This window comes from Pseudomonas sp. BMW13 (genome assembly GCF_013357275.1).
GTDB lineage: Bacteria > Pseudomonadota > Gammaproteobacteria > Pseudomonadales > Pseudomonadaceae > Aquipseudomonas > Aquipseudomonas khazarica.
In genome coordinates, this window is the sequence record NZ_SUKD01000002.1 from 276,340 (window position 1) to 389,237 (window position 112,898).

A 112,898-nucleotide genomic window follows, 5' to 3' on the forward strand; every position below is an offset into this window, starting at 1 on the left:
GCCGGGCCTGCGCAAGACACTCAACAACGGCAGTTTCGCGATCCACCGCCTGGGCCAGGCGAGCGAGCGGGTGCAGTTGGACAGTGTCGACGAGGTGCTGTGGGTGCTGCGCGACGAATTCGGGATTCGACCGCCCGAACATCCTGAGCTTCGGCAAATCATCGGAGGTTTGATCGCGGGAGCGTGAAGGCAAGGCCGCTGGTATCGCCACGCTCCTGTAGGAGCGGCTTCAGCCGCGATAACCCTGGGATGTCAGATGATCTCAGCGACAAACTGCGATCGGCTTGCGTATACCAGCGCAAGCTGGAGTGGCGAAGCAAAAAGGATGCGCTATGCACCGCCTCTCTATCACCTCAGCGCCACATATCGTCCTGGCAGGAAGTCCCCATCCCAACCTGGCGCATGCGTCTGATCATTTGCTCTGCTTTCGATTTCTCACGGCAAGAGATTGGCCACCCGTAGTGGTCGCACCCAGCACCTGCAGTTCGAAGCGTCCATTCTGCGCCTTGATCAGATCGCTCAGCTTCTTGAAACCGTACATCCGCGAGTCAAAGTCCGAGCGCAGCTTGCTGATGTTCGAACCGAGCAGACCCAAGTGGCACCAACCATCCTCATCGGAGTTGTCGTCGATCACTTTGGCAATGAAGTCCACTGGCACTTTCAGCGGTTTGACCTTGCTTGGTGCCGGTTGCGCTGAAGGTTTGTTTTCCGGTGTGGTGGCTGACGGTAATGGCGCCGCCGACACATCGTTGGTGGGGGCTTCCGATTCTGCCGAGGGGGCGTCGTTACGCAGCAATTCGGTGTAGATGAACTTGTCGCAGGCCGAGACGAAAGGCTTGGGCGTCTTCTGCTCACCGAAGCCGATCACTTCCAGTCCTTCTTCGCGTATCCGCGCTGCCAGACGGGTGAAGTCGCTGTCACTGGATACCAGGCAGAAGCCTTCGAAGCGCCGAGTGTAGAGAAGGTCCATTGCATCGATGATCAGCGAGCTGTCAGTGGCGTTCTTGCCCTTGGTGTAGGCGAACTGCTGGATCGGCTGGATGGAATGGTCAAGCAGCACTTTCTTCCAGCTGCCCAGGTTGGGTTGTGTCCAGTCGCCATAGATGCGCTTGACGCTGGCGACACCGTACTTGGCGATCTCTTCGAAGAGGCCTTCGACAATGGCGGCGGGGGCGTTGTCGGCGTCGATCAGTACGGCGAAGTGCTTGTGCTGGCGGGAGGTGCTGGGCTTGCTGGCCATGGTGTGTCCTGGCTGGGCGATGGGCCGACCTTACTGCGAATGATTGCATCGCACCATAGTCCATCCGTCCATCCATTGACCTGGCTCACCCGAGGGCACGAGTGAGCCACGGAGCGATCAGGCCAGCGCCGTGCGCTGCCGGCCCTCGACCCGGCGTTTCAGTGCCGCCCCTTCGACTATCTCCAGCCCGCCGCCCTGGGCGCGGGCGGAGCGGTCCCAGTCTTGCAGCAGCTCCATGCAGGCGTGGTCGATGTAGCTGACCCGCGCCAGGCTCAGGTGCAGGCGGGTGCCGGGTTTGACTCGGGCGAGGTGTTCGGCCAGCTGGGGAACGCGGAGGAAGGTGGCGGCGCCGCGCATGCGCAGTTCCGCCTCGCCGGGGGCGGTTTCGACGAGCCGGATGCGCAGCCGGGAGGCACTCCACAGCAGCTTGGCCAGGGTCAGGGCAAAGCCCAGCAGCACGCCGCTCAGCAGGTCGGTGAAGACGATGCACAGCGCCGTGGCGGCGTAGATGATTACCGGGATGCGCCCGTACTGGCCGAGGTTGCGCATGGCTCTGGGGTCGACCAGCTTGCAGCCGGTGTACACCAGCACCGCGCCGAGGCTGGCCACCGGGATGCTCTGCAGCAAGCCGGGGAGGAGGGCGACCAGGGCCAGCAGCCAGGCCCCGTGGAGGATGGTCGAGGCGCGGCTGCGGGCGCCGGCCTGGACGTTGGCCGAGCTGCGTACGATCACCCCGGTCATCGGCAAGGCACCGACAGCGCCGCAGAGCATGTTGCCGATGCCCTGGGCGGACAGTTCGCGGTTGAAGCGGGCGCGCGGGCCATCGTGCATGCGGTCTACCGCTGCGGCGGAGAGCAGGGTCTCGGCGCTGGCGATGAAGGCCATCGCCAGGGCGGCGATCAGCAGCTGCGGATCGGCCAGGCTGGCCAGCCCCTGCGGAGTGATCCAGTCGATGGCATCGCCGAGGTTGGCTGGCAGTTCCACACGTTTGACCGGCAAGGCCAGCCACAGGCTGACCAGTGTGGCGAGGGTCACGCCGACCAGGGCGCCGGGCAGAAAACGCAGGGACGCTGGGCGGTAGCGCTCCCACAGCGCCATGCTGGCGAGGGTGCCGAGGCCGACTGCACCGGCGATCATCGCGTTGCCACCAAGCAGGCTCAGTGCATCGCCCAGGGCGTCGGGGAAGGCCAGCAGGTTGTCCAGGCCGGAGGCCCTGGGCGCGGCGTCGATCATCACGTGCACCTGCGACAGCACGATAAGGATGCCGATACCGGCGAGCATGCCGTAGACCACGGCGGGGGCCGTTACACGAAACCAGCCGCCCAGACGCAACGAGCCGGCGACCAGCTGGATCAGGCCGGCGAGCAGCAGTACCGGGCCGAGCGCGGCCATGCCCTGGGTGCGCACCAGCTCGAACACGAGGACGGCGAGCCCCGCCGCCGGGCCACTGACCTGCAGCGGCGCGCCCGCGAGAAAACCGACCACCAGGCCGCCGATGATGCCGGTGATCAGGCCCTTGGCCGGCGGCATGCCGGAGGCGATGGCGATGCCCATGCACAGCGGCAGGGCGACGAGAAAGACCACCACGGATGCCAGTGCGTCCCGTGGCAGTGCGCGAAGTGCATTCATCGGGCGTCCTCCTTGCCCGTGTCGCGGATAGGGCTGGCCATGCCCGTGTCATCGATGGCGCGGGCCACTGGGCGTGGCGTCCGGTTGGCGGGGGTGGTGCGGAGCATGCGGACCTCTCCTGGTCTGGCGTGACTGGATCGCTCGTTGCGAGCAAGGACGTGACCTTGCGGTCACGCTTCGGCCAGACGATAGGGAGGCTGACTTAAGTGAAGCTGAATGGCGCCGTCCGAAGTGCCATTACTCGACGATCGAGTAGCGATATAGCCAGGTAATGCCGGGATATTCGGCGAATGCGCGAGGGAACAGATATTCGCCGTGAAACACCGGCAGGTCCAGCCGTTGCCACTGCGGAGCGAACCCTGGATGCTGCATGCGGATCGCATCGGCGAGCAGGGTGGTGCAATAGCGATGCGCCAGGTTGCGTGGCTCCAGGAGGAACGGCTGGCCGACCTCGTCACGCACGGCGGCGCTGACCTGCAGGCGTTGCTCGGCATCGAGAAAGTCCGGCCGGGCGATGGCGAAGGCGCGCGCGTGGCGTGGGTCGACGAACTCGGTCAGCGGGCTGAGCAGGACCTGGTCGGGGCGTTCGGGATCGTCATCGGTGGTGGCGTGCGCCACCAGCGCTTGGGGCGAGGTGCTCACGATCATGCCGATGTGCGAGTAGTCGCCACCGCCGACCTGCTGGATCAGGCGGCTTTCGCGCGAAGGACCGAGGCGGAACACCCAGTCGCCGTTCTGCACGGGCGGCAGGCTGCGTACTGGGGCGCTGACGGAGGGTTGTGGCTGGAGGCTGGCCAGCGCCACGGTGGCGCCGGCCAGCAGCAGGCTCAGGCACAGCCCGAGACGCAGGCGGCTCAGATCTTGATCTTCCAGTCGCCGTCGACCTTGTTCAGGCGCAGTCGCTCGGTCTTGGGCTTGGCATCGCTGTTGTTGAAGTGAACGATGGCCTCGATGCGGGCCTGGCTGTCGTTGTCCGACAGGGTTGGCGCCTGCACTTCGATGCGATCCAGGCCACCCTGGCTTTCGGTGTACTTCTCGGTGCGGGCCAGCTGGGCGCTGAGCTTGCCGCGAACCAGCGCGACTTCTTCGTCGCCGGTGCCTTCGGGAACGTCGATGTACTCGAACAGTGCGTCGACGTCGTTGTCGTAGGCCGCCTGCAGGAAGGCTTCGGCGATGCCTTCGGGGGTGTTGTCCGGGCCGCCGCAGCCAGTGAGCAGCAATGTGGTGGCGAGTGCGTAGATCCAGCGCTTGAGCATGGTGACTTCCTTGTGAGTCGCTTCCGTTGGGGCGGCGATGATAGCTCCAGGCTCAGGCTGGATCAGTGATGCAGCGAACATTTGCACAAGCGGCTGCGCGGGTCTCCCGGTGACGGGATGATGGGGCTATTGTTCGCCTTTCATCGCGCCGCTCAGGCCGAACATCAATACCAGCAGGTTGGCATCCGGTTTCACGGCAGGTTGCACGTGCTTGCGCAACGGGGCGGTGGGGCAGGGGGCCTGGGCCGTGCAGTCGTGCGCGTCCAGTACGCGCGGACCGGGTTCCTGCCAGGCAGCGGCAGCGAGCGCCGTTACGCTGAGGGCGAGGCCAAGGAACAAACCTCGAGCTACTTCTAATTTCATTTTGCTAACCCCTTGATAGCGCTGCCAAACGCTGTTCGCTAAACCTAGATCACCCACCGCCTCGTCGCTGATCTGCGCGACGAGCGGTCACTGCGTATGGCTGGCACCCTCCAGGGGCTGAGCTGAGACATGCTTCGCCGCGGATGGTTCAATCCTGTGCTGGGTAACGCTTGGGCGTAACCTTTGGTGCCCGTACTGGGCGCCTGTAACAGCCGGCCCTGGCAGTTGGCGTCTTGGCGATGCCTGTCGCTACCTGGCGCAAAGGTGCGAGGTAGAGCCACGTCCTGGTGGGGGGAGTTGCGGGTGAAGCGGGTTGCAGCCAAAGCGAGGCTGCCGGCACGGGCCGGCAGCCGGATGGTTACGCAAGAGGTGTGCCGAGACCTCGTGCGCCCTCGGCGAAAATTTCACGGTAGCCGCTCAGCACCAGCTGCCAGTCCGCATCGGACCAGGGGCTGTGGCGGCGCAGTTGCGGCAGGTCGTGCTGGGCGGCCTGGACCCGGGTCAGGCGGCGACGGCTCTTTTCCAGGTCCAGCAGGGCGACGTGCGGCGTTTCGCCGTCGATACGGACGAAGATGTGCTTGGCATACAGGCAACCGTGCTGCCAGCGCCCCAGGTGCATGCGCGCCAGGGTTGCACCAACAAGTTGCAGCAGCTGGGCATGCACGGCCTCGCCGCAGGCTTCGCGGCCGCCATTCTCGTACCACACTTCGATGTTCTCGAAGCCTTCCAGCTCTTCGGTCACCAGCAGGCCGCACCAGCCTTGCTGGGCGTCGTAGTTGATGCCGCAGTAGATCATCTTCGGCACCAGCACTCCCAGAGCGGGTAGTGCCTGCAGGGCTCTGCGCTCGCGCAGTACGGTAGGGCGTCCCTGCGGGTACAGCAGGCTGCGGTAGATGTGGCCCACCTGCTTCTTGGCGTAGAGCACGCCGCTCTGATCCAGCAGGCGCTGTACGCCACTCTCTCCACCGCGCCGAACGTTGGGTTCTTCTACCCAGTCACCGTTTTTCTGCCACCAGTGTTGGAAGGCCTGCTGGGAAGGGTCAGTCGTGCTGCATAGAGGCATGTTGTTCTTCTTCTGTTGGAGGTTTGCGCAGCGTCCGCCTCGTGAACGGTTACTACGTCGTTCAGGGTTGTAACGAAACATAAGCAAACAGCGTTCCCAGGTCCACGATAAATGACCCTATGTCGCATTTTCGTCTTAGAACGACGGGGGAGCTTTTTTCGGGCAATAAAAAACCCCGCGACTGGCGCGGGGTTCCTGGTACAGCTGAGGGCCGGCTGGCTTACATCATGCCGCCCATGCCACCCATGCCGCCCATGCCACCCATGTCAGGCATGGCCGGAGCCTTGTCGTCAGCCGATTCGGCGACCATGGCTTCGGTGGTGATCATCAGGCCGCCGATGGACGCAGCAGCTTGCAGCGCCGAACGGGTGACCTTGGCCGGGTCGAGAATACCCATCTCGATCATGTCGCCGTAGGTGTCGGTCGCGGCGTTGAAGCCGAAGTTGCCCGAACCCTGCTTGACCTTGTCGACCACGACGCTCGGCTCGCCACCGGCGTTGGAAACGATCTGACGCAGCGGTGCTTCGACAGCGCGACGCAGTAGAGCGATACCGACGTTCTGGTCTTCGTTGTCGCCTTTCAGACCTTCGATGGCCAGCAGAGCGCGCACCAGGGCAACACCACCGCCAGGCACCACGCCTTCTTCCACTGCAGCGCGGGTGGCGTGCAGGGCGTCTTCAACGCGGGCTTTCTTCTCTTTCATCTCGACTTCGGTGGCAGCGCCAACCTTGATCACGGCAACACCGCCAGCCAGTTTGGCCAGACGCTCTTGCAGCTTCTCTTTGTCGTAGTCGGAAGAGGTTTCTTCGACCTGCTTGCGGATCTGCGCAACGCGGGCTTCGATGTCGACCTGAGCACCAGCACCGTCGATGATGGTGGTGTTGTCCTTGTTCAGGACGACGCGCTTGGCGTTACCCAGGTGCTCCAGAGTGGCGCCTTCCAGGGACAGGCCGACTTCTTCGGAGATCACGGTGCCGCCGGTCAGGATGGCGATGTCCTGCAGCATGGCCTTGCGGCGGTCGCCGAAGCCCGGAGCCTTGACGGCAGCAACCTTGACGATGCCGCGCATGTTGTTGACCACCAGAGTGGCCAGGGCTTCGCCTTCCACGTCTTCGGCAACGATCAGCAGCGGACGGCCAGCCTTGGCAACGGCTTCCAGAACCGGCAGCAGTTCGCGGATGTTGCTGATCTTCTTGTCGACCAGCAGCAGCAGCGGGCTTTCCAGCTCGGCAACCATGGTGTCCGGCTTGTTGATGAAGTAGGGGGACAGGTAGCCACGGTCGAACTGCATGCCTTCCACGACGGACAGTTCGTTTTCCAGGCCCGAGCCTTCTTCAACGGTGATGACGCCTTCTTTGCCGACCTTGTCCATGGCTTCGGCGATGATGTCACCGATGGAGTTGTCGGAGTTGGCGGAAATGGTGCCTACCTGAGCGATGGCCTTGGAGTCGGTGCACGGCTTGGCCAGGTCTTTCAGCTGAGCAACGATGGCCGCGGTGGCCTTGTCGATGCCGCGCTTCAGGTCCATCGGGTTCATGCCGGCAGCGACGGACTTCAGGCCTTCGTTGACGATGGCTTGAGCCAGAACGGTAGCGGTGGTGGTGCCGTCACCGGCAGCGTCGTTGGCCTTGGACGCAACGTCCTTGACCAGCTGGGCGCCCATGTTCTCGAAGGCGTCCTTCAGTTCGATTTCCTTGGCAACCGAAACACCGTCTTTGGTGATGGTCGGGGCGCCGAAGGATTTGGCCAGAACCACGTTACGACCTTTCGGGCCGAGGGTGGCTTTGACGGCGTCGGCCAGTACGTTGACGCCAACGAGCATTTTCTTGCGGGCGGAATCGCCAAACTTGACTTCTTTAGCAGCCATCTTGATCAGTCCTCAAATTCTTGAAGGTTAAACGGAGATTCGTCGGAATCAGGCTTCGACGACAGCGAGGATTTCGCTCTCGCCCATCACCAGCAGGTCTTCGCCGTCGACTTTGACGGTGTTGCTGCCGGAGTAAGGGCCGAATACCACCTTGTCACCGACCTTGACGGCCAGCGGACGGACTTCGCCGTTATCCAGAACCTTGCCGGTACCGACGGCAACGACTTCACCCTGGTTCGGCTTCTCGGCGGCCGAGCCCGGCAGCACGATGCCGCCTGCGGTTTTGGTCTCTTCTTCGCTGCGACGGATCACGACGCGGTCATGCAGAGGACGAAGCTTCATTGTCGATCTCTCCTAACAATTGAATGGCCAACTTGCCGACTCTTGTCTGGTCGGCGGGTTTGTAAAATCCGGCGGGGCCGGGTGCGGCGCGCTGTGCGCACCGCGAAAGTCGGACTGCCTCGTAGGGCAGGCACCTTGCGGTGACTGCTACATGTGGGCGGGCGGAGGCATTTCAAGGGGCGCTGGTGATTTTTTTTGCGTGCGCAGTCGGCGTTCTCGGGGTAAGGCCGAGGATTGGCGGCCGATGCGCTTGTCGCGGCAGCCTGCTGCGCTCGACAGCAGGTCTGCCGGGGGATCGCCGTAGGCGAGTGCCTGTGGCGTGAATCAGTCGCGGCGTTCGTATTCGCCTTCGAGCACATTGGGGTGCGTCTTGCCGGCGCGGGCGGCGGCATCGTCGAAGAACGCGCGTTGGCGCAGGGCCTGCTCCTCGGCGCGGCGACGGATCTTGCCGACCAGCAGGCGGCGGGTGAAGGGAAGCAGGCAGAGCACGCCGAAGATATCGCTGATGAAGCCCGGCAGCAGCAGCAGGCCACCGCCGACCGCGATCAGCAGGCCTTCGAGCATTTCCTGCTCGGGCATCTCGCCGCGCGCCAGTTTCTCACGGGCGCGCCAGGCCGTGGCGACACCGGCCACGCGCAGCAGGACGCTGCCAAGAATGGCGGTCCCGATCACCAGCAGGACCGTCGGCAGCACGCCGATGGCACCGCCGACCTTGATCAGGACGGCCAGCTCGATGATCGGGAACAGCAGGAACAGAAACAGAAACGCACGCATGATCGAAGAATCCTTGGCGGAAGCGAACTTCCAGTAGGGAGTAAGTATGGGGCTTTGGCCTGAATTCAAGCTTAAGCGACGCCAGGCTCGGGCCATTTGTCGGCGCGGGCCAGCGCCACCAGGGCTGCGCGCACCTGTCCGGGGTTGTTGCAGGATGTCGGGAAGGGCAGCCAGTGCAGGCTCTGGCCGATGCGCAGGTGGAAGCCTTCGCTGTCGACACCGGCCATCTGCGCCGGTTCATGCTGCGGCAGCTCGGCCAGTTCGACGTAGCGGGCAATGGCCGTGGCATGGTCCTCGTTCATGTGCTCGACCATGCTCGCTTCGCTGCCGTCCGTCGTGAAGGGGTTGGCCAGCGCGACCTGGTCGAGCCAGTGAATGGCGCCGAAACCGCCGATGAAGCGCCAGCGCACCGGCTCCAGCCGCCAGAAATCGAAGTCGTGCGCCCGATGGTAGTCGCGCGACTGGGGGAAAAAGCGGTAATAACGCTGGGCGGCTGCCTCTATTTCGTCTTCGTCATGCAACTGTCGTGCTTCGGCGAGCAAAGTAAGGCGACCGACCGCCTGCACATCCTCTGCGCCGCGCTCGCCGACCAATAGCGAGCACTTGGCGTCCTGCCCGAGGTTATGGGTGTGCTGGGCGATGCGGCTGATCAGGATCAGTGGCCGGCCCTCGGCGTCCAGGCAGTAGGGCACTACCGATCCGAAAGGGAAGCCCGGCATGGCCTTGGAGTGGGTGCTGAGCACGCCACGGTATTCCTTGAGCAGCAATTCTCGTGCATGCTTGCCGGCTTTCACGCTCACCTTATGACTCCTCGCAAAGAATCCGTCATCAACGGACAGACGCCCTAGCATAGCGCTTCAAGGGCATCAGCGGGGTCGGTAAATGCTGCACCTTGAGGGGATAAAGCGATGCAACTGAAAGACAAAGTCATCATCATCACTGGCGGTTGCCAGGGACTGGGCCGCGCCATGGGTGAGTACCTGGCGGCCAGGGGTGCCAAGCTGGCGCTGGTCGATCTGAACCAGGAAAAGCTCGACGAAGCCGTGGCGGCCTGCAAGGCGGCCGGTGGCGATGCGCGTGCCTACCTGTGCAACGTCGCCGATGAAGAGCAGGTCACCCACATGGTCGCCCAGGTCGCCGACGACTTCGGCGCCATCAATGGCCTGGTCAACAATGCCGGCATCCTGCGCGATGGTCTGACCATCCGTGTGAAGGATGGCGAAATGACCAAGATGAGCCTGGCGCAGTGGCAGGCGGTGATCGACGTCAACCTGACCGGCGTGTTCCTCTGCACCCGCGAAGTGGCGGCGAAGATGATCGAGCTGAAGAACGAGGGTGCGATCGTCAACATCTCCTCGATCTCCCGTGCCGGCAACATGGGCCAGGCCAACTACTCCGCCGCCAAGGCCGGTGTCGCTGCCGATACCGTGGTCTGGGCCAAGGAGCTGGCGCGCTACGGCATTCGTGTCGCCGGCGTGGCGCCGGGCTTCATCGAAACCGAGATGACCGGCAGCATGAAGCCGGAAGCCCTGGAGAAGATGACGGCGGGCATCCCGCTCAAGCGCATGGGCAAACCGGCCGAGATCGCCCACTCGGTGGCCTATATCCTGGAGAACGACTACTACACCGGTCGTATCCTGGAGCTGGATGGCGGCCTGCGTCTGTAATTCGCGCCGCGATAACGAAAACGCCCCGACTGGTTCGGGGCGTTTTTGTTTGCGCCTGGATCCTGTAGCCCGGATGCAATCCGGGGAATGGCCAGGTGCAGAGAATCCCGGATTGCATCCGGGCTACGAGCGACTAGGGTGCGATATGGTCAGTGGGTGCGCGCCACGGCGAAGCGGCTCAGCTCGATCAGGGCGTCGCGGTATTCACCCTGCGGCAGGACTTCCAGGCAGGCGATGGCGCGCTCGGCGTAGTCGCGCGCGAGCCTGGCGGTGTAGTCCAGGGCGCCGGCAGCTTCCACGGCGGCACGGATGCTCTCCAGGTCCTCGATGCCACCCTTCTGGATCGCACGGCGTACCAGGGCAGCCTGCTCTTCGGTGCCTTCGCGCATGGTGTAGATCAGCGGCAGGGTCGGCTTGCCCTCGGCCAGGTCATCACCAACGTTCTTGCCCAGGCTGGCGGCGTCGCCCTTGTAGTCGAGCAGATCATCGACCAGCTGGAAGGCGATGCCCAGGTGATCACCGAAGGTGCGCAGGGCCTCGCGCTGCGTCTCGTCGGCATTGGCCAGGGCGGCTGCGGCATGGGTGGAGGCCTCGAAGAGCATCGCGGTCTTGCCGCGGATGACCTCCATGTAGGTCTCTTCCGTGGTGCTGGCGTCACGGACCTTGGACAGCTGCAGCACTTCACCCTCGGCGATCACGCGGGTGGCGTGGGAGAGGATCTTCATCACCGGCATGGAGCCGAGTTCGACCATCATTTCGAAGGAGCGGGAATAAAGGAAGTCGCCCACCAGAACGCTTGGCGCGTTGCCCCACTGGGCGTTGGCGGTGCTGCGGCCACGACGCATGTCGGACATGTCGACGACGTCGTCATGCAGCAGTGTCGCGGTGTGCAGGAACTCGATGGTCGCAGCCAGCAGGCGCAGGTCGTCAGCCTGGTAACCCAGCGCACGACCGCTGAGCAGGACCAGTAGCGGGCGCAGGCGTTTGCCACCGGCAGAGATGATATAGTCGCCGATCTTTTCCACCAGCGGCACGCGAGAAACCACCTGTTGGCGGATGATGCCGTCGACGGCGGTGAAATCGTCCGCCACCACGCGGTAGAAAGCCTGGGGTTGCATCGACAAAGGGCGCTCCTTCTAAACTGCGCGGCATGCTAGGTGGCAGGGTAGGGGCTGTCAAGGCAAGCACTTGCGGCCCTTGCGCAGCGTTCGGCGCTTGCGTACAATCGCGCACCCTGAACTTCCCCCTGGGCATTTCCCTGCCTTACGCAATTGCAAGGGTGTCACTTCCGGCCCCGAGCAGCCATGCCAGCCAACAACGACTTTTCTAAAGCGCTGGGTGAGCAGGATCAACGGAGATTTACCATGTACGCAGTAATTGTTACTGGTGGCAAGCAATACAAAGTCACCGAAGGCGAATTCCTCAAGATCGAGAAACTCGAGCTCGCCACTGGCGACGCCGTGACTTTCGATCGCGTTCTGCTGATCGGCAATGGCGACGACGTTAAAATCGGCGCCCCGGTCGTAGACGGTGCCAAAGTGGTTGCCGAAGTCGTTTCGCAAGGCCGTCACGACAAAGTGCGCATCATCAAGTTCCGCCGTCGTAAGCACCACATGAAGCGTCAGGGCCACCGTCAGTGGTTCACTGAGATCAAAATCACCGGTATCCAGGCCTGATTCGTCGGCCCCGATCCCTTTATAGGAGTATTGACTCATGGCACACAAAAAAGCTGGCGGTTCTACCCGTAACGGCCGCGATTCCGAAAGTAAACGCCTTGGCGTGAAAATGTACGGTGGCCAGGTCATCAAGGCCGGCAACATCATCGTGCGTCAGCGCGGCACTCAGTTCCACCCCGGTTTCGGCGTGGGCATCGGCAAGGACCACACCCTCTTCGCTAAAGTCGAAGGCGTGGTCAAGTTCGAAGTGAAGGGCGCTTTCGGCCGTCGCTACGTGAGCGTTGTTCAGGCCTAATCGCCTACGCGCTGGAAAAGCCCTGTCCGTAGGACGGGGCTTTTTTGTTTGTGTATCTTTGGTGCGCTTGCCCAATCCGCTAGTCCTGGATGATTCGGCAAGCGTTCCCCCAGCCCGCAGATGAAGCGGGAGGCAGACTGATGAAATTCGTCGACGAAGTATCGATATTTGTAAAAGCCGGTGACGGCGGTAACGGCATGATGAGCTTCCGCCGCGAGAAGTTCATCGAGAAGGGTGGCCCCAACGGGGGTGACGGTGGTGACGGTGGCTCGGTATTCCTCCAGGCCGACGAGAACCTCAACACCCTGATCGATTACCGCTACACGCGCAAATTCCACGCCCAGAACGGCGAGAAGGGTGGCAGCACCGACTGCACCGGCGCCAAGGGCGAGGACCTGATCCTGCCGGTGCCGGTCGGCACCACGGTGATCGACGTGGCGACGCAGGAAGTGATCGGCGACCTGGTCAAGGCCGGCCAGCGTCTGATGGTCGCTCAGGGTGGCTGGCATGGCCTGGGCAACACGCGCTTCAAGTCCAGCACCAACCGTGCGCCGCGCCAGACCACACCGGGCAAGCCGGGGGACTCGCGCGATCTCAAGCTGGAGCTGAAGGTCCTCGCGGACGTCGGCCTGCTGGGCCTGCCCAATGCCGGCAAGAGTACCTTCATCCGCGCCGTTTCCGCCGCGAAGCCGAAGGTCGCCGACTATCCCTTCACCACCCTGGTGCCGAACCTGGGGGTGGTCAGTGTCGACCGCTTCAAGAGCTTCGTCGTCGCCGATATTCCGGGGCTGATCGAAGGCGCGTCGGAAGGCGCCGGCCTGGGGATTCGCTTCCTCAAGCACCTGGCGCGTACCCGCCTGCTGCTGCACCTGGTGGACATGGCGCCGCTGGACGAGAGCGATCCGGCCGAGGCGGCGCAGGTGATCATCGACGAACTGGGCCGCTTCAGCCCAGCGCTGGCCGAGCGTGACCGCTGGCTGGTGCTGAACAAGATGGACCAGATCCCGGAAGAAGAGCGCGAAGCGCGCAAGGCCGACATCGTTGCCCGCCTCAACTGGCAGGGCCCGGTCTACGTGGTTTCCGCCATCAGCCGCGACGGCACCGAGCGCATCAGTCGCGACATCATGCATTACCTGGAAGTGCGCGGTGAGCGCATCGCCGAGGACCCGGTGTTCGCCGAAGAGGTGGCCGAGCTGGATCAGCGCATCGAGGACGAGGCGCGTGCCCGTCTGCAGGCGCTGGATGACCAGCGTGCGCTGCGCAAGGCTGGGGTACGCAGTGTCGATGATATCGACGAAGACGATGACTTCTTCGACGATGAAGACGACGACGGCCCGGAAATCATCTACGTCCGGGATTAAGCAAATTTTCCAACGCCGCTTAATTGCGGCGTTTTTGTAGGTGGGCTGGAACCCATCGTGTCTGACTAAGGCTGGAAGATCATGCGTGACAAGGTGACCGGCGCGAAGCGCTGGGTGGTGAAGATCGGCAGTGCGTTGCTGACCGCCGACGGGCGTGGCCTGGATCGTGCGGCCATGGCGGTATGGGTCAAGCAGATGGTCGCGCTGCGTGAGCAGGGCGTGGAACTGGTGCTGGTGTCTTCCGGCGCCGTGGCTGCCGGCATGAGCCGCCTGGGCTGGACCAGCCGACCGAGTGCGATGCACGAGCTGCAGGCCGCCGCCGCCATCGGCCAGATGGCGCTGGTGCAGGCCTGGGAGTCGAGCTTTGCCGAGCACAACCGACGCACCGCGCAGATCCTGCTGACCCACGACGATCTTTCCGACCGCAAGCGCTACCTCAACGCACGCAGCACCCTGCGTACGCTGGTGGGCCTGGACGTGGTGCCGGTGATCAACGAGAACGACACGGTGGTCACCGACGAGATCCGCTTTGGTGACAACGACACCCTGGCCGCGCTGGTGGCCAACCTGGTGGAGGCCGATCTGCTGGTGATCCTCACCGACCGCGACGGCATGTACAACGCCGATCCCCGTCACAACCCCGATGCCGAGCTGATTTCCGAAGCGCGTGCCGACGACCCGGCACTGGACGCCGTGGCCGGTGGCGTGGGCGGCGCGCTGGGGCGTGGCGGCATGCAGACCAAGCTGCGTGCCTCGCGCCTGGCGGCACGCTCCGGCGCGCATACCGTGATCGTCGGTGGCGCCATCGAGCAGGTGCTGGCCCGCCTGCAGGCTGGCGAGCGCCTGGGCACCCTGCTGGCCCCCGAGCGCGGTCTGCTGGCGGCACGCAAGCAGTGGCTGGCCGGGCATCTGCAGACACGCGGTACCCTGGTGCTCGATGCCGGCGCGGTCAAGGCGCTCAAGCAGGACCACAAGAGCCTGCTGCCCGTGGGTGTGAAGGCGGTGCAGGGGAGTTTCCGCCGCGGTGAGATGGTGGTCTGCGTGGCACCTGATGGTCGCGAGATTGCCCGTGGTCTGGTCAACTACAGCGCGCTGGAAGCGCAGAAGATCATTGGCCAGCCCACCGACGCCATCGAAAAGCTGCTGGGTTACGTCGATGAACCCGAGTTGGTGCACCGGGACAACCTGATCCTGGTCTAGTGAAAAGGGAGCGAGGCATGCGTCTGTTCAAGGGAATTGCGTTGAGTGTCATGTTGCTGCCAGGGTTGGCACTGGCCGAGACCATCGGCGAGGTGTCCACGGTGTTCAAGTGGCTCGGCCCGAACGACAAGATCGTCGTCGAGGCGTTCGATGATCCCAAGGTCGAGGGCGTGACCTGCTACCTGTCGCGGGCCAAGACCGGCGGCGTGAAGGGCGGGCTCGGGCTGGCCGAGGACCGTGCCGAGGCGTCCCTGGCCTGCCGTCAGGTCGGGCCGATCACCTTCAAGGGCAGGCTCGAGGACGGCGAGGAGGTGTTCAAGGAGCGCACCTCGCTGGTGTTCAAGACCATGCAGGTGGTGCGTTTCTTCGACGAGCAGCGCAATACCCTGGTGTACCTGGTCTACAGTGACCGGGTGATCGAGGGCAGCCCGCAGAATGCGGTGACCGCCATCCCGATCCTGCCCTGGGGCAAGCCCTGAGGGATCGCGCCGGCACTGCACCGACGCGTTGCCGCAAGCCATGAAAAAACCGCCCCGAGGGGCGGTTTTTTTGTCGGGCGGATCAGGCGCTGGGCTGGTCCAGCTGCAGGCGCTGGTTCGACTGCGCCTGCACTTCGCGGTAGCGCTCGGCGTCCTTGGCCAGGACGTCGGCCATGGCCGGGAAGATCTCGTCCAGCTTGCTGCGCCATTCGGCGCTGTCGGCCTGCTCGGGGAAGCAGCGACGGATCAGGTCGAGCATGATCGACACGGTCACCGAGGCGCCCGGGGAGGCGCCGAGCAGGGCGGCGATGGTGCCGTCCTCTGCTGCCACCAGCTCGGTGCCGAACTGCAGGATGCCGCCGTTCTTGGCGTCCTTCTTGATGATCTGCACGCGCTGGCCGGCCACTTCCAGGCGCCAGTCCTCGGGCTTGGCTTCCGGGTAGAAACCACGCAGGGTCTCCAGGCGCTGCGCCTCGGACTGCATCACTTCCTTGATCAGGTAGCGGGTCAGGTCCATGTTGTCGCGCGCCACCGCCAGCATCGGGCCGATGTTGTTGGGGCGTACCGACAGCGGCAGGTCGAGGAACGAACCGTGCTTGAGGAACTTGGTGGTGAAGCCGGCGTACGGGCCGAACAGCAGGGATTTCTTGCCGTCCACCACGCGGGTGTCCAGGTGCGGCACGGACATGGGCGGCGAGCCCACGGCGGCCTGGCTGTAGACCTTGGCCTGGTGCTGCTTGACGATCTCCGGGTTGTCGCAGCGCAGCCACTGACCGCTGACCGGGAAGCCGCCGAAGCCTTTGCCTTCGGGAATGCCGGAGAGTTGCAGCAGCGGGAGTGCACCACCACCGGCACCGAGGAAGACGAACTTGCTCTTGAGCTTGCGCGTGGCGCCCGAGCGGGTGTCCTTGATGTCCACCAGCCAGCCTTCGCCGTCACGCTGGAGGTCGGTAACCTTCTGGTTGCAGGTGACCGTGGCGTTCGGTTGCGTGGTCAGGTAGCCGAGCATCTGTTCGGTGACCGCACCGAAGTTGACGTCGGTACCGGCCTGCACGCGGGTCATCGCCAGCGGCTCGTTGCCGTCACGGCCGGGGATCAGCAGCGGCGCCCATTCGGCGATGGTGGCGCGGTCCTCGGTGTACTCCATGTCGGTGAAGGCATGATGCTGGCGCAGCGCCTCGAAGCGCTTCTTGAGGAAGGCCTTGCCGGTATCACCGCGCACGAAGCTCATGTGCGGGACGGGATTGATGAACGTCTTCGGCGACTGGATCGCGCCCTTGCCGATCAGGTAGGCCCAGAACTGCTTGGACTCCTCGAACTGGGCATTGATGCTCACCGACTTCTTGATGTCGATGCTGCCGTCCGCGCCTTCCGGGGTGTAGTTCAGTTCGCACAGTGCGGCATGGCCGGTACCGGCGTTGTTCCAGGGGTTGGAGCTTTCCACTGCGCCAGACTCGCGCAGCTCTACCACTTCCAGCGTGATGCCGGGGTTGAGTTCCTTGAGCAGCACGCCCAGGGTCGCGCTCATGATGCCGGCACCCACCAGCACCACATCCACGCTTTGGTAATCGTTATGCGCCATTAACCTCTCTCCAGGAAAATCTGCACCAGATGGACGGCCATGCGGCCTTTCAGGGCGATACCGACAGACTCAGACGTAAGGCCATGCCGTTCGGCGGGGAGGGTCAAGGCTGGGAATTGCGGACGCAAAACTGTTCATCTGTTCGCCACACTCTTGTGAAGTTTGTAAAAACCGTTCTTTTCACGCTCTTTTGGAGCTGTGAACCTCAAAAGCTCGACTGCCTCGGCGCGCTTTTGCCCGTGCACGTCATGCAATGCATGGCTGCCATCGGCTCTGCATATGGGCGAAAAGCGGCTGGCCGGATACGGCAGCTCGAAGTGGGCGACTCTCTGGGGCGGGGCGATGACGTTGCATCGGCGAGGTCGTGCGGCCCGATCAGGAGACGTCCTTATAATCGGGGCGCGATTATAACGGTGAATGAGGGGAAATTGATCGGTCTTGCGTGACTTTTATTCTTCCGCCGGTCAGGCCGCCAACGGGCGGGCCGCTCGCGTATGGCTGACGACCGGCATGACCCTGGCGCCGGCAGGCAGGGGGGCGCCCAGCCACGAGGCGTTGGGTTCACTGACTTCCACCCAGCCGGGTTGGCTCGGGTGCTCCTGCACCTGCCGTAGCGCACGGCAGCAGCCCTGGGCATCGAGCAGGGCGAAGTGGCGCATCGGGCGGGAACGGCCGAACAGGCGGTGCAAAAGCATGGCGAAGGCTCCAGCGTGGTGACTGCAGCCTTTATGCCCTGACGCGGTGACAGCCTGATGACAGGAACCCCGGCGCCGCCGCTCGGGTCTCAGTACTGTTGGCCGCTGGCCGCGCTGAGTATACTGCTGGCCACTTTTACCTCACTCGGAGAGATGAGCATGCTGCACCGTGCGTTGATCGCCCTGCTTGCTGCCACCAGCCTGACGCTGGCGGGTTGCGCCCTCAGCCCTCAGCAACTCACCCCGCAACCCAAGCTCACCAGCTCGCTGACCCCGGTGGGCCAGGGTCAGCCGGTGGTCGTGCGTGTGGTCGATGGCCGGTCCTCGCCGGTACTGGGCACGCGCGGTGGCCTGTACCCGGAGACCAGCGCCATCAGCGTCAGCGGCGAGAACCTGTTGCCCAAGCTGCAGGCCGAGGCCGAGGCGGCGGTGCGCCTGCTCGGTTTCACCCCATCCGCCAACGCCTACAACGCGCCGCAGCTGACCATCACCCTGGCGGACCTGAAGTACCAGTCGCCGAAGGAAGGCATGTACGTGACCGAGGCAGACATCTCCGCCTCCATCCGTGCCGATGTGCAAGGCGGCAGCCGTCGCTACACCGGCCGTTATGGCGCTTCGCTCAACCAGCGCTTCGGCACCGCGCCGAACCAGCAGACCAACACCAAGCTGGTCGGCGATGTGCTCAGCGATGCGCTGACGCGGGCCTTCAAGGACCCGACCATCGGCCAGGTGCTGCTGCAGTAAGTACGGCCCCTGCAACGAAAACGCCCCGCATTGCGGGGCGTTTTCATTTGTCCTGGGCGTTCATGCCGCCTGGTCGTAAAGCTCCGGCAGGCTCATGCCGGTACGATTGTCGATGTCCGGCAGGTCGTAATGCTCGTGACCGCCAAGGGCGCAGTAAACCAGCCAGTGCTGGTCCTGTACGTTGAAGGAAAGTTCGTCGACCACGGCATCCACTTCATCCAGCGAGTCGATCAGATAATCGCGATCCAGCGGTTGGGGATTGAGCATGACAGGTCCTCCTAGGACGTGGGGTAGTCTCCAAGAACAGCTGTGACTGTTTGGTCATCTTGAGAGATACAAACCTTAGGCCAGGCGGATGACAGTTTTCAGACGATTTCGGGATAGCACGCTGCGTTCGTCGGAAACGAACCTTATAAAGGCGCGAGTTCAGTACACTGCGCGACGATTTTGATTGGCTGGAATGCGCCCGTGCTCAGCCGCGAATCCCCATTCTGGTGCGGTGGCGGGGTTGCTGCACCATGCTGAACTCGAGGTGTTGCATGTCGCTGCAGGTGTTGTGGTCGCTGTTTCTCGCTCATCCGGCCGGGGCGGTGAATTCGCTGGCGTTGTTCTTCGCCGTGGCGGGCGCCTGGTTGTGCCTGGTGACGCGCGTACGTGAGCAGCGGGGTCTGGCGCGTGTGCTCGCCGACGGCGAACTGGATGTCCAGGATCAGGATGAGCGCACGCTGCGCATCAACCGCTTCTTCTATCGCTTCGGGGCAGCCTGCCTGGGCTCGGCCCTGCTGCTGTCCTGGTTCAGCACGCGCCTCTGAGGGGCATGCGATAGACGCGAACGGCAGCCATCGGGCTGCCGTTTGCATTTCTGCAGGCCTAGAGCGGCAGGCCGGCCTTGATCCGGTACTGGTTTCGCACCGGGTTGGCGTATTGCAGGATGAGGTAGGGTTTTTCCTCCTCGCTGCAGCCGGCAAGGCGCCTGTTCCACTCGGCTTCGGCCTTGGCCAGGTCGGCGCTGGCAAACAGCTCGCTGGCTGAGGGCACGTTCAGCTCGGCTTCGCGGCCTTCCCACATGGCGTATGCCAGGTAGTGCACCGGGAACAGGCGGTACTGGCCGAGGATGTGACGGTCCAGCGCCTGGGCCAGTTGCTTGGTGTCCTCCAGGCCGCCGACCGGCGGGCCGAAGTGCAGGTGCACCCGCCCCTTGTACCCGGTGATGCCCAGCGCGATGCTGCTGTCATCTTCGCCGGGGGCCTTGGTGTAGCTGCCGGTGGCTGCACGAATACTCAGCTCGCGGGCCTTGGCCTGATCGCAGGGGTCGTACTCGTAGCTGATCGAGACCGGGATCAGGTTGAGCGAGTCGATTACCTCGGCGAACGGCTCGTCCTTGCGGCTCATGTGGAACATCTTGAGGATCGCCGAATCGGTGCGGTCGTCACCGTCCTTGGCGCGCCCCTCGGCCTGGGCGATCCAGATCGACTCGCCATCCTCGCGGATCGAGTGGTTGATGTAGGCCGAGAGCAGTTGATACGCCGCCAGCTTCTCGCGGCGTCCGCTGATCGAGCGATGCACGATGAAACTCTTGTTCAGGCGCATCAGGTCGCTGACGAAGGGCCGCTGCAGCAGGTTGTCGCCGATGGCGATACGCGGCGTCTGCAGGCCGGCATGGTAGACGGCGTAGTTGACGAACGCCGGGTCCATGACGATGTCGCGATGGTTGGCCAGGTACAGGTAGGGCTTGCCGGACTGCAGGTGCTCCAGGCCGGAGTAGCTGATACCGTCGCTGGCATGTTCAATGGTGCGATCGATGTAGGGTTCGATCTTCTCCTGAAGCCTGGCCACCGAGTCGACGCTGGCGAATTCGCTGCGCAGGCGCGCGGCGATCAGCGGCTTGAGCAGCCAGCCGAGTGGACCGGCCAATCGCGGAAAGCGAAAGCGGGTGAGGGTGCCGAGAAACGCCGGGTCGGCGAGCAGGCGCGCCAGTACGGGGCGCACTTCTGTGTCGGCATAAGGTCGGATGGCATCGAATGCGCCCATCATGCTCTCTTGATCTAGAACGACTAAGGTTAAAAGCGACAGCCTGTCTGGCAGGCTCAGCAATAGACCGGTGATTATACCGCCAAGTCACAAGGAGGCCGCGATGCTGGAAACCGAGGCCTATATCTGCCCCTATTGCGGGGAGCCGGTGGAAGCCGTGCTCGACCTGTCGGCGGGGGACCAGTCCTATATCGAGGATTGTCCGGTGTGTTGCCGGCCCATCGAGTTCGAGCTGCGCACCGATGGCGAAGACTGGCAGCTGGATGTGCGGGGAGAAAACGACTGATGCAGCGAATCTACGAACCGGAGAACATGCTGGAAGGCCAGTTGCTGGTGGACATGCTGGCCAGCGAAGGCATCGGCGCGCATCTGCAGGGGCAGCACCTGGTGGGGGCGGTGGGTGAGCTGCCGGCGTGCGGTCTGCTCGGGCTGATGGTCGGCAACGAGGATGCCGAGCAGGCGCGGGCGCTGATCGCCGAGTACAATGCGGCACAACCCGTGCCCGGTGACGAACCGGAGTCCTTCCAGGGCGAATTGCTGTGTTGAGTCGCCCGTTGCCTGTCGAGCCGTTTCATGTGTGGACGTTATGCCCTGTTTCGCTGGTCGCCCGCTTTTGCGGCGCTGCCAGGTTTTCCCGCTGATCAGCAGCCGCACTGGAACTTCGCGCCAAACGCTCAGGTGCTGCTGATGCATGCCGGCGAGGGCGGCCGGGTGCTGGCGCCGGCGCGTTGGGGGCTGACGCCGGCCTGGCTCAAGGACCTGTCGAAGACGCCGGCGCATGCGCGGGCCGAAACCCTGACCGAGCAACCGATGTTCCGCGAGCCCTTTCGTCAGCGTCGCGGCCTGCTGCCGGCCAATGGCTTCTTCGAGTGGCGTGGTGCGGCGCGCAAGCGCCCGTACTGGATGACCAATGGCGAGCCGCTGATGTATTTCGCGGCGCTGTGGGAAATCTACCCGGTGGGCGGGCACGAGTACCTGAGCGTGGCGCTGGTGACCCAGGCCGCTGCCTCGTTGCGGCGCCCGCTGATTCTCGATGAACACGAGCAGGCCCTGTGGTTGAGCGACGAGGCCTCGGCCGAGCAGTTGGCCGCGCTGCTGGCCAAATCCCCGGTGGCGTTGCGAGAGCGTCCGCTGGCGACGCTGGTCAACGACCCGCAGCTGGATGCACCGGAGTGCCTGACGCCAGCCTGAGGCGCCGCCTCGGCAGGGGCATGCGCCCCTGCCGATAACCGCGACTAGACCCTGAACTGATTGATCAGGCGGCGCTGTTGCTCGGCCAGCTTGGTCAACTGGGCGCTGGCCTGGCTGGCTTCGTCGGCCCCGCCGGCGACTTCGTTGGCGACCTGACCGATATTGGTGACGTTGCGGTTGATGTCCTCGGCGACGGCGCTCTGTTCTTCGGCGGCGCTGGCGATCTGCGTGTTCATGTCGTTGATCACCGAGACCGCCTGGGTGATGTCTTCCAGCGAGCTGGCCGCCTGGTTGGCGTGTTCCACGCTGTCGTCGGTCTTGCTCTGGCTCTGCTCCATCACCTTGACCACTTCGCGGGTGCCCTGCTGCAACTGCTGGATCATGGTCTGGATTTCTTCGGTGGCCTGCTGGGTCTTCTGCGCCAGGTTGCGCACCTCATCGGCGACCACGGCGAAGCCACGACCCTGCTCGCCTGCGCGGGCGGCCTCGATGGCGGCGTTGAGCGCGAGCAGGTTGGTCTGTTCGGCAATGCCACGGATGGCGACCAGGATGGCGTTGATGTTCTCGCTGTCCTTGGCCAGGTTCTGCACCACGCCCACGGCGCGACCGATTTCGCTGGCCAGCGCGGCGATGGCGGCCGAGGTTTCCTGCACGACCTGCTTGCCCTGGTTGGCCGCGCGGTCGGCATGGTTGGCCGCTTCGGCGGCGTGGGTGGCATTGCGTGCGACGTCCTGGGCGGTGGCGGTCATCTCATGCACGGCGGTGGCCACGAGCTCGATCTCGGCGAGCTGCTTCTGCACGCCCTGGTTGGTGCGGATGGCGATATCGGCGGTGTGCTCGGAGGAGTCGCTGACCTGCTGCACCGAGGTCACCACGGAGGCGATCATCGCCTGCAGCTTGGTCAGGAAGGCGTTGAAGCCCTGGGCGATCTGGCCGAGTTCGTCGGTACGCTCCACCTGCAGGCGTACCGTCAGGTCGCCGTCGCCCTTGGCCATGTCGTCCAGCATGCCGACCATCTGCCGCAGCGGGCGGGCAATGCCGTAGCCCACGAACCAGATGACCAGCAAACCGAGGCCGGCGATCAGCAGGCCCACCAGAGTCATGCCCAGGGTGTCGCTGTCGCGCTGGCTCGCCAGGTCGTCCTGCAGTTGATAGAGGTCGGCCATGACCGCTTTCAGCGGCAGCACCACCATCATCACCCAGCGCGCATCGCTCTGGCCGATGTTGAAACTGAGGAACAGTTCGATATGGCTGTGGTCCGGGTCGTCCTTGGCGTCGATGGCGTAGAGCGGCTGACCGGGTTGCAGTTTGCCCAGGTTGCTGACCTCGTTGGCATCGAGCAGCGCGGTGGCCGGTTCGCCGAGTTTGTCCGGCGCCTTGGTCGAGGCGACCAGACGGCCGTTGCTGGCGATCAGTGCCATGTCCCCGGCGCCGTCATACAGCTGCGAGTCGGCCTTGACCAGCAGTTCCTGAATGAAGTTGACGGCCAGGTCGGCACCGGCGATGCCGCGAAACTCGCCATTGACCAGGATCGGCGCGGTGAACGAGGCAAGCATGGTCATCTTGCCGCCGACGTCGTAGGGGGCCGGATCGATCACGCAGGGACGCTTGCGCTCCTTGGGGCAGAGGTAGTACTCGCCGGCTCGCACGCCGGTGGGCAGGAGTTCTTCGCTCTCGGTCGAGCCGATGGCATCGACGCCGAGGCTGCCGTCGGCGTTGCGGTACCACCAGGGCAGGAAGCGTCCGCTGCCGTCGTAGCCGTTCTCCTTGCTGCCGGCGTAGAGGTCGTCGCTGGCATCGAAGGCGTTCGGTTCCCAGCCGATGTAGCTGCCCAGCAGCTTCGGATTGGCGGCCGTGGTCTCATGCACCAGGCTGGCCAGCTCCTCGCGGCTGATGCTGAGCAGGGGGCTGCCATTGCTGTCGGTCATGCCAAGCATGGCGTTGACCCGCGCCAGGTCGGCGGTGATCTGCAAGGGCACTTCCAGTTCGCGCTGAATCTCACTGACCTGCGCTTGCGCCAGGGCGCCAAGGCGCTGTTCGATGACGCGTTCGAGCAGGGTCTGGGTGCGCTGCTGGACCAGCGTCTGGGTCCGGTCTCCGGCGAACAGGGCATAGAGCACCAGGGCCACGACGACCGCCAGCACGCTGGTGCCGGCCAGAAAGGCGACGGAAAACTGGATCGACTTGAACTTCATGAGAGCTCCCGAGCGCAATGTGCGGCTGTCACGTTGTATCGGCCGTGACAGGGCAAAACCTTAGTGACCTGGCATGATCCTTTGCGTCAGTGCTGCATTCAGCAAAGATTGCCCTTGGCCATCACGCAAGTGCGGCGGTTGCCCGAGTATCCGGGGCGGCCTAGCATAGGCGGCCCATGCAAGGAGATGGCTCGATGAGCAAGGTTCTTCACCTGAGTGGCCTGGCAGCCGCGTTGCTGATTTCCGCTTGCCAGGCGGTCAATACCACCAGCGCGGGTGCCGTCGGCGTCGAGCGCAAGCAATACATGTTCAGCATGCTGTCAGCTGATGAAGTCAATCAGATGTATGCGCAGTCCTATCAGCAGACGCTGAGCGAAGCTTCGAGCAAGGGCGCGCTGGACAAGAGCAGCGCCAATGCCCGGCGCCTGCAGACCATCGCCAACCGCCTGATTCCGCAAGCGCCGCGTTTTCGCCCGGATGCGGCCAACTGGCAGTGGGAGGTCAACCTGATCAAGAGCCCCGAGCTCAACGCCAACTGCGGGCCGGGCGGCAAGATCATCTTCTACAGCGGCATCATCGAGCAGCTCAAGCTGAGCGACGACGAGATCGCCGCGATCATGGGCCACGAGATGGCGCATGCGCTGCGCGAGCACAGCCGCGAAGCCATGTCCAAGGCGTACGGTATCGAACTGGCCAAGCAGGGCGCCGGCGCTCTGCTGGGGCTGGGTGAAAGCAGCCTGGCGATGGCCGATACGGTGGTGCAGTACAGCCTCACCCTGCCCAACAGTCGGGGCAACGAGAACGAGGCCGACCTGATCGGACTGGAACTGGCTGCCCGTGCGGGCTATGACCCGAATGCCGCTATCAGCCTGTGGCAGAAGATGGCGGCTGCCGGCGGTGGTGCGCCCCCCGAGTTCATGAGCACGCACCCGTCGTCCAGTAGCCGTATCGCGTCGCTGCAGGCGGCCATTCCCAAGGTGATGCCGCTGTACGAACAGGCTCGGGCCAAGCGCTGACAGGGCTGCTGCGGCGTGCATGGTACGCCGCAGGTCTTCTCAGGGGAGGGCTTTTTCGGCGAAGGAGCGGGTCTGCAGGCCCAGTTGGGAGCGGAAGCTTTCCATGTCGAACATGGTGCAGATTTCCTGGATTTCGTTGCCTGGGCTCAGGGTCCAGAACGCCATGGCCGAGATGCTCAGTACCTTGTCGCTGGGCGGGTAACCCAGTGCCGGTTTCTGGATGGTGCCGATCAGCGTGCTCCAGGTCACCACCTTGCAGCCCTCGGCGATGCATTCCTCGATGACCACCTGCAGGTCGGGCATGGCGTGGCGAATGTCCTGCACCATCTGGATGAAGCCGGCGCTGTCGAGTGGATGACCGACGAACGAACTCTTGTAGAGAAAGTCGCGCGAGTGCAGTTGCTCGGCCAGCGCCAGGCGGCCTCTGTTCCAGACCAGGTCGATGTGCTGGCACACCACCTTCTTGCGATCATCCAATGACATGTTGCCCTCCCGGCTGCTGGCGCCGCTGGCCGTTGAACAGGTGACCGGGGCGCCCATGGCGGCTCCGCACCTGGCGTGCGCCGGTCGCGCACGGGTTCAGCGGCCTGCTGTTTTACGTGACGTGGTGCGCACTTTAGCAGCAGGCCAGGGGGCGATGGGATTGGCCGAAATGCCGGTTCGCTGGCGTCATGGAAGCGTCAGATCAGCCCGCTGAGCTTCAGCGCCTGGTAGCCGGCATAGATGGCCAGGGCGGCGAACGCGCAGGCTGCCAGGCGACGGATGAGCGTCAGCGGCAGGCGCTCGGCGGCGAAGTTGCCGGCCAGCACCACGGGCACGTTGGCCAGCAGCATGCCCAGGGTCGTGCCGGCGACCACCAGGATGAAGTGCGGATATTGTGCCGCCAGCATCACCGTGGCGACCTGGGTCTTGTCCCCCATTTCGGCGAGGAAGAAGGCGATCAGGGTGGTGAGGAAGGGGCCGTATTTCTTCAGGCCGGATTCTTCGTCGTCGTCCAGCTTGTCCGGTACCAGCGTCCAGGCCGCCACCGCGACGAAGCTCGCGGCAAGGATCCAGCTCAGGGTTGCCGGGGAGAAGAAGCTGGCGACCCAGTTGCCGATGGCGCCCGCCGCGAAGTGATTGGCCAGGGTGGCGACGACGATGCCCCAGATGATCGGCCAGGGTTTGCGAAAGCGTGCCGCCAGCAGCAAGGCGAGCAGCTGCGTCTTGTCGCCGATTTCGGCGAGGGCAACGATCAGGGTGGGTACGAACAGGGATTCCAGCATCAGGTTTCCTAAAGGGGCGGGTCAACACGGCTTATGACACGAACGACCTTCCCGCCCCCGGGTGAGGTTGTACGTGTCATAGGTCTTGTCAAACCGCAGGTCTGTCTGAGCAGACCTTGGGTCGCATGCGCCATGCTCTGCGGAGCAAGTGTGTTGACGCATACCGGGCGAGCAGGGCGCTCGCGGGAGACTACTCCCCTAGGACGGGCGCCATTGTGCCCGTGCGCCGCGTTCGAAGCAACTCCGTTCAGCGGCGTGCGCTGTAGATGCGGAAACCATCGGCCTCGGCCAGGGTGCGGCAGGGACCGAGGTGGCGCTCGATCAACGGCGGATACTTGAGAAAGCTGTTGGCGACCAGGCGCAGCTCTCCACCCTTGACGAGGTGACGGCCGGCCTGGAGCAGCAGGTTCTCGCTGGCCTGGTAATCGGTGTGCACGCCCTGATGGAAAGGCGGGTTGCTGATGATGGCGCTCAGTGCCTCGGGGGCGGACTCGATCCCGCTGCCGGCAATGACCTCGGCCTCGAGACCGTTGTGCGCCAGCGTCAGCCGGCTGCTGGCCAGGGCGAAGGCGTCGACGTCGAGCAGGGTCACCTGGCTCGATGGGTAGCGGCGCTTGAGTGCAGCGCCCAGCACGCCCGCGCCACAACCGAAGTCCAGCAGGTGGCCGCTGGGCAGGTCCTGCAGGTGCTCCAGCAGCAGGGCGCTGCCGCGGTCGAGGCGACCGTGGGCGAAGACCCCCGGCAGGGTGACGATCTCCAGGGTGCCGTCGCTCAGTTGCAACGGGTAACGCTGTGCCAGCGCCTGCAGGTCCGGCTGCTGCGGTGCCTGTTCGACAGTGGCGCACCAAAGTTGGCAGTGCCGGGCGCTGTCGAGCTTGCGCGGCTTGCCGAAGACGGCCAGCTGTTTCGCGGCGCGCTCGATGCCGCCGCGTTTCTCTCCCACCAGGTACAGCGGTTTGCCGGCCAGCCGTGCGGCCAGGGCCTGCAGCAGGTAGTCCGCGAGCTCTCGCGACTTCGGCAGGAACAGCACCGCGGCGCGGTAGTCACCCGCCGGCATCTGCGTGTCGAACTGGCTGCGCCCCGGAAAGCGTGCAGCGAGCAGCGCCTGGTCACCGGCGTGCCAGTTCCAGCCACGGGCCTGCGGCAGTGCGCCGAGCAAGTCATCGGCCGGCAGGCCTGCCAGCAGTACCTGGCCATCGAACAGCTCGGCCTGGCGCAGGAGAACTTCGCTTCGCGGATCCATGGGGGCACCTGCCTGAAAAAGCTGCGCAGCTTACCAGTTCGTTGAAAAACTACCTACGTTGGTACTGCTGCGTTGACATCAGCCTCATAGCCAGAGGCCGAACCGGCTTCAGCGCAGCCCGGAAGGGGCGAACGAAGCGCGCCCAATGCTCCTCACTCTCTACGTTCGCCCTTCGGGCCAGCCCGTGGCGGCTAATCCGCTGTGCGGTGTTTCGGCCGCTTTTGCGGGGCTGCCATGGGCCTTGTCTTGTCGTCTCGCCTGCGTTTTCAGCGGCCTGTTACCCGACGACTCGCAGCGGCGCACCGGCGAAGAAGCCGGCGGCGTTCTCCACCACCTGGCCGACGATACGCTGGCGTGCTTCCTGGCTGCCCCAGGCACTGTGCGGGGTGATGATCAGGCGGGGAATGTCAGTGGCCAGCAGCGGGTTGCCGTCCTTCGGCGGTTCCTGCAGCAGGACATCGGTCGCCGCGCCGCCCAGGTGGCCGCGTCGCAGTGCGTCGGCCAGTGCCTGTTCATCCACCAGGCCGCCGCGTGCGGTGTTGACCAGGAAGGCGCGTGGTTTCATCAGCGCCAGTTCGGCTGCGCCGATCAGGTTGCGTGTCTGTTCGTTGAGGGGGCAGTGCAGGGTCAGTGCATCGACCTGCGGCAGCAGTTCGTGCAGCGGCAGGCGGTCGGCGCGCGGAGGGCGACCGGGTAGCTGGCCGAGCACCACACGCATGCCGAAGGCTTCGGCCAGGCGGGCGACCGCGCCCCCCAGTTCGCCGTGGCCAAGCATGCCCAGGGTCTTGCCTTCGAGTTCGACGATGGGGTGATCCAGCAGGCAGAACTGGCTGGCCTGCTGCCAGCGACCTGCCGCGATATCACGCTGGTAGTCGGGCAGGCGCGTGGCCAGTGCCAGGAGCAGCATCAGCGTGTGCTGGGCCACCGAGGGGGTGCCGTAGCCCTGGCAGTTGCAGACGGTCACGCCATGGGCCTTGGCGGCGTTCAGGTCGATGTTGTTGGTACCGGTGGCGGTGACCAGGACCAGTCGCAGATCCGGGCAGGCGTCGAATGTGGCGGCGTCCAGCGGCACCTTGTTGCTGATGGCAACCTGTGCACCTTGCAGGCGTTCGGCGACCTGATCCGGCGCCGTATGGGCATGCAGGGTCAGCTCGGCGAAGGCCTGTCGCATCGGCTGCATGTCGAGGTCGCCGAGGTCGAGGGAAGCATGGTCGAGGAAGACGGCGCGTGGGCTGTTGCTCATCAGCTGTACCTTTTCGCAGGAGGGTCGCAAGAGTAGATTGGCGAGCCTACCAGACCTTCATCACCGATGCGGAGCCGCCATGTACTGGAGTGAATTTCTCACCGTCGCCCTGATCCACCTGCTGGCGGTGGCCAGCCCGGGCCCCGATTTCGCCATCGTGGTGCGCGAGAGCGTCGGCTATGGTCGCCGTGCGGGGCTGTTCACGGCATTTGGCGTGGGCACCGGCATTCTGGTGCACGTGACCTATTCGCTGCTCGGCATCGGCCTGATCGTGTCGCAGTCCATCGTTCTGTTCAACGCGCTGAAGTGGCTGGCGGCGGCCTACCTGCTGTACATCGGGGTCAAGGCTCTGCGTGCCCGCCCGGCTGAACCGGGCAGTGCCGAACTGAACCTGGCCGCCGGCGAGCGCAGCGGGCGCGGTGCGTTCGTCACCGGCTTCGTCACCAACGGGCTCAACCCCAAGGCGACGCTGTTCTTCCTCTCGCTGTTCACCGTGGTGATCAACCCGCATACCCCGATCGCCGTGCAGGCGGGCTATGGCCTCTACCTGGCGCTGGCGACCGCATTCTGGTTCTGCCTGGTGGCCTGGCTGTTCAGTCAGCAGCGGGTGCGCGCGGGGTTCGCACGCATGGGCCACTGGTTCGATCGACTGATGGGCGCGGTGCTGGTCGGTATCGGCGTGAAGCTGGCGTTCACCGAGATGCGCTGAACGAAAAAGCCCCGCAGTTGCGGGGCTTTTTCTTGAGGGGCGGGGTTACAGCAGTTCGATGGCGACGGCTGTGGCCTCGCCGCCGCCGATGCACAGCGAGGCGACGCCACGCTTGCCGCCCTTCGCCTGCAGGGCGTTGATCAGGGTGAGGATGATGCGCGAGCCGGTCGAGCCGACGGGGTGTCCCTGGGCGCAGGCACCGCCGAAGACGTTGACCTTGGCGTGATCCAGGCCGTGTTCGCGCATCGCCAGCATGGTCACCATGGCGAAGGCTTCGTTGATCTCGAACAGATCGATTTCGTCCTTGTTCCAGCCGGTCTTCTTCAGCAGGTTGCTCATCGCACCGATAGGGGCCAGGGTGAACTCGCTCGGGTCCTGGCTCTGGGTGGCGTGGGCCACGACCCTGGCCAGCGGCTTGAGGCCGCGTCTAGCCGCTTCTTCGGCAGTCATCAGCAGCAGCGCGCTGGCGCCGTCGGAGATCGAGCTGGCGTTGGCCGCGGTGATGGTGCCGTCCTTCTTGAAGGCGGGCTTCAGCGCGGGGATCTTGTCCAGGTTGGCGGTCAGCGGCTGTTCGTCGTCCTTCACGATCACCTCGCCTTTGCGCGAGGTCACGGTGACCGGCACGATCTCGTTCGCCAGCGAACCGTCGTGGATCGCGGCCTGGGCACGGCGCAGCGATTCGATGGCGTAGGCGTCCATCTCCTCGCGGGTGATGCCGTACTGGTCTGCGGTCTCCTGGGCGAAGGAGCCCATCAGGCGGCCGGTACGGGCGTCCTCCAGGCCATCGAGGAACATGTGATCCTTGATCTCGCCATGACCCATGCGCAAGCCAGTGCGGGCCTTCTCCAGGACGTACGGCGCGTTGGACATGCTCTCCATGCCGCCGGCGATCATCACCTGGTTGCTGCCGGCCTTCAGCGAGTCGAACGCCATCATCACGGCCTTCATGCCCGAGCCGCACAGCTTGTTGATGGTGGTGCAGCCGGTGGCCGCCGGCAGACCGGCATTGAGCGACGCCTGGCGCGCCGGGCCCTGCTTGAGACCGGCAGGCAGGACGCAACCCATGATCACTTCCTGCACGTCGGCCGCCTCGATCCCGGCGCGCTTGACCGCTTCGCGAATGGCGGCCGCGCCCAGGTCGACGGCTGCTACGCTGGCCAGGCTGCCTTGGAAACCGCCCATTGGGGTGCGGGCGCCGCTGACGATGACGATATCGGACATGGTGTTACCTCGAACGAAGATGGGGCTTGGTAAAGTCTGTTTTTATACGTTTGCGTGGTGTCGATTCTAACTCGTGACCAGGATTCTAAATAGGGTCACGCGGCAAATCATTCTTTGGGCTGATTTCCCTGTACAGGCACCGTTCTAGAGTCGCTGGATACCAAACCCTAGCGTGCCTCAAGGTGACTTCATGCTGCAGACTCGACTGATCCCTCCCGCTGAAAACGCTCACGCCTATCCGCTGCTGATCAAGCGCCTGCTGCTGTCCGGCAGCCGCTACGAGAAAACCCGCGAGATCGTCTATCGCGACAAGCTGCGCTACAGCTACGCGACCTTCAACGAGCGGGTCGCGCGTCTGGCCAACGTGCTCAGCGAGGCAGGGGTCAAGCCCGGTGACACCGTGGCGGTGATGGACTGGGACAGCCACCGTTACCTGGAGTGCATGTTCGCCATCCCCATGCTCGGCGCGGTGCTGCACACCATCAATATCCGCCTGTCGCCGGACCAGATCCTCTACACCATGAACCATGCCGAAGACCGCTTCGTGCTGGTCAACAGCGAATTCGTCGCCCTCTACAACGGCATTGCCGGGCAGCTGACCACCGTCGAGAAGACCTTGCTGCTGACCGATGGCGATGAGCGCAGTGCCGAGCTGCCAGGGCTCGTCGGCGAGTACGAAAGCCTGCTGTCCGCCGCCTGCCCCCGCTACGACTTCGCCGACTTCGACGAGAACTCGGTGGCCACGACCTTCTACACCACCGGCACCACCGGCAACCCCAAGGGGGTGTACTTCACCCACCGCCAACTGGTGCTGCACACCCTGTCCATGGCCGCCACCATGGGGGGGCTGGACAGCATTCGCCTGCTGGGCAATGACGACGTCTACATGCCGATCACGCCGATGTTCCACGTGCATGCCTGGGGTGTGCCCTACGTGGCGACCATGCTCGGGGTCAAGCAGGTGTACCCCGGCCGCTACGAGCCGGACATGCTCTGCCGCCTGATCAAGGAGGAGAAGGTCAGCTTCTCCCACTGCGTGCCGACCATCCTGCAGATGGTGCTGGGCGCACCGGGGGCGCAAGGGCATGACTTCGGTGGCATGAAGATGATCATCGGTGGCAGTGCGCTCAACCGTTCGCTGTACGAGGCGGCCAAGGCGCGCGGCATCCAGCTGACGGCCGCCTATGGCATGTCGGAGACCTGTCCGCTGATCTCTTGCGCCTACCTCAACGAGGAGCTGCGTGCGGGCAGCGAGGATGAGCGCACGGCGTACCGCATCAAGGCCGGTATCCCGGTGCCGCTGGTGGAAGCCGCGATCATGGACGATGAGGGCAAGCTGTTGCCGAGCGACGGCGAGGCGCAGGGTGAGCTGGTGCTGCGTGCGCCGTGGCTGACCCAGGGGTACTTCCGCGAACCGGAGAAAGGCGAGGAGCTCTGGGCCCACGGCTGGCTGCACACGGGGGATGTGGCGACCATCGATGGCATGGGTTTCATCGAGATTCGCGACCGCATCAAGGACGTGATCAAGACCGGTGGCGAGTGGATTTCCTCGCTCGAACTGGAAGACCTGATCAGTCGTCACGCTGCCGTGCGCGAAGTGGCGGTGGTGGGCGTGCCCGATCCGCAGTGGGGCGAGCGGCCGTTCGCCCTGCTGGTGGTGCGTGACGGCGAGGCGCTGGATGCCAAGGGGCTGAAGGAGCACCTCAAGCCTTTCGTCGAGCAGGGGCACATCAACAAGTGGGCCATTCCTTCGCAGATCGCCCTTGTTACCGAAATTCCCAAGACCAGCGTCGGCAAACTGGACAAGAAGCGTATTCGCGTCGAAATCGCCCAGTGGCAGGAGGCGGGCAGCGCATTTCTCTCCACGTTGTGAGCGGCGCACTGGCTGGGCGGTGAAAGTGACCGCCCGGTCAAACAAGCGTTTGGCTTGCTAATTGCTGTTTCGCGTCCATGCTTGGCTAGGCGCAGGACGTGAAACCTGCGAGCCAGAGTGCCTGGGGACTGCAAATCACACTTTCGAGGGATCAAGCAGTAGTACCCGCTGGCTATAGTCCAAGCATCCATAACAAAAAACACATGGAGTAGCGTCGATGACAACAAGAACAAAACCCTACTGGCGTTTGGCGAAACTTCCGCTGGCCGTCAGCCTCGCTTCCACCCTTGCCGCTCCGGCATTCGGCGTCACTTTCAATATCGGTGAGATCGAAGGTCAGTTCGATTCGTCGCTGTCTGTGGGTGCCAGCTGGTCCGTACGCGGAGCCGACAAGGACCTGATCGGCGTGAACAACGGTGGTGATGGCCTGTCCCAGACCACCGACGACAGTCATCTCAACTTCAAGAAAGGCGAGACCTTCTCGAAGATCTTCAAAGGTATCCATGATCTCGAACTGAAGTACGGAGACACCGGGGTATTCGTTCGAGGCAAGTACTGGTACGACTTCGAGCTGAAGGACGAGAGCCGCCTGTTCAAGGACATCGACGACAGCAACCGGAAAACCGCCGCGCAGGCCTCCGGTGCCGAAATCCTCGACGCATTCATCTATCACAACTACACGATCGGTAACCAGCCGGGTTCGGTGCGCCTGGGTAAGCAGGTGGTGAGCTGGGGTGAAAGTACCTTCATCCAGAACAGCATCAACTCCATCAACCCGATTGATGCGGCTGCATTCCGCCGTCCTGGCGCGGAAATCAAGGAAGGCCTGATTCCGGTCAACATGTTCTACGTGTCGCAAAGCCTGACCGACAACTTGTCGGCTGAGCTTTTCTACCAACTGGAATGGGATCAGACGGTCGTCGACAACTGCGGCACCTTCTTTGCCCAGCCAGACATCATTGCCGATGGTTGCGACAACAATCTGCGAGTACTGAGCAACAACCTGGCAGCCGGCGCGTCGGTCAACAACGCACTGACCAATCTTCTTGGACGCCCGGACCTGGTGATCGACCAGAACTCCGAGGGCGTGCTGGTTCGACGCAGCGGTGATAGAGACGCTCGTGACAGCGGTCAGTGGGGCGCGGCCTTCCGCTATTTCGCTGAGGAGCTGGATACCGAATTCGGCCTCTACTTCATGAATTACCACAGCCGCACGCCGGCGTTCAGCGCCGCCGCCCCGGGTGCTGACGTTTATGCCACCGCAGGGCTTACAGGTGCGGCGGCACCGCTGGTGGTGGCCGGTAACTCCACCTACTTCCTCGAGTACCCGGAAGATATCCGCCTTTATGGCCTGAGTTTCTCGACCACTCTGCCTACCGGTACTGCCTGGAGCGGTGAAATCAGCTACCGACCCAATGCGCCTGTTCTGCTGAACACTACCGATATCCTGTTTGCGGGTGTTCGTCCGCTCGGGGTCTCCATCTTCCCCAATGCGTCCCTGATCGACGGGCAGCCTGGTGATGAGGTCAATGGCTACCGCCGTAAAGAAATCACCCAGTTCCAGACCACCTTCACTCACTTCTTCGATCAGGTAATGGGCGCAAGCCGCCTGACTCTGGTCGGTGAGATCGGTGTGGTGCACGTCGGAGGCTTGGAGAACTCAAATGACCTGCGTTATGGCCGTGACCCGGTATTTGGCCCAGGTCCTCTGCCTGCAACTGGGCCTGTCAATACCTGCCGTGCGCTGAACACCAGCACCCTGGGCAGCGCCAGTGCCGAGAATGTCAGCAAGTACTGTGAAGATGACGGCTTTGTAACCAGCACCTCCTGGGGATACCGTGCGCGCGCAATCTGGGACTATCCGGACGTTTTCGCCGGTGTGAACCTCAAGCCCAGTGTTTCCTGGTCGCATGACGTGAACGGCTACGGTCCTAATGGCCTGTTCAATGAGGGGGCTAAAGCCGTCAGCCTGGGGCTGGATGCCGAGTACCAGAATATGTACACGGCCAGTCTGTCCTATACCGATTTCTTCGGTGGCAAATACAACACTGCAATTGACCGTGACTTCGTTGCGCTCAGCTTCGGCGTGAACTTCTAAGCGGCCAGGAATTTCGAGGAATGAAGATGCAAACGAAAACAACAAAAAAACTGTGGCAAAGCGGCATCCTGACCCTGTCTCTGCTGGCCACCAGCGTGATGGCGGCGGTGTCGCCGGACGAGGCGGCGAAGCTGGGTAACACGCTGACCCCGGTTGGCGCCGAGATGGCCGGTAATGCCGATGGCTCGATTCCGGCCTGGACCGGCGGCCTGCCGGCCAATGCCGGCACCGTCGACGGCAAGGGCTTCCTGTCCGACCCGTTCGCCAACGAGCAGCCGCTGTTCACCATCACCGCGCAGAACGTCGACCAGTACAAGGACAAGCTGACGCCTGGCCAGCTGGCCATGTTCAAGCGCTACCCCGACAGCTACAAGATGCCGGTCTACCCGAGCCATCGTTCGGCGAGCCTGCCACCAGCGGTGATCGAGGCGGCCAAGCAGAATGCGGTCAACACCAAGATGGTCGAGGGTGGCAACGGCCTGGAGAACTTCCAGACCGCCAACCCCTTCCCGATTCCGCAGAACGGCCTGGAAGCGATCTGGAACCACATCACCCGCTACCGCGGTGGCAGCGTGCGCCGTCTGGTCACTCAGGCGACCCCGCAGGCCAGCGGTTCCTACTCGCTGGTCTACTTCCAGGACGAGTTCACCTTCCGTGACGCGCTGACCGACTTCGACCCGAGCAAGGAAAGCAACGTCCTGTTCTACTTCAAGCAGCGCGTGACCGCTCCGTCGCGCCTGGCGGGTAACGTGCTGCTGGTGCACGAAACCCTCAACCAGGTGAAGGAGCCGCGTCTGGCGTGGCTGTACAACGCCGGTCAGCGTCGTGTGCGGCGTGCCCCGCAGGTGTCCTACGATGGTCCGGGGACTGCGGCTGACGGCCTGCGTACCTCCGACAACTTCGACATGTACAACGGCGCGCCGGACCGTTACGACTGGAAGCTCGAAGGCAAGAAGGAGATCTACATCCCCTACAACGCCTACAAGCTGGACTCGCCGAGCCTGAAGTACGAAGACATCATCAAGGCTGGCCACATCAACCAGGACCTGACTCGCTACGAGCTGCACCGCGTATGGCATGTGACCGCGACCCTCAAGCAGGGTGAGCGCCACATCTATGCCAAGCGCGACTTCTACCTCGACGAGGATACCTGGCAAGCGGCGCTGATCGACCACTACGACGGTCGTGGCACCCTGTGGCGCGTAGCCGAGGCGCATGCCCAGTACTACTACGACAAGCAAGTGCCGTGGTACACGCTGGAAGCGCTGTACGACCTGCTGTCCGGTCGCTACCTGGCCCTGGGTATGAAGAACGAGGAGAAACAGGCCTACGACTTCAACTACAAGGCCTCCAGCAGCGACTACACGCCAGCGGCCCTGCGCCAGGCGGGCGTTCGCTGATAGTTGCACGCACCACGAAAAAGCCGGCCTTGTGCCGGCTTTTTCGTTACGGACTGTAGCAAGCGCTTCTAAAGGCCACTGCAAGTCGCTAGGCTGAGCTCAGATCGAGCCCCAGACAGAAGACTTCCAAGAATCGGCCGATGACAGACCTTTCCCGCTCCCCAGCCTTCCCCTATGCACCGGCTACGCCGGCGGAGGCGCGTTTCTATCGGCCACCGCTGCCGGCCGGGCACATGCCCAGGCCCAGGCTGTGCGAGCGCCTCGAGGAAGGACTGCAAGGACGCCTCCTGCTGGTCAGCGCGCCTGCCGGCTTTGGCAAGAGCTCGCTGGCGATCGAATTCTGCGAACGCCTGCCGAATCACTGGCGCAGCCTCTGGCTGGGCCTGAGCGAGCGGGATCGTGATCCCGGGCGCTTCCTCGAACGGCTGTTGCAAGGCCTGCAGCAGTCGTACCCGGGCCTTGGCGAGGACGCCCTTGGCCTGCTGAAAATGCGCCAGCGCCATCAGCCCTTCGCCTTCGAACAGTGGCTCGACGGCCTGCTCGATGAACTGACTCGGCAACTGGACGATGGCCAGCCGCTGCTGCTGGTGCTGGACGATTATCACCTGGCGCAAGGGCCGGTTCTCGATCGCTGCCTGCAGTTCTTCCTCAATCACCTGCCGCCCGGTGTGCTGCTGCTGGTCACCAGTCGTCAGCGACCCGACTGGCACCTGGCGCGCCTGCGCCTGTCGCGGCAGTTGCTCGAACTCAACGAGCAGGATCTGCGCCTCACCGCAGCGGAGCTGGATGCATTGCTGGCGAGCCAGGGCACGCGCCTGGAGCGGCAGCAGGTGGCCGGTATCCTGCAGCGCAGCGAGGGCTGGATCGCCGGCCTGCGCCTCTGGCTGCTGGCTTCCGAGGAGCTGGGGGCGGGAGCCTGTCTGCAGCTGCACGGCGGTGAGGGGCTGATCCGCGAATACCTGCTCGAAGAGGTGATCGAGCGCCAGCCCGCCGAGGTGCAGCAGTTCCTTTACGACACCGCGTGCCTCGAGCGCTTCTGCGCCGATCTGTGCGATGCGGTGCGCGACAGCCACGACAGCGCTGCGATCATCCGCCAGTTGCAGGCCAATCAGGTCTTCCTGGTGCCGCTCGACGAGCAGGGCAACTGGTTTCGTTACCACCACCTGTTCTCCGACCTGCTCAATGCGCGTGCCGCGGATGGCTCGAATGCTTCGCGTGGCGGTGCGCATCTGCGTGCCTGCCGCTGGTTCGCCGCGCAGGGCATGCTGGACTCTGCCATCGAGCAGGCCCTGGTGGCCGGTCAGGCTGATGTGGCGGCCAGCCTGGTGCAGAACCTCTCGGAAGAGAAGATGCTCGCCGAGCAGAACGTCGCCATGCTGCTGCGCTGGAAAACCAACCTGCCGGACGACCTGCTGGCCAGTACCCCACGACTGATCATGCTCTATGGCTGGGCCCTGGCGCTGGCCTGTCAGCTGGATGCGGCGCAGGAGTTGCTCGAGCAGCTCGGGCGATTCCTGCCCGCTGCCGATGCGGCCAGCCAGTGCAGCCTGCTGGCGCAGTGGCAGGCCCTCGATGGCGTGATCGCCCGTGGCCGTGGCGATGGGGCACGGGCCGAGCGGCAGTGCAGCGAAGCCCTGGCCTGTCTGCCTGGCGAACGCTACGGTCCGCATTTCCTGTGCCTGTCGGCGCTGTCCAACCTGGCCATGGTGCATGGCGACCTGTGGCGTGCGCGGGGACTGAATCGCGATGCGCTGGAGCTGGCGCAGCGTATCGGCAACCCGTTGTTCGAGGCCCTCGCGCATTACGAGCGTGCCCGCGTACTGCAGGCCCGTGGTGAGGTGTTGCGAGCGCAGGACGAAGTGCATCAGGGCTTGCTGCTGGTGCAGCGGCTGCCGACCCAGCGCAGCTATTCCGTGCGTGCGCGGCTGACCCTGTACGAGGGCTATCTGCTCAGCCTGCGTCTGGATGCCCGGGCGGCCGAGCATCTACGTGCGGGCATCGCCGAGGCCCGTGCCTGTCGTGATGTCGGCGTGCTGATCGGCTATTGCGTGCTGGCCTGCCTGGAAGGGCGCGAGGAGCGTCCTGCCGAGGCATTTGCCCTGCTCGGCGAGGCCGAGCGTCTGATGCATGTCTGGGATGTGCCTGCGATCTACTACCTGGCGATGATCACGCTGATCAAGTGTGAGCTGTGGCTGCGTCAGGGCCAGGTCGAACTGGCCGCAGCCTGGCTGCCACAGCTTGCGGAAACCTACGGCGATCAGGGGCGGGCGTTGGCGCCGGAGTTCCACCCGCAGCTCGCCATGCACATCGACCTGCAGCACGCCGCGCTGGAGCGTCTGCAGGGCGCCGTGGACAACGCCGAGCGGCGCTTGCGAGCGTTGCCGCAGCGTGCCCAGGGGCTGGGCGGGCAACTGGTTGGTCTGATGGCGCAGGCGCAGCTGGCGCAACTGTTGAAGCAGACCGGGCGTGAGCGCGAGGCGCAGCAACAGCTAGATAGCTGCCTGGATGCCGCTCAGGGCGGGGCGTTGCTGCCGTTCGTCGAGCTACTGCAGCATCAGCCGCACTGGTTGCGCGAGCGCTTGCTGGCGCGTCCGCCCAGCCCGCTGCGTGACGAGTTGCTGGCCCAGTTGCCGGTGGCGGCGCAGTTCGTCGTCGAGCCCGAGCTGGAGCAGGAGCCGTTGGCGGAAAAGCTCAGCAGCCGCGAGCTGGCCGTGCTGCAGCTGATCGCGCGTGGTTGCTCGAACCAGGAAATCAGCGAGCGGCTGTTCATCTCCCTGCACACCGTCAAGACGCACGCCCGCCACATCAACAGCAAGCTCGGGGTCGAGCGGCGTACCCAGGCGGTCGCCCGCGCCAAGGGCCTTGGCCTACTGCACTGAGTCCGGCGCCGACAGGTCCAGGCTGGGCGCCTTCTTCGCCGGTTTTGCCGGTTGCGCCAGCTGGGTCTGCACGTCCTGGTGGATCATCTGCAGGACCGGTAGCAAGGTGCTCATGTCCTGCCGCACCTGCGGGTAGCGATGCCCGCTGGCCAGGCCTTCGAGGCGGGCCAGCAGTTGTGCCTGCACCTCGACCGGCAGATGCACGAACAGCTCGGGTAGCTGCTGGCTCAGCTCGGCGCTGTAGAGCAACAGCTCGTCGCGGCCGAAGGCCTGGGTCAGCTCCAGGTAGTCCAGGGCGCTGCCGCCGAGCATGGCCGCTGCGGCCTTGGTTTCCTGCAGGCCCTGCAGGCGCACCGGGTTGCTTTGCTCGCCCTGCGACAGGGTCATCCAGAACTCGGTGGTGAGGGTGAAGAGAATGGCCTGCTGGCGCAGCGAGTAGGTCATCAGCCCCAGCGCTTCGGCGGCGTAGGGTTGTTGCCGGGCGCGGAAGTCGAAGTACAGGCGCATCAGCTCCTTGAGTTCGAACAGCACCTCGCGTGCCTCGTTCTGGCGCAGCTCCAGGGGCGCGTAGATGTTCAGCTGCGGGCGAAAATTCTCCGGGGAAACCATGCGCTGGTAGATCGGCCCGGTGAATTCGCCACTGCGACGCGGCAAGGCATTGGCCTGCGTCCCGTCGATCTTCTCCAGCGCCTCGCGCAGTTGCCGGTAGTCGCCACTGCGCCAGGGGGTGTGGATATCCGGGATGCGCTGGCCGAGGTAGAACAGCTCGGCCGCCGTAACCGGCGACAACCAGACCAGCAAAAGGATGGCCAGCGGCCAGGACAGGCGACGTGCTAGGGTCGGGGACACATTCGATTTCCGCGGTTGAAGGCGGCTCCAGAGTACTCAGCTGGCGCGGTCACGTCACCCGCGCCTTGGTTGGGACGGGGCATGGACGAGTTGGCCGGGCACGGTGCGATACGGGCGGTATTCGAGGACCTGGGCGGTTACGGCGCGCTAGCCTCGCAACAGGGCGAAGGCGGCGAGGGGCCGCTGGTCGGCCATCTGCAACGTACCAACATCCAGCTGGCGGCCATCGGTGTGTTCGCCCGCAAGGGGGTGGAGCAGGCGACGGTCAACGACCTGCTGGACGCTGCGCAGGTGTCGCGTCGAACCTTCTACAAGTACTTCGCCAACAAGGCACAGGTGCTCGAAGGCATCTACCAGACTTCGGTGCAGCTGTTGCTCGCGCGTTTTCGCGAGATGCAGCAGGTCGCCGGGAGCCCGCAGGAGTGGTTGCGGGCGATGGTCGGGCGCTTCTTCGACTATCACCTGGCGGTCGGGCCGATCATTCGCCTGATGCAGGAGGAAGCCTTGCGTGCGCAGTCGCCGCTGGCGGTCCATCGCCAGCGAGCGCACCAGGAGATGCTGCGGCTGCTGGTCGAGCGTCTGGAGCCCGAGCTCGCACCGCGCGATCCGCTGGTTTACCAGGCGCTGATCTGGGCGCTCGAGGCGGCCTCCCTCGACCTGCTCGGGCGCAACGCCAGCCGCGTGGAGATCGAGCAGGCCAAGACCGTCCTGGGGGATCTGCTGATCGCGTCGCTATGCCCATGCTGAGCGGGAACAGTCCCAAGGTTGGGCACTAACGCAGCGCGACTCATGCTCTGATGCACGTTACCTACAACAAGATCGAGGTACCGTGCATGACCGCCAACAGCCTGTCCCTGCAACCGCCGCTCGCTGCCGGTTTCGCCCGCCTGGGCTTCGGCGCCTTGCCCCTGGAGCGCCTCAAGGAGCGTTACGGCAATGCGCAGCAGGGCTCACGCTACATCGAACTCGACGGCTTCAACATCCATTACCGGGACGAGGGCAGTCGTGGCAAGCCGGTGCTGGTGATGATCCATGGCGTGGTCGCCTCGCTGCATACCTGGGACGCCTGGGTGCAGGCATTCGCGCCCGACTACCGCATCATCCGCTTCGACGTGCCGGGCTTCGGTCTGACCGGGCCCGCACGTGATGGCCGCTACTCGGCCGAGCGCATGATCCACGTGCTGGGCCTGTTGCTCGATTACTTGCAGGTGGAGAAGGCCGATATCGCCGGCAACTCCCTGGGCGGCTACATCGCCTGGAACTTCGCCCTGGTCCAGCCGCAGCGTGTGGGCAAGCTGGTGCTCATCGATCCGGCCGGCTACCCCATGCGCAAGGTGCCCTGGATGATTGCCGCCGCGGCGTTGCCTGGCGCCACCCTGGCCATGCCGATGTGGATGCCGCGCGCGCTGATCGCCCAGGGCATCAAGGAGGTCTATGGCGAGCCGGGGCGTATCAAGCCCGGTGTGGTCGATCGCTACTACGACCTGTCACGCAGGCCGGGCAATCGCCGCGGCATGATGGATATCTTCCGTGTGCTGCTGAAGGTCAACAAGGAGGAGCTGCACGCGACGCCCGAGCGGGTCGCGCAGATCCAGGCACCGACCTTGCTGATGTGGGGCGAACGCGACCGCTGGATTTCGCCCCGTCACGTGCCGCTGTGGCAGCGTGATCTGCCGGGGATCGAGGTCAAGGTCTATGCCGGCGTCGGGCATATCCCCATGGAGGAAATTCCCGAGCAGAGCGCCGCCGATGCGATGAGGTTCCTCAAGGGCTGAGCGCGCACTGGACATGAAAAAGCCCGGCCAGAGCCGGGCTTTTTCACGCATCACTTGGCTGCGGCAGCGCCTCAGGCGGCACTGGCCTGCTGCGGGCTGCCGTCGAACTCTTCGCGGGTGGCGTGCAGCAGGTCGAGATTGTCATGCTCCCAGGGGTGGAAACCGTCCTTGAAGAAGTCCAGATAGGTGCCGATCAACGGGCGGAAAACACCTTCCTTGCCCCACATCCAGCGGATGCCGTCGCGCCATACGCGCCAGTTCCACAGCAGGCCGTCGACCTTGAGCATGTGCGCCAGGCCACGGGTGGTATCGAGCACGAAGAAGAAGGTGCCCATGAGCATTGCCCGTCGCAGCAGCTTGCGACTGCCACACACCTGGTTGTAGACGTCGAAGGCCACGGCCTTGTGCTCGGTCTCCTCCAGCGCATGCCAGCGCCAGAGACGGGCCAGGGTCGGATGCGCGTCGGCCATCTGCACGTCGTTTCTCAGCAGGCCGTCGGCCATGATCGCGGTGATGTGTTCCAGTGCGGCGGTCGCCGCCAGTTGCCGCTGCGGCGAGAACTTCTTCTGCGTGTAGCGGATGCGCGCGCGGGCACGCTTCTCGATGCGCTCGACGTTGTAACCCAGGTCACGCAGGCGCTGGCTGTACTCGAGGTGCTCGCGGCTGTGATGGCCCTCCTGGCCGATGAAGCCGCGAATCTGCTCCTTGAGCACCGGGTCGTCGATGCGGTCGCGGAAGTGGCGCACCGAATCGATGAAGAAGCGTTCGCCGTCGGGAAACAACACCGACATGGCATCGAACAGGTGGGTCTTGAAGGCGTCGCCGCCGTTCCAGTGGCGCGGCAGCGGGTTGGGCAGATCGAAGTCCATGTGTCTGGGGCGAATCTGCAATCCTTCCGGTGTGGTGCTGGCCATGAGGGCTCCATTGCGCTGTTTGACTGGCGTCCACTATGAGCGCCATGCGCGGCTCGTCACAGGTTCGTAACAGCCAAGGTGACAGTCATATCTGGCCAGTGCGTTTTTCCAGCAGAAAGTTAGGGGGGCAGTGCGGCCGCGAACAGCGATGTGCTGGGTTAAGGTCTGCGTTCAGGACGGTCATTTACGGCCAGTCGCCGGAACAACCCCTCGATGAAGCACGCCCTCAACCTCACCGCCGAACTGGTGCCCGTGGCCTACGCCGAGGCATTGCTGGCGCTGGCCGAAGAACTGGGCCAGGCACGCGCCGAGCTGTTCGCCGCCGCACGGGTCCGCCCCGAAGTACTGGGCAGCCCCAATGGCCGCCTGTCCTTCCTCGATTTCCACCTGCTCACCCAGGCCGCACTGGAGCGCTGTGGAGAACCGGCGCTCGGCCTGGTGCTGGGGCAGCGGCTCAACGTTTCCACCCATGGCATCCTCGGCTATGCCGTGCTGTCCAGCGCGGATCTGGGCAAGGCGCTGCAGTTCGCCTTGAAGTATTACCGCGTGCTGGGCCTGGCCTTCGACCTCGAGCTGGTGGAGCAGGGCGATGCCATGGAACTGCGTGCGGTCGAGTCGTTCCCCATGGGGCCGCAGTCGCGTTTTGCCGCCGAGGGGCTGCTGACCAGCATCCACACCATCGCGCGTTTTCTCCTGGGCGAAGCGCTGCAGGGCCTTGCGGTCGGCTTCGCCCATGCCGCACCGGACTATGCCGGGCGTTATGCCGAGGTGTTCGGCGTCGCTGCGCAGTTCGAGCAGCCCTGCCACTGGCTGCGTCTGCCCCGGCACTACCTGCAGCGCCCGATGGCGCTGGCCAACCCGGCCACGGTGCAGATGTGCGAGCAGCAGTGCGAGGCGCTGCTGGCCAGCCTCGATGTGCAGGATGGCCTGCTCACGCGCGTGCGCCGGTTGTTGCTCGCTCGCCCTGGCGACTTTCCCGATCTGGACAGCGCGGCAAGCGCCCTGCACACCAGCGGCCGCAGCCTGCGCCGGCACCTGGCGCAGATGGGCACCAGCTATCAGCAGGTGCTGGATGACGTGCGCAGGCGCCTGGCCCTGCAGTACCTGACCACCACGCACCTGCCGCTGTATGAAATCGCGCAGCTGCTGGGCTTCAGTGACCCGTCCAACTTCCGTCGTGCATTCCGCAAGTGGACCGGTAAACTGCCCGTCGACTACCGCAACGAGGCCCCCTGATGAGCACCGCCGAACGCCCAGCCCTGATCCGCGAAACCTTTCCCGTCGGCCCGCTGCAGTGCAACTGCACCATCATCGGTGATCCGCTGACGAAGAAGGCCATCGTGGTCGATCCGGGCGGCAACCCCGATCTGATCATGGCGCGCCTGGATGTCCACGGGCTCAAGGTCGTGAGCATCATCCACACCCATGCCCACCTCGATCACTTCCTCGCATCCGGGCAGATGAAGGAGAAGACCGGAGCGACGCTGCACCTGCACAAGGAGGATCAGTTCCTCTGGGACAACCTGGAGATGCAGTGCAGCATGTTCGGCGTGCCCTACACGCCGGTGCCGGCGCCGGACCAGTGGCTGGATGACGACGAGGAGCTGGCCTGCGGCTGTGGCGTGGCCCTGCATACACCCGGGCACACGCCCGGCTCGATGAGCTTCTGGTTCGAGGAGGCCAAGTTGCTGATCGCGGGGGACACGCTGTTCCGCCGGGGCATCGGCCGTACCGACCTGTGGGGCGGTGACTACGCCACCATCGAGCGCTCGATCAAACAGCGCCTGTATCGTCTGGATGAAGAGGCCACGGTGGTGACCGGCCATGGTCCCGACACACGACTGGGCGACGAGATGCGCGAGAACCCCTTTATTCGCGCCTGACGGGGCACTAATCGAGCGAATACCGATCAAAAGGCCATCATCCCCCGTTCATGGAGATGCCTTCATGTTCCGCTCGACACTGATTGCCCTGTGTTCCTCCGCGCTGCTGCTGGGCGGCTGCGCTTCGCAGAATCCCTATGACCAGAGCGCCCCCAGCTCCAACCGGGCCGCCACCTATGGCGGTATCGGGGCGCTTGCGGGCGCCGCGGCCGGCGCCTTGATCAACCACGACAACCGAGGCAAGGGTGCGCTGATCGGCGCTGCCGTCGCCGGTGCCGCTGCGGCGGGCTACGGCTACTACGCCGACAAGCAGGAAGAAGAGCTGCGCCGCAGCATGCAGGGCACTGGTGTGGAGGTGCAGCGCCAGGGCGACGTGATCCAGCTGGTCATGCCCGGCAACATCACCTTCGCTACCGACTCGGCACAGATATCCAGCAGCTTCTATCAGCCGCTGAACAACCTGGCCAACTCGTTTCGCCAGTACAACCAGAACAGTATCGAGATCGTCGGCCACACCGACAGCACGGGTTCGCACGCCTACAACATGGACCTGTCGCAGCGCCGGGCGCAGAGCGTCGCGGACTACCTGCTGGCGCAGGGCGTCGATCCGGGTCGCCTGAGCACCCGGGGCATGGGACCGGACCAACCGCTGGCAAGCAATACCACGGCCGAGGGCCGGGCGCAGAACCGGCGTGTCGAAGTGACCCTGCGGCCGCTGCCGGGCGTGCAGTGACTCCTGCGCAACGACTGGCCGGATTGGCCCTGTGTCGCAGTTCTGGCATGCGCCGGCTGCTAAGCTAGGGTTGAACTTCGCGGCCCTCGAGGCGCTCGAAGACTGCGGCATGTCTGCCCGATACCAGAAGAAATCTCAAAGGAAACCTTATGAAAACTAGGCGTAATCTGATCGCAGCCACTGCGCTCATGGCCATGTTGGCTGGCTGCACCACCAATCCCTACACCGGTGAGCAGCAGGCTGGTAAAGCCGGTATCTATGGCGGTGTCGGCGCGGTGACCGGCGCGGTGATCGGTGCGGCGACCTCGAGCAAGAAGGATCGTGCCAAGGGCGCGCTGATCGGTGCAGCCGTCGGTGGCGCGGCCGGCGGTGGCTACGGCTACTACGTCGACACCCAGGAAGCCAAGCTGCGCCAGACCCTGCAGGGCACCGGCGTGCAGGTCCAGCGCAACGGCGACGATCTGAAGCTGATCATGCCGGGTAACATCACCTTCGCCAGCAATTCCGCCGACATCTCCAGCGGCTTCTACCCGACGCTCAACTCGCTGGTGCTGGTGTTCAAGGAGTTCGACAAGAACGGGGTGAACATCGTCGGCCACACCGACAGCACCGGTTCCCAGGAACTGAACCAGAGCCTGTCGCAGCGTCGCGCGCAGAGCGTGGCCAACTACCTGACGGCCAACGGCGTGCCGGGCCAGCGCATCTCCGCTTACGGCGCCGGCCCGAGCCAGCCGATCGCGAGCAACGCCAGCGAGGCGGGGCGTGCGCAGAACCGCCGTGTCGAGATCAACCTGCGCCCGCTCTGAGGCGCCGCCAGGCTGACGAAAGCCCCCGTTCCGGGGGCTTTTTTGTGGCCGCGGCTGCAGAGCGTTCGCCGCCGGGCTGGCGCCATCTTCGCGTTTTCTGACCGCCTGTCGTATCTCCCCTGGCAAAAGGCCAGTCATTCAAAACCTGACTAGAATGCTTTTTATGGTTCTGTAAAACCCACGGACAGCTCGGCTGTCGGTGTTGGTTCTGGATGACCGAAGGAGTGTGAATGGACGACAGAGCTGTCAAGCGGCCGCCATGGCCCTGGACACCGTTGTTGGTGGCGCTTGGCCTCATGTTGGGGCTGAGTGGCCTGATCTTCTGGCAGTGGAACACCCTGCAGGAGCGTGCGCGGGAGGAGAGCCAGAGGGGCTTCCAGCAGGAGGCCCAGGACATCGGCCAGCGTGTGCTGGCGCGCATGCAGGCCTACGAGATGGTGCTGCGGGGTATCGCAGGCCTGATGATCGGCAGTGACCAGGTCACGCTCGCGGAGTGGGAGCGAGCGGTGGACCAGCTGCAGCTGCAGGACCGCTATCCAGGCATCCAGGCTGTCGCCTGGTCACGCTACCTGACGCCCGAGCAACTGGCTGACTTCGCCGCTGAGGTGAAGGGCGACGGCCGCTTCGATTACCAGATCTTCCCGAGTGGCGATCGCGAGCACTATCTGCCGATCGACTACGTCAGCCCGCTGGATTGGCGCAACAGGCGCGTGCTCGGCTACGACATGCTCAGCGAGACGGTTCGTCGCACGGCGGTCGAGCGCAGTGTCGATACCGGTGAGGCGAGCCTGAGCGGGCCGCTGGTGCTGCGTCAGGAGGTGGATGTCAACGTCCAGTCCGGCGTGCTGCTCTATCTGCCCGTGTATCGTCCGGGCGTGCCGGTCAACTCCGCCGAACAGCGCCGGGCCGCCTTGCTGGGACTCGTCCACGGTGCGTTTCGCAGCCACGACCTCATCGAGGGGATTCTCGGACGGCAGACGCGGCTGTTCGACATCCAGCTCAAGGACCCCCGGGCCACCGATCTGCAGCTGCTCAGCCAGGAGGTCGGCGTCAACGACTGGTCGCCGCTGTTCAGCTATCAGCAGGAGCTGTCGTTGTATGGCCGTACCTGGCAGCTGGAGGTATTCGGCACGCCGGAGTACGAGCGCAGCCTGATCGATCGAACCGGCACACTGGGGCTCTGGGCGGGTCTGGTCGCCGCTCTGATGCTGTCGCTGCTGTTCGGCGGCTTCCTCTATCAGCGTGAACGCAAGCTGAACATCAGCGAGATGGCAGGGCAGGCCCTGCAGGAGCGCGAGGAACGCTTCCGCCTGCTGGTCGAGCGCCTGCCGGTCGCCACGCTGCTCTGCGACGCCGAGGGGCGGATCGAGATGGCCAACCGCAGCGCCGCGGAGCTGTTCGACTGCCCGCTGAACGCGCTGCCTGGCGAATCGGTGCTGCGCATGCTGGCCAATATCGAATCGCCCAAGGACCTGCAGCAACAGCTGGCCGAGAGCGACGAACGCACGGTGCGTACCCTGCGTGGCGAGTCGATTCCGGTCAGCATCAGCCTGAACCCGTTGCACGAGGGCAGCAGCTACCTGATCAACCTGGTCGATCTGCGTGCGCGCAAGGTGGCGGAGGAGCGCTTCCGTCTGGTGGTGGAGGCATCGCCCAACGCCATCCTGCTGGTCGACGGGCTCGGTCGTATCGCCATGGTCAACCGCCAGACCGAGCTGCTGTTCGGCTACGAGCGGCAGATGCTGCTGGGTGAGCCGGTCGAGATGCTGTTGCCGGCGGCACAGCGCGGTAGCCATGTGGCTATGCGCCGTGGCTACCAGGCTATGCCCGAGCAACGGCGCATGGGCGGTAATCGCGAGCTGTTCGGCCTGCATCGCGAGGGGCGGATGATCCCCCTGGAGGTGGGCCTTTCGCCCATTCGCAGTGGCGACGAGAGCCTGGTGCAGGCGGTGATCATCGACATCAGCGAGCGCAAGGCCGCCGAACAGAAACTGCGCGAGCAGGCCGAGCAACTGCTGCTGGCCAACCGCTACAAGTCCGAGTTCCTCGCCAACATGTCGCATGAGCTGCGCACGCCGCTCAACAGCATTCTGATCCTCAGCGACCAGTTGCGGCAGAACCTGGCGGGCAACCTGACGGAGAAACAGAGCAAGCATGCCGACATCGTGCACCGTGCCGGCAGCGACCTGTTGCAGCTGATCAACGATGTGCTCGACCTGGCCAAGGTCGAATCCGGGCGCATGCAGCTCAAGCTCGAGCCGATCAACATGCAGGACGTGCTGGTGGAACTGGATGCCAGCCTGCGGCCGATGGCCGAACTCAAGGGCCTGCGTCTGCATACGCAGCTCGACGCCGGTGTGCCGCGCGTGATCCATACCGACCGCGTGCGCCTGCACCAGATCCTGCGCAACCTGCTGTCCAACGCGTTGAAGTTCACCGACCACGGCGAGGTCACCCTGACCGTCAGCAGCGAGGGACGCCAGGACGACGAGCGCGAGCTGCTGTGCTTCAGCGTGCGGGACAGCGGGATCGGCATCGATCCGGCGCAGCACGAGCAGATCTTCCAGGCCTTCCAGCAGATCGACGGTTCCACCAACCGCCGTTTCGGCGGTACCGGCCTGGGGCTGGCGATCACCCGCCAGCTGGTCCTGGCGCTGGATGGCGACATCAGCCTGCAGAGCGCGCCGGGGCAGGGTTCCACCTTCACCGTCAGGTTGCCGGTGCAGGTCGCGCCGATGAATGTCGAGGCGCCTGTCGAAGGGCCGCAACGCGCCGGCGAGGGGCCGCCGTTGCTGATCGTCGAGGATGACGCCAATTTCGCTGCGGTGATCGCCGAGGAAGCTCATTCCCACGGCTTCTCCAGCGTCCACTGCCGCACCGGCCTGCAGGCGCTGGGGGTATTGCAGCAGGAGTCGTTCAATGCGGTGATCCTCGACATCCTCCTGCCGGATCTCAGTGGCTGGCAGCTGTTCCGGCGACTGCGTGCGCAGCCGACGCATCGTCATACACCGGTACACATCATCTCCTGCGTACCGCAGCCGGCGGGCTGGAACGACGACGGCACGCGCTACCTGGTCAAGCCGATCGGCACCGACGAGCTGGAGCAGGTCTTCATCGAACTGCAGCATGGTGCGGCGCAGGAGGCGGCGCTGCTGCTGGTCGAGGACGTGGATGTGGAGCGCGAGCACTACCGCGAGCAACTGACCGCGCTGGGGTTCAAGGTCTGCGCGTGCGCCGACGGCGAGCAGGCGCGCCTGGCGTATGCGCAGGGGCAGTTCTGCGCGCTGGTGATCGACCTGGACCTGCCCGACCAGGACGGCTTCGCGCTGCTCGACAGCCTCAACCAGATGCGCTCATTGCAGGGGACGCGCATCGTCATCAATACCGGGGTGGACGTGACCCAGCAGACCCTGCAGCGCCTGCGCCGCTACAGTGCCGTGGTGGTGCGCAAGCATGGCGACGATACCCAGGCGCTGTGCCAGGCGGTGCAGGGCTTCCTGGGCGACGTGCGGGCGCCGCAGCAGGCCGATCCCCAGGCCGGCAGCCTGCAGGGACGACGCATTCTGCTGGTCGATGACGACGTGCGTAACGTCTACGCGCTGACCGCCTTGCTCGACGAGGCCGGGTTGCAGGTCAGCTCGGCCACCGATGGGGTCGAGGCCATCGCCAGCTACCAGCGTGAGCCCTTCGACCTGATCCTGATGGACATGGCGATGCCCAACATGGATGGCTATACCGCGACACGCCTGCTCAAGCAGGAACATGGCTGCGTGATCCCGATCATCGCCCTCACTGCGCACGCCATGAAGGGTGATCGCGAGAAGTGCATCACCGCGGGCGCCGACGACTACATGGCCAAGCCGGTCAAGCGCGATGAGCTGCTGGCCATGCTGGAGCACTGGCTGGGCATGTCAGCCGTGCCATCGACCGGCAATGATCTACCCTGATCTCAGGAGCAACTGATGCAAGGGCGAAGGATAGAGGAGTAGTGATGGCCCAGGCGCAGAGCAAGACCGCTGCCATACCCGCCAAACAGACGCTGCTGGTGGTGGACGACCGTATCGAGAACCTCGAGGCCATGCAGGCGCTGCTCGAGGATGGCGAGTGGCAGCTGCGCTGTGCCAAGTCGGGCGAGGAGGCCCTGCGCTACCTGCTCGAGGACGATGTCGGCCTGGTCCTGCTGGATGTGCAGATGCCGGGCATGGATGGCTTCGAGGTCGCCCGCCTGATGCGCGGCAATCCTCGCACGCGGCTGACGCCGATCATCTTCGTTTCGGCCATCGCGCAGACCCATGAAGCGGTGCTGCGCGGGTACAGCACCGGTGCCGTGGACTTCGTCCTCAAACCCTTCGATCCCAGCGTGTTGCGGCACAAGATCGAGAGCCTGCTGGAGCACGAAAGCAACCGTATGGAGCTGCAACAGCTGTCGCTGCAGCTCGACCGTGCCCGCGCCTTCAATGCGTCGGTCCTGGCCAATGCCGCCGAAGGCATCCTGGTGGTCGGGGAGGACGGGCGCATCCAGTTCGCCAACCCGGCCATGGCGCAGATGCTCGGCGGCGAGGTGGGGGACCTGGAGGGCGTCGACCTGCTGTCGTTTCTCAAGAATCCTGCCTGCGAGGGCGGCTGGCAGCAGTCCGAGTTCTATCTGCACTTCAAGCGCGAGGCGACCTACCGCGTGCACGAGGCGATGATGCGCACGCTCGATGGCGGTTGCCTGCCGGTGGCGCTGTCCTGTTCGCCGTTGCCCAGGCTGCAACGGGCCATGGTGGTCATTGCCCTGGACATGTCGGTGGTGCGCAATCTTCACGCACAGCTGGAATCGCAGGCGGTGACCGACTCCCTGACCGGTCTGCTCAATCGGCGCGGTTTTCACCAGGCCCTGGAGTCATCGCTGGCGCGCATCGAACGCAGTGGCCAGCGGCTTGCGGTGCTCTATCTGGATCTGGACGGCTTCAAGCGCATCAACGATTCGCTCGGCCATGATGTCGGCGACCAGTTGCTGCGCCGGGTCGGCGAGCAGCTCAAGGCCTGCCTGCGGCCATACGACAGCCTGGCACGCATCGGTGGCGACGAGTTCACCGCGTTGCTGGACAACCTCGGCCACCCGGAGGATGCCGCGCGGGTGGCGGAGAAGCTGATCGAACTGGTGTCGGTGCGCCACACCCTCGACGGTGTCGATGTCACCCTGGGCGCCAGCGTCGGCATCGCCTGCTTCCCCGAATGCGGGCAGAACGTCGAGGGCCTGCTGCGTTCCGCCGACATGGCGATGTACGAGGCCAAGCGTGCCGGGCGCCAGCAGTACCGCTTCTTCTCGCCGGAGATGAACGGGCGTGCGCGTTCTCGACTGATGCTCGAGGAAAGCCTGCGCCATGCCATCGAGAACGACGATTTCGTGCTGGTCTACCAGCCGCAGTTCGAACTGGCGAGCGGACGCCTGCGCGGCTTCGAGGCCTTGCTGCGCTGGCAGCATCGGGTCGCCGGAACGGTGGCGCCCAACGTGTTCATCCCCTTGCTGGAGGAAACGCGGCTGATCAATCGCCTGGGCGAGTGGATCTTCCGGGAAGGGGCCAGGCAGCTGGCGATCTTCAAGCGCCAGTTCGGCGAGGACATGGTGCTGAGCCTGAATGTCAGCCCGGTGCAGTTCGGCATGCCGCAGCTGGTCACCGACCTGCAGCGTGTCCTCGACTCCCATGGCCTCAAGCCCAGCCAGCTGGAGGTCGAGGTGACCGAGAGCGCCCTGATGCAGGACCTGGAGCTGACCCAGGCGCAGCTGCGTCACCTGCGGGAACTGGGGGTGAAGATCGCCATCGACGATTTCGGCACCGGCTACTCGTCGCTGGCCTATCTGCGCCACTTCGAACTGGATACGCTGAAGATCGACCGCCTGTTCATCGCCAACATGCTCGATTCACCGCGCGATGCCGCAGTGGTCAGCACCATCATCGATCTCGGCCGCCATCTGGGCCTGGAGGTGATTGCCGAAGGGGTCGAGACCCAGGCCCAGCGCGAGTGGCTGGTGCAGCATCACTGCAACTTCATGCAGGGCTTTCTGGTGGCGCCGGGGGTGCCGGCCGGCACTGCCTTGCGGGTGCCGGCCCAGCTGGACTGGAGTACGTTGCCGCTGCCGCGCGAGGACTGACCCCGGCGGCGTCGCTCAGGCCTGCTGGTGCAGGCTGGCGAGCTCCGCGTCCTTCTCTTCCCACAGACGGTTGACCCACTGCTGGAAGGCCCGGCGGTAGTCCTCGTCCTGGTCGTAGTTGCGGCCGATGAATTCACGCGGGATGTCGACCTGCCGGAAACGCACCTGGACGGCGTCCAGGCGACCGCAGAGCAGGTCCCAGAAGCCCGGCACGCCGTGCGGGTAGTGAATGGTGACGTTGACGATGGCGTGCAGTTGCTCGCCCATGGCATCCAGAACGAAGGCGATGCCGCCAGCCTTGGGCTTGAGCAGATGCCTGAACGGCGATTGTTGCTGGGCGTGCTTGGCCGGGGTCAGGCGGGTGCCTTCGAGGAAGTTGAACACCGCCACCGGGTTGGTCTTGTAGCGGGCACACGCCTTGCGAGTGGTGGCCAGGTCCTGGCCGCGTTTCTCCGGGTACCTGGCCAGGTACTCCTTGCTGAAGCGCTTCATGAACGGAAACTCCAGCGCCCACCAGCACAGGCCGATCACCGGGACCCAGATCAGCTCCTGCTTGAGGAAGAACTTCAGCAGCGGCATGCGCCGGTTGAGCAGGTACTGCAGCACGAGGATGTCGACCCAGCTCTGGTGGTTGCTGGTCACCAGGTAGGAGTGCCGGGTATCGAAGCGCTCCAGGCCCTGGACGTTCCATTCGATGGTGCCGACCAGGCGCATCCAGAACTTGTTGACGCCGATCCAGCTTTCCGCGATGCCGTGCATGACGAAGCGCAGCGCGCGCTGTATGGGGGCGACCGGCAGCAGCAGTTTCAGCAGGGCGACGATGAACAGCGGCCAGCACCAGAACAGCGTGTTGAGTGCCAGCAGCAGCCCGGCGATCAGGCCGCGCAGTGGCGCAGGGAGAAAGTGCAGCATCGGGCGAACGCCTCCGTAGGCAGGCTGCACGCCCGGCGGGCAGCCTGAGAATGGGGCTTTCGCTGAGCCCCGTTGCGGTTGAAAGAGCTGCGGCATTGCGTGCGGCGAGCTGGTTCGGCGCCAAGGTTAACGGCTGTGCACTGACCTGCAAGTGCCAGCCATGACCAGGGGGTTTCGCCAGCCTCGGGCTTGCGCCATGCACGCCGGCCGTCGGTGCGCCCGGTTCGTTGCGGGACATGGCGCATTCCCGGGGTCAGCTCGGCAGGTCCGCTGCCTGAATCGCCGTCAGTGCGATGGTATAGACGATGTCATCGACCAGCGCACCGCGCGACAGGTCGTTCACCGGCTTGCGCAGGCCCTGCAGCATGGGGCCGACGCTGATGCAGTCGGCGCTGCGCTGCACGGCCTTGTAGGTGGTGTTGCCGGTGTTCAGGTCGGGGAACACGAACACCGTGGCACGCCCGGCGACCGGGCTGTTCGGCGCCTTCTGCCGGCCGACGCTGTCGATGGCGGCGGCATCGTACTGCAACGGGCCGTCGAGTGGCAGCTCCGGGCGTTTCTCGCGAGCCAGGCGGGTCGCTGCGCGGACCTTCTCCACTTCCTCGCCACTGCCGGAGTCGCCGGTGGAGTAGCTGAGCATCGCCACTCTCGGCGCGATGCCGAAGGCCTGCGCGGAGGCGGCGCTCTGCAGGGCGATCTCGGCCAGTTGTTCGGCATTCGGGTCGGGGTTCACCGCGCAGTCGCCATAGACCAGCACCTGGTCCGGCAGCAGCATGAAGAACACCGAGGACACCAGGTTGTAGCCGGGAGCGGTCTTGATCAGCTGCAGGGCCGGGCGAATGGTGTTGGCGGTGGTGTGGATGGCGCCGGACACCAGGCCGTCGACCTCATCCAGCGCCAGCATCATGGTGCCCAGCACCACGGTGTCTTCCAGTTGTGCCTCGGCCATCGGCGCATTCAGGCCCTTGCCCTTGCGCAGCTCGACCATCGGCTCGACATAGCGACCACGAATCAGGTCCGGGTCGAGGATTTCCAGGCCGTCCGGCAGTTCGATGCCTTGCGCACGCGCCACGGCCTGCACGTCTTCCGGCTTGGCCAGCAATACGCAGCGGGCGATGCCGCGCGCCTGGCAGATGGCGGCAGCCTGCACGGTACGCGGCTCGCTGCCCTCGGGCAGGACGATCCGCTTGGCAGCGGCCTTGGCCCGCTGCACCAGCTGATAGCGGAATGCCGGTGGCGACATGCGCAGTTCGCGCGGCGTGCCACAGCGGGTGCGCAGCCAGTCATGGTCGATGTGCCCGGCGACGAAGTCGGAGACCTTCTCCGAGCGCTCGCGGTCATCCAGCGGGATTTCCTTGTTCAGGCGGTTGAGATGGGTGGCGGTGTCATAGGAACCGGTGCTTACCGTCATCACCGGCAGGCCGCTGGCCAGCGCTCCCTGGCAAAGTTCCATGATGCGCGGGTCGGGGGCGAAATCGCTGCACAGCAGCAGGCCGGCCAGCGGCACGCCGTTCATCGCGGCCAGGCAGGCCGAGAGGATGATGTCGTCACGGTCGCCGGGCGTCACCACCAGGGTGCCGGGCTTGAGCAACTGCACGCTGTTGGCCACGGCGCGGGCGCAGAGCACGATCTTCATCATGCGCCGCTGCTCGTAGTCACCGGCATTGATGATGCGGGCGCCGAGCAGCTCGGCGATGTCCTTGGTGCGCGGCGCGTTCAGCTCGTCCTGCCAGGGGATGCAGCCGAGCAGGCGGAAGTCGCCGCTCTTGAGCAGCGGTGACAGGTCTTCCAGGCGCTCGGCGAAGGCATCGATACCGTCCTCGCTGCGTACCTTGTTGAGGATCACCCCGAGTACCTTCGGGTCTTTCGGCCCACCGAACAGCTGGGCCTGGATCTCGACGCGGTCGGACAGTTCGGTGAGGCTCTCGTCCTCCGGGGCGCTGACCAGAATCACGTCGGCGTCCAGGCTCTTGGCCAGGTGGAAGTTGACGCGTGCGGCGTAGCTGGCGTGGCGTGTCGGCACCATGCCTTCGACGATGACCACGTCCTTGCCGGCGGCTGCCTGCTGATAGAGGCTGATGATCTCTTCCAGCAGCTCGTCCAGCTGGCCGTCGCCGAGCATGCGCTCGACATGGCTGAGTGGCAGCGGCTTGGGCGAGTGCAGGCCATGGGTGCGGGCGATCAGTTCACTGGAACGCTCCGGCCCGAGGTCGCCGGCATGCGGCTGGGCGATGGGCTTGAAGAAGCCGACCTTCAGGCCGCTGCGCTCCAGGGCACCGACCAGGCCGAGGCTGATGGACGTGAGACCGACACCGAAACCGGTGGGGGCGATGAAGAATGTGTGCATGAAAAAGCCTCAGTCGAGCAGGGCAAGGGTGTCGAGGGCGATCTGCCGCTCTTCATTGGTGGGCACCACCAGCACGCGCGGGTGGCCTGGCGCATGAATCGCGCCGGCGATGCCGCGTATGCAGCGGGCGTTGGCCTGCTCGTCGAGCTTCAGCCCGAGCAGGCCGAGATGGTCGAGGGTCTTGCGCCGGATCAGCGCCGAGTTCTCGCCGATGCCGCCGGTGAAGACCATGCCGTCGAGACGCTGCAGGGCGCAGCTCATGGCGGCCAGTGACTTGGCCAGGCGGTAGCAGAACACCTCGATGGCCAGGGTGGCGCCGGGGTGGCCCTGCTCGCGCGCCAGCTCCAGCGTGCGCATGTCGTTGGACAGCCCGGAAAGGCCGAGCAGGCCGCTGTCGTGGTTGAGCATGGCGTCGATCTGTTCCAGGCTCCAGCCCAGGGTTCGCGCCAGGTGGCTGTGCAGGTTGGGGTCGACGTCACCGCTGCGTGTGCCCATCACCAGACCTTCCAGCGGGGTCAGCCCCATGCTGGTGTCACGGCTGAGGCCGTTCTCCACGGCGCAGGTGGAGCTGCCGTTGCCCAGGTGGGCTACCAGCCAGCTGCTGGCCTCGACCGCCAGGCCGCTCATCTGCGCGGCCTTCTGGCTGACGTAGCGGTGGCTGGTGCCGTGGAAACCGTAGCGGCGCACGCCATGTTCGGCGTACAGCGCCTGTGGGACGGCGTAGCGGAAGGCGTGTTCGGGCAGGGTCTGGTGGAAGGCGGTGTCGAAGACCGCCACCTGGACCAGGTCCGGGAACAGTTTCATCGCCGCTTCGATGCCCTGCAGATTGGCGGGGTTGTGCAGCGGCGCCAGTGGCGCGATCTGGCGGATGCTGTGCAGGCTGGAGGCGTCCAGGCGGCTGGCGCCGGAGAAGTGCTCACCGCCGTGCACCACGCGGTGGCCAATGCCGTGCAGGGCACCGGCTGCGGCCTGCTGCACGATCGGCAGCAGATGGGACAGGGCCTGACGATGGTCCGCGCCTGGCAGCGCCAGGCTGTCCTTGTGTTCACCCAGGCGCCAGTGCAGGACCGCCTCGGGGCTGCCCAGACGTTCGGCCAGGCCGCTGAGGATGAAGGTTTCTTGTGCCTCGTTGACCAGCGCGAACTTGATCGACGAACTGCCGCAGTTGATCACCAGAATGTTGCGTGCCGACATTTAAGCTTCCTTGGAGGGTTCGTGCGACCGATCCCTGGCGCACCAGCCACAGGCGAATGGGCTGCCCAGCCTGGCCTGGCGCTGTTCGGGATCGAGTACCCAGGGCCGATTCTGCCAGGGCGGTCGGTGGCGTACATGCTGAGTATGACCACAAGACAAGACTGCCAGCCAATCGCCATGTTCGTCCTGACGAAAATCAACGATCCATGCGGCCCGTTTGTCCGGGGTCGGGTCGCAATCGCGGCCAGCCTTGGTTAGACTTGACCGTTCATTTCTCTTTCGCAAAAGGTCTCCACATGCTGATTGCCGCCAACAAGGCCGTCTCCATCGACTATACCCTGACCAACGATGCCGGCGAGGTGATCGACAGCTCCGCTGGCGGCGCGCCGCTGGTGTACCTGCATGGCGCCGGCAACATCATCGTCGGCCTGGAGAAGGCCCTGGTGGGCAAGCAGGCGGGCGACGAAGTCGAAGTCTCCGTCGAGCCGGAAGAAGCCTACGGCGAATACAGCGCCGAGCTGGTCGCGACCCTGAGCCGCGCCATGTTCGAAGGCGTCGACACCCTGGAAGTGGGCATGCAGTTCCACGCGTCCGGCCCGGACGGCAGCATGCAGATCGTCACCATCCGTGATATCGACGGCGACGACGTGACCGTCGATGGCAATCACCCGCTGGCTGGCCAGCGCCTGAACTTCAAGGTCAAGGTCGTCGACGTGCGTGAAGCCAGCGCCGAAGAAGTGGCCCACGGTCACATCCATGGCGAAGGTGGTCACCACCACTGAGTTGCCTGTCGGGCGACTTGCGGTCGTTCCCCTTGGCGGAACCACTGCTAAGCTGAAGTTTGCGATAAAGGCGCCTCAGGGCGCCTTTTTCATGCATGCCCGTTGGTCTTCGGGCCAGCCGTTTCAGGGCCACGCGCCCGCTGCACTGAATTCGCTGAGGAAGTTCGTCATGAGTGCCTTTCACGATCTCAATCTACGCGCGCTGGACGGCCAGGAACTGCCGCTGGCGCCCTACAAGGGCCAGGTGGTACTGGTGGTCAACGTCGCCTCCAAGTGCGGCCTGACCCCTCAGTACGCCGGGCTGGAGAAGCTCTACCAGCAGTACAAGGGCAATGGCTTCACCGTGCTCGGTGTGCCCTGCAACCAGTTCGCCGGCCAGGAACCTGGCAGCGAGGAGGAAATCCGTGAGTTCTGCAGCCTCAACTACGGGGTGAGCTTTCCGCTGGGCAGCAAGCTGGAGGTCAACGGCCCTGGGCGCCATCCGTTGTATCGCCTGCTTGCCGGTGAGGGCGCCGAGTTTCCGGGCGACATCACCTGGAACTTCGAGAAGTTCCTGGTTGGCCAGGACGGTCGCGTGCTGGCGCGTTTCTCCCCACGCACCACGCCGGACGACCCGGCGCTCATCCAGGCCGTCGAGAAAGCGCTCGGCCTCTGAGCCGTGGGCCTGCCTGCTCGAACGAGCCGGCAGGCGTGGCGAATCGGCCAAAACCACGGCCATTTCCTCATGCACCCTTGTTCATGCGGTCGTCCGCTTGCTTAATCGGACGACTTGCCGAGGAGTGCAACCATGACCAGCTTTCCCAACGAGCAATTGCCTGCCATGGCATCGCCGGCCGAGTTGCGTGCGCTGATCGAAGGGCGCCGTGCCGTGCGCCGCTTCACGCCCGAAGCGGTGGCGGAGGAGGTGATCCGCGACTGCCTGGAGCTGGCCGTGCTGGCGCCGAACTCCTGCAACCTGCAGCCCTGGAGCTTCCAGGTCATTCGCGACCCGGGCCTGCTGGCCCGCCTGCACCCGGTCTGCATGGGCCAGAATGCTGCGCGGGCGCCACTGATCATCGCCGTGCTGGCCCGTCCGGACACCTGGCGTCAGGCGTGCCGCAACGTTATCGACTACTGGCCGGAAGCCGAGGTGCCGGCGCGCATCCGCAGCTTCTACAGCAAGACCGCGCCGTTTCAGTACAACCAGGGGCCGCTGGGACTGCTCGGGCTGTTCAAGCGCCAGCTGGTACGCCTGCTGGGGCTGCGCAAGGCCCTGATGCGAACGCCCAACAGCCGGGCGGACATGCGCCTGTGGGCGGTGAAGTCCACTGCGCTGGCGGCCGAGAACCTGATGCTGGCCTTCCACAGCCACGGTTACGCGACCTGCCCGATGGAAGGCTTCGATGAAGTGCGCCTGCGCCGCGTGCTGGAGATTCCGCGCCAGGCCATACCGATCATGCTCCTGGCCGTCGGCCGCCAGGGCGAGAAGGGCGTGTACAACCCGCGCTTGCGCTTCCCGCTGGAGCAACAGGTCACCTGGCTGTAGCCGCGCTTGACCTGGATCAAATCGCCTGATCTTGAATACGGCGTAATCGTCCTTATCTAGTCTTCATCTCGGCGGGTATCGGTTTTCGGGGATGTTGTCCCGGCCCGCTCTTCTGGAGGAAGGACATTTATGCGTATCGATCGTTTGACCAGCAAGCTGCAACTTGCACTCTCCGACGCCCAATCCCTGGCCGTGGGCATGGATCACGCGGCCATCGAACCGCTGCACCTGATGCAGGCCCTGCTCGAGCAGCAGGGCGGTTCGATCAAGCCCCTGCTGATGCAGGTGGGCTTCGACATCAACAGCCTGCGCCAGGGCCTGACCCGCGAGCTGGACCAGCTCGGCAAGCTGCAGAACCCCACTGGCGACATCAATCTGTCGCAGGACCTGGCACGCCTGCTCAACCAGGCCGACCGCCTGGCCCAGCAGAAGGGCGACCAGTTCATTTCCAGCGAGCTGGTGCTGCTCGCCGCCATGGACGAGAACACCAGGCTCGGCAAGCTGCTGCTTGGCCAGGGCGTATCGAAGAAGGCCCTGGAAAATGCCATCGCCAACCTGCGTGGCGGCCAGGCCGTCAACGACCCCAATGTCGAGGAGTCGCGCCAGGCGCTGGACAAGTACACCGTCGACCTGACCAAGCGTGCCGAGGACGGCAAGCTCGACCCGGTGATCGGGCGTGACGACGAGATCCGCCGCACCATCCAGGTCCTGCAGCGGCGTACCAAGAACAACCCGGTGCTGATCGGTGAACCCGGTGTCGGCAAGACCGCCATCGCCGAGGGGCTGGCGCAGCGCATCATCAACGGTGAGGTGCCCGATGGCCTGAAGGACAAGCGCCTGCTGTCGCTGGACATGGGCTCGCTGATCGCCGGCGCCAAGTTCCGTGGCGAGTTCGAGGAGCGCCTCAAGGCGGTGCTCAACGAGCTGGCCAAGCAGGAAGGCCGGGTGATCCTGTTCATCGACGAACTGCACACCATGGTCGGCGCCGGCAAGGCCGAAGGCGCGATGGATGCCGGCAACATGCTCAAGCCGGCGCTGGCGCGGGGCGAGCTGCATTGCGTTGGCGCCACCACGCTGGATGAGTACCGCCAGTTCATCGAGAAGGACGCCGCGCTGGAGCGTCGCTTCCAGAAGGTGCTGGTGGACGAGCCGAGCGAGGAGGACACCATCGCCATCCTCCGTGGCCTGAAAGAGCGCTATGAGGTGCACCACGGGGTGACCATCACCGATGGCGCGATCATCGCCGCGGCCAAGCTCAGCCATCGCTACATCACCGACCGTCAGCTGCCGGACAAGGCCATCGACCTGATCGACGAGGCCGCCAGCCGCATTCGCATGGAGATCGACTCCAAGCCCGAGGAGCTGGATCGCCTGGATCGCCGCCTGATCCAGCTGAAGATCGAGCGCGAGGCGCTGAAGAAGGAAGACGACGAGGCGACCAAGAAACGCTTGATCAAGCTCGAAGACGACATCGCCAAGCTGGAGAAGGAGTACGCCGACCTCGACGAAATCTGGAAGTCGGAGAAGGCCGAGGTGCAGGGTTCGGCGCAGATCCAGCAGAAGATCGAACAGGCCAAGACCGAGCTGGAGGCCGCACGGCGCAAGGGTGACCTCAACCGCATGGCCGAGCTGCAGTACGGCGTGATCCCCGATCTGGAACGCAGCCTGCAGATGGTCGACCAGCACGGCAAGAGCGAGAACCAGCTGCTGCGCAACAAGGTCACCGACGAGGAGATCGCCGAGGTCGTTTCCAAGTGGACCGGCATCCCGGTGAGCAAGATGCTCGAGGGTGAGCGCGAGAAGCTGCTGAAGATGGAAGGCCTGCTGCACCAGCGGGTGATCGGCCAGGACGAAGCGGTGGTCGCCGTGGCCAACGCCGTGCGCCGTTCGCGCGCGGGGCTGGCGGACCCGAACCGACCGAGCGGCTCGTTCCTCTTCCTCGGCCCGACCGGGGTGGGCAAGACCGAACTGTGCAAGGCGCTGGCCGAGTTTCTCTTCGACACCGAGGAGGCGCTGGTGCGCATCGACATGTCCGAGTTCATGGAGAAGCACAGCGTGGCGCGCCTGATCGGTGCGCCGCCCGGTTACGTCGGCTACGAGGAGGGCGGTTACCTGACCGAGGCGGTACGCCGCAAACCCTACTCGGTGGTGCTGATGGACGAAGTCGAGAAGGCGCACCCGGATGTGTTCAACGTGCTGCTGCAGGTGCTCGAGGACGGCCGGCTGACCGACAGCCACGGGCGTACCGTGGACTTCAAGAACACCGTGATCGTGATGACCTCCAACCTGGGCTCGGCGCAGATCCAGGAACTGGTCGGCGACAGGGAAGCGCAGCGCGCGGCGGTGATGGACGCGGTGAGCAGCCACTTCCGCCCCGAGTTCATCAACCGGATCGACGAGGTGGTGGTATTCGAACCGCTGGGCCGCGAGCAGATCGCCGGCATCGCCGAGATTCAGCTGCAGCGCCTGCGTGGCCGCCTGGCCGAGCGTGAGCTGAGCCTGGAGCTGACGCCGGAGGCGCTCGACAAGCTGATCGCCGTCGGTTACGACCCGGTGTATGGCGCACGCCCGCTCAAGCGTGCGATCCAGCGCTGGATCGAGAACCCGCTGGCGCAGCGCATCCTGGCAGGCGACTTCGCTCCGGGTGTGCAGGTCAAGGCCAAGGTGGAGGGCGACGAGATCGTCTTCGCCTGATCGGTCGCAGCGGCAAACGACAAGGCCCGCCAATTGGCGGGCCTTTTTTGTAGCCCGGATGAAAACCGGAAAATGGCAGTCAGGGTGACCCGGATTGCATCCGGGCTACAGGGTCAGCCCCGGACTGTATCCGGCTGTGTGCTAATCCGTAGGAGCGGCTTCAGCCGCGAAGCTCTGAAGCCGCTGCTGCGTAACGTATCAGCAGCAATCGCCCCAGTGCTTCTTCTTCGAGGTATGGCCGATACCGGGATTGAAGCTGTTGGTCGGGTCGAGTTCGCGATAGAAGCCCGCCAGCGCCGGCTTGGCCACGTACAGGTGGCCGACGTTGTGCTCGGCCGGATATTCGGCGCGGCGCTCGTCGAGCAGCGCCCACATGCGGTGTTCCATCGCGATCGGGTCGTTGCCTTTCTTGACGATGTAGTCCTGGTGGAACACGTGGCAGAAGAAGTGCCCGTAGTAGAGCTTGTGGATGATCTGCTCCTCCATCTCGTCCGGCAGTGTCTCGACCCAGTCGCGATCGTTGCGGCGCAGGGCGATGTCCAGGGCGAGGATGTCCTCGACGCTGCTGCGGTGCGCCTCGCGGTAGCGGATCGCGGCACCGGCGACGGCGAAGCGATGCAGGAACGCCTTGCGGCCTTCCTCGGCGTCGCATTCGAAGTAGGCACCGCTGTCGCTGCCAGCGAAGAACTCGGCGAGGAAGGCGCGGGTCTGCTCCAGGGTGTCGTTGGACACCCGCACCAGCAGGTGATGCTCGAAGCGGTCGCGGTACTCGCGCATGCGCGCGGGCAGGTGGCTGGGCAGCAGGTTCATCAGCGCCTGGATCACTTTATCGGTCACGCCACGCAGGCCGAAGCGCTCGAAGAACCCGTCGACCCGGCTCTTCATGGCGAAGGCCGCCGGGACCCTGGAGGTGCCGAACTTGTCGATCACCAGAAAGGTGTCCTTGCCGTACTTCTCGCCGATGTCGAAGGCGGTGCGGTGGATGTATTCCCCCGCGATCGGCAGGCGCGGCAGCCTGGCCAGCAGGTGGCGGCGCACCTCGGTCAGGTCGTGCGGGTCGTTGCTGCCGATGTAGAACACCGTGCTCGGTTCCTTCGGGAAGGTGTCCAGGCGCACCGCGAACAGGCACAGCTTGCCGGCCGAACCGGAGGCCTCGAACAGGCGTGACGGGTCGGCATTGAAGCGCGCCGGGGTGTCGGCGTCGACATCGCGCACGTGCTCGCCATAGCGTGCGTCGGAGGCCTTGGCGGTGGCCTCGTTGCGTACCTGTTGCGGGCTGTAGTCGCCCTGCTGCAGGCGGGTGAGGATTTCCTCGGGGCTGTCGCCCAGCTCGATCCCCAGGTGATTGACCAGTTCCAGCGAGCCGTCGTCCTTCACCTGCGCGTACAGCGCCAGTTCGGTGTAGGCCGGGCCACGGCGTACCAGGGCGCCGCCGGAGTTGTTGCAGATGCCGCCGAGCACCGAGGCGCCGATGCACGAGGAGCCGATCACCGAGTGCGGTTCGCGATTCAGCGGTGCCAGCGCCTGTTCCAGGCGGTCGAGGGTGGCGCCGGGCAGGCACACTACCTGCTGGCCATCGTTGATCAGTTGCACGCCGCTGACGCGCAGGGTGCTGATCAGCACGATCTCACGGTCGTAGTCGTCGCCGTCGGGGGTGGAACCGCCGGTGAGGCCGGTGTTGGCGGCCTGCATGATGACGATGCGATCAGCCGCGACCGCCGCCTGGAGAATGCGCCATTGCTCCAGCAGGGAGCCCGGGCGCACCACCGCCAGGACGTTGCCCTCGCCGGTACGGTGGCCCTTGCGGAAGCGCCGCGTGCCTTGCTCGTCGGTCAGCACATGGCTGGCACCGACGATCTGGCGCATCTGCGCCAGCAGGTCTTCACGGCTCGGGGTGGTGGCGGCAGCGGTCATCGACTCAGCGCTCCTTTACCAGCAGGTCCGAGGAGATCTCGGCGATGGACTTGGCGCCCGTCAGCACCATGGCCACGCGCATCTCCTTCTCGATCAGGTCGAGCAGGTTGCTCACGCCGGCGCCACCGGCGGCAGCCAGGGCGTAGATGAAGGCGCGACCGAGCAGCACGGTATCGGCGCCGAGGGCGAGCATGCGCACCACGTCCAGGCCGGTGCGGATGCCGGAGTCGGCGAGAATCTTCAGGTCACCCTTGACCGCGTCGGCGATGGCCGGCAGGGCACGGGCGCTGGACAGCACGCCGTCGAGCTGACGACCGCCGTGGTTGGAGACGATGATGCCGTCGGCACCGAAGCTGACGGCGTCGCGGGCGTCTTCCGGGTCGAGGATGCCCTTGATGACCATCGGGCCGTCCCAGAAGTCGCGGATCCACTCCAGGTCCTTCCAGGAGATCGACGGGTCGAAGTTGGCGCCCAGCCAGCCGATGTAGTCGGCCAGACCCGTGGGGTTGCCACGGTAGGCGGAAATGTTGCCCAGGTCATGCGGCTTGCCCAGCAGACCGACGTCCCAGGCCCACTGCGGGTGAGTCATGGCCTGCAGCACGCGGCGCATGGCCGCGTTCGGGCCGCTCATGCCGGAGTGGGCGTCGCGGTAGCGGGCGCCGGGCACGGGCATGTCCACGGTGAACACCAGGGTCGAGCAGCCGGCGGCCTTGGCCCGCTCCAGGGCGTTCTTCATGAAGCCGCGGTCCTTCAGCACGTAAAGCTGGAACCACATGGGCCGGTCGATCGCCGGCGCCACTTCCTCGATCGGGCACACCGACACGGTGGACAGGGTGAAGGGCAGGCCCTTGGCCGCTGCCGCCTTGGCCGCCTGCACTTCGCCGCGGCGGGCGAACATGCCGGTGAGGCCGACCGGCGCCAGGCCGACCGGCATCGACATCTTCTCGCCGAACAGCTCGGTGGACAGGTCCAGCTCGGACATGTTCTTCAGCACCCGCTGCCGCAGCTCGATGTCCGACAGGTCGGCGACGTTGCGGCGCAGGGTGTGCTCGGCATAGGCACCACCATCGACGTAGTGGAACAGGAAGGGCGGCAGCTTGCGCTGAGCGGCGGCGCGATAGTCGGTAGAGGCAGAAATGATCATGGGCTCATCCTGTTGCTGAAAAAGGGGAAGCGTAGCCTGACGGCAAGAGCCCCGGCATGGCCGGGGCGCAGTGGAACCGTGTGCTCAGCGGGCGACCAGCGGGTCGCTGATGCCCAGTACGTAGATCGCGACCAGCGCGATGATGCCGGTGAACAGCACGTAGTACAGCGTCGGCCAGATGGTCTTGCGCAGGGTACTGCCTTCGCGACCCAGCAGGCCAACGGTGGCCGATGCCGCGACCACGTTGTGGATCGCCACCATGTTGCCGGCGGCGGCGCCCACGGCCTGCACCGCGACGATCAGCGCGCTGGAGATGCCCAGGCTGCTGGCCACGCCGAACTGGAACTGGCTGAACATCATGTTGCTGACGGTGTTGGAACCGGCGATGAACGCGCCCAGGGCACCGATGCTCGGGGCCAGCAGCGGGTAGATGCCGCCGACGCTGTCAGCGACCCAGCGCGCCATCAGGATCGGCATGCTGGCCAGCTCGGCACCGTTGACGCCGGAGTTGATCAGGATACGCACCATCGGCACGGTGAACAGCAGCACGAAGCCGGCGCTGAGCAGCACGCTGGAGGATTCCTTGACGGCCTTGCCCAGGTCACGCGCCTTCATGCCGTGCAGGAAGAAAGTGGCCAGTACCACGGCGACCAGAATGCCGCCTGGCAGGTACAGCGGCTGGAAGCTGGCGCTGACACCGGCTTCGCCGAGCAGGTCGGGGAAGTTCACCACCACGGCTTTCAGGGCGTTGCCCACCTGCGGGAACACGCGGCTGATCACCAGCAGGGCACCGACCAGCACGTAGGGCAGCCAGGCGCGCAGTGCGCTCATCGGCTTGGCGGTCAGCTCGTCCAGTTTCATCTCGACGCTGCCCAGCCATTCGCTCGGCCATTTGTCCGCCGGGGCGAAGTCCCAGGTCTGCTTCGGTACCAGGAAGCCGACGCGTGCGGCGCTGGTGACGATGGCCAGGCCGATCAGGCCGCCCAGCAGGGAGGGGAATTCCGGGCCGAGGAACACACCGGTGAAGACGTAGGGGATGACGAAGGCGAAACCGGCGAAGATGGCGAACGGCAGGACTGCCAGGCCGGCTTTCCAGCTTTTCTCGGCACCGAAGAAGCGGGTCAGCATCATCGCCATGATGGTGGGCATCAGGACGCCGACGGTGGCGTGGATGATCGCCACTTCACTGGTGATCAGTTGCAGGAACTGCGCCCAGGAGGAACCTTGCTCCACCAGGTGGGCGCCGATGGTCGCGGTATCCAGGCCGGTGTTGACGCCGACGATGATGGGCGTGCCGACCGCGCCGAAGGACACCGGCGTGCTCTGTACCAGCATGCCCATCAGCACTGCGGCCATGGCCGGGAAGCCGATGGCCACCAGCAGCGGGGCGGCGATGGCGGCCGGGGTACCGAAACCCGAGGCGCCCTCGATGAAGCAGCCGAACAGCCAGGCGATGATGATGGCCTGGATGCGACGGTCAGGACTGATGGTGGTGAAACCGGCACGAATGGCGGTGATGCCGCCGGAATGCTTGAGGGTGTTCAGCAGCAGGATCGCGCCGAAGATGATCCACAGCAGGCCGAGGGTGATCAGCAGGCCTTGCAGGGTGGAGGCCAGCACGCGGTTGAGGCTCATGTCCCAGGCGAACAGGCCGACGGCGGCGGTGACCAGATAGACCAGCGGCATGGCGCGCTTGGCCGGCCAGCGCAGGCCGATCAGCAGGATGGCGGCGAGCAGGATCGGCGAGAACGCCAGCAGGGCGAGAATTCCGTTGGACATGGGGCTTACTCCGCGGCAAGGCGCACGCGGCGCAGTAGCAGGGGGGATGCGGTATTCGGCAGACGTGCGGCGCTATGGGACTTCATGGCGTGACCTCGACGACTCGTTCTTGTTATTGAATCGGGTTAATTGGTAAGACCAATTTACAAAACAGCCGGCTCAGGTTAAAAGTCGATCAATGCGCTGTCAAATCGCAGGGCTAAGACTTTGGTCGTAGAATGCTGTCTTGTTCGTCGCGGGGCGGCGCTATAGGCTTGCGCCATGCTGCATATGGCCTGGTCAAACCAATGGAGAAGCGCGCAATGGAAGTAGGTCTGGTGCGACAGCGTCGTCTCTCGGACGACATCGTCGCGCAACTGGAAACCATGATTCTCGAAGGCACCCTGCGTGCCGGCGAGCGGCTGCCTGCCGAGCGCGCACTGGCCGAGCAGTTCGGCGTGTCACGTCCGTCCCTGCGCGAGGCGATTCAGAAACTGGTGGCCAAGGGGTTGCTGGTCAGCCGTCAGGGTGGCGGCAACTATGTGGCCGAATCACTGGGCTCGACCTTCAGCGACCCGCTGTTGCACCTGCTGGAGAACAAGGAGGATGCCCAGCGCGACCTGCTGGAATTCCGCCATACGCTGGAAGGTTCCTGTGCCTACTACGCGGCCCGGCGAGCCACCGATATCGACCGGCAACGGCTGAGCGAGGCGTTCGAGGCCTTGCAGGACTGCTACTCGCGCGCTGGCAAGGTCACGCGAGCCGAGGAGGGCGCGGCCGATGCGCGCTTCCATCTGGCGATTGCCGAAGCCAGCCACAATGCCGTGCTGCTGCACACCATCCGCGGCCTGTTCGATCTGCTCAAGCGCAACGTGGTGACCAACATCGGTGGCATGTACGCCCAGCGCGAAGAAACCCGCGACATGCTGATCAGCCAGCACCGGGCGCTGTTCGAGGCGATCATCGAAGGGCGTGCGGAGGACGCGCGCGACCTGTCCAACCGGCACATCGACTATGTGCAGGAAGTGCTGGCGGAAGTTCAGCTGGAGGCTCGGCGCGTGGCGCGAGCGCAGCGTCGGCAGGGACTATAGGCAGCTACAAGCTACATGCAGGAGCCAGAGTCGCTGTGAAAGCGCTCATGGCCCGCAGCCGCTGTCAGTCGTCCTTGCCCTTGCTGCGCATGGCGCGCTGGACTTCACGGTTGGCGTCACGCTCTTTCTCGACGTGGCGCTTGTCGAAGTCCTTCTTGCCCTTGGCCAGGGCGATCTCGCATTTGACCAGGTGCTGTTTCCAGTACAGCGACAGGGCGACGCAGGTGTAGCCCTTCTGCTGCACGGCACCGAACAGCTTGTCCAGCTCGCGCTTGTTCAGCAGCAGCTTGCGCGTGCGGATCGGGTCGGCGATGACGTGGGTGCTGGCGGTTTTCAACGGGGTGATATGCGCCCCCATCAGCCAGGCTTCGTCGTCCTTGAGCAGTACGTAGCTGTCCACCAGCTGGGCCTTGCCAGCGCGCAGGCTCTTCACTTCCCAGCCAGTCAGGGCGACGCCCGCCTCGAACTTCTGTTCGACGAAATAATCGTGCAGCGCCTTTTTGTTCAGCGCGATGGTGCCTTGTGGATGTTTCTTTTGCTTAGCCATAGGGCGCGCATTATAGGGAGTCGCCCGCGCCTGCGCCATGGGGCTTTACCGAGCCAAGCTTGAGCCTGCCCGGCTAATCTTCGACAATGCGCGATCTTTTTCCCGTAGTGATGGGGTGTTGGCCGTAATGGCGAGCGACAACGTTTCGATTCATGGCGCCTGGGCCAGTCGGTGGGTATTCATTCTGGCGGCTACCGGCTCGGCAGTCGGCCTCGGCAATATCTGGAAGTTCCCCTACATGACAGGGGTCTATGGCGGCGGTGCATTCGTCGTCATGTACCTGTTCTGCATCGCCCTGGTGGGCGTGCCGATCATGCTGGCGGAAACCCTGATCGGTCGGCGTGGCCGGCAGAGCCCGGTCAATTCGATGAAGAGCCTCGCCATCGAGGCGGGCGCGTCGAAAGGCTGGTCGCTGGCGGCGCTGGGCGGCATGGTCGCGGCCCTGCTGATCCTGTCTTTTTATAGCGTGGTGGCCGGCTGGTCGCTGGACTACATCCTCAGCATGGGGCGTGGCGACTTCACTGGCATCACCGCCGAAGGCGCCGGTGCGGCGTTCGGCGGGCTGACTGCGGACCCCTGGCGGCTGACCCTGTGGCACAGCCTGTTCATGCTGATCACTGCGTTCGTCATCGCCAAGGGCGTGGTCGCGGGGCTGGAGCGCAGCCTGCGCATCATGATGCCGCTGCTGTTCGTGCTGCTCCTGGTGCTGCTGGGCTACAGCTTTACCACCGGGCACTTCCGTGAAGGCTTCGATTTCCTCTTCCATTTTGACGCCAGCAAGGTGCAGGGTGGCATTCTCGCCGCCATGGGGCATGCCTTCTTCACCCTGAGCGTCGGGGTCGGCTCGATCATGGTGTACGGCGCCTACATGCCGAAGAAGGCATCGATCGGCGCCACCGTGCTGACCGTCGGCCTGCTCGATACCCTGGTCGCGCTGACCGCTGGTCTGGCCCTGTTTCCCATCGTCTTCGCCGCCGGCCTGGAGCCGGGCGGTGGTCCTGGGCTGATGTTCGTCACCCTGCCGATCGCCTTTGGCAACATCGCCTTCGGTCAGGTGATGGGGCTGATCTTCTTCGTCCTGGTGGCCGTGGCGGCGTGGAGTTCGTCGATCTCCATGCTCGAGCCGGCAGTCGCCTACTTCGTCGAGAAGAGCGGACGCAGCCGTGCCCTGGTCACGGCGGTGCTGGCGCTGCTGTGCTGGCTGGTCGGTATGGGCACCGTGCTGTCGTTCAACGTCTGGGCCGAGGCCAAGTTCTTCGTCTTTGCCGAGGATGGCTTCCACCTGCTGCAGTGGGGCGCCGAGGGCGGCAAGACCTTCTTCGACAGCATCGACTACCTGACCAGCCGCATCCTGCTGCCACTGGGTGGCCTGGCGTTCGCCCTGTTCGCCGGTTGGGTGCTCAGCCGTGATTCGGTGCGTGACGAGTTGGCGATCAAGAGCCCGTTGCTGTTCAATCTCGCCCTCTGGCTGATTCGCGTCGTGGCGCCGATCGGCGTTCTGATCGTTTTCATCGCGGAGCTGAGCAAGTAAATGACTACTCGAATCCAGCGCTCGGCGTTGCTGCCTTATCCGGCGCAGGCGCTGTTTGACCTCGTCAACGATGTCGCCAGCTACCCGCAGTTCCTGCCGTGGTGCCGCGCCAGTGAAGTGCTGGAGGTCAGCGAGACGCACATGCTGGCTAGTCTCGAGGTGGCCAAGGGCAGCATCAGCCAGCGTTTCGTCACGCGCAATGTGCTGCAGCCCGGGCAGCGCATCGAGATGAACCTGCAGGAAGGACCGTTCACCAGCCTGAACGGTGTCTGGGAGTTCAAGGCGCTGGGCGACAAGGCCTGCAAGATCAGCCTCGATCTGACCTTCGACTACGCCGGGCCGCTGGTGCGCGCTACCCTCGGACCCCTGTTCAACCAGGCGACCAACACCATGGTCGATGCCTTCTGTCAGCGAGCCAAGCAACTCTATGGATAAGCCGAGCATTGCGATCGAAGTGGTCTACGCGCTGGCCGAGCGGCAGAAGCTGCTGCGCCTGTCGGTGCCGGTCGGCACCACGGTGCGCGAGGCGGCGCTGCGCTCCGGCATGCAGCAGTTCTTTCCCGAACTGGATCTGCAGCAGGCCCCGCTGGGCATCTTCGGCAAGGCGGTCAGCAAGCCGGAGGAGCGCGAGCTGGTCGAGGGGGAGCGAGTGGAGATCTACCGCCCGCTGATCGCCGACCCGAAAGAGGTGCGCAAGCAGCGTGCGGCCAAGGCCAAGGCCCGGGAAGAGGGCGACGAGTCGGCCTGAGGCACAGCGCTTGCTGCCACGTGGCGAGCAGACATGAAAAAGCCCGGAGCGAGTCCGGGCTTTTTCATGTCTGGGTGTTACTGCGGTTCGGTGTCCAGCGGCTCCGGCGTCGGTACCGGCACGGTTTCCACCTGGTCGACTTCGCGCTGGATCTGCTCGAGCAGCGAGCCAGGTGCCGGCGGCGTGTCGTCCTGTGGCTTGGCCTGCGGCTGCGTACTGGTGGTATCGCTGTCCTGGCCAAGGATGGCCTGGTCGCGGCTTACGCCGGGCATGAAGTCGCCGGCCAGGCCGACCAGCTGGTCGCTACCGTCGAAGACCAGGCTGACGCGTTCCTGCAGGCGCTGACCGCCACCTGGCTGGATGCTGTAGAGATAATCCCAGCGATCGGCATGGAAGGTGTCGGTGATCAGCGGGTTGCCCATGATAAACCGCACTTGGCGTCGGGTCATTCCGGGACGCAGCTGGTCTATCATGTCCTGTGTCACGACATTGCCCTGTTGAATGTCGATCTTGTAAACCCCGGGGAATGAACAACCGGCGAGTGCGAAGAGCCCGGTCAGCGACAGGCTGGTCAGCAAGAGCTTGGTTTTTTGCATCGGAGGGTGACTTCCACTATCTTGGGCAACTTGAACCCCGGATCATACCCGTATTGAAGGGTGCTGCGAAACAGCATCCATGAGAAAGCAGACCATGGTTGAAAATAACGAACTGCGCAAAGCTGGACTGAAGGTGACTCTGCCACGGGTCAAGATCCTGCAGATGCTCGACAACGCCGAGCACCGCCACATGAGTGCGGAAGATGTCTACAAGGCACTGATGGAGGCAGGCGAGGACGTCGGCCTGGCGACCGTCTACCGCGTACTGACCCAGTTCGAGGCGGCGGGCCTGGTGGTTCGCCACAACTTCGACGGTGGCCATGCGGTATTCGAACTGGCCGATAGCGGCCATCACGACCATATGGTCTGTGTGGATTCCGGTGAGGTGATCGAGTTCTTCGACGCCGAGATCGAGAAGCGCCAGAAGGAAATCGTGCGTGAGCATGGCTTCGAACTGGTCGATCACAACCTGGTGTTGTACGTACGCAAGAAGAGCTGATGCTTCTGCTGCGATGAAAAAGGCGACCCTCGGGTCGCCTTTTTATTTATTGGGCTCGGGAGCCGTGCCCGGTTGCCGGTCGTGACGCCTGGCCTGCTTCACCCGGGCTGCGGCGACGGCCTGTCTCAGGCGGCCTGGGCGCTGGTGACCATCTTGCGCGCGTGCGCCAGAGATTCTTCGGTCAGGTCGACGCCGCCGAGCATGCGCGCGATTTCCTCGACGCGGCCGTTCTCGTCCAGTCTGCTCACGGCCGTGGACGTGGCCTCTTCGCCGCGGCGCTTGTGGACGAACAGGTGCTGATGGCCCTGCGCAGCCACCTGGGGCAGGTGGGTCACGCAGAGGACCTGGCCGCGCTCGCCCAGGCGGCGCAGCAGTTGCCCGACGACCTCGGCGGTCGGGCCGCCAATGCCGACGTCCACTTCGTCGAAGACCAGCGTCGGGACGCGCGAGGTCTGTGCGGTGATCACCTGGATTGCCAGGCTGATACGTGACAGCTCGCCACCCGAGGCCACCTTGGCCAGGCCGCGCAACGGTTGGCCGGGGTTGGCGCTGACCAGGAATTCCACGGTTTCCAGGCCATTGGCCTGTGGCTCTTCGCTGTTCATGCTCTGCAGCTGGATGTTGAAACGCCCGCCGGGCATGCCCAGTGCCTGCATTTCCTGCTCGACGGCTGCGGCCAGGCGCTCGGCGGCGCTGCCGCGCAGCGCGCTGAGTTCGGCGGCCTTCTCCTGGTAATGACGGGCGTAGGCGGCCAGTTCCTCGGCCAGGCGTTCGCTGGCCTGGTCGTCGGCATTGAGGCTCTCCAGTTCCTCGAACAGTCGTTGCTGCAGGGCGGCCAGCTCGGTGGGCTGGATGCGGTGCTTGCGGGCGAGGGTGTAGATGGTGTCCAGGCGTTCTTCGAGGTACTGCTGGCGTTGCGGGTCGGCGTCGAAGTGATCGACGAAGCGGTTCAGTTCGCCCACGGCCTCCTCGACCTGGATTTGCGCGCTGGCCAGCAGGTTGCTCGCTTCGCCCAGCGCGCCGCCCTGGCCGCCGAAGGCGCCAAGCCGGTTGAGGCTGGCGGTCAGCGCCGACAGCACGTTGCCGGCATCGCTTTCGCTGCACAGCTCGAGTACCTGGCGACAGGCACCGAGCAGCGCTTCGGCATTGCTCAGGGCCTTGTGTTCGCGCTCCAGCTCGTCCAGTTCGTTCTCGCCCAGGGCCAGGTTTTCCAGCTCTTCCAGCTGGTAGCTGAGCAGCTGGTGGCGGGCGCGCTGCTCATCACCCTGGCTGGAAATGCGCTGTAGGTCGTTGCGCGTCTGCTTCCAGCGCTGTGCGGCCAGCTGCACCTGGCGCGCCAGCTCCTGGCTGCCGGCGTACTCGTCGAGCAGGCGGCGGTGGGTGTCGCTCTTGAGCAGTGACTGGTGTTCATGCTGGCTGTGGATGTCGATGATCAGCTCGCCGAGCGCCTTGAGGTCGGCTTGCGGGCAGGGGCTGCCGTTGATGTAGCCGCGCGAGCGCCCCTCGGCGGTGATCACCCGGCGCAGGATGCACGGGCCGTCGCTGTCCAGGTCGCGCTCGGCGAGCCAGCTGCGGGCTTCGGGGATCTCTGCCAGGTCGAAGCTGGCGAGGATGTCGGCCTTGTCCGCGCCGGGGCGCACCACGCCGCTGTCGGCACGGTCGCCCAGGCACAGACCGAGGGCATCGAGCATGATCGACTTGCCGGCACCGGTCTCGCCGCTGATGGCGCTCATGCCGGCATCCAGCTCGAGGTCCAGGTGGTCGACGATGGCGTAGTTGTGTATGGACAGGTGCACCAGCATGGCGAACGCTCCCGAATTTGATGTCTGGTTATTTATACAGTGTTTTTTCTTTCCCTGACAATCCTCCTCTATCGCCCCTTGAAAGCTGTGGATTTGACTCCATATAGGCGGGCAGGTGCGCGGGCCGGACTCGCGCCGATTCATTCGAGAGGAGATAGGCATGGCTGACGAACAGAACCTGGATACGCAGAACCCCGAGGCTCAGGCGGCCGAGAATGTCGCGCCGAGCGATGACCTGGCGGCTCGCGTGCAGGCACTGGAAGAGCAGCTGGCTGCAGCGCAGGACCAGTCGCTGCGCATGGCGGCCGAGCTGCAGAATGTGCGTCGTCGCGCCGAGCAGGACGTGGAGAAGGCGCACAAGTTCGCCCTGGAAAAATTTGCCAACGACCTGCTGCCGGTCGTCGACAGCCTGGAACGTGGTCTGGAGCTGTCCAGCCCGGACGACGAAGCGATCAAGGGCGTGCGCGAGGGCATGCAACTGACCCTCAAACTGTTCATCGACACCCTGGCGCGTCATCAGCTGGAAACGCTGGACCCGCATGGCGCTCCGTTCAACCCGGAGCATCACCAGGCCATGGCGATGGAAGAGAGTGTCAACGTCGAGCCGAACTCGGTGCTCAAGGTGTTCCAGAAGGGCTACCTGCTCAATGGCCGCCTGCTGCGCCCGGCCATGGTCGTGGTGAGCAAGGCGCCGACCACGCCGCCGCCGTCCATCGACGAGCAGGCTTGAAATTTTCGGGGGCGACCCCATTTCTGAGTCAAGCGTTTTAGTGCTACCGGCGCCTGCGAAGCGAGGCGACGGAAAAATCAAAGTTTCGGGAGAATTTTCATGGGCAAAATCATCGGTATCGACCTGGGGACCACCAACTCCTGCGTCTCCATTCTGGAAAACGGCAACGTCAAGGTGCTGGAGAACGCCGAAGGCGCTCGCACCACGCCGTCCATCATCGCTTACGCCAACGACGGCGAAACCCTGGTTGGCCAGTCGGCCAAGCGCCAGGCCGTGACCAACCCGCACAACACCCTGTATGCGGTGAAGCGTCTGATCGGTCGTCGTTTCGACGAGGATGTCGTGCAGAAAGACATCCAGATGGTTCCGTACAAGATCGTCAAGGCTGACAACAACGACGCCTGGGTCGAGGTCAACGGCCAGAAGATGGCCCCGCCGCAGATCAGCGCCGAAGTGCTGAAGAAGATGAAGAAGACCGCTGAGGACTACCTCGGCGAGCCGGTCACCGAAGCGGTGATCACCGTTCCGGCCTACTTCAACGACAGCCAGCGTCAGGCCACCAAGGATGCCGGTCGCATCGCCGGTCTGGACGTCAAGCGCATCATCAACGAGCCGACCGCGGCTGCGCTGGCCTATGGCATGGACAAGGCCAAGGGCGACCACACCGTGATCGTCTATGACCTGGGTGGCGGTACCTTCGACGTGTCGGTGATCGAGATCGCCGAGGTCGACGGTGAGCACCAGTTCGAAGTGCTGGCCACCAACGGCGACACCTTCCTCGGTGGCGAGGACTTCGACATTCGTCTGATCGACTACCTTGTCGACGAGTTCAAGAAAGAAACCGGCATGAACCTCAAGGGCGACCCGCTGGCAATGCAGCGCCTGAAGGAAGCTGCCGAGAAGGCCAAGATCGAGCTGTCCTCGAGCCAGCAGACCGACGTCAACCTGCCGTACATCACTGCAGACGCCAGCGGTCCGAAGCACCTGAACGTGAAGATCTCCCGCTCCAAGCTGGAGTCGCTGGTCGAGGACCTGGTGCAGCGCACCATCGAGCCGTGCCGCACCGCGCTGAAGGATGCCGGCATCGACGTCAGCAAGATCGACGACGTGATCCTGGTCGGTGGTCAGACCCGCATGCCGCTGGTGCAGAAGACCGTTGCCGAGTTCTTCGGCAAGGAGCCGCGCAAGGACGTCAACCCGGACGAAGCCGTGGCCATGGGCGCTGCCATTCAGGGCGCGGTACTGGCCGGTGACGTCAAGGACGTGCTGCTGCTGGACGTTTCCCCGCTGACCCTGGGTATCGAAACCATGGGTGGCGTGATGACCGCGCTGATCGAGAAGAACACCACCATCCCGACCAAGAAGTCGCAGGTGTTCTCCACTGCCGACGACAACCAGAGCGCCGTGACCATTCACGTGCTGCAGGGCGAGCGCAAGCAGGCGGCGCAGAACAAGTCCCTCGGCAAGTTCGACCTGGCCGAGATTCCGCCGGCTCCGCGTGGCGTGCCGCAGATCGAAGTGACCTTCGATATCGATGCCAACGGCATCCTGCACGTGTCCGCCAAGGACAAGGCCACTGGCAAGCAGCAGTCCATCGTGATCAAGGCCAACTCCGGTCTGTCCGAGGAAGAGATCGAGCAGATGGTGCGTGACGCCGAGGCCAACGCCGAGGAAGACCGCAAGTTCGAAGAGCTGGCCACTGCGCGCAACCAGGGCGACCAGCTGGTGCACGCCACCCGCAAGATGCTCACCGAGGCGGGCGACAAGGCGACTGCCGAGGAGAAGGCCGCCATCGAGAAAGCCATCGGTGAACTGGAAGTCGCACTGAAGGGTGACGACAAGGAAGCCATCGAGGCCAAGATGAACGCCCTGTCCGAGGCCACCACGCCGCTGGCGCAGAAGATGTACGCCGAGCAGCCGCAAGCCGGTGCCGCCCAGGCGGACGCCGGTGATGCCAAGGATGCCGGTGACGACGTGGTCGACGCTGAGTTCGAAGAGGTCAAGGAGAACAAGTAAGGGATGCGCGCACGCCTTTCGCCCCTCCGGGAGCGAGGGGCGTGTCGCCCTCTGCTTTTCGCTCCGCCGTCGCATCTGGCGGTCAGGATACGCCGCGCGGGAGCCTTCTCCCGCGTCGGCGTATCTGGAGCTCACGAATCTGAGAGTGCAGCACAACTATGGCAAAACGAGACTATTACGAGGTTCTGGGGGTCGAGCGCGGCGCCAGTGAGGCCGAGCTGAAGAAGGCCTATCGGCGTCTGGCGATGAAGTTCCACCCGGACCGCAACCCGGACGACAAGGAAGCGGAGGAGAAATTCAAGGAGGCCAACGAGGCCTACGAGGTGCTCTCCGACGCCAGCAAGCGCTCGGCCTATGACCAGTACGGACATGCCGGGGTCGATCCGCAGATGGGTGGTGGCGCCGGCGCCGGTTTCGGCGGCGCCAACTTCTCCGACATCTTCGGCGACGTGTTCAGCGATTTCTTCGGCGGTGGCGGTCGCGGCGGTTCGCGCGGCGGCGCCCAGCGTGGCAGCGACCTGCGCTACACCCTGGAGCTGGACCTGGAAGAGGCCGTGCGTGGCACTACCGTGACCATTCGCGTGCCGACCCTGGTGGGTTGCAAGACCTGCGATGGCTCCGGCGCCAAGAAGGGCACCAGCCCGGTGACCTGTACCACCTGCGGTGGTATCGGCCAGGTGCGCATGCAGCAGGGCTTCTTCTCCGTGCAGCAGACCTGCCCGCGTTGCCACGGCAGCGGCAAGATGATCACCGACCCCTGTGGCAGCTGCCATGGCCAGGGGCGCGTGGAAGAGAGCAAGACGCTGTCGGTCAAGGTGCCGCCAGGTGTCGATACCGGTGATCGCATCCGCCTGTCCGGCGAAGGCGAGGCTGGCGCGCATGGCGGCCCGGCCGGTGACCTCTATGTGGTGGTCAACGTCCGTGAGCATGCGATCTTCCAGCGCGATGGCAAGCATCTGTACTGCGAGGTGCCGATCAGCTTCGCCGACGCGGCGCTGGGTGGCGAGCTGGAAGTGCCGACCCTCGACGGCCGGGTCAAGCTGAAGATTCCGGAAGGCACCCAGACCGGCAAGCTGTTCCGTCTGCGCGGCAAGGGCGTGGCCCCGGTGCGCGGTGGTGCGGCCGGTGACCTGATGTGCCGTGTCGCGGTGGAGACGCCGGTCAACCTGACCAAGCGTCAGCGCGAGCTGCTCGAGGAGTTCCGCAAGTCGCTGCAGGGCGATGATTCCCACTCGCCCAAGGCCAGTGGCTGGTTCGAAGGCGTCAAGCGCTTCTTCGGCGACGTTTAATTGAGCGGCAAGCCACAGGCGACAGGCTGCAAGAGACTCTTGCGCTTGGCCTGTGGCTTGAAGCCTGCAGCTTGGAGCTGATGTTATGCAACGTATTGCAGTGATGGGCGCCGCCGGGCGCATGGGCAAGACCCTGATCGAAGCCGTGAGCCAGGCCGAGGGCGCGAAGCTCAGCGCGGCCATCGACCGTGCCGACAGCAGTCTGATCGGTGCCGACGCGGGCGAGCTGGTCGGGCTGGGCAAGATCGGTGTGACGCTGGCCGGTGAGCTGGCGGCGGTGGTCGATGATTTCGACGTGCTGATCGACTTCACCCATCCCTCGGTGACGCTGAAGAACCTGGAAGTCTGCCGTCAGGCCGGCAAGGCCATGGTCATCGGCACCACCGGCTTCACCCCGGAGGAGAAGCAGCTGCTGAGCGAGGCGGCCAGGCAGATTCCCATCGTCTTTGCCGCCAACTTCAGCGTCGGCGTCAACCTGTGCCTGAAGCTGCTCGACACCGCCGCGCGCGTGCTGGGTGACGATGTGGACATCGAGATCATCGAGGCCCATCACCGCCACAAGGTCGATGCCCCGTCGGGCACGGCGCTGCGCATGGGCGAGGTGGTCGCGGATGCCCTGGGGCGTGATCTGCAGAAGGTCGCCGTGTATGGCCGTGAAGGGCAGACCGGGGCGCGTGAGCGCGAGACCATCGGCTTCGCCACCGTGCGCGCCGGCGATGTGGTCGGCGATCACACCGTGCTGTTCGCTGCCGAGGGCGAGCGCGTGGAGATCACCCACAAGGCCTCCAGCCGCATGACCTTCGCCAAGGGCGCAGTGCGTTCGGCGCTCTGGCTGCAGTCGCGTTCGCCAGCGCTGTACGACATGCAGGACGTGCTGGGGCTGCGTTGAGAAATGTGTGACGGAAGCGTCCTGGCGGGTGGACCGAAAAAGGGTTTTCCTGTAAGCTTCCTGTTTTAGTGTGTCCACTAAAAGTTACGCAGAATGGCTCAAATAAAAAAGCGGGATGACCTTCACACGTCATCCCGCTTTTTTACAACCTGCGTTTGCTTCAAGCCTTGATCGTGACGGAGGTCTTCTTGACTAAGCCAGCCCCCAAACCTGCCATTTTAGCCCTTGCTGACGGCAGTATTTTTCGCGGCGAATCTATCGGGGCCGATGGCCAGACCATCGGAGAGGTGGTGTTCAACACCGCCATGACCGGCTATCAGGAAATCCTTACCGATCCATCCTACGCCCAGCAGATCGTTACCCTGACCTACCCGCACATCGGCAACACCGGCACCACGCCGGAAGATGCCGAGTCCAACCGTGTATGGGCCGCCGGCCTGATCATTCGCGACCTGCCGCTGATCTCCAGCAACTGGCGCGACAAGCAGCCGCTGGACGAGTACCTGAAAGAGAACGGTACGGTCGCCATCGCCGGTATCGATACCCGTCGCCTGACCCGCATCCTGCGCGAGAAAGGCTCGCAGAACGGCTGCATCCTGGTTGGCGCTGACGCCACCGAAGAGAAGGCGCTGGAGCTGGCACGCAGCTTCCCGGGCCTCAAGGGCATGGACCTGGCCAAGGAAGTCACCTGCGACAAGCCCTACGAGTGGCGCTCCAGCGTGTGGAACCTGGAGAGCGACAGCCATCCGCAGATCGCCGCTGCCGACCTGCCGTATCACGTGGTCGCCTACGACTACGGGGTCAAGCTGAACATCCTGCGCATGCTGGTCGCGCGCGGCTGCCGCCTCACCGTGGTGCCGGCCCAGACCCCGGCCAGCGAAGTGCTGGCGCTCAATCCCGACGGCGTGTTCCTGTCCAACGGCCCAGGCGACCCCGAGCCCTGCGACTACGCGATCAAGGCGATCAAGGACGTGCTGGAAACCGATATTCCGGTATTCGGCATCTGCCTCGGTCACCAGCTGCTGGCGCTGGCCTCCGGCGCCAAGACCCTGAAGATGGGCCACGGCCACCACGGTGCCAACCACCCGGTACAGGACCTCGACAGTGGCGTGGTGATGATCACCAGCCAGAACCACGGTTTCGCCGTGGACGAGAGCAGCCTGCCGGGCAACGTGCGCCCGATCCACAAGTCGCTGTTCGACGGCACCCTGCAGGGCATCGAGCGTACCGACAAGGACGCCTTCAGCTTCCAGGGTCACCCCGAGGCGAGCCCGGGCCCGCACGACGTGGCCCCACTGTTCGACCGCTTCATCGAAGCCATGGCCAAGCGCCGCTAAGCCCCGCCGACTGACCTAAGGATTCGAGTAACGATCATGCCAAAACGTACAGACATCAAAAGCATCCTGATCCTCGGTGCCGGCCCCATCGTCATCGGCCAGGCCTGCGAGTTCGACTACTCCGGCGCCCAGGCATGCAAGGCGCTGAAGGAAGAAGGTTTTCGCGTCATTCTGGTGAACTCCAACCCGGCCACCATCATGACCGACCCGGCCATGGCCGACGCCACCTACATCGAGCCGATCAAGTGGGCCACCGTGGCCAAGATCATCGAGAAGGAGCGTCCGGACGCGCTGCTGCCGACCATGGGTGGCCAGACCGCGCTGAACTGCGCGCTGGATCTGGAGCGCCACGGCGTGCTGGAAAAGTTCGGTGTCGAGATGATCGGTGCCAACGCCGACACCATCGACAAGGCCGAAGACCGTTCGCGCTTCGACAAGGCGATGAAGGACATCGGCCTGGCCTGCCCGCGCTCGGGTATCGCCCACAGCATGGAAGAAGCCTACGGCGTGCTGGAGATGGTGGGTTTCCCCTGCATCATCCGCCCGAGCTTCACCATGGGCGGCACTGGCGGCGGCATCGCCTACAACCGTGAGGAATTCGAGGAAATCTGCGCCCGTGGTCTGGACCTGTCGCCGACCAACGAGCTGCTGATCGACGAATCGCTGATCGGCTGGAAGGAATACGAGATGGAGGTGGTCCGCGACAAGAAGGACAACTGCATCATCGTCTGCTCCATCGAGAACTTCGATCCGATGGGCGTGCACACCGGCGACTCGATCACTGTCGCGCCGGCGCAGACCCTGACCGACAAGGAATACCAGATCATGCGCAACGCCTCGCTGGCGGTGCTGCGTGAAATCGGCGTGGAAACCGGTGGCTCCAACGTGCAGTTCGGCATCTGCCCGAACACCGGGCGCATGGTCGTGATCGAGATGAACCCGCGCGTATCGCGTTCCTCGGCGCTGGCCTCCAAGGCCACCGGCTTCCCGATCGCCAAGATCGCCGCCAAGCTGGCCGTCGGCTACACCCTGGACGAGCTGCAGAACGACATCACCGGCGGGCGTACCCCGGCCTCGTTCGAGCCGTCGATCGACTACGTGGTGACCAAGGTTCCGCGCTTCGCCTTCGAGAAATTCCCCAAGGCCGACGCCCGCCTGACCACCCAGATGAAATCCGTGGGCGAGGTCATGGCCATCGGCCGCACCTTCCAGGAGTCGGTGCAGAAAGCCCTGCGCGGCCTGGAAGTCGGCGTCGCCGGTTTCGATCCGAAGCTCGACCTGAACGACCCGGAAGCCGAGAGCACCCTGCGTCGCGAGCTGACCGTGCCCAGCGCCGACCGCATCTGGTACGTGGCCGATGCCTTCCGCGCCGGCAAGAGCGTCGCCGAGGTGTTCGACCTGACCCGTATCGACGAATGGTTCCTGGTGCAGATCGAGGATCTGATCAAGGACGAAGCCACCGTGCAGACCCTGGGTCTGTCGGCCATCGACTACGACCTGATGTTCAAGCTCAAGCGCAAGGGTTTCTCCGATGCGCGCCTGGCCAAGCTGCTCGGCGTTTCCGAGAAGAGCCTGCGTGCCCATCGCCACAAGCTGAAAGTGCTGCCGGTGTACAAGCGCGTGGATACCTGCGCTGCCGAGTTCGCCACCGACACCGCCTACATGTACTCCACCTACGAGGAAGAGTGCGAGGCCAAGCCGAGCGGCCGCGACAAGATCATGATCCTCGGCGGCGGTCCCAACCGTATCGGCCAGGGCATCGAGTTCGACTACTGCTGCGTGCATGCGGCGCTGGCCATGCGTGAAGACGGTTACGAGACCATCATGGTCAACTGCAACCCGGAAACCGTCTCCACCGACTACGACACCTCCGACCGCCTGTACTTCGAGCCGGTGACCCTGGAAGACGTGCTGGAAATCGTCCGTGTCGAGCAGCCCAAGGGCGTCATCGTCCAGTACGGCGGCCAGACTCCGCTGAAGATCTGCCGCGCCCTGGAAGAAGCCGGTGTGCCGATCATCGGCACCAGCCCCGAGGCCATCGACCGTGCCGAAGACCGTGAGCGCTTCCAGCAGATGGTGCAGCGCCTGAACCTGCGTCAGCCGGCCAACGCCACCGCGCGCAGCGAAGACGAGGCCCTGGCCCTGTCGAAGAACATCGGCTACCCGATGGTGGTGCGTCCGTCTTACGTACTGGGCGGCCGGGCGATGGAAATCGTCTACCAGGAAGAAGAGCTCAAGCGCTACATGCGCGAAGCGGTGAAGGTCTCCAACGACAGCCCGGTGCTGCTGGATCGCTTCCTCAACTGCGCCATCGAGGTGGATGTGGATGCGGTCAGCGACGGCGAGACCGTGGTCATCGGCGCGATCATGCAGCACATCGAACAGGCTGGCGTGCACTCCGGTGACTCCGCCTGCTCGCTGCCGCCGTACTCGCTGCCGGCACACATCCAGGACGAGATCCGCGAGCAGGTCAAGAAAATGGCCCTGGAGCTCGGCGTGGTCGGCCTGATGAACGTGCAGATGGCGGTGCAGGGCGAAGACATCTACGTCATCGAAGTGAACCCGCGCGCCTCGCGTACCGTGCCGTTCGTCTCCAAGTGCGTCGGCGAGTCGCTGGCCAAGGTGGCGGCGCGCGTCATGGCGGGCAAGAGCCTGGCCGAAGTGGGCTACACCAAGGAAATCATTCCGCCGTTCTTCAGCGTCAAGGAAGCGGTGTTCCCCTTCGCCAAGTTCCCGGGTGTCGACCCGATCCTCGGCCCGGAGATGAAATCCACCGGTGAGGTGATGGGTGTCGGCGACAGCTTCGGCGAAGCCTTCGCCAAGGCCCAGGTCGGTGCCAGCGAAATCCTGCCGAACACCGGCTGTGCCTTCATCAGCGTGCGCGAGGATGACAAGGTCGAGGCCGTGCAGGTCGCTCGCGACCTGGTCAGCCTGGGCTTCGAAGTCGTCGCCACTGCCGGTACCGCCAAGGTGATCGAGGCCGCCGGCCTGCCGGTGCGCCGTGTGAACAAGGTGACCGAAGGTCGTCCGCACGTGGTCGACATGATCAAGAACGACGAGGTCACCCTGATCATCAATACCACCGAGGGGCGTCAGTCCATCGCTGACTCCTACTCGATCCGTCGTAACGCCCTGCAGCACAAGATCTACTGCACCACCACCATCGCGGCGGGTCAGGCGGTCTGTGAGGCGCTCAAGTTCGGTCCGGAGAAGACCGTGCGTCGGCTGCAGGATCTGCATGCAGGAATCAAGGCATGAACAAGTACCCCATGACCGTCCAGGGCGCTCGCGCCCTGGAAGAAGAACTGGCGCACCTGACCAAGGTGCGTCGTCCGGCCCTGAGCCAGGCGATCGCCGAGGCGCGTGAGCTGGGTGATCTCAAGGAGAACGCCGAATACCATGCCGCCCGCGAGGAGCAGGGCATGGTCGAGGCGCGCGTGCGTGATATCGAAGGTCGCTTGCAGAATGCGGTGATCATCGATGTCACCACCATCGAGCACACCGGCAAGGTGATCTTCGGTTCCACCGTGGAAATCGCCAACGTCGAGACCGACGAGAGCGTGACCTATCGGATCGTCGGGGAAGACGAAGCCGACATCAAGCAGGGCAAGATCTCCGTTGCATCCCCCATCGCGCGCGCCCTGGTGGGCAAGAGCGAAGGCGATGTCGTCGGCGTGCAGACCCCCAGTGGCCTGGTCGAGTACGAGATTGTCGAAGTCCGCCACGTATAAGCCGCGCCAGCCGTCACGGGCCTCCGCTGTCAGCTGGCAGCTGGCCCAGACCCTCTGGGTCGGCGGCATCTGGGTGTTGCAGTTCATCGTCCTGCCGGCCATCGAACAGGCCGGCCTGGCGCCTTTGCTGGTGCAGGAGATCGCGGCGCGCCTGATGCCGCTGCTGGTGGGCCTGGCGGCCGTGGGCGTTGCCCTGCAGGCACTGGCGCTGCTGCGTGTCGAAGGGCTGGCCAGCTTGCTGCGGGATGTGCGCGGGCAGCTGCTGCTGACCGTCGCGGCGATGGCGCTGAGTCATTTCGCAGCGCTGCACTACTGGCCTGGGGCCGAGTACTGGCTACGCTTCAGCTATCTGGTAATGGCATTCTGCGGGTTGCTGCTGGTGCTGCAACCCGTGCCGGGGAAAGAGCGGCCATAAGCCGCAAGCGACAAGCCTCGAGTAAAAGCAGCGCGAAGCGCCTGGCGTACTTGAGTGGCAGGACGTTTATCCTGATTTGCTTGCAGCTTGCAGCTTGCAGCTTGCAGCTTGCAGCTGGTTCAGCCCTGGTAGCGAATCACGTTGGACAGGTTGCGATTCGGCTTGGGGTTCTTGCGATAGAGCAGGGCGACCTTGCCGATCGACTGGACCAGTTCGGCGCGGCCGCTTTCGCACAGGGCCACGATGGCGGCCTGGCGGTCCTCGCGTTCGGCGAGGCGCAGCTGTACCTTGATCAGCTCGTGATCGTTCAGGGCACGGTCCAGCTCTGCCAGCACGCCCTCGGTCAAACCATTGTCGGCCACGATCAATACAGGTTTCAGGTGGTGGCCGATAGATTTGAATTGTTTCTTCTGCTCTTGAGTGAGCGGCATAATCGTTAGTACCTAATTCGGTCTGGAAAACGGCGCCTATCTTACCCGAGCCCGCGCAGTTATTCATGACCCGTTGAGTCCGAGGTTTCAGTGGCACGTTCCAAGACCAGCCAGCGTTGGCTGAAAGAACATTTCGACGATCCTTACGTGAAGATGGCGCAGAAGGACGGCTATCGTTCCCGCGCCAGCTACAAGCTGCTGGAAATCCAGGAGAAGGATCGCATCCTGCGTCCCGGCATGACCGTGGTCGACCTCGGGGCCGCGCCGGGTGGCTGGTCGCAGGTCACCAGCCGGGTGATCGGTGACAAGGGGCGTCTGATCGCCTCCGACATCCTGGAGATGGACAGCATTCCGGATGTGACCTTCATCCAGGGCGACTTCACCGATGATGCCGTGTTCGAGCAGATTCTCGCCGCCATCGGGGAAAACCCGGTTGACCTTGTTATTTCCGATATGGCCCCCAATATGAGTGGGGTGAGGACGGCGGATCAGGCGCGCGCGATGTATCTGTGCGAGCTGGCGTTGGACCTGGCCGGACGCGTGCTGCGTCCGGGCGGGGACTTTCTGATCAAGATTTTCCAAGGTGAGGGGTTCGATACCTATCACCGGCAGGTGCGCGACACCTTCGACAAGGTGCAGATGCGCAAGCCGTTGTCGTCGCGCGATCGCTCTCGTGAGCAGTACCTGCTGGCGCGGGGCTTTCGCGGGTTGTGAGTTGCAACGGCGGCCCGACCTGCTGGTCTCAGGTAGTACAACCCTCATAAAGGGTTACAGACGGTGCCTGCGGGATGTGGGCGTTTGGTGTAAGTTAGGCCGGTATATCATTGGTCGTCATGGGAAGCGCGCTTCGCCACGAGGCCTGCTTCAGAGGGTAGCTAATTGAACGACATGGCAAAGAATCTCATCCTGTGGCTGATCATCGCGGCGGTGCTGGTCACCGTGATGAACAATTTCTCCAGCCCGAGCGAGCCGCAGACCCTGAGCTACTCGCAGTTCATCGAGCAGGTCAAGGAAGGGCGCGTCGAGCGCGTGACCGTCGACGGCTACGTGATCACCGGCAAGCGCACCGACGGCGAAGGCTTCAAGACCATTCGTCCGGCGATCCAGGACGGCGGCCTGATCGGTGACCTGATCGACAACAACGTGGTCATCGAGGGCAAGCAGCCTGAGCAGCAGAGCATCTGGACCCAGCTGCTGGTAGCGAGCTTCCCGATCCTGGTGATCATCGCCGTGTTCATGTTCTTCATGCGCCAGATGCAGGGTGGTGCGGGCGGCAAGGGCGGGCCGATGAGCTTCGGCAAGTCCAAGGCGCGGCTGCTCTCCGAAGACCAGGTCAAGACCACCTTCGCCGATGTCGCCGGTTGCGACGAGGCCAAGGAAGAAGTCAGCGAGCTGGTGGAGTTCCTGCGTGACCCGGGCAAGTTCCAGCGTCTCGGTGGGCGCATCCCGCGTGGCGTGCTGATGGTCGGTTCCCCGGGTACCGGTAAGACGCTGCTGGCCAAGGCCGTGGCGGGCGAGGCCAAGGTGCCGTTCTTCACCATCTCCGGTTCCGATTTCGTGGAAATGTTCGTCGGTGTCGGCGCTTCCCGTGTCCGCGACATGTTCGACCAGGCCAAGAAACACGCGCCGTGCATCATCTTCATCGACGAGATCGACGCCGTGGGTCGCCACCGTGGCGCCGGCATGGGCGGCGGTCATGACGAGCGCGAGCAGACGCTCAACCAGCTGCTGGTGGAGATGGATGGCTTCGAGATGAACGATGGCATCATCGTCATCGCGGCCACCAACCGCCCCGACGTGCTCGACCCGGCGCTGCTGCGCCCCGGCCGCTTCGACCGTCAGGTGGTGGTGGGCCTGCCCGACATCCGTGGTCGCGAACAGATTCTGAAAGTGCACATGCGCAAGGTGCCGATGGGCGACGACGTCAATGCGGCAGTCATCGCGCGGGGTACCCCGGGCTTCTCCGGTGCCGACCTGGCCAACCTGGTCAACGAGGCGTCCCTGTTCGCTGCCCGTGCAGGCAAGCGTCTGGTGGAAATGAAGGAGTTCGAGCTGGCCAAGGACAAGATCATGATGGGCGCCGAGCGCAAGACCATGGTCATGTCCGACAAGGAGAAGCTCAACACGGCCTACCACGAGGCGGGTCACGCCATCGTCGGTCGTCTGGTGCCCGAGCATGATCCGGTCTACAAGGTGTCCATCATTCCGCGCGGTCGTGCCCTGGGCGTGACCATGTTCCTGCCGGAAGAGGATCGTTACAGCCTGAGCAAGCGCGCCCTGATCAGCCAGATCTGCTCGCTGTTCGGCGGCCGTATCGCCGAGGAGATGACCCTGGGTTTCGATGGCGTCACCACCGGTGCCTCCAATGACATCATGCGCGCCACTCAGCTGGCCAAGAACATGGTCACCAAGTGGGGCCTGTCCGAGAAGCTGGGTCCGCTGATGTACGCCGAGGAAGAAGGCGAAGTGTTCCTGGGGCGCAGCATGGGCAGCCAGCACAGCAACGTGTCTGGTGAAACCGCCAAGCTGATCGACGAGGAAGTGCGTCGCATCATCGACGAGTGCTACGACACGGCCAAGCGCCTGCTGGTGGAAAACCGCGACAAGCTCGACGCCATGGCCGAAGCACTGATGAAGTACGAAACCATCGACTCCGAGCAGATCGACGACATCATGAATGGCCGCGAACCTCGCGAGCCGCGTGGTTGGGATGGTGGTGGCGACTCCGGTGCGCCGCAGGCCAAGGTCGATGAGCCCAGTCGCCCCGAGAAGCCAATCGGCGGTCCTGCTGCCGAGCACTAAGGTCGCCTATGTCCTTTGCGCAACACCCGAGCCGGCTGCCCTGTGGCAGCCGGCTTCTTGATTTGTCCCGTCCGCACGTGATGGGCATCCTCAATGTCACGCCTGACTCATTCTCCGACGGTGGCCGCTATACCGCGCGCGACGCCGCCTTGCGCCACGCCGAGGCAATGGTCGCTGCCGGTGCGACCCTGATCGATGTCGGTGGTGAATCCACCCGCCCCGGCGCCCGGGTCGTGTCGCCGACCGAGGAGCTGGAGCGAGTCGCGCCGGTGGTCGAGGCCATCGCGCGTGAGCTGGACGTCATCATTTCGGTCGACACCTCGACGCCCGCGGTCATGCGCGAGAGTGCGAGGCTGGGGGCCGGGTTGATCAATGACGTGCGCTCGCTGCAGCGCGATGGCGCGCTGGACGCTGCGGCCGACAGCGGCCTGCCGGTGTGCCTGATGCACATGCGCGGCGAGCCGGGCAACATGCAGGACAACCCGCAGTACCCGGACATCGTCGCCGAAGTGCGGGGTTTTCTCGTCGAGCGCATGGCGGCATGCGCGGCAGTCGGTATACCCGCTGAGCGGATCGTGCTCGATCCGGGCTTCGGTTTTGCCAAGACGCTGGAGCATAATCTGGCCTTGTTCAGGCACATGGGCGAGCTCTCCGAGCTGGGCCGGCCGCTGCTGGTGGGCGTCTCGCGCAAGAGCATGATCGGCAAGGTGCTTGGCCACGAGGTTGGCGGGCGGCTCTACGGCAGCCTGGCGCTGGCTGCCCTGGCGCTGACCAAGGGCGCACATATTCTGCGTGTGCACGATGTCGCCGAAACGGTGGACGTGGTGCGCATGGTCGCTGCGGTTGAAGCAGCGCAATAACAAGGAAAGACTGATGGCTAGAAAATACTTCGGCACCGATGGCATCCGTGGCCATGTCGGGCAGTTTCCGATCACCCCTGACTTCATGCTCAAGCTCGGCTGGGCTGCGGGCATGGCATTTCGCAAGCAGGGCAAGTGCCGCATCCTGATCGGCAAGGACACGCGTATCTCCGGCTACATGTTCGAGTCCGCCCTCGAGGCAGGTCTGGCGGCTGCCGGTGCCGACGTGCAGCTGCTCGGTCCGATGCCGACGCCAGCCATCGCTTACCTCACGCGGACCTTCCAGGCTGATGCCGGTATCGTCATCAGCGCCTCGCACAATCCGCATGACGACAATGGCATCAAGTTCTTCTCCAGCGAAGGCACCAAGCTGCCGGACGATGTCGAGATGATGATCGAGGAGTTGCTCGATCAGCCGATGACCGTGGTCGAGTCTGCCGGCATCGGCAAGGCTTCGCGGATCAACGACGCCTCGGGTCGCTACATCGAGTTCTGCAAGGGCAGCGTGCCCAGCGGTACCAGCTTCAAGGGCCTGAAGATCGTCATCGATTGCGCCCATGGCGCTGCCTACAAGGTGGCGCCCAGCGTGTTCCGCGAGCTGGGTGCCGAAGTGCGGGTCATCTCGGCGCAGCCCGATGGCCTCAACATCAACGATGGCTGTGGTTCCACTCATATCGCGGCGTTGCAGGCCGAGGTCGTGGCGCAGCAGGCCGATCTCGGCATCGCCTTCGACGGTGATGCCGATCGCGTGCTGATGGTCGATCAATATGGTGCGGTCGTCGACGGCGACGAACTGCTGTTCATCATCGCGCGTGACATGCAGGAACGCGGGCGTCTGCGCGGTGGCGTGGTCGGTACGCTGATGAGCAACCTGGGCCTCGAACTGGCGCTCGAGCAGCTGAACATTCCTTTCGTGCGCGCCAAGGTGGGGGATCGCTACGTGATCGCCGAGCTGCTGGAGCGCAACTGGCTGCTGGGTGGCGAGAACTCGGGGCACCTGGTCTGCTTCCAGCACACCACCACGGGTGACGCCATCATCGCCGCCCTGCAGGTCCTCATGGCCCTGAAGCGACGCCAGCAGACCCTGGTCGAGGCGCGCAGCGACCTGAAGAAGTGCCCGCAGGTGCTGGTCAACGTGCGCCTTTCGGGGGCTGTCGATCCGCTGGAGCACCCGTCGGTGAAGGATGCGTGTGCCCGTGTGACCGAGCAGATGGCCGGTCGCGGTCGGGTGTTGCTGCGCAAGTCCGGTACCGAGCCGCTGGTGCGGGTGATGGTCGAGGGCGACGAGGAAAGCAGCGTCCGTGGCTATGCTGATGAATTAGCTAAGATTGTTGCCGAAGTCTGTGCTTGATTGAGCTTGCTACCTAGGGTGCTCTTGGGTAACATCTGCGCCCTCTTTGATCGACGAGGTAAAACATGCGTCGCCCCTTGGTCGCCGGTAACTGGAAAATGCACGGTACCCGCGCCAGCGTCGCAGAGCTGATCGAAGGGCTGTGCCGGCAGGAGTTGCCTGTCGGGATTGATGTCGCGGTGTTTCCCTCCAGTCTGCATATCGCCCAGGTCGTTCACGGTCTGGCGGATGGTGCAGTGAAGGTTGGAGCGCAGGATTGCGCGGTGCAGGTGGAGCAGGGTGCCCTGACCGGTGAGTTGGCGACGAGCCAGCTGGTCGATGGCGGTTGCGAGCTTGTGCTGGTGGGCCACTCCGAGCGGCGTCTGATTCTGGGCGAGAGCGATGAGGTGGTGGTCGGCAAGTTTGCGGCCGTGCAGAAAGCGGGCTTGATTCCCGTGCTCTGCCTCGGTGAGACCCGTGAGCAGCGTGAAGCGAATGCAACGCTGGGTGTGGTGGGAGGCCAGTTGGCCGCAGTGATCGATGCCCTGGGTGTCGAGTCCCTGAAGCGGGCCGTGGTGGCTTATGAGCCTGTATGGGCCATCGGCACCGGCTTGACCGCTACGCCTGAGCAGGCTCAGGAAGTGCACGCAGCGATCCGCGCGCAGGTTGCGCAGCTGGATGCTGAGGTGGCGAGCGGGCTGAGAATTCTTTATGGCGGCAGTGTCAAGGCCGCCAGTGCAGCCGAGTTGTTCGGTATGCAGGATATCGATGGGGGGCTCGTGGGTGGAGCCTCTCTGAATGCGGATGAATTCGGTGCGATCTGTCGCGCTGCAGGAAACTGAAGAATGCTGGAAACAGTCATTGTTGTTCTGCACCTGCTGGGTGCGATCGGGATTGTGGTGCTGGTGTTGTTGCAGCAGGGTAAAGGTGCTGACGCCGGTGCGTCGTTCGGTTCGGGTGCTTCGGCAACTGTATTCGGAAGCCAAGGTTCCTCTACCTTTCTGAGTAAGTTTACTGGTATACTCGCCGCAGCTTTTTTCATTACCAGCTTGGGTTTAGCGTACTTTGCTAAAGAAAAAGCTGATGCACTGACACAGGTTGGCCTTCCTGATCCAGCGGTTCTGGAAGTTCAACAAAAGCCGGCGGTCGAAGACGTGCCGGTGCTCGAAGAGCAAGCCCCAGCATCCGAATCTTCGGATGTGCCTGAGGCTCCAGAGCAGTAACCGTTTTGCCGAGGTGGTGGAATTGGTAGACACGCTACCTTGAGGTGGTAGTGGCCATAGGCTGTAGGGGTTCGAGTCCCCTCCTCGGTACCATACTCAAGAAAGCCCGCTGTCAGCGGGCTTTCTTGTTGCTGGAGTGTTGGTTGACCCTCGCCAGGGGGTGGCCGTATAATTCCGGCCCAGCTTTGACGCGGGGTGGAGCAGTCTGGTAGCTCGTCGGGCTCATAACCCGAAGGTCGTTGGTTCAAATCCAGCCCCCGCAACCAGTTTCAGCAGGCCCCTTTTCAGGGGCTTTTTGTTAGCTGAAAGACAGTGTCCGCAGCGATTCATGCGGATTGAAGGGATGGGCGTTTCGCCCATTTTTTATTTGCACAGCATGCACGAGGGCCGTTAAGTGTCGAGCAAGCTAGAACAGTTGCAGGCCTTGTTGGCCCCGGTAATCGAGGCGCTCGGTTATCAGTGTTGGGGCATCGAGTTCCTGTCGCAGGGGCGTCATTCGCTACTGCGTGTCTATATCGATAAGGCCGATGGCATCCTGATCGACGATTGCGAGATCGTCAGCCGTCAGCTCAGTGGTGTGCTCGACGTCGAGGACCCGATTTCCTCGGAGTACACGCTGGAAGTTTCTTCTCCTGGCATGGATCGCCCGTTGTTCACCCTTGAACAGTTCGCGACTCATGTCGGTGAGCAGGTGAAGATCAAGCTGCGCTCGCCTTTCGATGGGCGGCGCAACTTCCAGGGCCTTCTCCGTGGTGTGGAGGAGCAGGACGTGGTGGTGCAGGTGGATGACCACGAGTACCTGTTGCCGATCGACTTGATCGACAAGGCCAATATCATCCCCCGATTTGATTGAGACGCGCTGTCTGCGTCGTTGCCGTGCTCCGCGATGGTTGGCGCGGCACGGGGCGCAGATGACGTGAAGGTAGCGCAGCCGTGCACGAATGTAGCGCCAGTGGCGTGAACGTGACGCAGATTGCGCAGAACCAATGGATTGCGAGAGGCGAGGCGTACGATGAGCAAAGAAGTACTGCTGGTTGTTGAGTCGGTATCCAACGAAAAGGGTGTACCGGCCGGCGTGATTTTCGAGGCGCTGGAGCTGGCTCTGGCGACCGCCACCAAGAAACGTTTCGAAGACGAAGTCGATCTGCGCGTGTCGATCAACCGGCACAATGGCAGCTACGAGACGTTCCGTCGCTGGACGGTGGTCGACGAGTCCGAGTTCGAGGATCCGGCCTACCAGTTGACCGACGACATGCCGCAGGCAGTCGAGGCCAATGCCAAGATCGGTGACGTGCTCGAAGAGAAGGTCGATTCCATCGAGTTCGGTCGTATCGCCGCGCAAACCGCCAAGCAGGTCATCGTGCAGAAAGTGCGCGAAGCCGAACGTGCGCAGGTGGTCGATGCCTATCGCGAGCGTCTGGGCGAGATCATCTCCGGTACCGTGAAGAAGGTCACCCGCGACAACGTCATCGTCGACCTCGGCAACAATGCCGAGGCGCTGCTGGCTCGTGAAGACATCATCCCGCGCGAAACCTTCCGCGTCGGTGTGCGTCTGCGTGCCCTGCTCAAGGAAATCCGTACCGAGAACCGCGGCCCGCAGCTGATCCTGTCGCGTACCGCGCCGGAAATGCTGATCGAGCTGTTCCGTATCGAGGTGCCGGAGATCGCCGAAGGGCTGATCGACGTCAAGGCCGCCTCCCGTGATCCGGGTTCGCGCGCCAAGATCGCCGTGCGCTCCAAGGACAAGCGTATCGATCCGCAGGGCGCCTGCATCGGCATGCGCGGTTCGCGTGTGCAGGCGGTGTCCGGCGAGCTGGGTGGCGAGCGTGTGGATATCGTTCTGTGGGATGACAATCCGGCGCAGTTCGTGATCAACGCCATGTCGCCGGCCGAAGTGGCAGCGATCATCGTCGATGAAGATGCCCATGCCATGGACATCGCCGTTGGCGAGGACAACCTGGCTCAGGCCATCGGTCGTGGCGGCCAGAACGTGCGCCTGGCCAGTCAGCTGACCGGCTGGACGCTGAACGTGATGACCGAAGCGGACATCCAGGCCAAGCAGCAGGCGGAAACCGGCGACATCATGCAGTCCTTCATCGACGAGCTGGAAGTCGACGAAGAACTGGCTCAAGTCCTGGTCGAAGAGGGTTTCACCAGTCTCGAAGAGATTGCCTACGTACCCATGGAAGAAATGCTCAGCATCGATGGCTTTGACGAGGACATCGTCAACGAGCTGCGTGCACGGGCCAAGGATCGTCTGCTGACCAAGGCGATCGCCAACGAGGAGAAGTTGGCAGATGCCCATCCGGCAGATGATTTGCTGGAACTGGAAGGCATGGACAAGGCGCTGGCTCTGGAGCTTGCGCTGCGCGGCGTGATTACCCGTGAAGACCTGGCCGAGCAGTCGATTGACGACCTGCTCGACATCGACGGCATCGACGAAGAACGTGCCGGCAAGCTGATCATGGCCGCTCGAGCCCACTGGTTCGAATAAGCGGTTGCGGCCTGAGGAGAAAGATGCATGACGCAAGTCACGGTGAAAGAACTGGCCAAAGTGGTCGACACCCCGGTAGAGCGCCTGCTGCAGCAGATGCGTGAAGCCGGTCTGTCCCACAGCAGCGCCGAACAAGTAGTGACCGACAGTGAGAAGCAGGCCCTGCTGGCTCACCTCAAGGGCAGTCACGGCGACAAGGTCGAGGAGCCGCGCAAGATTACCTTGCAGCGCAAGACCACCAGCACGCTCAAGGTTGCTGGTAGCAAGACCATCAGTGTTGAAGTGCGCAAGAAGAAGACCTTCGTCAAGCGCAGCCCGGAGGAGCTCGAAGCCGAGAAGCAGCGCGAGCTGGAAGCTCAGCAGGCCGCTGCCGAGGCCGAGCGCCTGAAAGCCGAGGAAGAAGCCAAGCGCAAGGCCGAAGAAGAGGCCAAGCGCCAGGCGGTCACTGCCAGCGAACCCGCTGCGGCGCCTGCTGCGGTCGCCGCGCCGGCACCGGCCAGCGAGCCGGCTGCTGCGGCTCCGGTCGTCGAGGTCGAGCGCAAGAAAGAAGAAGTGCGCCGTCCCGAGAAGGCGCGCGATGAAGACGAGCGTCGTGATCGCAAGCACGCCCAGCATCGCCCGACCGTCAAGGAGAAGGCACCTGCTCCGCGCGTCGCTCCCCGTAGCGTCGACGAGGAAAGCGATGGCTTCCGCCGTGGCGGCCGTGGCAAGGCCAAGATGAAGAAGCGCAACCAGCATGGCTTCCAGAGCCCGACAGGTCCGATCGTGCGCGACGTTTCCATTGGCGAGACCATTACCGTTTCCGATCTGGCCCAGCAAATGGCCATCAAGGGCGCGGAAATCGTCAAGTTCATGTTCAAGATGGGCACGCCGGTGACCATCAACCAGGTGCTGGATCAGGAAACTGCCCAGTTGGTCGCCGAAGAGTTCGGCCACAAGGTCAAGCTGGTCAGCGACAACGCCCTGGAAGATTCCCTGGCCGAATCGCTGAAGTTCGAAGGCGAGGCGCTGTCCCGTGCACCGGTCGTGACCGTCATGGGTCACGTCGACCACGGCAAGACCTCCCTGCTCGACTACATCCGTCGTGCCAAGGTCGCCTCCGGCGAAGCCGGTGGCATCACCCAGCACATTGGTGCCTACCACGTGGAAACCGAGCGTGGCATGGTCACCTTCCTCGACACCCCGGGTCACGCCGCGTTCACCCAGATGCGTGCCCGTGGCGCCAAGGCCACCGACATCGTCATCCTCGTCGTCGCTGCTGACGACGGCGTGATGCCGCAGACCCAGGAAGCCGTGCAGCACGCGAAAGCCGCTGGCGTGCCGATCGTGGTCGCGGTGAACAAGATGGACAAGCCGGAAGCCAACCCGGACAACATCAAGAACGGCCTGGCCGCGCTGGATGTGATCCCGGAAGAGTGGGGCGGTGACGCACCCTACGTACCGGTTTCCGCCAAGGCCGGTACCGGTATCGACGAACTGCTCGAAGCCGTACTGCTGCAGGCTGAAGTACTCGAGCTGAAAGCCACTCCGACCGCTCCGGGTCGTGGCGTGGTGGTCGAGTCGCGTCTGGACAAGGGCCGTGGCCCGGTGGCTACCGTGCTGGTTCAGGACGGTACCCTGCGCCAGGGCGACATGGTCCTGGTCGGCGTCAACTACGGTCGTGTGCGTGCCATGCTCGACGAGAACGGCAAGCCGATCAAGGAAGCCGGTCCGTCGATTCCGGTCGAGATCCTCGGCCTGGACGGTACGCCGGATGCCGGTGACGAGATGATGGTGGTGGCCGACGAGAAGAAGGCCCGCGAAGTTGCACTGTTCCGTCAGGGCAAGTTCCGCGAAGTCAAGCTGGCCCGCGCCCACGCCGGCAAGCTGGAAAACATCTTCGAGAACATGGGCCAGGAAGAGAAGAAGACCCTCAACATCGTCCTCAAGGCCGATGTGCGTGGTTCTCTGGAAGCCCTACAAGGCTCGCTCAGCACCCTCGGCAACGACGAAGTACAAGTGCGTGTGGTCGGTGGCGGCGTCGGTGGCATCACCGAATCCGATGCCAACCTGGCGCTGGCTTCCAATGCCGTGCTGTTCGGCTTCAACGTCCGTGCTGACGCCGGTGCGCGCAAGATCGTCGAGTCCGAAGGCCTCGACATGCGCTACTACAACGTCATCTACGACATCATCGAGGACGTCAAGAAGGCGCTCACCGGTATGCTCGGCAGCGATGTTCGCGAGAACATCCTGGGCACCGCGGAAGTGCGCGACGTGTTCCGTTCGCCGAAGTTCGGCGCCGTCGCGGGCTGCATGGTCATCGAAGGTACCGTGTTCCGTAACCGTCCGATCCGCGTACTGCGCGAGGACGTGGTGATCTTCGAAGGCGAGCTGGAATCGCTGCGTCGCTTCAAGGACGACGTCGCCGAAGTGCGTAATGGCATGGAGTGCGGTATCGGCGTGAAGAGCTACAACGACGTCAAGGTCGGCGACAAGATCGAAGTGTTCGAGAAGGTCCAGGTCGCGCGCAGTCTGTAAGCGCAACCCCTTGATCATGCAACGCCCGGCCCCGCTCATGCGCGGCCGGGCGTTTGCCGCTTTTACGTCCGGTGCCGGCGAGGCGCCAGGACGAAGGAAAGGTAAGTAAGAAATGGCGAAAGATTACAGCCGTACCCAGCGTATCGGCGACCAGATGCAGCGTGAGCTGGCCGTGTTGATCCAGCGTGAGATCAAGGACCCGCGTCTGGGCCTGGTCACCATCACCGCCGTGGACGTCAGCCGCGACCTGTCCCATTCCAAAGTGTTCATCACCGTGATGGGCAAGGACGACGATGCCGAGCAGATCAAGCTCAACCTGGAGATCCTCTCCGAGGCAGCTGGCTATCTGCGCATGTTGCTGGGCAAGTCGATGAAGGTGCGCACCGTCCCGCAACTGCACTTCCAGTACGACGCCAGCATCCGTCGCGGTGCCGAGCTGTCGGCGCTGATCGAGCGTGCCGTGGCGGAAGACCGCAAGCACCAGGACGGCGGCGAGGAATAAGCGTGGCCCAGGTCAAACGTATTCGTCGCAAGGTCGACGGCATCATCCTGCTGGACAAGCCACGCGGCTTCACCTCCAACGCGGCCCTGCAGAAGGTGCGCTGGTTGCTCAATGCCGAGAAGGCCGGGCACACCGGCAGCCTCGACCCGCTGGCCACCGGCGTGCTGCCGCTGTGCTTCGGCGAGGCGACCAAGTTTTCCCAGTACCTGCTCGATGCCGACAAGGGCTACGAGACGGTCGCCCAGCTTGGCGTCACCACCACCACCGGCGATGCCGAAGGTGAGGTGATCGCGCGCCTCCCGGTGACCGTTGGTCGCAGCGAAATCGAAGCACTGCTGCCGCGTTTTCGCGGAGAAATCAAACAGATACCTCCGATGTACTCGGCCCTGAAGAAGGACGGCCAGCCGCTTTACAAGCTGGCGCGCGCAGGTGAAGTAGTGGAGCGCGAGGCGCGTTCTGTTACTATTGCGCGCCTGGAATTGCTGGCCCTCGAAGGTGAGCAGGCGCGTTTGTCGGTGGACTGCAGCAAGGGCACCTATATTCGGACCCTGGTCGAGGATCTTGGCCAACTGCTCGGTTGCGGCGCACACGTCGCCGAACTGCGGCGTACCAAGGCCGGCCCGTTCGACCTGTCACGCACCGTGACCCTGGAAGTGCTGGAAGCGGCGCATGCCGAAGGCGGCAATGCAGCGCTCGATCGCTTCCTGCAGCCGGTCGACAGCGGTCTGCAGGACTGGCCGCTGCTGCAGTTCTCCGAGCACAGTGCGTTCTACTGGTTGCAAGGGCAGCCGGTGCGGGCGCCGGAAGCGCCGAAGTTCGGCATGGTCCGCGTGCAGGATCACAACGGTCGCTTCATCGGCATCGGTGAGGTGAGCGACGACGGGCGCATCGCGCCGCGTCGACTGATTTACACCGGTGCGTAGCACGGGTGCAGGCTCGGGCCTCAGGGGCCGGGCTGAGATATAGCGGTGCATGGCACCGAATGGTTCGGCCGCGAGGTCGAAGCCGGGGTGATGGCGAAGCTGTCATCCGGTACTGCGAGGGTGGCTGTCAGTAGGCACGGTCATACCTCTTTTTAAAACACGGGGAGCGATTCCCGGCCTATTGAGACTGCTTCGGCAGTTTCCAGATGAGAGGAAGCCAACATGGCACTCAGCGTTGAAGAAAAAGCCCAGATCGTTAACGACTACAAGCAAGCTGAAGGCGATACCGGTAGCCCGGAAGTGCAGGTAGCCCTGCTGACCGCCAACATCAACAAGCTGCAAGGTCACTTCAAGGCCAACGGCAAGGATCACCACAGCCGTCGTGGTCTGATCCGTATGGTCAACCAGCGTCGTAAGCTGCTGGACTACCTGAAGGCCAAGGACACCAGTCGTTACAGCGCCCTGATCGGTCGCCTGGGCCTGCGTCGTTAATAGACGCGAGCTGCACAAGTTGGAAGCTGGGAGTTCGGAGCGGCAAGTCGGGGCATGATCCCCGACCTGCGGCTCCGGGCTTCCAGCTTTTGGCTTTTCGAAGGATGCATCGGGTCCGACTCCCGTGCCGCTTTCAGATTTCCCCCAAGGCAACAGAGAGAAGGAAAACACCGTGAACCCGGTAATCAAGCAATTCAAGTTCGGTCAGTCGACCGTAACCCTCGAGACTGGCCGTATTGCCCGTCAAGCCAGCGGTGCCGTGCTGGTGACCGTCGACAACGACGTGACCGTGCTGGTGACCGTCGTGGGTGCCAAGAGCGCCGACCCGAGCAAAGGCTTCTTCCCGCTGTCCGTGCACTACCAGGAGAAGACCTACGCAGCCGGCAAGATTCCTGGCGGCTTCTTCAAGCGTGAAGGCCGTCCGAGCGAGAAGGAAACCCTGACCTCGCGCCTGATCGACCGTCCGATCCGTCCGCTGTTCCCCGAAGGCTTCATGAACGAAGTGCAGGTCGTCTGCACCGTCGTTTCCACCAGCAAGAAGACCGATCCGGACGTTGCCGCCATGATCGGTACCTCCGCTGCCCTGGCCGTTTCCGGCATTCCGTTCAACGGCCCGATCGGTGCCGCGCGCGTAGCCTTCCACCCGGATACCGGCTACCTGCTGAACCCCAACTACGAGCAGCTCAAGGCGTCCAGCCTGGACATGGTCGTGGCCGGTACCGAAACCGCCGTACTGATGGTCGAGTCGGAAGCCCAGGAGCTGACCGAAGACCAGATGCTCGGTGCCGTACTGTTCGCCCACCAGGAATTCCAGGCCGTGATCCAGGCCGTCAAGGAATTCGCTGCCGAAGCTGGCAAGCCGACCTGGAACTGGCAGGCTCCGGCCGCCAACACTCCGCTGCTGGACGCCATCCGCAGCCAGTTCGGCGCCGCCATCAGCCAGGCCTACACCATCACCATCAAGCAGGACCGCTACAACCGTCTGGGCGAGCTGCGTGATGAAGTCGTTGCGGCCCTGGCCGGCGAAGGCGAAGGTCAGTTCCCGGCTGACGAAGTCAAAGCCGCTTTCGGCGAGATCGAATACCGCACCGTTCGCCAGAACATCGTCGATGGCAAGCCGCGTATCGACGGTCGCGACACCCGCACCGTGCGTCCGCTGAAGATCGAAGTCGGCGTGCTGGACAAGACCCACGGTTCGGCGCTGTTCACCCGTGGTGAAACTCAGGCGCTGGTCGTCGCCACCCTGGGCACCGCCCGCGACGCACAGCTGCTGGATACCCTGGAAGGCGAGAAGAAAGACCCCTTCATGCTGCACTACAACTTCCCGCCGTTCTCGGTCGGTGAGTGTGGTCGCATGGGTGGCGCTGGCCGCCGCGAAATCGGTCACGGTCGCCTGGCCCGTCGTGGCGTCGCTGCCATGCTGCCGAAGGACGACGAGTTCCCGTACACCATCCGTGTGGTATCGGAAATCACCGAGTCCAACGGTTCGTCCTCCATGGCTTCGGTCTGCGGCGCTTCCCTGGCGCTGATGGACGCCGGTGTGCCGATGAAGGCGCCGGTTGCCGGTATCGCCATGGGTCTGGTACTGGAAGGCGAGAAGTTCGCCGTTCTGACCGACATCCTCGGTGACGAAGACCACCTGGGCGACATGGACTTCAAGGTAGCCGGTACCGCCAAGGGCGTCACCGCGCTGCAGATGGACATCAAGATCCAGGGCATCACCGAAGAGATCATGGAGCAGGCGCTGGAGCAGGCGCTGGAAGCCCGTCTGAACATCCTCGGCCAGATGAACCAGGTCATCGCCCAGTCGCGCACCGAGCTGTCGGCCAACGCCCCGACCATGCTGGCGATGAAGATCGACCAGGACAAGATCCGCGACGTGATCGGCAAGGGTGGCGCCACCATCCGTGGTATCTGCGAAGAGACCAAGGCTTCGATCGACATCGAAGACGACGGCTCGATCAAGATCTTCGGCGAAACCAAGGAAGCGGCCGAGGCTGCCAAGCAGCGCGTTCTGGCCATCACCGCGGAAGCCGAGATCGGCAAGATCTACGTCGGCAAGGTCGAGCGCATCGTCGACTTCGGCGCCTTCGTCAACATCCTGCCGGGCAAGGACGGTCTGGTGCACATTTCCATGCTGAGCGATCAGCGCGTGGAGAAGGTCACCGACGTACTGAAGGAAGGCCAGGAAGTGAAGGTACTGGTTCTGGACGTGGACAACCGCGGCCGTATCAAGCTGTCGATCAAGGATGTAGCGGCCGCCGAGGCCTCCGGCGTCTAAGCGATCCTTCGCTGGCTTGAACAGAAGGGCTCCTGCGGGGGCCCTTTTTTATTGCCTGCGATTCCTCGCGACAGCCCGGTGGGCCGTCGCCAGGCGACTGCAGCAAGCGCTCCCGGCAATTTCCTGCGCCTGGCGTCCGGGCTTTTAGCGGGCCTCGCCGGCAGCCTGTACCAGCGTTACGCGGGTCGGCTGCGTGGCTGTGTGCGTGTTCGCCTTTGCCTTGCCAGAGATCATGCAAATTGCCCGAGGGTTTTTTCCGGACTCGGCGAAATGCAATTCGCGTCGTATCGACAGGTTTAATTAACTTGTTGTTATTAAAGGGTTTTTTGTTTTATGAAAAACTGGCACAGCGCTTGCGATAGTACTGGTGAACCTGCAGCCAGGAGTTGGTTTGCAGATTGTCTGGAATGTACAGGAGTCAACCATGAAACAGCCAATCACCCGTTTTGCCGCCGCCACCCTGACCGCCGCTGCGCTGAGCCTGCCGCTCGCCTCGGCAGCCTTCGCTCAGCCGACCATGCTGGCGGCCAACGACACCGTGGACAAAGCCGAGCAGGCGGTATCCGACACCTGGATCACCAGCAAGGTCAAATCCACCTTCGTCGCCGACAAGGACCTGAGCGCGCTGGACATCAAGGTCGAGACCAACCAGGGCGTGGTTTCCCTTTCCGGTGTAGTGGCCACCGATGCCGAACGTGATCTGGCCATCGCCAAGACCAAGGAAATCGAGGGTGTGCGTGATGTATCCGCCGATGCCCTGAAGACCGCCGACTGATACCCGAGCCGGCCGGGTCCACACCCGGCCCCCTCTTGAGTTCTGGGAGAACCACCATGAATAGCGACATCATCAAAGGCAAATGGAAGCAGCTCAACGGTCGCATCAAGGAGCGTTGGGGCAACCTGACCGATGACGACGTGGACGTCGCCGAGGGCCACAGCGAATACCTGGCCGGCAAGCTGCAGGAGCGTTACGGCTGGACCAAGGAAAAGGCCCAGCAGGAGCTGCGCGATTTCAGCGACAAGCTCTAGGCAGGGATAGCCGTGGGCAAGGATGCCGGGTCGCACGGATAGCGACGGGCACGGATGTCGAAAGGCCTCGCCGGTGAATCTGGCGGGGCCTTTCCGTATCCGGGATTCACCAGCTCGCCCGGTGGCGAGGCGGCATCAACCTCCGCGCTTGCTGCGGATATCGGTCAGGCGACCGCCCTCGAAACGCAGGAAGTGGTACATGCCGTTCCTGGGGCCGTAGATCCACTCTTCCACGTTCACCTCGTTGCGAAAGCCGTAGGCATCGGTGACTTCCTTGTAGCCGAGAAAGTCCCGGCTGACGGGCTCGCCGCACTTGTGCTGGACCTCGCTGGTCGGCGCATCCTTGCTCACCAGCGCGCTGCCGCAACGGTAGGTGGAAGACGCCTGCGCCAGGACGGGCAGCAGCAGTAGCCAGAGCAGATGGTTGCGTTTGGGCACGGTGAACTCCTTGTCAGTGCTCTCGGCGGCGTTCGATTTCCACCAGACGGTTGCCCTCGAAGCGCAGGATGCTGAGCATGCCGTTGGTAGGGCCGTACACCCACTCCTCGATCCGGTACTCGCGTCTGTCGTAGCTGCCCAGCGTATAGCCTATAGGGTCACGGTACACCGGCGTCCCGCACTTGCGCTCCACCTCGAAGGCGCGATCTCCCAGGCTGACCAGCTGGCTGCCGCAGCGCATCGTTTCCGCATGCACGAGAGGGCTGCCGATGCTCGCCAGCAGCGTTGCCAGTACCAGCAGTCGAGGGTGTTTCATCATTCGCTATCCAGGTGCAGGGGCGTCAGTACACGTCCATTGGACTCGGGTTCTCCCAGATTGACATCGATCAGGTAGACCCGTTCGTCGTCCAGCTTCCCTTGCTCGACCAGATAGGCCTTGATCGCCGCCGCCCGTTGCTGCGCCAGCTGGCGCAGCAACAGCTTGCTCTGGGCCCAGGAGTCCAGCACGGCCTGGCGCATGTTCTGGGTGCGTTGTTGCGCATCCAGCTCGGCCCACTCGGCGGGCGGCTGCTGTTTCAGGCGGGTGCGGTAGATGCCTTCGAGCAGCGCCGCCTGCTCGTCTTCGCCCACCTCGAGCTCATCCGCACTCGCCGGGACCTTGTCACCGCGGCGTTGCAGCACCTTGTACCAGGTGTCCTGGAATTCGCGTTGCAGGCGCTGCTCGGCCAGGAGCGGGCCATCCGCTTTCGCCGCGCTCTGGCCTTCGACTTCCAGGCGCAGCGCCGGACGTTCCTGCAGGGCCTTGGCGAGGGTATCCAGTGCCTGGCGGGCGTCCGCGTCGAGGTCGGCGGAGCCGGCGTCGAAGGGCACCGTGCTGAGGTCGGTATCGCCGCCGCCACTGACCAGCCCGGCAACGAACTTGAACGGTGCCTGGGCGGCGCGCAGCACCAGATTGCGCAGGGTCTGCCAGACGATGGGCATGACGCTGAACTGCGGGTTGTTGAGGTCGCCCTGGACCGGCAGCTCGATGGCGATGCGGCCCTGGGTGTCCTTGAGCAGCGCGACCGCCAGGCGAATCGGCAGGTCCACGGCATCCGGGCTGTCGACCTTTTCGCCCAGCTGCAGGTTTTCCACCAGCACCTTGTTCTCGGCATTGAGCTGGCCCTGCTCGATGCGGTAGTGCAGGTCGAGGTTGAGGCGGCCCTTGCGGATGCGATAACCGGCGAACTTGCCGGAGTAGGGGGTGATGGTGGTCAGCTCGACGTTCTTGAAGCTGGTGGCGATATCCAGGCTGTTGAGTGGATCGAACGGCGTCAGCTTGCCCTTGATGCTCATCGGCGCGTAGCGATCGACCTTGCCCTTGATATCGACGCTGGCGGCCTGCGGTTTCTGGTTGTCGAGCACGCCGATGCGGCCATTCATCTGCTGGATGGCGGTGGCGAAGCTCGGGGTCAGGCTGAAGTCGGCGAAGTTGGCCGAGCCGTCGTTGATGGCCACGCCACCGATATGGATCGCCAGCGGCTTGCCATCCTCGACCTTGTCCCCGGCCGCCGCCGGTTGCGGCACGATCAGCTCACTGACGTTGGTGCTCAGGTTCTCGTTGATCACGAAGCGCGCGTAGGGCTGGTCCAGTTCGACCCGCTCGATGGCCAGGCTCTCGCCATGGCGATAGTCGAGGCCATTGACCCGCACCTGCTTCCAGCGCACGAAGTCGCGCTCGCGCAGGGTGTCGAGGGTGTGCAACTGGTCGATCCTGGCGTTGCCGGTCACGCTGAGGGCCAGCGGCTCGGTGCTCTTGAGCTGCACGTCGAGGTCGCTGCCGAGCATCCCGCTGCGCAGTTCCAGGCGGATGAAGGGGCTCAGGTAGGCTTGGGCGAGGCGCAGGTCGATGTCTTCCGTGGTGACCTTGAGGTGAGCGCTGGTGGGGCTCAGTTGCACATCACCCGACGCCTGCAGCTTGCCTTGCTTGCCCAGGCCGGTATCGAGGCGGAGGTCGAAGGGCTTGTCGCCCAGGCTGTCGAAGTTCTTCAGGTCGAGGTTCAGCGGCCCGACCTCGACGGCGACGTCCTGCTCGGGAACGCGATCCGCCAGATGAGCCTTGTAGTCACGCAGTTGCACATCCTGCAGCAGCACCTGCCAGGGCTTGCTCTCGTCGCTGCCCTCGGGCTCCGCCTGTTCGGCGGCTGCTGGTTGCGCGGATGCCGGTTTGGCGAACAGCTTCTGCCAGTCCAGTTGGCCGTCGGCTTCGCGCGCCGCCCAGGCTTCCAGGCCCTGGCTGCGCACCTGGCCGATCACCACCTGCTGCTTGGCCAGGTCCAGCGTGCTGTCGTCGACGTCCAGGCGCTGCAGCCTGACCAGCGGTTTGCCGGCGGGGTCGTCGATGGCGAAAGGGGCCAGCTGCAGCTTGAGCTTGCTCAGCTGCAACTCGGTGCCGTCGGAGAGGTCGAGGTGGTAGTCAGCGCTGACGTCGACCTGGCCGTCCTTGAGCACCAGCGGTACGGCGTCACGGACGTAGGGCCAGAAGGTGCTCAGGTGGCCGTCGCTGACGCTCAGGCTGCCGCTGGAAGTGATCGGCGTTAGGCTGATCTGCCCGCGCCAGTCGATCTGTGCCCCGTTCGGGCCGCTGGCAGCGAGCGTCATCTGCGCGTTGTCACCGGCCAGCGTGCTGAGGTTGTGCAGCTCGAGGTCGAGCTTGTCGTAGGCGAACTCCACTGGTTCGCTGGGGCGCAGGTCCTGGAAGCGCAGAGCATTCTCGCGCAGGCGGATGCCGTCGATGCGCAGCGGGAACGGTTCGCTGCTGGCGGACTCCGGCTGCGGCTCGCTTGCCGGCAGCTTGAACAGTTGGGTCAGGTTCAGTGTGCCGTCCTTCGCGAACAGGACCTCGGTGCGCGCGCCATCGAGTTCCACCTCGCTCAGGTGCAGCGCCCCCGTCCACAGGCTGTCACTCTGCAGGTTGGCGTAAAGGCGCCGGAAGCTCAGCTGTTCCTCGCCGCTGTCGCCGATACGCAGTCCCCAGAGGCTGAGTTCGAGGCTGAACGGGTTGAGCTGCACGCGCTCCAGCGTGGCGGGCACGCTGGCATAGTTGGCCAATTGCTGGTTGACGACGCGCAGGGCGATGCCCGGCACGATCAGGAAGCCGATCAGGCTGTAGAGGAATACGGTGATCAAGAGTGCGCTCAGCGCGCGCTTCAGTCCTTTGGGCATGGCTTGGCGACATCTATCCAGACGGGGAGACGACTTGGAGTATGGCACGGCGGTTCAGTTCCGGTCGTGCTTGCGTCCTGCTCGGCGATCAGAGATGCAGGATCAGCGTTTTCAGCGGTGGCTTGCCGTCATGCGAGGGGAAATCGCCCGCCGGTGCGATCACCTGGCACTCGCGCACCGGGCGGCCGAGTTTCTCGGCGCAGCGCAGCACCTGCTGGCGCCAATCGTCCATTTCCACCTTCGCCAGGTTGTTGCAGCACACCAGGGTGCCGCCGTCTGCGGTGGCCAGCAGCGCCGGCTTGAGCAGGCTCTGGTAGTCGCGCAGCAGGTCGACGGTGCCGAAGGCGCTCTTGGCCCAGGCTGGTGGGTCGAGAAACACCAGATCGAACTGGCGCGGTTGCAGGCGCGGATAGCTCGGCAGTTTCTGTCCGCGGCGACTGGTGATCGGCAGGCCGGCGAACTGGCGAATCGCCGGGAAGTAGTCGGACTGGATGAAGTGCATGCCTGGCAGCTCTGGGTTGAGGGCACCGTTCTCGCGGCCCACGGCGAGGTTGCCCTGGGCGAAGTCGAGGTTGGTCACGTCCCGGGCGCCGCCGGCCGCCGCGCTCAGGCCGACCCCGCAGGTGTAGGCGAAAAGGTTGAGCACGGACTTGCCGGCGCTGTTGGCCTTGATCCAGCCACGTGCGTTGCGCAGGTCGAGGAACAGCAGTGGGTCCTGCCCCGCGTGACGGCCGCGGACCCGGTAGTTGAGCCCCCATTCCTGGGCGAGCAGATCTTCCAGCGCCGCCTCCGTGGGCTGGAACAGCGTGGGGTTGCGGTCGATGCGCGAGTTGCCTCTGCTGCGGTCGTTGTAGACCAGCAGCAGGGGCTGGCCCAGGTGACGCTCGACGATGTCGGCGAGGCGCTGCAGGTCATCTGTCGGCAACGGCTGGTGGAAGCTCTGTACCAGCAGCTGTGGGCCGTAGCGGTCGACGGTCAGCCCCGGAGCCCCTTCCTGGCTGCCATGGAACAGGCGGTAACAGTTGGTGCCCTGGGCGTGCAGTTCGGGCAGAAGGTGTTCGCGGGCGGCGAGGGCGGCGCGCAGCGCCTGGTCAAGAGCGGACATGCGCGGCATCTCGGGACGGTGAAAGGGCGGCAGTCTAGCAAGAAATCCGCCTGGCTTCCGCGCGGGGTCGTGCCGCTGCGGCTCAGGGGCGTTACGTCAGGCGCCGTCGGGCACGTTGCGCCGCGCTGTTGCTCACCGCCCAGCGCAGTAGCGTGGCGGTACGCCTCACGCTGGCGCGAATCAGCGGGCGGCGCCAGTCGGGCTGTCGCTCGCCAAGCAGGTCGCTGGCCCAGTCCGGCAACAGGTCGACGCCGGCCTGCATCATCAGCTTGCCGAAGGGCTTGGCGAGCATGCTGGGTACCGGGGCGGCGTACAGCAGCCGCACCACTTCCCGGGTGCGTTCATCGCAGAGCAGTTGCGGGCGCATGCGTTCGAGGTAGTCGGCGATCGCCTGGCGGGACGTGGGAACGTCCTGCGCCCCCAGGCGTTCGGCGGTCAATGCCACTTCGCGGTAGTAACGGTCCTGCTCGGCCAGCGGCAGCAGCGGGTCGACGTAGCGCAGATAGCCCTCGAGAAACTGACTGACCTCGGACACGTGCACCCAGGTCAGCAGCTGCGGGTCGCTGGCGGCATAGGGGCGGCCATCCGGTGCGTTGCCGACCACTTGCAGGTGAATGGTGCGGACCTTTTCGATCAGCTGCTCGGCATCCTGGCGGCCGCCGTAGGTGGTGCCGGCGATGAACAGGCTGGTGCGGCGCAGGCGCCCGATCATGTCCTGGCGGAAGGTGGAGTGGTCCCAGACGCCAGCCAGGGCCAGCGGGTGCAGCATCTGCAGGAGCAGGGCGGAGACGCCGCCGACCATCATCGAAGTGAAGTCGGCGTGCACCTCCCAGACCATCGACTGCGGGCCGAACAGGCCGACGTCGCCGCGTGGCTGGTCGAGGTCGAGCACCCCCAGGGCGGCGCCGGTGAGGCTGTGTACCTGTTTTTCGATCTGACGACGTAGGCTATCCATGGCGCGCATTCTCGGCGCTTGGCCGGCCCACGGCAAGATCAGCCCGGCCCTTTCGGGCCGGGCTGGGGGTCAACGGTTCAGCCGTTGCTCGGTGAGGCTGTCGACGACGCTGGGGTCGGCCAGGGTGGAGGTGTCACCCATGTTCTCCAGCTCGTTGCAGGCGATCTTGCGCAGGATGCGGCGCATGATCTTGCCCGAGCGGGTCTTGGGCAGGCCTGGCGCCCACTGGATCAGCTCCGGCTTGGCGAAGCTGCCGATCTCCTTGCCGACCAGGGTCAGCAGGTCCTTCTTCAAGTCCTCGGACGGCTCCTGGCCACTCATCAGGGTGACGTAGGCATAGATGCCCTGGCCCTTCACATCGTGCGGGTAACCGACCACGGCGGCCTCGGCGACGGCGTCGTGCAGCACCAGGGCGCTTTCCACCTCGGCGGTGCCGATGCGATGGCCGGAGACGTTGATCACGTCATCGACACGACCGGTGATCCAGTAGTAGCCATCCTCGTCACGGCGCGCACCGTCGCCAGTGAAGTAGTAGCCGGGGTAGGGCTTGAAGTAGGTGTCGATCATGCGCTGGTGGTCGCCGTAGACACTGCGGATCTGGCTCGGCCAACTGGCCCTGATGGCCAGCACGCCCGCGCCGGGGCCGTCGATTTCCTTGCCTTGCTCGTCGAGCAGCACCGGCTGCACGCCGAAGAACGGACGGGTCGCCGATCCCGGCTTGAGGTCGGTGGCGCCCGGCAGCGGCGTGATCAGGATCGAGCCGGTCTCGGTCTGCCACCAGGTGTCGACGATGGGGCAGCGGGTGTCGCCGACCACGTGGAAGTACCATTCCCAGGCTTCCGGGTTGATCGGTTCGCCGACGCTGCCAAGCAGGCGCAGGCTTTCCCGTGAGGTGGCCTTCACCGGGGCTTCGCCTTCGCGCATCAGCGCGCGCAGGGCGGTTGGCGCGGTGTAGAAGGTGTTGACCCGGTGCTTGTCGATCACCTGCCAGAAACGCGAGGCGTCCGGGTAGTTGGGCACGCCTTCGAAGATCAGCGTGGTGGCGGCGTTGGCCAGCGGGCCGTAGACGATATAGCTGTGCCCGGTCACCCAGCCGACATCGGCGGTGCACCAGTAGATGTCGCCTTCGTGGTAGTCGAACACGTACTTGTGGGTCATCGCCGCGCCGAGCAGGTAGCCGCCGGTGGTGTGCAGCACGCCCTTGGGTTTGCCGGTGGAGCCCGAGGTGTAGAGGATGAACAGCGGGTCTTCGGCATCCATCGGCTCGGCCGGGCAGTCTGCGCTGACGTCCTTGAGCGCCTGGTGATACCAGATGTCGCGGCCTTCCACCCAGGCCACGTCGCCCTGGGTACGCTCGACCACCACCACGGTGGAGACGTTCGGGCAGCTCTGCAGGGCCTTGTCGACGTTGCTCTTCAGCGGCACGTACTTGCCGCCGCGCACGCCTTCGTCGGCGGTGATCACGGTACGGCAGTCGGCATCGAGGATACGGTCACGCAGTGCGTCGGGGGAGAAACCGCCGAACACCACCGAATGCACGGCACCAATGCGCGTGCAGGCGAGCATGGCGTAGGCCGCCTCGGGAATCATCGGCATGTAGATGCACACCCGGTCGCCTTTCTTCACGCCACGGCTCTTCAGCACGTTGGCCAGGCGGCTGACCTGCTGGTGCAGCTCGTTGTAGGTGATGTGCGCGGATTCGCTGGGGTTGTCGCCTTCCCAGATGATGGCGACCTGTTCGCCACGTTGTTCCAGGTGGCGGTCGATGCAGTTGTAGGCGACGTTGAGCTGGCCACCCTTGAACCATTCGGCACGGCCCTGTTGCAGGTCGCTGTCGTGGACCTTGTCCCAGGGTTTGAACCAGTCCAGGAAGGCCTTGGCCTGCTCGGCCCAGAAGGTGTCGGGCTGCTCGACGGACTGCCGGTACAGGCGCAGGTAGGCGTCGTTGTCCAGGTGTGCACGCTGGCGCACCGCGTCGGCCACGGGGTGACGGGTGATCTCGAACATGGCGGGGTCCTTGTAATTGTTTGTCCGCAACAGGCACAAGGGTGCACCCAAGCGGGCGCCGGCTTCAAGGGGCGATGTTCATGGCGCAGCGCTTGCGCGGTGGAGCCCGGCCCGGCAGGCGTGCCGGACCGGGTTGGTGGAGGGTCAGCCGCGATGACGCTCGCGGAAGTGGGCGATCAGGCCCTGGGTCGAGGCGTCCGAGGCGTTGTTGTCGAGCTGGCCGGTCAGGCGCTGGTAGACGTCCTTGCCCATTTCCTTGCCCAGTTCCACGCCCCACTGGTCGAAGGCGTTGATGCCCCAGATCGCGCTCTGCACGAACACCTTGTGCTCGTACAGGGCGACCAGCGCGCCGAGCTCGAACGGCGCGATGCGGTTCATCACCAGAATGTTGCTCGGGCGGTTGCCGGGGATGACCTTGTGCGGCGCCAGGCGCTGAACCTCGTCTTCCGCCAGGCCCTTGCCGCGCAGTTCGGCCTCGGCCTCTTCGCGGGTCTTGCCCTGCATCAGCGCCTGGGCCTGCGACAGGCAGTTGGCGAACAGCCACTGATGGTGGTCGGACAGCGGGTTGTAGCTATTGACCGGGACGATGAAGTCCGCCGGTACCAGCAGGCGGCCCTGGTGCAGCAACTGGTGGTAGGCGTGCTGGCCGTTGCAGCCGACCCCGCCCCAGATGACGGGCCCGGTGCTGATGTCCAGGGCGCTGCCGTCCTGGCGCACGCTCTTGCCGTTGGACTCCATGTCGAGCTGCTGCAGGTGCTTGGTGAAGTTACGCAGGTAGTGGTCGTAGGGCAGGATCGCGTGGCTCTGCGCGCCCCAGAAGTTGCTGTACCAGATGCCCAGCAGGGCCATCAGCACCGGCATGTTCTCGGCCAGGGGCGCTTGGGTGAAGTGCTGATCCATGGCGTAGGCCCCGGCCAGCAGCTCCTTGAAGTTGGACACGCCGATGGCCAGGGCGATGGGCAGGCCGATGGCCGACCACAGCGAGTAGCGCCCGCCGACCCAGTCCCACATGGGGAAGATGTTCTCCTCGCCGATACCGAACTCGATGGCGGCCTCGCGGTTGCTGGTCACGGCGATGAAGTGGCGGTGCAGCTCTTCTTCCGGGCCGCCCATGGCCAGGTACCAGTCACGGGCTGCCAGGGTGTTCTTCAGGGTCTCCAGGGTGCCGAAGGACTTGCTGGACACGATGAACAGGGTGGTTTCCGGGTCGAGGCGGGCGGTCAGCTCGCGGAACTCGCTGCCATCGATATTGGCCAGGTAGTGGCAGCGTACGCCGCGCTGGGTGAACGGGCGCAGCGCCTCGGAGACCAGTTGCGGACCGAGGAACGAGCCGCCGATGCCGATGTTGACCACTTCCTTGATCGGCTTCTCGCTGTAGCCGCGCCACAGGCCGCTGTGAATGCGGCTGACCAGCTCGGTGACCTGGTTCAGCACCCGATGGACTTCGGGGATGATGTCAGTGCCGTCCACCACCAGGCGGTGGCCGACCGGGCTGCGCAGCGCCGTATGCAGGGCGGCGCGTCCCTCGGAGGCGTTGACGTGCTCGCCACCGAACATCGCCGTGATGGCTTCGTGCAGGCCGGCCTGCTCGGCCAGTTGCATCAGCAGCTTGAGGCTGTGTTCGTCGATCAGGTTCTTCGAGTAGTCCAGCAGCAGGCCACAGGCATCCAGCGAGAAGCGCTGGAAGCGCCTTGTATCGGCAGTGAAGGCCTCGCGCATGCTGAAGCCGGCCATCTCGGCACGGCGCTGCTGCAGGGCCTGCCAGGCGGGCAGAGTGGTGACGTCGTGGGGCTGCTGGTAGTAGGCCATCGGGGCTCCTGATCCGCAAAAGCAAAAGGCCCGGACGTGATCCGGGCCTTTCAGAGTGTAACCGGCTGCCTTCGCAGGCAGCTACTGCGCAGGCAGTTCCACCAGCAGATTGTCGATCAGACGGGTGCTGCCCAGGTGCGCGGCGGTGAGCACCACCAGGTGGCGGTCGTCGACCTGCGCAGGGCGCAGGGTCAGCGCGTTGCGGATCTCCAGGTAGTCGGGGGCGAAGCCCGCCTCGCGTTGCCGGGCCTGGGCCTCGTCGATCAGCCGCGCATAGTCGCGGGCGCCGCGTTGCAACTGCTCGGCGACCGCTTGCAGGCCGCGATACAGGGCGGGAGCGACATTGCGCTGCTCTGCACTGAGGTAACCGTTGCGCGAGGACAGGGCCAGGCCGTCGTCGGCACGGCGAGTCGGCGCGCCGATGATCTGGATCGGCATGTTCAGGTCCTGCACCAGCGCGCGGATCACCGCCAGTTGCTGGTAGTCCTTCTCGCCGAACACGGCTAGGTCCGGCTGGACCATGTTGAACAGCTTGGTCACCACGGTGGCGACCCCTTCGAAGTGGCCCGGACGGCTGGCGCCGCAGAGACCTTCGGAAACCCCGGGCACGCTGACCCGCGTCTGGTCGCCCATGCCGTGCGGATAGACCTCCGTCACGTCAGGGTGAAACAGCAGGTGGCAGCCGGCGGCCAGCAGCTTCTCCTGATCGGCGGGCAGGGTGCGCGGGTAGGTGTCCAGGTCTTCGCCCGCACCGAACTGCAGCGGGTTGACGAAGATGCTGGCCACCACGAAGTCGGCGCGCTGGGCAGCGGTTTCCACCAGCGAGACATGGCCGGCGTGCAGGTTGCCCATGGTCGGCACGAAACCGATCTGCTTGCCATCGGCACGTGCCTGGGCGATGACCGCGCGCAGCTCGCGCAGCGTCTTGACCGTGTTCATGCGGAGAAACCATGTTCGGCAGCGGGGAAGCTGCCGTCCTTGACCGCCTGCACGTAGGCGCCGAATGCGCCCTGAATGCTGCTCTGGCCCTCCATGAAGTTACGCACGAACTTGGGGGCGCGACCCGACAGCGACAGCCCGAGCATGTCGTGCAGGACCAGCACCTGGCCGTCGGTCGCCGCGCCGGCACCGATGCCGATCACCGGAATCTTCACGGCCTGGGCGATTTCCGCAGCCAGTTCGCTGGGCACGCATTCGAGCAGCAGCATGGCGGCACCCGCCTGCTCCAGCGCCATGGCGTCGGCGCGCATCTGCCGGGCCTGCGCTTCTTGGCGGCCCTGAACCTTGTAGCCGCCAAGGATGTTCACCGCCTGCGGGGTCAGGCCCAGGTGGGCACAGACCGGCACGCCACGCTCGGCCAGCAGGCGAATCGGCTCGGCCAGCCAGCCGGCGCCCTCCAGCTTGACCATGTGCGCGCCGGCTTGCATCAGTTTGGCGCTGTTGAGCAGGGCCTGTTCGGTGGTGGCGTAGGCCATGAACGGCAGATCGGTGACGATCAGTGCGCCCTGGTTGCCGCGTTTGACGCAGGCGGTGTGATAGGCCATTTCCTCGACGCTGACCGGCAGGGTGCTGTCGTGGCCCTGCAGAACCATGCCCAGGGAGTCGCCGACCAGCAGCACGTCCACGCCAGCCTGGCAGGCCGCGTGGGCAAAGGTGGCGTCATAGCAGGTCAGCATGGCGATCTTCTCGCCGTTCTGCTTGCAGCTTTGCAGTGTGGTCAGGGTAACGTCAGGCATTTCAAGGGTCCTCGCTCAGGCTCGGTATACCGCTTCTATCTGGCTGCAATCCGGCCTGGATTGGCATCAAAGGTGCGCCCGGCGCGGGGCGACGGGACGCCTATAGTCCTGATGGGGGGGCATGAAGTCAATTGCAGGTGTTACCGCTCTGTTACTGGCGTTACTGCCAATCCGAGCGGCAGAGGGCTGGGCCAGAGGCGATGCGGGCTTGCGGCGGGTAACAGGGCGTGTGCCGGGAAGGGGCGGCGCGCGCCATTGTGCGCTACTCCGGCAGGCGTTCCAGGCCGGCGAAGGGGCAGGCATCGAGCAGTGCGGCGAGGCTGCGTCCGTCCGGCAACTGCAACTCGGCGGCCAGCTCGGCCAGCGGGTAGAGCACGAACGGGCGGGCATGCATGTGGTAGTGCGGAACGGTGAGGCGCTCGTCATCGATCAGGTGGTCGCCGAACAGCAGCACATCCAGGTCCAGGGTGCGCGGCCCCCAGCGTTCTTCCTTGCGTACGCGGCCCTGCTCCTGCTCGATGCGCTGCAGGCCATCGAGCAGTGCCCAGGGCTGCAGCTCGGTATCCAGCGCCGCCACCGCGTTGACGTAGCGCGGCTGGTCGGCCGGGCCGAGCGGGTCGCTGACATAGAACGAAGAACGCGCCACCAGCGTGCTGTGCGGCAACTGGGCGATGGCGTTCAGCGCTGCGCGCAGTTGTTGCAGCGGTTCGGCCAGGTTGCTGCCCAGGCCGATATAGACCCGCTCCATCACTCGCCGCTGCCTTCGTTACCGCGCTTGCGCCGGTTGTTGTTGCGGCGGCGCTTGCGCGGCGCGGCGCTGGCGGTGCTTTCGCCCTTGCCTGCAAGGTCGCGGATCATCTGCCGGCGCTCGCTGTCGTTGGCGTCCTGGTAATCCGTCCACCACTCACCCAGGCCGCCGGTGTTTTCGCCGGCCAGTTCACGCAGCAGGAGGAAATCGTAACCGGCACGGAAGCGCGGGTTCTCCAGCAACAGGTCGGCACGCTTGCCGCTGCGGCGTGGCAGGCGCTCCTGCATGTCCCAGATCTCGCGAATCGGGATGGTGAAGCGCTTGGGCACGGCGATGCGCTGGCACTGCTCGGCGATCAGCGTGTGAGCGGCTTCCTGCATCGCCGGAATCGGCGGCATGCCTTTGTCCTGCAGCTGCAGGACACGGGCTGGCAGCGCCGGCCAGAGCAGGGCGGCGAAGAGGAATGCCGGGGTGACCGACTTGCCGTCATGGATGCGCTCGTCGGTGTTGATCAGCGCCTGGCGGATCAGCTTCTCGGTGTATTCGGGGTTGCGCTTGAGCGCCTCGCCACTGGCCGGGAACAGCTGGGCGAACAGGTCATGCTCCAGCAGCAGGTCGAAGGTGTATTCGGCGTAGCCGGCGAGGAACAGCTTGAGGACCTCGTCGAACAGGCGGGCGGCTGGAATGTCGCGCAGCATTGGCGCCAGCCGGCGGATCGGCGCGGCGCTGTGCTTCTCGATGTCGAAGTCGAGCTTGGCGGCGAAGCGCACCGCTCGCAGCATGCGCACCGGGTCCTCCAGGTAGCGTTGCTCGGGATCGCCGATC

103 protein-coding genes and 2 tRNA genes (2 of these 105 only partly in view) are annotated in these 112,898 nt (G+C 64.4%); 60 read left to right on the plus strand and 45 right to left on the minus strand.

Going from position 1 to position 112,898, the window contains the following annotated elements:
- Positions 1-187, plus strand: the final stretch of a protein-coding gene (locus E4487_RS02375; protein ID WP_175252655.1) for an arylamine N-acetyltransferase. The gene continues 641 nt to the left of window position 1, outside the view; 187 of the gene's 828 nt are visible here — the last part of the coding sequence; its start codon lies off the left edge, out of view; the stop codon is at positions 185-187.
- 225 nt (positions 188-412) lie between these two features.
- Here E4487_RS02375 and E4487_RS02380 read toward each other — a convergent pair whose 3' ends face one another.
- From E4487_RS02380 to E4487_RS02425, 10 genes are all read right to left on the minus strand, one after another.
- A complete protein-coding gene (locus tag E4487_RS02380) occupies positions 413-1,240 on the minus strand; it encodes an NYN domain-containing protein (protein WP_175252656.1) in 828 nt (275 codons plus the stop codon).
- Between the two features lie 117 nt (positions 1,241-1,357).
- Positions 1,358-2,869: a SulP family inorganic anion transporter gene (locus tag E4487_RS02385; RefSeq protein ID WP_175252657.1), complete on the minus strand. Its 1,512-nt coding sequence runs from the start codon at positions 2,867-2,869 to the stop codon at positions 1,358-1,360.
- 237 nt (positions 2,870-3,106) lie between these two features.
- On the minus strand, positions 3,107-3,673 hold the full coding sequence (locus tag E4487_RS02390) for a YiiX/YebB-like N1pC/P60 family cysteine hydrolase (protein ID WP_175252658.1): 567 nt from the start codon (positions 3,671-3,673) through the stop codon (positions 3,107-3,109).
- Positions 3,674-3,723: 50 nt separating this feature from the next.
- The gene (locus tag E4487_RS02395) at positions 3,724-4,125 is read right to left on the minus strand and encodes a DUF4878 domain-containing protein (RefSeq protein ID WP_037050975.1); all 402 of its coding nucleotides are present in this window, start codon (positions 4,123-4,125) and stop codon (positions 3,724-3,726) included.
- A 126-nt stretch (positions 4,126-4,251) separates the two neighbouring features.
- Entirely contained in the window at positions 4,252-4,488 is a 237-nt protein-coding gene (locus E4487_RS02400) for a hypothetical protein (protein WP_037050973.1), read from the minus strand.
- 358 nt (positions 4,489-4,846) lie between these two features.
- Positions 4,847-5,551 carry a lipopolysaccharide kinase InaA family protein gene (locus E4487_RS02405; protein WP_134675678.1) on the minus strand — a complete coding sequence of 235 codons (705 nt, stop codon included), beginning with the start codon at positions 5,549-5,551 and terminating at the stop codon, positions 4,847-4,849.
- 220 nt (positions 5,552-5,771) lie between these two features.
- Positions 5,772-7,418, minus strand: a complete 1,647-nt coding sequence (gene groL, locus E4487_RS02410; RefSeq protein ID WP_037050971.1) for a chaperonin GroEL — start codon at positions 7,416-7,418, stop codon at positions 5,772-5,774.
- Between the two features lie 48 nt (positions 7,419-7,466).
- Positions 7,467-7,760, minus strand: coding sequence for a co-chaperone GroES (locus tag E4487_RS02415; RefSeq protein WP_037050970.1), 294 nt, complete (start codon positions 7,758-7,760; stop codon positions 7,467-7,469).
- 324 nt (positions 7,761-8,084) lie between these two features.
- On the minus strand, positions 8,085-8,534 hold the full coding sequence (locus E4487_RS02420) for an FxsA family protein (RefSeq protein WP_037050969.1): 450 nt from the start codon (positions 8,532-8,534) through the stop codon (positions 8,085-8,087).
- Positions 8,535-8,605: 71 nt separating this feature from the next.
- Positions 8,606-9,334, minus strand: a complete 729-nt coding sequence (locus E4487_RS02425; RefSeq protein ID WP_134675677.1) for a HugZ family protein — start codon at positions 9,332-9,334, stop codon at positions 8,606-8,608.
- Positions 9,335-9,442: 108 nt separating this feature from the next.
- Between E4487_RS02425 and E4487_RS02430 the strand changes: the two genes are divergently transcribed.
- Positions 9,443-10,201 carry an SDR family oxidoreductase gene (locus E4487_RS02430; RefSeq protein WP_037050966.1) on the plus strand — a complete coding sequence of 253 codons (759 nt, stop codon included), beginning with the start codon at positions 9,443-9,445 and terminating at the stop codon, positions 10,199-10,201.
- Between the two features lie 149 nt (positions 10,202-10,350).
- Here the strand turns inward: E4487_RS02430 and E4487_RS02435 are convergent, their stop codons facing one another.
- Positions 10,351-11,319, minus strand: a complete 969-nt coding sequence (locus tag E4487_RS02435) for a polyprenyl synthetase family protein (protein WP_037050964.1) — start codon at positions 11,317-11,319, stop codon at positions 10,351-10,353.
- 246 nt (positions 11,320-11,565) lie between these two features.
- Here E4487_RS02435 and rplU point away from each other — a divergent pair, with 246 nt between their 5' ends.
- The 5 genes from rplU (at position 11,566) to E4487_RS02460 (ending at position 15,212) form a co-directional block, all read left to right on the plus strand.
- On the plus strand, positions 11,566-11,877 hold the full coding sequence (gene rplU / locus E4487_RS02440; RefSeq protein ID WP_037050963.1) for a 50S ribosomal protein L21: 312 nt from the start codon (positions 11,566-11,568) through the stop codon (positions 11,875-11,877).
- Positions 11,878-11,914: 37 nt separating this feature from the next.
- Positions 11,915-12,172 (plus strand): 50S ribosomal protein L27, encoded by a 258-nt coding sequence (gene rpmA / locus E4487_RS02445; protein ID WP_031303584.1) that lies wholly within the window; start codon positions 11,915-11,917, stop codon positions 12,170-12,172.
- A 140-nt stretch (positions 12,173-12,312) separates the two neighbouring features.
- On the plus strand, positions 12,313-13,533 hold the full coding sequence (gene cgtA, locus E4487_RS02450) for an Obg family GTPase CgtA (RefSeq protein WP_037050962.1): 1,221 nt from the start codon (positions 12,313-12,315) through the stop codon (positions 13,531-13,533).
- Positions 13,534-13,614: 81 nt separating this feature from the next.
- The gene (proB, locus tag E4487_RS02455; protein WP_037050961.1) at positions 13,615-14,733 is read left to right on the plus strand and encodes a glutamate 5-kinase; all 1,119 of its coding nucleotides are present in this window, start codon (positions 13,615-13,617) and stop codon (positions 14,731-14,733) included.
- 17 nt (positions 14,734-14,750) lie between these two features.
- A complete protein-coding gene (locus E4487_RS02460; RefSeq protein ID WP_134675676.1) occupies positions 14,751-15,212 on the plus strand; it encodes a CreA family protein in 462 nt (153 codons plus the stop codon).
- A gap of 82 nt (positions 15,213-15,294) precedes the next feature.
- On the opposite strand, the gene mqo is transcribed toward E4487_RS02460, so the two are convergent.
- Positions 15,295-16,794, minus strand: coding sequence for a malate dehydrogenase (quinone) (gene mqo / locus E4487_RS02465; RefSeq protein ID WP_134675675.1), 1,500 nt, complete (start codon positions 16,792-16,794; stop codon positions 15,295-15,297).
- Positions 16,795-17,258: 464 nt separating this feature from the next.
- Positions 17,259-17,489 carry a hypothetical protein gene (locus E4487_RS02470; protein ID WP_037050953.1) on the minus strand — a complete coding sequence of 77 codons (231 nt, stop codon included), beginning with the start codon at positions 17,487-17,489 and terminating at the stop codon, positions 17,259-17,261.
- Positions 17,490-17,648: 159 nt separating this feature from the next.
- Between E4487_RS02470 and E4487_RS02475 the strand changes: the two genes are divergently transcribed.
- Positions 17,649-18,233, plus strand: a complete 585-nt coding sequence (locus tag E4487_RS02475; RefSeq protein ID WP_037050950.1) for a YajG family lipoprotein — start codon at positions 17,649-17,651, stop codon at positions 18,231-18,233.
- Between the two features lie 60 nt (positions 18,234-18,293).
- Here E4487_RS02475 and E4487_RS02480 read toward each other — a convergent pair whose 3' ends face one another.
- Positions 18,294-18,500 (minus strand): hypothetical protein, encoded by a 207-nt coding sequence (locus E4487_RS02480; RefSeq protein ID WP_037050948.1) that lies wholly within the window; start codon positions 18,498-18,500, stop codon positions 18,294-18,296.
- 272 nt (positions 18,501-18,772) lie between these two features.
- Here E4487_RS02480 and E4487_RS02485 point away from each other — a divergent pair, with 272 nt between their 5' ends.
- Complete coding sequence (locus E4487_RS02485) at positions 18,773-19,045, plus strand: hypothetical protein (RefSeq protein ID WP_037050946.1); 273 nt, start codon at positions 18,773-18,775, stop codon at positions 19,043-19,045.
- Between the two features lie 58 nt (positions 19,046-19,103).
- Here E4487_RS02485 and E4487_RS02490 read toward each other — a convergent pair whose 3' ends face one another.
- Positions 19,104-20,267, minus strand: a complete 1,164-nt coding sequence (locus E4487_RS02490; protein ID WP_134675674.1) for a 1-acyl-sn-glycerol-3-phosphate acyltransferase — start codon at positions 20,265-20,267, stop codon at positions 19,104-19,106.
- A gap of 100 nt (positions 20,268-20,367) precedes the next feature.
- On the opposite strand from E4487_RS02490, the gene E4487_RS02495 reads away from it, so the two are divergent.
- Genes E4487_RS02495 through E4487_RS02505 form a run of 3 tightly spaced genes read left to right on the plus strand, consistent with a single transcriptional unit; the run spans position 20,368 to position 21,455 of the window.
- Complete coding sequence (locus tag E4487_RS02495; RefSeq protein WP_037050941.1) at positions 20,368-20,550, plus strand: CPXCG motif-containing cysteine-rich protein; 183 nt, start codon at positions 20,368-20,370, stop codon at positions 20,548-20,550.
- Positions 20,550-20,810, plus strand: a complete 261-nt coding sequence (locus E4487_RS02500; RefSeq protein ID WP_037050940.1) for a DUF2007 domain-containing protein — start codon at positions 20,550-20,552, stop codon at positions 20,808-20,810. The genes E4487_RS02495 and E4487_RS02500 overlap by 1 nt, the downstream gene beginning before the upstream one ends.
- Positions 20,811-20,837: 27 nt before the next feature.
- Entirely contained in the window at positions 20,838-21,455 is a 618-nt protein-coding gene (locus E4487_RS02505) for an SOS response-associated peptidase (RefSeq protein WP_134675673.1), read from the plus strand.
- 44 nt (positions 21,456-21,499) lie between these two features.
- On the opposite strand, the gene E4487_RS02510 is transcribed toward E4487_RS02505, so the two are convergent.
- Positions 21,500-23,650, minus strand: a complete 2,151-nt coding sequence (locus E4487_RS02510) for a methyl-accepting chemotaxis protein (RefSeq protein WP_134675672.1) — start codon at positions 23,648-23,650, stop codon at positions 21,500-21,502.
- 194 nt (positions 23,651-23,844) lie between these two features.
- On the opposite strand from E4487_RS02510, the gene E4487_RS02515 reads away from it, so the two are divergent.
- On the plus strand, positions 23,845-24,666 hold the full coding sequence (locus tag E4487_RS02515; protein ID WP_134675671.1) for a M48 family metallopeptidase: 822 nt from the start codon (positions 23,845-23,847) through the stop codon (positions 24,664-24,666).
- Between the two features lie 39 nt (positions 24,667-24,705).
- Here E4487_RS02515 and E4487_RS02520 read toward each other — a convergent pair whose 3' ends face one another.
- The 4 genes from E4487_RS02520 to E4487_RS02535 form a co-directional block, all read right to left on the minus strand.
- On the minus strand, positions 24,706-25,149 hold the full coding sequence (locus E4487_RS02520; protein ID WP_037051056.1) for an ester cyclase: 444 nt from the start codon (positions 25,147-25,149) through the stop codon (positions 24,706-24,708).
- Positions 25,150-25,346: 197 nt separating this feature from the next.
- Positions 25,347-25,928 (minus strand): TMEM165/GDT1 family protein, encoded by a 582-nt coding sequence (locus E4487_RS02525; RefSeq protein WP_167494324.1) that lies wholly within the window; start codon positions 25,926-25,928, stop codon positions 25,347-25,349.
- A gap of 250 nt (positions 25,929-26,178) precedes the next feature.
- Positions 26,179-27,174, minus strand: a complete 996-nt coding sequence (locus E4487_RS02530) for a class I SAM-dependent methyltransferase (protein WP_134675670.1) — start codon at positions 27,172-27,174, stop codon at positions 26,179-26,181.
- A gap of 277 nt (positions 27,175-27,451) precedes the next feature.
- On the minus strand, positions 27,452-28,417 hold the full coding sequence (locus tag E4487_RS02535; RefSeq protein ID WP_134675669.1) for a 2-hydroxyacid dehydrogenase: 966 nt from the start codon (positions 28,415-28,417) through the stop codon (positions 27,452-27,454).
- Between the two features lie 79 nt (positions 28,418-28,496).
- Here E4487_RS02535 and E4487_RS02540 point away from each other — a divergent pair, with 79 nt between their 5' ends.
- Positions 28,497-29,126: a LysE family translocator gene (locus tag E4487_RS02540; protein WP_037050923.1), complete on the plus strand. Its 630-nt coding sequence runs from the start codon at positions 28,497-28,499 to the stop codon at positions 29,124-29,126.
- A gap of 45 nt (positions 29,127-29,171) precedes the next feature.
- Here E4487_RS02540 and E4487_RS02545 read toward each other — a convergent pair whose 3' ends face one another.
- A complete protein-coding gene (locus E4487_RS02545) occupies positions 29,172-30,347 on the minus strand; it encodes an acetyl-CoA C-acyltransferase (RefSeq protein ID WP_047588054.1) in 1,176 nt (391 codons plus the stop codon).
- Positions 30,348-30,537: 190 nt separating this feature from the next.
- Between E4487_RS02545 and E4487_RS02550 the strand changes: the two genes are divergently transcribed.
- The 4 genes from E4487_RS02550 to E4487_RS02565 all read left to right on the plus strand — a co-directional run bounded on the left by E4487_RS02550 (position 30,538) and on the right by E4487_RS02565 (position 38,597).
- Positions 30,538-32,220, plus strand: coding sequence for a fatty acid--CoA ligase (locus E4487_RS02550; RefSeq protein ID WP_134675668.1), 1,683 nt, complete (start codon positions 30,538-30,540; stop codon positions 32,218-32,220).
- A 217-nt stretch (positions 32,221-32,437) separates the two neighbouring features.
- A complete protein-coding gene (locus E4487_RS02555) occupies positions 32,438-34,318 on the plus strand; it encodes a DUF1302 domain-containing protein (protein ID WP_134675667.1) in 1,881 nt (626 codons plus the stop codon).
- A 26-nt stretch (positions 34,319-34,344) separates the two neighbouring features.
- Complete coding sequence (locus tag E4487_RS02560) at positions 34,345-35,718, plus strand: DUF1329 domain-containing protein (protein WP_061241609.1); 1,374 nt, start codon at positions 34,345-34,347, stop codon at positions 35,716-35,718.
- A gap of 140 nt (positions 35,719-35,858) precedes the next feature.
- Positions 35,859-38,597 carry a LuxR C-terminal-related transcriptional regulator gene (locus tag E4487_RS02565; protein ID WP_175252659.1) on the plus strand — a complete coding sequence of 913 codons (2,739 nt, stop codon included), beginning with the start codon at positions 35,859-35,861 and terminating at the stop codon, positions 38,595-38,597.
- Here the strand turns inward: E4487_RS02565 and E4487_RS02570 are convergent.
- Positions 38,586-39,446, minus strand: a complete 861-nt coding sequence (locus tag E4487_RS02570) for a hypothetical protein (protein ID WP_134675665.1) — start codon at positions 39,444-39,446, stop codon at positions 38,586-38,588. The genes E4487_RS02565 and E4487_RS02570 overlap by 12 nt on opposite strands.
- A gap of 81 nt (positions 39,447-39,527) precedes the next feature.
- On the opposite strand from E4487_RS02570, the gene E4487_RS02575 reads away from it, so the two are divergent.
- Together E4487_RS02575 and E4487_RS02580 are read left to right on the plus strand one after the other, a co-directional pair.
- Positions 39,528-40,193: a TetR/AcrR family transcriptional regulator gene (locus tag E4487_RS02575; RefSeq protein WP_037050912.1), complete on the plus strand. Its 666-nt coding sequence runs from the start codon at positions 39,528-39,530 to the stop codon at positions 40,191-40,193.
- 86 nt (positions 40,194-40,279) lie between these two features.
- Entirely contained in the window at positions 40,280-41,221 is a 942-nt protein-coding gene (locus E4487_RS02580; protein WP_134675664.1) for an alpha/beta fold hydrolase, read from the plus strand.
- 71 nt (positions 41,222-41,292) lie between these two features.
- Here the strand turns inward: E4487_RS02580 and E4487_RS02585 are convergent, their stop codons facing one another.
- Complete coding sequence (locus E4487_RS02585; RefSeq protein ID WP_134675663.1) at positions 41,293-42,135, minus strand: metal-dependent hydrolase; 843 nt, start codon at positions 42,133-42,135, stop codon at positions 41,293-41,295.
- Between the two features lie 213 nt (positions 42,136-42,348).
- On the opposite strand from E4487_RS02585, the gene E4487_RS02590 reads away from it, so the two are divergent.
- The 6 genes from E4487_RS02590 to E4487_RS02615 all read left to right on the plus strand — a co-directional run bounded on the left by E4487_RS02590 (position 42,349) and on the right by E4487_RS02615 (position 51,696).
- A complete protein-coding gene (locus E4487_RS02590; RefSeq protein ID WP_134675662.1) occupies positions 42,349-43,371 on the plus strand; it encodes an AraC family transcriptional regulator in 1,023 nt (340 codons plus the stop codon).
- Complete coding sequence (locus E4487_RS02595; protein ID WP_134675661.1) at positions 43,371-44,018, plus strand: MBL fold metallo-hydrolase; 648 nt, start codon at positions 43,371-43,373, stop codon at positions 44,016-44,018. Before E4487_RS02590 ends, E4487_RS02595 begins: the two co-directional genes overlap by 1 nt.
- Positions 44,019-44,082: 64 nt before the next feature.
- Positions 44,083-44,751, plus strand: a complete 669-nt coding sequence (locus E4487_RS02600; RefSeq protein ID WP_134675660.1) for an OmpA family protein — start codon at positions 44,083-44,085, stop codon at positions 44,749-44,751.
- 149 nt (positions 44,752-44,900) lie between these two features.
- The gene (locus tag E4487_RS02605) at positions 44,901-45,557 is read left to right on the plus strand and encodes an OmpA family protein (RefSeq protein WP_037050901.1); all 657 of its coding nucleotides are present in this window, start codon (positions 44,901-44,903) and stop codon (positions 45,555-45,557) included.
- A gap of 230 nt (positions 45,558-45,787) precedes the next feature.
- A complete protein-coding gene (locus E4487_RS02610; protein ID WP_175252660.1) occupies positions 45,788-49,504 on the plus strand; it encodes a response regulator in 3,717 nt (1,238 codons plus the stop codon).
- A gap of 44 nt (positions 49,505-49,548) precedes the next feature.
- A complete protein-coding gene (locus tag E4487_RS02615; RefSeq protein ID WP_037050898.1) occupies positions 49,549-51,696 on the plus strand; it encodes a bifunctional diguanylate cyclase/phosphodiesterase in 2,148 nt (715 codons plus the stop codon).
- Positions 51,697-51,711: 15 nt separating this feature from the next.
- Here the strand turns inward: E4487_RS02615 and E4487_RS02620 are convergent, their stop codons facing one another.
- The 4 genes from E4487_RS02620 to E4487_RS02635 all read right to left on the minus strand — a co-directional run bounded on the left by E4487_RS02620 (position 51,712) and on the right by E4487_RS02635 (position 56,434).
- Entirely contained in the window at positions 51,712-52,608 is an 897-nt protein-coding gene (locus E4487_RS02620) for an acyltransferase (protein ID WP_175252661.1), read from the minus strand.
- A 253-nt stretch (positions 52,609-52,861) separates the two neighbouring features.
- Positions 52,862-54,955 (minus strand): phosphate acetyltransferase, encoded by a 2,094-nt coding sequence (pta, locus tag E4487_RS02625; protein WP_175252662.1) that lies wholly within the window; start codon positions 54,953-54,955, stop codon positions 52,862-52,864.
- A gap of 9 nt (positions 54,956-54,964) precedes the next feature.
- Positions 54,965-56,149: an acetate kinase gene (locus E4487_RS02630; RefSeq protein WP_175252663.1), complete on the minus strand. Its 1,185-nt coding sequence runs from the start codon at positions 56,147-56,149 to the stop codon at positions 54,965-54,967.
- Positions 56,150-56,434: a DUF3565 domain-containing protein gene (locus E4487_RS02635; protein WP_081876458.1), complete on the minus strand. Its 285-nt coding sequence runs from the start codon at positions 56,432-56,434 to the stop codon at positions 56,150-56,152.
- 11 nt (positions 56,435-56,445) lie between these two features.
- Here E4487_RS02635 and E4487_RS02640 point away from each other — a divergent pair, with 11 nt between their 5' ends.
- From E4487_RS02640 to clpB, 4 genes are all read left to right on the plus strand, one after another.
- Positions 56,446-56,931 (plus strand): peptidylprolyl isomerase, encoded by a 486-nt coding sequence (locus tag E4487_RS02640; RefSeq protein WP_037050891.1) that lies wholly within the window; start codon positions 56,446-56,448, stop codon positions 56,929-56,931.
- A 169-nt stretch (positions 56,932-57,100) separates the two neighbouring features.
- Positions 57,101-57,586 (plus strand): glutathione peroxidase, encoded by a 486-nt coding sequence (locus E4487_RS02645; protein ID WP_037050890.1) that lies wholly within the window; start codon positions 57,101-57,103, stop codon positions 57,584-57,586.
- Between the two features lie 132 nt (positions 57,587-57,718).
- Positions 57,719-58,456, plus strand: a complete 738-nt coding sequence (locus tag E4487_RS02650; protein WP_175252664.1) for a nitroreductase family protein — start codon at positions 57,719-57,721, stop codon at positions 58,454-58,456.
- A 129-nt stretch (positions 58,457-58,585) separates the two neighbouring features.
- Positions 58,586-61,150, plus strand: a complete 2,565-nt coding sequence (clpB, locus tag E4487_RS02655) for an ATP-dependent chaperone ClpB (protein ID WP_152489537.1) — start codon at positions 58,586-58,588, stop codon at positions 61,148-61,150.
- 198 nt (positions 61,151-61,348) lie between these two features.
- Here clpB and dld read toward each other — a convergent pair whose 3' ends face one another.
- From dld to E4487_RS02670, 3 genes are all read right to left on the minus strand, one after another.
- A complete protein-coding gene (dld, locus tag E4487_RS02660) occupies positions 61,349-63,064 on the minus strand; it encodes a D-lactate dehydrogenase (RefSeq protein ID WP_175252665.1) in 1,716 nt (571 codons plus the stop codon).
- 4 nt (positions 63,065-63,068) lie between these two features.
- Positions 63,069-64,208, minus strand: a complete 1,140-nt coding sequence (gene lldD / locus E4487_RS02665) for an FMN-dependent L-lactate dehydrogenase LldD (RefSeq protein WP_037050879.1) — start codon at positions 64,206-64,208, stop codon at positions 63,069-63,071.
- A gap of 84 nt (positions 64,209-64,292) precedes the next feature.
- A complete protein-coding gene (locus E4487_RS02670; protein ID WP_037050877.1) occupies positions 64,293-65,987 on the minus strand; it encodes an L-lactate permease in 1,695 nt (564 codons plus the stop codon).
- Positions 65,988-66,289: 302 nt separating this feature from the next.
- Between E4487_RS02670 and E4487_RS02675 the strand changes: the two genes are divergently transcribed.
- The gene (locus E4487_RS02675; RefSeq protein WP_037050875.1) at positions 66,290-67,057 is read left to right on the plus strand and encodes an FCD domain-containing protein; all 768 of its coding nucleotides are present in this window, start codon (positions 66,290-66,292) and stop codon (positions 67,055-67,057) included.
- 64 nt (positions 67,058-67,121) lie between these two features.
- On the opposite strand, the gene smpB is transcribed toward E4487_RS02675, so the two are convergent.
- The gene (gene smpB / locus E4487_RS02680) at positions 67,122-67,604 is read right to left on the minus strand and encodes an SsrA-binding protein SmpB (protein WP_175252666.1); all 483 of its coding nucleotides are present in this window, start codon (positions 67,602-67,604) and stop codon (positions 67,122-67,124) included.
- Between the two features lie 127 nt (positions 67,605-67,731).
- On the opposite strand from smpB, the gene E4487_RS02685 reads away from it, so the two are divergent.
- The 3 genes from E4487_RS02685 to E4487_RS02695 are packed head-to-tail and all read left to right on the plus strand — an operon-like array spanning position 67,732 to position 69,883.
- A complete protein-coding gene (locus E4487_RS02685; RefSeq protein WP_037050868.1) occupies positions 67,732-69,135 on the plus strand; it encodes a sodium-dependent transporter in 1,404 nt (467 codons plus the stop codon).
- On the plus strand, positions 69,136-69,570 hold the full coding sequence (locus tag E4487_RS02690; RefSeq protein ID WP_037050863.1) for a type II toxin-antitoxin system RatA family toxin: 435 nt from the start codon (positions 69,136-69,138) through the stop codon (positions 69,568-69,570).
- A complete protein-coding gene (locus tag E4487_RS02695; protein WP_037050860.1) occupies positions 69,563-69,883 on the plus strand; it encodes an RnfH family protein in 321 nt (106 codons plus the stop codon). Before E4487_RS02690 ends, E4487_RS02695 begins: the two co-directional genes overlap by 8 nt.
- 77 nt (positions 69,884-69,960) lie before the next feature.
- On the opposite strand, the gene E4487_RS02700 is transcribed toward E4487_RS02695, so the two are convergent.
- Positions 69,961-70,479: an outer membrane protein assembly factor BamE gene (locus E4487_RS02700; protein ID WP_037050859.1), complete on the minus strand. Its 519-nt coding sequence runs from the start codon at positions 70,477-70,479 to the stop codon at positions 69,961-69,963.
- A gap of 94 nt (positions 70,480-70,573) precedes the next feature.
- Here E4487_RS02700 and fur point away from each other — a divergent pair, with 94 nt between their 5' ends.
- Entirely contained in the window at positions 70,574-70,978 is a 405-nt protein-coding gene (fur, locus tag E4487_RS02705) for a ferric iron uptake transcriptional regulator (protein WP_037001567.1), read from the plus strand.
- A gap of 125 nt (positions 70,979-71,103) precedes the next feature.
- Here the strand turns inward: fur and recN are convergent, their stop codons facing one another.
- A complete protein-coding gene (gene recN, locus E4487_RS02710; protein WP_175252667.1) occupies positions 71,104-72,780 on the minus strand; it encodes a DNA repair protein RecN in 1,677 nt (558 codons plus the stop codon).
- A 160-nt stretch (positions 72,781-72,940) separates the two neighbouring features.
- Between recN and grpE the strand changes: the two genes are divergently transcribed.
- The 8 genes from grpE to E4487_RS02750 all read left to right on the plus strand — a co-directional run bounded on the left by grpE (position 72,941) and on the right by E4487_RS02750 (position 83,187).
- Positions 72,941-73,510, plus strand: coding sequence for a nucleotide exchange factor GrpE (gene grpE, locus E4487_RS02715; protein ID WP_037050856.1), 570 nt, complete (start codon positions 72,941-72,943; stop codon positions 73,508-73,510).
- A 99-nt stretch (positions 73,511-73,609) separates the two neighbouring features.
- The gene (gene dnaK / locus E4487_RS02720) at positions 73,610-75,526 is read left to right on the plus strand and encodes a molecular chaperone DnaK (RefSeq protein ID WP_037050854.1); all 1,917 of its coding nucleotides are present in this window, start codon (positions 73,610-73,612) and stop codon (positions 75,524-75,526) included.
- A 158-nt stretch (positions 75,527-75,684) separates the two neighbouring features.
- Complete coding sequence (dnaJ, locus tag E4487_RS02725) at positions 75,685-76,815, plus strand: molecular chaperone DnaJ (RefSeq protein WP_037050852.1); 1,131 nt, start codon at positions 75,685-75,687, stop codon at positions 76,813-76,815.
- An 85-nt stretch (positions 76,816-76,900) separates the two neighbouring features.
- Positions 76,901-77,704, plus strand: a complete 804-nt coding sequence (gene dapB / locus E4487_RS02730) for a 4-hydroxy-tetrahydrodipicolinate reductase (protein WP_037050849.1) — start codon at positions 76,901-76,903, stop codon at positions 77,702-77,704.
- A gap of 188 nt (positions 77,705-77,892) precedes the next feature.
- Positions 77,893-79,041, plus strand: coding sequence for a glutamine-hydrolyzing carbamoyl-phosphate synthase small subunit (gene carA / locus E4487_RS02735; RefSeq protein WP_134675648.1), 1,149 nt, complete (start codon positions 77,893-77,895; stop codon positions 79,039-79,041).
- 36 nt (positions 79,042-79,077) lie between these two features.
- Positions 79,078-82,299 (plus strand): carbamoyl-phosphate synthase large subunit, encoded by a 3,222-nt coding sequence (gene carB, locus E4487_RS02740; RefSeq protein WP_175252668.1) that lies wholly within the window; start codon positions 79,078-79,080, stop codon positions 82,297-82,299.
- The gene (greA, locus tag E4487_RS02745) at positions 82,296-82,772 is read left to right on the plus strand and encodes a transcription elongation factor GreA (RefSeq protein ID WP_037050841.1); all 477 of its coding nucleotides are present in this window, start codon (positions 82,296-82,298) and stop codon (positions 82,770-82,772) included. The genes carB and greA overlap by 4 nt, the downstream gene beginning before the upstream one ends.
- A complete protein-coding gene (locus tag E4487_RS02750) occupies positions 82,750-83,187 on the plus strand; it encodes a DUF4149 domain-containing protein (RefSeq protein ID WP_175252669.1) in 438 nt (145 codons plus the stop codon). Before greA ends, E4487_RS02750 begins: the two co-directional genes overlap by 23 nt.
- Before the next feature lie 119 nt (positions 83,188-83,306).
- Here E4487_RS02750 and yhbY read toward each other — a convergent pair whose 3' ends face one another.
- Complete coding sequence (gene yhbY / locus E4487_RS02755; RefSeq protein ID WP_037050836.1) at positions 83,307-83,618, minus strand: ribosome assembly RNA-binding protein YhbY; 312 nt, start codon at positions 83,616-83,618, stop codon at positions 83,307-83,309.
- 90 nt (positions 83,619-83,708) lie between these two features.
- Here yhbY and rlmE point away from each other — a divergent pair, with 90 nt between their 5' ends.
- The 17 genes from rlmE (at position 83,709) to E4487_RS02840 (ending at position 100,071) form a co-directional block, all read left to right on the plus strand.
- Positions 83,709-84,332 carry a 23S rRNA (uridine(2552)-2'-O)-methyltransferase RlmE gene (gene rlmE / locus E4487_RS02760; RefSeq protein ID WP_037050834.1) on the plus strand — a complete coding sequence of 208 codons (624 nt, stop codon included), beginning with the start codon at positions 83,709-83,711 and terminating at the stop codon, positions 84,330-84,332.
- A 174-nt stretch (positions 84,333-84,506) separates the two neighbouring features.
- A complete protein-coding gene (ftsH, locus tag E4487_RS02765; protein WP_037050830.1) occupies positions 84,507-86,420 on the plus strand; it encodes an ATP-dependent zinc metalloprotease FtsH in 1,914 nt (637 codons plus the stop codon).
- A gap of 8 nt (positions 86,421-86,428) precedes the next feature.
- Positions 86,429-87,280: a dihydropteroate synthase gene (gene folP, locus E4487_RS02770; protein ID WP_150606472.1), complete on the plus strand. Its 852-nt coding sequence runs from the start codon at positions 86,429-86,431 to the stop codon at positions 87,278-87,280.
- Between the two features lie 13 nt (positions 87,281-87,293).
- A complete protein-coding gene (gene glmM / locus E4487_RS02775) occupies positions 87,294-88,631 on the plus strand; it encodes a phosphoglucosamine mutase (protein WP_037050825.1) in 1,338 nt (445 codons plus the stop codon).
- A gap of 65 nt (positions 88,632-88,696) precedes the next feature.
- The gene (gene tpiA, locus E4487_RS02780) at positions 88,697-89,452 is read left to right on the plus strand and encodes a triose-phosphate isomerase (RefSeq protein ID WP_175252670.1); all 756 of its coding nucleotides are present in this window, start codon (positions 88,697-88,699) and stop codon (positions 89,450-89,452) included.
- 3 nt (positions 89,453-89,455) lie between these two features.
- Positions 89,456-89,833, plus strand: a complete 378-nt coding sequence (gene secG / locus E4487_RS02785) for a preprotein translocase subunit SecG (RefSeq protein ID WP_037050822.1) — start codon at positions 89,456-89,458, stop codon at positions 89,831-89,833.
- Positions 89,834-89,840: 7 nt separating this feature from the next.
- Positions 89,841-89,926, plus strand: a tRNA-Leu gene (locus E4487_RS02790).
- 96 nt (positions 89,927-90,022) lie between these two features.
- Positions 90,023-90,099, plus strand: a tRNA-Met gene (locus E4487_RS02795).
- Positions 90,100-90,227: 128 nt separating this feature from the next.
- Complete coding sequence (gene rimP / locus E4487_RS02800; protein WP_037050820.1) at positions 90,228-90,686, plus strand: ribosome maturation factor RimP; 459 nt, start codon at positions 90,228-90,230, stop codon at positions 90,684-90,686.
- A 159-nt stretch (positions 90,687-90,845) separates the two neighbouring features.
- A complete protein-coding gene (gene nusA, locus E4487_RS02805) occupies positions 90,846-92,327 on the plus strand; it encodes a transcription termination factor NusA (RefSeq protein ID WP_037050815.1) in 1,482 nt (493 codons plus the stop codon).
- Positions 92,328-92,354: 27 nt separating this feature from the next.
- Positions 92,355-94,844, plus strand: a complete 2,490-nt coding sequence (gene infB, locus E4487_RS02810) for a translation initiation factor IF-2 (RefSeq protein WP_037050811.1) — start codon at positions 92,355-92,357, stop codon at positions 94,842-94,844.
- A 112-nt stretch (positions 94,845-94,956) separates the two neighbouring features.
- On the plus strand, positions 94,957-95,346 hold the full coding sequence (gene rbfA, locus E4487_RS02815) for a 30S ribosome-binding factor RbfA (RefSeq protein WP_037050808.1): 390 nt from the start codon (positions 94,957-94,959) through the stop codon (positions 95,344-95,346).
- A 2-nt stretch (positions 95,347-95,348) separates the two neighbouring features.
- Positions 95,349-96,269: a tRNA pseudouridine(55) synthase TruB gene (truB, locus tag E4487_RS02820; protein ID WP_175252671.1), complete on the plus strand. Its 921-nt coding sequence runs from the start codon at positions 95,349-95,351 to the stop codon at positions 96,267-96,269.
- Positions 96,270-96,491: 222 nt separating this feature from the next.
- The gene (gene rpsO / locus E4487_RS02825; protein ID WP_047590392.1) at positions 96,492-96,761 is read left to right on the plus strand and encodes a 30S ribosomal protein S15; all 270 of its coding nucleotides are present in this window, start codon (positions 96,492-96,494) and stop codon (positions 96,759-96,761) included.
- 172 nt (positions 96,762-96,933) lie between these two features.
- Entirely contained in the window at positions 96,934-99,042 is a 2,109-nt protein-coding gene (gene pnp / locus E4487_RS02830) for a polyribonucleotide nucleotidyltransferase (protein ID WP_037050803.1), read from the plus strand.
- A gap of 424 nt (positions 99,043-99,466) precedes the next feature.
- The gene (locus E4487_RS02835; protein WP_037050801.1) at positions 99,467-99,817 is read left to right on the plus strand and encodes a BON domain-containing protein; all 351 of its coding nucleotides are present in this window, start codon (positions 99,467-99,469) and stop codon (positions 99,815-99,817) included.
- Between the two features lie 56 nt (positions 99,818-99,873).
- Complete coding sequence (locus tag E4487_RS02840) at positions 99,874-100,071, plus strand: CsbD family protein (RefSeq protein WP_047588204.1); 198 nt, start codon at positions 99,874-99,876, stop codon at positions 100,069-100,071.
- 135 nt (positions 100,072-100,206) lie between these two features.
- Here E4487_RS02840 and E4487_RS02845 read toward each other — a convergent pair whose 3' ends face one another.
- The 11 genes from E4487_RS02845 to E4487_RS02895 all read right to left on the minus strand — a co-directional run.
- Entirely contained in the window at positions 100,207-100,509 is a 303-nt protein-coding gene (locus tag E4487_RS02845) for a DUF2845 domain-containing protein (protein ID WP_037050795.1), read from the minus strand.
- 13 nt (positions 100,510-100,522) lie between these two features.
- Positions 100,523-100,825, minus strand: a complete 303-nt coding sequence (locus E4487_RS02850) for a DUF2845 domain-containing protein (RefSeq protein WP_080757029.1) — start codon at positions 100,823-100,825, stop codon at positions 100,523-100,525.
- Positions 100,825-103,713, minus strand: coding sequence for a DUF748 domain-containing protein (locus tag E4487_RS02855; protein WP_175252672.1), 2,889 nt, complete (start codon positions 103,711-103,713; stop codon positions 100,825-100,827). Before E4487_RS02855 ends, E4487_RS02850 begins: the two co-directional genes overlap by 1 nt.
- 88 nt (positions 103,714-103,801) lie before the next feature.
- Complete coding sequence (locus E4487_RS02860) at positions 103,802-104,818, minus strand: class I SAM-dependent rRNA methyltransferase (RefSeq protein WP_175252673.1); 1,017 nt, start codon at positions 104,816-104,818, stop codon at positions 103,802-103,804.
- 91 nt (positions 104,819-104,909) lie between these two features.
- Positions 104,910-105,773 (minus strand): oxygenase MpaB family protein, encoded by an 864-nt coding sequence (locus E4487_RS02865; RefSeq protein ID WP_175252674.1) that lies wholly within the window; start codon positions 105,771-105,773, stop codon positions 104,910-104,912.
- 69 nt (positions 105,774-105,842) lie between these two features.
- Positions 105,843-107,780 carry an acetate--CoA ligase gene (gene acs, locus E4487_RS02870; protein WP_175252675.1) on the minus strand — a complete coding sequence of 646 codons (1,938 nt, stop codon included), beginning with the start codon at positions 107,778-107,780 and terminating at the stop codon, positions 105,843-105,845.
- Between the two features lie 144 nt (positions 107,781-107,924).
- Positions 107,925-109,589 (minus strand): glucose-6-phosphate isomerase, encoded by a 1,665-nt coding sequence (gene pgi, locus E4487_RS02875; RefSeq protein WP_175252676.1) that lies wholly within the window; start codon positions 109,587-109,589, stop codon positions 107,925-107,927.
- Positions 109,590-109,670: 81 nt separating this feature from the next.
- Positions 109,671-110,528 (minus strand): pantoate--beta-alanine ligase, encoded by an 858-nt coding sequence (gene panC / locus E4487_RS02880; protein ID WP_037050782.1) that lies wholly within the window; start codon positions 110,526-110,528, stop codon positions 109,671-109,673.
- Positions 110,525-111,325, minus strand: a complete 801-nt coding sequence (panB, locus tag E4487_RS02885; RefSeq protein WP_134675640.1) for a 3-methyl-2-oxobutanoate hydroxymethyltransferase — start codon at positions 111,323-111,325, stop codon at positions 110,525-110,527. The genes panC and panB overlap by 4 nt, the downstream gene beginning before the upstream one ends.
- Positions 111,326-111,587: 262 nt before the next feature.
- Complete coding sequence (gene folK / locus E4487_RS02890; RefSeq protein ID WP_175252677.1) at positions 111,588-112,073, minus strand: 2-amino-4-hydroxy-6-hydroxymethyldihydropteridine diphosphokinase; 486 nt, start codon at positions 112,071-112,073, stop codon at positions 111,588-111,590.
- Positions 112,073-112,898, minus strand: partial view of a polynucleotide adenylyltransferase PcnB gene (locus E4487_RS02895; protein ID WP_175252678.1) — the 3' portion only. It continues 569 nt past the right edge of the window; the window shows 826 of its 1,395 coding nt (coding positions 570-1,395); its start codon lies beyond the right edge, outside the window; it ends in the stop codon at positions 112,073-112,075. The genes folK and E4487_RS02895 overlap by 1 nt, the downstream gene beginning before the upstream one ends.

Excerpts from the sequence above, each read along its gene's own strand:
- rbfA (WP_037050808.1), top strand. The coding sequence starts at position 94,957 with ATGGCGAAAGATTACAGCCGTACCCAGCGTATCGGCGACCAGATGCAG.
- E4487_RS02860 (WP_175252673.1), bottom strand. The coding sequence starts at position 104,818 with ATGTCCGCTCTTGACCAGGCGCTGCGCGCCGCCCTCGCCGCCCGCGAA.
- mqo (WP_134675675.1), bottom strand. The coding sequence starts at position 16,794 with ATGGCGCATAACGATTACCAAAGCGTGGATGTGGTGCTGGTGGGTGCC.
- E4487_RS02510 (WP_134675672.1), bottom strand. The coding sequence starts at position 23,650 with ATGAAGTTCAAGTCGATCCAGTTTTCCGTCGCCTTTCTGGCCGGCACC.
- lldD (WP_037050879.1), bottom strand. The coding sequence starts at position 64,208 with ATGATCATTTCTGCCTCTACCGACTATCGCGCCGCCGCTCAGCGCAAG.
- cgtA (WP_037050962.1), top strand. The coding sequence starts at position 12,313 with ATGAAATTCGTCGACGAAGTATCGATATTTGTAAAAGCCGGTGACGGC.
- E4487_RS02645 (WP_037050890.1), top strand. The coding sequence starts at position 57,101 with ATGAGTGCCTTTCACGATCTCAATCTACGCGCGCTGGACGGCCAGGAA.
- folP (WP_150606472.1), top strand. The coding sequence starts at position 86,429 with ATGTCCTTTGCGCAACACCCGAGCCGGCTGCCCTGTGGCAGCCGGCTT.
- fur (WP_037001567.1), top strand. The coding sequence starts at position 70,574 with ATGGTTGAAAATAACGAACTGCGCAAAGCTGGACTGAAGGTGACTCTG.
- E4487_RS02835 (WP_037050801.1), top strand. The coding sequence starts at position 99,467 with ATGAAACAGCCAATCACCCGTTTTGCCGCCGCCACCCTGACCGCCGCT.
- dld (WP_175252665.1), bottom strand. The coding sequence starts at position 63,064 with ATGACCGCTGCCGCCACCACCCCGAGCCGTGAAGACCTGCTGGCGCAG.
- E4487_RS02585 (WP_134675663.1), bottom strand. The coding sequence starts at position 42,135 with ATGGCCAGCACCACACCGGAAGGATTGCAGATTCGCCCCAGACACATG.
- panB (WP_134675640.1), bottom strand. The coding sequence starts at position 111,325 with ATGCCTGACGTTACCCTGACCACACTGCAAAGCTGCAAGCAGAACGGC.
- folK (WP_175252677.1), bottom strand. The coding sequence starts at position 112,073 with ATGGAGCGGGTCTATATCGGCCTGGGCAGCAACCTGGCCGAACCGCTG.
- E4487_RS02550 (WP_134675668.1), top strand. The coding sequence starts at position 30,538 with ATGCTGCAGACTCGACTGATCCCTCCCGCTGAAAACGCTCACGCCTAT.
- clpB (WP_152489537.1), top strand. The coding sequence starts at position 58,586 with ATGCGTATCGATCGTTTGACCAGCAAGCTGCAACTTGCACTCTCCGAC.
- E4487_RS02615 (WP_037050898.1), top strand. The coding sequence starts at position 49,549 with ATGGCCCAGGCGCAGAGCAAGACCGCTGCCATACCCGCCAAACAGACG.
- grpE (WP_037050856.1), top strand. The coding sequence starts at position 72,941 with ATGGCTGACGAACAGAACCTGGATACGCAGAACCCCGAGGCTCAGGCG.
- E4487_RS02485 (WP_037050946.1), top strand. The coding sequence starts at position 18,773 with ATGTCGCTGCAGGTGTTGTGGTCGCTGTTTCTCGCTCATCCGGCCGGG.
- recN (WP_175252667.1), bottom strand. The coding sequence starts at position 72,780 with ATGCTGGTGCACCTGTCCATACACAACTACGCCATCGTCGACCACCTG.
- E4487_RS02595 (WP_134675661.1), top strand. The coding sequence starts at position 43,371 with ATGAGCACCGCCGAACGCCCAGCCCTGATCCGCGAAACCTTTCCCGTC.
- E4487_RS02480 (WP_037050948.1), bottom strand. The coding sequence starts at position 18,500 with ATGCTCAATCCCCAACCGCTGGATCGCGATTATCTGATCGACTCGCTG.
- E4487_RS02380 (WP_175252656.1), bottom strand. The coding sequence starts at position 1,240 with ATGGCCAGCAAGCCCAGCACCTCCCGCCAGCACAAGCACTTCGCCGTA.
- E4487_RS02840 (WP_047588204.1), top strand. The coding sequence starts at position 99,874 with ATGAATAGCGACATCATCAAAGGCAAATGGAAGCAGCTCAACGGTCGC.
- E4487_RS02850 (WP_080757029.1), bottom strand. The coding sequence starts at position 100,825 with ATGAAACACCCTCGACTGCTGGTACTGGCAACGCTGCTGGCGAGCATC.
- E4487_RS02545 (WP_047588054.1), bottom strand. The coding sequence starts at position 30,347 with ATGTCCGATATCGTCATCGTCAGCGGCGCCCGCACCCCAATGGGCGGT.
- dnaK (WP_037050854.1), top strand. The coding sequence starts at position 73,610 with ATGGGCAAAATCATCGGTATCGACCTGGGGACCACCAACTCCTGCGTC.
- E4487_RS02685 (WP_037050868.1), top strand. The coding sequence starts at position 67,732 with ATGGCGAGCGACAACGTTTCGATTCATGGCGCCTGGGCCAGTCGGTGG.
- pta (WP_175252662.1), bottom strand. The coding sequence starts at position 54,955 with ATGCACACATTCTTCATCGCCCCCACCGGTTTCGGTGTCGGTCTCACG.
- E4487_RS02695 (WP_037050860.1), top strand. The coding sequence starts at position 69,563 with ATGGATAAGCCGAGCATTGCGATCGAAGTGGTCTACGCGCTGGCCGAG.
- E4487_RS02495 (WP_037050941.1), top strand. The coding sequence starts at position 20,368 with ATGCTGGAAACCGAGGCCTATATCTGCCCCTATTGCGGGGAGCCGGTG.
- E4487_RS02690 (WP_037050863.1), top strand. The coding sequence starts at position 69,136 with ATGACTACTCGAATCCAGCGCTCGGCGTTGCTGCCTTATCCGGCGCAG.
- E4487_RS02610 (WP_175252660.1), top strand. The coding sequence starts at position 45,788 with ATGGACGACAGAGCTGTCAAGCGGCCGCCATGGCCCTGGACACCGTTG.
- E4487_RS02605 (WP_037050901.1), top strand. The coding sequence starts at position 44,901 with ATGAAAACTAGGCGTAATCTGATCGCAGCCACTGCGCTCATGGCCATG.
- E4487_RS02535 (WP_134675669.1), bottom strand. The coding sequence starts at position 28,417 with ATGAGCAACAGCCCACGCGCCGTCTTCCTCGACCATGCTTCCCTCGAC.
- panC (WP_037050782.1), bottom strand. The coding sequence starts at position 110,528 with ATGAACACGGTCAAGACGCTGCGCGAGCTGCGCGCGGTCATCGCCCAG.
- E4487_RS02515 (WP_134675671.1), top strand. The coding sequence starts at position 23,845 with ATGAGCAAGGTTCTTCACCTGAGTGGCCTGGCAGCCGCGTTGCTGATT.
- E4487_RS02540 (WP_037050923.1), top strand. The coding sequence starts at position 28,497 with ATGTACTGGAGTGAATTTCTCACCGTCGCCCTGATCCACCTGCTGGCG.
- proB (WP_037050961.1), top strand. The coding sequence starts at position 13,615 with ATGCGTGACAAGGTGACCGGCGCGAAGCGCTGGGTGGTGAAGATCGGC.
- E4487_RS02590 (WP_134675662.1), top strand. The coding sequence starts at position 42,349 with ATGAAGCACGCCCTCAACCTCACCGCCGAACTGGTGCCCGTGGCCTAC.
- infB (WP_037050811.1), top strand. The coding sequence starts at position 92,355 with ATGACGCAAGTCACGGTGAAAGAACTGGCCAAAGTGGTCGACACCCCG.
- secG (WP_037050822.1), top strand. The coding sequence starts at position 89,456 with ATGCTGGAAACAGTCATTGTTGTTCTGCACCTGCTGGGTGCGATCGGG.
- carB (WP_175252668.1), top strand. The coding sequence starts at position 79,078 with ATGCCAAAACGTACAGACATCAAAAGCATCCTGATCCTCGGTGCCGGC.
- E4487_RS02520 (WP_037051056.1), bottom strand. The coding sequence starts at position 25,149 with ATGTCATTGGATGATCGCAAGAAGGTGGTGTGCCAGCACATCGACCTG.
- E4487_RS02670 (WP_037050877.1), bottom strand. The coding sequence starts at position 65,987 with ATGTCCAACGGAATTCTCGCCCTGCTGGCGTTCTCGCCGATCCTGCTC.
- E4487_RS02500 (WP_037050940.1), top strand. The coding sequence starts at position 20,550 with ATGCAGCGAATCTACGAACCGGAGAACATGCTGGAAGGCCAGTTGCTG.
- E4487_RS02505 (WP_134675673.1), top strand. The coding sequence starts at position 20,838 with ATGTGTGGACGTTATGCCCTGTTTCGCTGGTCGCCCGCTTTTGCGGCG.
- E4487_RS02490 (WP_134675674.1), bottom strand. The coding sequence starts at position 20,267 with ATGATGGGCGCATTCGATGCCATCCGACCTTATGCCGACACAGAAGTG.
- E4487_RS02415 (WP_037050970.1), bottom strand. The coding sequence starts at position 7,760 with ATGAAGCTTCGTCCTCTGCATGACCGCGTCGTGATCCGTCGCAGCGAA.
- E4487_RS02855 (WP_175252672.1), bottom strand. The coding sequence starts at position 103,713 with ATGCCCAAAGGACTGAAGCGCGCGCTGAGCGCACTCTTGATCACCGTA.
- E4487_RS02575 (WP_037050912.1), top strand. The coding sequence starts at position 39,528 with ATGGACGAGTTGGCCGGGCACGGTGCGATACGGGCGGTATTCGAGGAC.
- E4487_RS02405 (WP_134675678.1), bottom strand. The coding sequence starts at position 5,551 with ATGCCTCTATGCAGCACGACTGACCCTTCCCAGCAGGCCTTCCAACAC.
- nusA (WP_037050815.1), top strand. The coding sequence starts at position 90,846 with ATGAGCAAAGAAGTACTGCTGGTTGTTGAGTCGGTATCCAACGAAAAG.
- greA (WP_037050841.1), top strand. The coding sequence starts at position 82,296 with ATGAACAAGTACCCCATGACCGTCCAGGGCGCTCGCGCCCTGGAAGAA.
- E4487_RS02475 (WP_037050950.1), top strand. The coding sequence starts at position 17,649 with ATGCTGCACCGTGCGTTGATCGCCCTGCTTGCTGCCACCAGCCTGACG.
- rpmA (WP_031303584.1), top strand. The coding sequence starts at position 11,915 with ATGGCACACAAAAAAGCTGGCGGTTCTACCCGTAACGGCCGCGATTCC.
- E4487_RS02700 (WP_037050859.1), bottom strand. The coding sequence starts at position 70,479 with ATGCAAAAAACCAAGCTCTTGCTGACCAGCCTGTCGCTGACCGGGCTC.
- E4487_RS02530 (WP_134675670.1), bottom strand. The coding sequence starts at position 27,174 with ATGGATCCGCGAAGCGAAGTTCTCCTGCGCCAGGCCGAGCTGTTCGAT.
- E4487_RS02555 (WP_134675667.1), top strand. The coding sequence starts at position 32,438 with ATGACAACAAGAACAAAACCCTACTGGCGTTTGGCGAAACTTCCGCTG.
- E4487_RS02420 (WP_037050969.1), bottom strand. The coding sequence starts at position 8,534 with ATGCGTGCGTTTCTGTTTCTGTTCCTGCTGTTCCCGATCATCGAGCTG.
- dapB (WP_037050849.1), top strand. The coding sequence starts at position 76,901 with ATGCAACGTATTGCAGTGATGGGCGCCGCCGGGCGCATGGGCAAGACC.
- E4487_RS02675 (WP_037050875.1), top strand. The coding sequence starts at position 66,290 with ATGGAAGTAGGTCTGGTGCGACAGCGTCGTCTCTCGGACGACATCGTC.
- groL (WP_037050971.1), bottom strand. The coding sequence starts at position 7,418 with ATGGCTGCTAAAGAAGTCAAGTTTGGCGATTCCGCCCGCAAGAAAATG.
- yhbY (WP_037050836.1), bottom strand. The coding sequence starts at position 83,618 with ATGCCGCTCACTCAAGAGCAGAAGAAACAATTCAAATCTATCGGCCAC.
- pgi (WP_175252676.1), bottom strand. The coding sequence starts at position 109,589 with ATGGCCTACTACCAGCAGCCCCACGACGTCACCACTCTGCCCGCCTGG.
- E4487_RS02565 (WP_175252659.1), top strand. The coding sequence starts at position 35,859 with ATGACAGACCTTTCCCGCTCCCCAGCCTTCCCCTATGCACCGGCTACG.
- E4487_RS02400 (WP_037050973.1), bottom strand. The coding sequence starts at position 4,488 with ATGAAATTAGAAGTAGCTCGAGGTTTGTTCCTTGGCCTCGCCCTCAGC.
- E4487_RS02620 (WP_175252661.1), bottom strand. The coding sequence starts at position 52,608 with ATGCTGCACTTTCTCCCTGCGCCACTGCGCGGCCTGATCGCCGGGCTG.
- E4487_RS02630 (WP_175252663.1), bottom strand. The coding sequence starts at position 56,149 with ATGTCGGCACGCAACATTCTGGTGATCAACTGCGGCAGTTCGTCGATC.
- E4487_RS02460 (WP_134675676.1), top strand. The coding sequence starts at position 14,751 with ATGCGTCTGTTCAAGGGAATTGCGTTGAGTGTCATGTTGCTGCCAGGG.
- E4487_RS02650 (WP_175252664.1), top strand. The coding sequence starts at position 57,719 with ATGACCAGCTTTCCCAACGAGCAATTGCCTGCCATGGCATCGCCGGCC.
- rpsO (WP_047590392.1), top strand. The coding sequence starts at position 96,492 with ATGGCACTCAGCGTTGAAGAAAAAGCCCAGATCGTTAACGACTACAAG.
- E4487_RS02560 (WP_061241609.1), top strand. The coding sequence starts at position 34,345 with ATGCAAACGAAAACAACAAAAAAACTGTGGCAAAGCGGCATCCTGACC.
- E4487_RS02385 (WP_175252657.1), bottom strand. The coding sequence starts at position 2,869 with ATGAATGCACTTCGCGCACTGCCACGGGACGCACTGGCATCCGTGGTG.
- E4487_RS02430 (WP_037050966.1), top strand. The coding sequence starts at position 9,443 with ATGCAACTGAAAGACAAAGTCATCATCATCACTGGCGGTTGCCAGGGA.
- E4487_RS02395 (WP_037050975.1), bottom strand. The coding sequence starts at position 4,125 with ATGCTCAAGCGCTGGATCTACGCACTCGCCACCACATTGCTGCTCACT.
- tpiA (WP_175252670.1), top strand. The coding sequence starts at position 88,697 with ATGCGTCGCCCCTTGGTCGCCGGTAACTGGAAAATGCACGGTACCCGC.
- glmM (WP_037050825.1), top strand. The coding sequence starts at position 87,294 with ATGGCTAGAAAATACTTCGGCACCGATGGCATCCGTGGCCATGTCGGG.
- E4487_RS02640 (WP_037050891.1), top strand. The coding sequence starts at position 56,446 with ATGCTGATTGCCGCCAACAAGGCCGTCTCCATCGACTATACCCTGACC.
- E4487_RS02470 (WP_037050953.1), bottom strand. The coding sequence starts at position 17,489 with ATGCTTTTGCACCGCCTGTTCGGCCGTTCCCGCCCGATGCGCCACTTC.
- acs (WP_175252675.1), bottom strand. The coding sequence starts at position 107,780 with ATGTTCGAGATCACCCGTCACCCCGTGGCCGACGCGGTGCGCCAGCGT.
- E4487_RS02580 (WP_134675664.1), top strand. The coding sequence starts at position 40,280 with ATGACCGCCAACAGCCTGTCCCTGCAACCGCCGCTCGCTGCCGGTTTC.
- E4487_RS02865 (WP_175252674.1), bottom strand. The coding sequence starts at position 105,773 with ATGGATAGCCTACGTCGTCAGATCGAAAAACAGGTACACAGCCTCACC.
- ftsH (WP_037050830.1), top strand. The coding sequence starts at position 84,507 with ATGGCAAAGAATCTCATCCTGTGGCTGATCATCGCGGCGGTGCTGGTC.
- rplU (WP_037050963.1), top strand. The coding sequence starts at position 11,566 with ATGTACGCAGTAATTGTTACTGGTGGCAAGCAATACAAAGTCACCGAA.
- smpB (WP_175252666.1), bottom strand. The coding sequence starts at position 67,604 with ATGGCTAAGCAAAAGAAACATCCACAAGGCACCATCGCGCTGAACAAA.
- E4487_RS02600 (WP_134675660.1), top strand. The coding sequence starts at position 44,083 with ATGTTCCGCTCGACACTGATTGCCCTGTGTTCCTCCGCGCTGCTGCTG.
- dnaJ (WP_037050852.1), top strand. The coding sequence starts at position 75,685 with ATGGCAAAACGAGACTATTACGAGGTTCTGGGGGTCGAGCGCGGCGCC.
- E4487_RS02435 (WP_037050964.1), bottom strand. The coding sequence starts at position 11,319 with ATGCAACCCCAGGCTTTCTACCGCGTGGTGGCGGACGATTTCACCGCC.